The sequence below is a fragment of the Dactylosporangium sp. NPDC051485 genome, from assembly GCF_040682015.1.
Classification (GTDB): Bacteria; Actinomycetota; Actinomycetes; order Mycobacteriales; family Micromonosporaceae; genus Dactylosporangium.
Genome location: NZ_JBFAZW010000041.1, coordinates 1 through 81,888, shown reverse-complemented (window position 1 = coordinate 81,888; position 81,888 = coordinate 1). Strand labels below are relative to the sequence as shown.

Annotated in this window: 65 protein-coding genes and 2 pseudogenes; 41 read left to right on the top strand and 26 right to left on the bottom strand. The window is 69.6% G+C overall.

Going from position 1 to position 81,888, the window contains the following annotated elements:
* The 5 genes from AB0M46_RS23640 to AB0M46_RS23620 form a co-directional block, all read left to right on the top strand.
* Positions 1-4,817 (top strand): SDR family oxidoreductase (locus tag AB0M46_RS23640; protein ID WP_363339126.1); only part of this gene is annotated, 4,817 nt, incomplete at its 5' end.
* Positions 4,818-5,306, top strand: a complete 489-nt coding sequence (locus AB0M46_RS23635) for an RpiB/LacA/LacB family sugar-phosphate isomerase (protein ID WP_363339125.1) — start codon at positions 4,818-4,820, stop codon at positions 5,304-5,306.
* Positions 5,299-6,006 (top strand): SDR family oxidoreductase, encoded by a 708-nt coding sequence (locus AB0M46_RS23630; RefSeq protein WP_363339124.1) that lies wholly within the window; start codon positions 5,299-5,301, stop codon positions 6,004-6,006. Before AB0M46_RS23635 ends, AB0M46_RS23630 begins: the two co-directional genes overlap by 8 nt.
* Positions 6,003-7,187 (top strand): hypothetical protein, encoded by a 1,185-nt coding sequence (locus tag AB0M46_RS23625; protein ID WP_363339123.1) that lies wholly within the window; start codon positions 6,003-6,005, stop codon positions 7,185-7,187. Before AB0M46_RS23630 ends, AB0M46_RS23625 begins: the two co-directional genes overlap by 4 nt.
* Positions 7,188-7,369: 182 nt before the next feature.
* The gene (locus AB0M46_RS23620) at positions 7,370-8,374 is read left to right on the top strand and encodes a pyridoxal-phosphate dependent enzyme (protein WP_363339129.1); all 1,005 of its coding nucleotides are present in this window, start codon (positions 7,370-7,372) and stop codon (positions 8,372-8,374) included.
* Between the two features lie 70 nt (positions 8,375-8,444).
* Here the strand turns inward: AB0M46_RS23620 and aspS are convergent, their stop codons facing one another.
* Both aspS and AB0M46_RS23610 read right to left on the bottom strand, forming a co-directional pair.
* A complete protein-coding gene (aspS, locus tag AB0M46_RS23615; RefSeq protein WP_363339122.1) occupies positions 8,445-10,226 on the bottom strand; it encodes an aspartate--tRNA ligase in 1,782 nt (593 codons plus the stop codon).
* A 484-nt stretch (positions 10,227-10,710) separates the two neighbouring features.
* Positions 10,711-11,094: a helix-turn-helix transcriptional regulator gene (locus AB0M46_RS23610; protein WP_363339121.1), complete on the bottom strand. Its 384-nt coding sequence runs from the start codon at positions 11,092-11,094 to the stop codon at positions 10,711-10,713.
* Here AB0M46_RS23610 and AB0M46_RS23605 point away from each other — a divergent pair.
* Both AB0M46_RS23605 and AB0M46_RS23600 read left to right on the top strand, forming a co-directional pair.
* The gene (locus AB0M46_RS23605) at positions 11,088-11,471 is read left to right on the top strand and encodes a hypothetical protein (RefSeq protein WP_363339120.1); all 384 of its coding nucleotides are present in this window, start codon (positions 11,088-11,090) and stop codon (positions 11,469-11,471) included. The two genes, AB0M46_RS23610 and AB0M46_RS23605, sit on opposite strands and share 7 nt — an antisense overlap.
* Positions 11,472-11,483: 12 nt before the next feature.
* The gene (locus AB0M46_RS23600) at positions 11,484-11,804 is read left to right on the top strand and encodes a hypothetical protein (RefSeq protein WP_363339119.1); all 321 of its coding nucleotides are present in this window, start codon (positions 11,484-11,486) and stop codon (positions 11,802-11,804) included.
* Positions 11,805-11,932: 128 nt separating this feature from the next.
* Here the strand turns inward: AB0M46_RS23600 and AB0M46_RS23595 are convergent, their stop codons facing one another.
* Both AB0M46_RS23595 and AB0M46_RS23590 read right to left on the bottom strand, forming a co-directional pair.
* Complete coding sequence (locus tag AB0M46_RS23595; protein WP_363339118.1) at positions 11,933-13,261, bottom strand: hypothetical protein; 1,329 nt, start codon at positions 13,259-13,261, stop codon at positions 11,933-11,935.
* 271 nt (positions 13,262-13,532) lie between these two features.
* On the bottom strand, positions 13,533-13,988 hold the full coding sequence (locus AB0M46_RS23590) for a hypothetical protein (protein ID WP_363339117.1): 456 nt from the start codon (positions 13,986-13,988) through the stop codon (positions 13,533-13,535).
* 307 nt (positions 13,989-14,295) lie between these two features.
* On the opposite strand from AB0M46_RS23590, the gene AB0M46_RS23585 reads away from it, so the two are divergent.
* From AB0M46_RS23585 to AB0M46_RS23550, 8 genes and pseudogenes are all read left to right on the top strand, one after another.
* Positions 14,296-15,678: a hypothetical protein gene (locus tag AB0M46_RS23585; RefSeq protein WP_363339116.1), complete on the top strand. Its 1,383-nt coding sequence runs from the start codon at positions 14,296-14,298 to the stop codon at positions 15,676-15,678.
* Positions 15,679-15,709: 31 nt separating this feature from the next.
* The gene (locus AB0M46_RS23580; RefSeq protein ID WP_363339115.1) at positions 15,710-17,086 is read left to right on the top strand and encodes a hypothetical protein; all 1,377 of its coding nucleotides are present in this window, start codon (positions 15,710-15,712) and stop codon (positions 17,084-17,086) included.
* Positions 17,083-17,703 carry a GNAT family protein gene (locus AB0M46_RS23575; RefSeq protein ID WP_363339114.1) on the top strand — a complete coding sequence of 207 codons (621 nt, stop codon included), beginning with the start codon at positions 17,083-17,085 and terminating at the stop codon, positions 17,701-17,703. Before AB0M46_RS23580 ends, AB0M46_RS23575 begins: the two co-directional genes overlap by 4 nt.
* 412 nt (positions 17,704-18,115) lie before the next feature.
* Positions 18,116-18,868, top strand: coding sequence for a class I SAM-dependent methyltransferase (locus tag AB0M46_RS23570; RefSeq protein ID WP_363339113.1), 753 nt, complete (start codon positions 18,116-18,118; stop codon positions 18,866-18,868).
* Entirely contained in the window at positions 18,865-19,641 is a 777-nt protein-coding gene (locus tag AB0M46_RS23565) for a methyltransferase domain-containing protein (RefSeq protein ID WP_363339112.1), read from the top strand. The genes AB0M46_RS23570 and AB0M46_RS23565 overlap by 4 nt, the downstream gene beginning before the upstream one ends.
* Before the next feature lie 171 nt (positions 19,642-19,812).
* Positions 19,813-20,046, top strand: a complete 234-nt coding sequence (locus tag AB0M46_RS23560) for a hypothetical protein (RefSeq protein WP_363339111.1) — start codon at positions 19,813-19,815, stop codon at positions 20,044-20,046.
* Between the two features lie 520 nt (positions 20,047-20,566).
* Positions 20,567-21,238, top strand: a pseudogene (locus AB0M46_RS23555) (HAD family hydrolase).
* Between the two features lie 445 nt (positions 21,239-21,683).
* Positions 21,684-23,483, top strand: a complete 1,800-nt coding sequence (locus tag AB0M46_RS23550; RefSeq protein ID WP_363339110.1) for a prolyl oligopeptidase family serine peptidase — start codon at positions 21,684-21,686, stop codon at positions 23,481-23,483.
* Here the strand turns inward: AB0M46_RS23550 and AB0M46_RS23545 are convergent.
* Positions 23,467-24,696 carry a helix-turn-helix transcriptional regulator gene (locus AB0M46_RS23545; RefSeq protein WP_363339109.1) on the bottom strand — a complete coding sequence of 410 codons (1,230 nt, stop codon included), beginning with the start codon at positions 24,694-24,696 and terminating at the stop codon, positions 23,467-23,469. The two genes, AB0M46_RS23550 and AB0M46_RS23545, sit on opposite strands and share 17 nt — an antisense overlap.
* A gap of 1,257 nt (positions 24,697-25,953) precedes the next feature.
* On the opposite strand from AB0M46_RS23545, the gene AB0M46_RS23540 reads away from it, so the two are divergent.
* From AB0M46_RS23540 to AB0M46_RS23455, 18 genes and pseudogenes are all read left to right on the top strand, one after another.
* A complete protein-coding gene (locus AB0M46_RS23540) occupies positions 25,954-28,368 on the top strand; it encodes a nitrate- and nitrite sensing domain-containing protein (protein WP_363339108.1) in 2,415 nt (804 codons plus the stop codon).
* Complete coding sequence (locus tag AB0M46_RS23535; protein WP_363339106.1) at positions 28,365-28,772, top strand: roadblock/LC7 domain-containing protein; 408 nt, start codon at positions 28,365-28,367, stop codon at positions 28,770-28,772. Before AB0M46_RS23540 ends, AB0M46_RS23535 begins: the two co-directional genes overlap by 4 nt.
* Before the next feature lie 8 nt (positions 28,773-28,780).
* Complete coding sequence (locus AB0M46_RS23530) at positions 28,781-29,383, top strand: ATP/GTP-binding protein (protein WP_363339105.1); 603 nt, start codon at positions 28,781-28,783, stop codon at positions 29,381-29,383.
* 10 nt (positions 29,384-29,393) lie between these two features.
* Entirely contained in the window at positions 29,394-30,611 is a 1,218-nt protein-coding gene (locus AB0M46_RS23525) for an ABC transporter substrate-binding protein (RefSeq protein WP_363339104.1), read from the top strand.
* Positions 30,612-30,629: 18 nt separating this feature from the next.
* Positions 30,630-31,469, top strand: coding sequence for a methyltransferase domain-containing protein (locus AB0M46_RS23520; protein ID WP_363339103.1), 840 nt, complete (start codon positions 30,630-30,632; stop codon positions 31,467-31,469).
* A gap of 61 nt (positions 31,470-31,530) precedes the next feature.
* Entirely contained in the window at positions 31,531-32,388 is an 858-nt protein-coding gene (locus AB0M46_RS23515; protein WP_363339102.1) for a branched-chain amino acid ABC transporter permease, read from the top strand.
* Positions 32,385-33,407, top strand: coding sequence for a branched-chain amino acid ABC transporter permease (locus tag AB0M46_RS23510; RefSeq protein WP_363339101.1), 1,023 nt, complete (start codon positions 32,385-32,387; stop codon positions 33,405-33,407). Before AB0M46_RS23515 ends, AB0M46_RS23510 begins: the two co-directional genes overlap by 4 nt.
* On the top strand, positions 33,404-34,951 hold the full coding sequence (locus AB0M46_RS23505; protein WP_363339100.1) for an ATP-binding cassette domain-containing protein: 1,548 nt from the start codon (positions 33,404-33,406) through the stop codon (positions 34,949-34,951). Before AB0M46_RS23510 ends, AB0M46_RS23505 begins: the two co-directional genes overlap by 4 nt.
* 323 nt (positions 34,952-35,274) lie before the next feature.
* On the top strand, positions 35,275-36,111 hold the full coding sequence (locus AB0M46_RS23500; RefSeq protein WP_363339099.1) for an SAM-dependent methyltransferase: 837 nt from the start codon (positions 35,275-35,277) through the stop codon (positions 36,109-36,111).
* Positions 36,108-36,335 (top strand): hypothetical protein, encoded by a 228-nt coding sequence (locus tag AB0M46_RS23495; RefSeq protein ID WP_363339098.1) that lies wholly within the window; start codon positions 36,108-36,110, stop codon positions 36,333-36,335. The genes AB0M46_RS23500 and AB0M46_RS23495 overlap by 4 nt, the downstream gene beginning before the upstream one ends.
* A gap of 116 nt (positions 36,336-36,451) precedes the next feature.
* The gene (locus AB0M46_RS23490; protein WP_363339097.1) at positions 36,452-37,294 is read left to right on the top strand and encodes a hypothetical protein; all 843 of its coding nucleotides are present in this window, start codon (positions 36,452-36,454) and stop codon (positions 37,292-37,294) included.
* A gap of 143 nt (positions 37,295-37,437) precedes the next feature.
* Positions 37,438-38,490, top strand: a complete 1,053-nt coding sequence (locus tag AB0M46_RS23485; protein ID WP_363339096.1) for a hypothetical protein — start codon at positions 37,438-37,440, stop codon at positions 38,488-38,490.
* Positions 38,487-38,633 (top strand): hypothetical protein, encoded by a 147-nt coding sequence (locus AB0M46_RS23480; protein WP_363339095.1) that lies wholly within the window; start codon positions 38,487-38,489, stop codon positions 38,631-38,633. Before AB0M46_RS23485 ends, AB0M46_RS23480 begins: the two co-directional genes overlap by 4 nt.
* A gap of 1,778 nt (positions 38,634-40,411) precedes the next feature.
* A pseudogene (locus tag AB0M46_RS23475) lies at positions 40,412-40,729 on the top strand (Lsr2 family protein); the annotation flags it as partial.
* A gap of 771 nt (positions 40,730-41,500) precedes the next feature.
* Positions 41,501-42,289 (top strand): hypothetical protein, encoded by a 789-nt coding sequence (locus tag AB0M46_RS23470; RefSeq protein ID WP_363339094.1) that lies wholly within the window; start codon positions 41,501-41,503, stop codon positions 42,287-42,289.
* 362 nt (positions 42,290-42,651) lie between these two features.
* The gene (locus AB0M46_RS23465) at positions 42,652-43,257 is read left to right on the top strand and encodes a 2'-5' RNA ligase family protein (protein WP_363339093.1); all 606 of its coding nucleotides are present in this window, start codon (positions 42,652-42,654) and stop codon (positions 43,255-43,257) included.
* Positions 43,258-43,423: 166 nt separating this feature from the next.
* Positions 43,424-44,353: an endonuclease/exonuclease/phosphatase family protein gene (locus tag AB0M46_RS23460; RefSeq protein WP_363339092.1), complete on the top strand. Its 930-nt coding sequence runs from the start codon at positions 43,424-43,426 to the stop codon at positions 44,351-44,353.
* Positions 44,350-45,627 (top strand): MFS transporter, encoded by a 1,278-nt coding sequence (locus AB0M46_RS23455; protein ID WP_363339091.1) that lies wholly within the window; start codon positions 44,350-44,352, stop codon positions 45,625-45,627. The genes AB0M46_RS23460 and AB0M46_RS23455 overlap by 4 nt, the downstream gene beginning before the upstream one ends.
* A gap of 424 nt (positions 45,628-46,051) precedes the next feature.
* On the opposite strand, the gene AB0M46_RS23450 is transcribed toward AB0M46_RS23455, so the two are convergent.
* Positions 46,052-47,992, bottom strand: a complete 1,941-nt coding sequence (locus tag AB0M46_RS23450) for a hypothetical protein (RefSeq protein WP_363339090.1) — start codon at positions 47,990-47,992, stop codon at positions 46,052-46,054.
* Positions 47,993-50,024: 2,032 nt separating this feature from the next.
* Here AB0M46_RS23450 and AB0M46_RS23445 point away from each other — a divergent pair.
* A complete protein-coding gene (locus tag AB0M46_RS23445; protein ID WP_363339089.1) occupies positions 50,025-50,387 on the top strand; it encodes a hypothetical protein in 363 nt (120 codons plus the stop codon).
* 524 nt (positions 50,388-50,911) lie between these two features.
* On the opposite strand, the gene AB0M46_RS23440 is transcribed toward AB0M46_RS23445, so the two are convergent.
* Entirely contained in the window at positions 50,912-51,520 is a 609-nt protein-coding gene (locus AB0M46_RS23440) for a hypothetical protein (RefSeq protein ID WP_363339088.1), read from the bottom strand.
* A 326-nt stretch (positions 51,521-51,846) separates the two neighbouring features.
* On the opposite strand from AB0M46_RS23440, the gene AB0M46_RS23435 reads away from it, so the two are divergent.
* Positions 51,847-52,287 carry a hypothetical protein gene (locus AB0M46_RS23435; RefSeq protein WP_363339087.1) on the top strand — a complete coding sequence of 147 codons (441 nt, stop codon included), beginning with the start codon at positions 51,847-51,849 and terminating at the stop codon, positions 52,285-52,287.
* A gap of 98 nt (positions 52,288-52,385) precedes the next feature.
* On the opposite strand, the gene AB0M46_RS23430 is transcribed toward AB0M46_RS23435, so the two are convergent.
* The 17 genes from AB0M46_RS23430 to AB0M46_RS23350 all read right to left on the bottom strand — a co-directional run bounded on the left by AB0M46_RS23430 (position 52,386) and on the right by AB0M46_RS23350 (position 73,098).
* Entirely contained in the window at positions 52,386-54,215 is a 1,830-nt protein-coding gene (locus AB0M46_RS23430; protein ID WP_363339086.1) for a hypothetical protein, read from the bottom strand.
* A 421-nt stretch (positions 54,216-54,636) separates the two neighbouring features.
* The gene (locus AB0M46_RS23425; RefSeq protein ID WP_363339085.1) at positions 54,637-55,350 is read right to left on the bottom strand and encodes a hypothetical protein; all 714 of its coding nucleotides are present in this window, start codon (positions 55,348-55,350) and stop codon (positions 54,637-54,639) included.
* A 413-nt stretch (positions 55,351-55,763) separates the two neighbouring features.
* Positions 55,764-56,891 carry a S8 family serine peptidase gene (locus tag AB0M46_RS23420; RefSeq protein WP_363339128.1) on the bottom strand — a complete coding sequence of 376 codons (1,128 nt, stop codon included), beginning with the start codon at positions 56,889-56,891 and terminating at the stop codon, positions 55,764-55,766.
* Positions 56,892-56,893: 2 nt separating this feature from the next.
* On the bottom strand, positions 56,894-58,060 hold the full coding sequence (locus AB0M46_RS23415; protein ID WP_363339084.1) for a GntG family PLP-dependent aldolase: 1,167 nt from the start codon (positions 58,058-58,060) through the stop codon (positions 56,894-56,896).
* The gene (locus AB0M46_RS23410; protein WP_363339083.1) at positions 58,057-58,983 is read right to left on the bottom strand and encodes an alpha/beta hydrolase; all 927 of its coding nucleotides are present in this window, start codon (positions 58,981-58,983) and stop codon (positions 58,057-58,059) included. The genes AB0M46_RS23415 and AB0M46_RS23410 overlap by 4 nt, the downstream gene beginning before the upstream one ends.
* Positions 58,980-60,725: a non-ribosomal peptide synthetase gene (locus AB0M46_RS23405; protein WP_363339082.1), complete on the bottom strand. Its 1,746-nt coding sequence runs from the start codon at positions 60,723-60,725 to the stop codon at positions 58,980-58,982. The genes AB0M46_RS23410 and AB0M46_RS23405 overlap by 4 nt, the downstream gene beginning before the upstream one ends.
* Positions 60,722-61,978, bottom strand: coding sequence for a cytochrome P450 (locus tag AB0M46_RS23400; protein ID WP_363339081.1), 1,257 nt, complete (start codon positions 61,976-61,978; stop codon positions 60,722-60,724). Before AB0M46_RS23400 ends, AB0M46_RS23405 begins: the two co-directional genes overlap by 4 nt.
* An 11-nt stretch (positions 61,979-61,989) precedes the next feature.
* Positions 61,990-63,231, bottom strand: coding sequence for a hypothetical protein (locus tag AB0M46_RS23395; RefSeq protein ID WP_363339080.1), 1,242 nt, complete (start codon positions 63,229-63,231; stop codon positions 61,990-61,992).
* Positions 63,232-63,233: 2 nt separating this feature from the next.
* A complete protein-coding gene (locus AB0M46_RS23390; RefSeq protein ID WP_363339079.1) occupies positions 63,234-63,680 on the bottom strand; it encodes a MarR family transcriptional regulator in 447 nt (148 codons plus the stop codon).
* Between the two features lie 490 nt (positions 63,681-64,170).
* Positions 64,171-64,779, bottom strand: coding sequence for a hypothetical protein (locus AB0M46_RS23385; protein WP_363339078.1), 609 nt, complete (start codon positions 64,777-64,779; stop codon positions 64,171-64,173).
* A complete protein-coding gene (locus tag AB0M46_RS23380; RefSeq protein ID WP_363339077.1) occupies positions 64,776-66,005 on the bottom strand; it encodes a DUF2637 domain-containing protein in 1,230 nt (409 codons plus the stop codon). Before AB0M46_RS23380 ends, AB0M46_RS23385 begins: the two co-directional genes overlap by 4 nt.
* A gap of 1,000 nt (positions 66,006-67,005) precedes the next feature.
* A complete protein-coding gene (locus tag AB0M46_RS23375) occupies positions 67,006-68,316 on the bottom strand; it encodes a tyrosine-type recombinase/integrase (protein ID WP_363339076.1) in 1,311 nt (436 codons plus the stop codon).
* A gap of 696 nt (positions 68,317-69,012) precedes the next feature.
* Positions 69,013-69,366 carry a helix-turn-helix domain-containing protein gene (locus tag AB0M46_RS23370; protein ID WP_363339075.1) on the bottom strand — a complete coding sequence of 118 codons (354 nt, stop codon included), beginning with the start codon at positions 69,364-69,366 and terminating at the stop codon, positions 69,013-69,015.
* Between the two features lie 607 nt (positions 69,367-69,973).
* On the bottom strand, positions 69,974-70,387 hold the full coding sequence (locus AB0M46_RS23365) for a hypothetical protein (protein WP_363339074.1): 414 nt from the start codon (positions 70,385-70,387) through the stop codon (positions 69,974-69,976).
* Positions 70,384-71,646: an AAA family ATPase gene (locus AB0M46_RS23360; protein WP_363339073.1), complete on the bottom strand. Its 1,263-nt coding sequence runs from the start codon at positions 71,644-71,646 to the stop codon at positions 70,384-70,386. The genes AB0M46_RS23365 and AB0M46_RS23360 overlap by 4 nt, the downstream gene beginning before the upstream one ends.
* Positions 71,647-72,304: 658 nt before the next feature.
* The gene (locus tag AB0M46_RS23355; protein ID WP_363339072.1) at positions 72,305-72,649 is read right to left on the bottom strand and encodes a hypothetical protein; all 345 of its coding nucleotides are present in this window, start codon (positions 72,647-72,649) and stop codon (positions 72,305-72,307) included.
* Between the two features lie 47 nt (positions 72,650-72,696).
* Entirely contained in the window at positions 72,697-73,098 is a 402-nt protein-coding gene (locus AB0M46_RS23350; protein WP_363339071.1) for a hypothetical protein, read from the bottom strand.
* A gap of 262 nt (positions 73,099-73,360) precedes the next feature.
* Between AB0M46_RS23350 and AB0M46_RS23345 the strand changes: the two genes are divergently transcribed.
* From AB0M46_RS23345 to AB0M46_RS23320, 6 genes are all read left to right on the top strand, one after another.
* Positions 73,361-74,179, top strand: a complete 819-nt coding sequence (locus AB0M46_RS23345) for a helix-turn-helix transcriptional regulator (RefSeq protein ID WP_363339070.1) — start codon at positions 73,361-73,363, stop codon at positions 74,177-74,179.
* 6 nt (positions 74,180-74,185) lie between these two features.
* Entirely contained in the window at positions 74,186-75,031 is an 846-nt protein-coding gene (locus AB0M46_RS23340) for a protein phosphatase 2C domain-containing protein (RefSeq protein ID WP_363339069.1), read from the top strand.
* A 19-nt stretch (positions 75,032-75,050) separates the two neighbouring features.
* Positions 75,051-75,185, top strand: coding sequence for a hypothetical protein (locus tag AB0M46_RS23335; RefSeq protein WP_363339068.1), 135 nt, complete (start codon positions 75,051-75,053; stop codon positions 75,183-75,185).
* 242 nt (positions 75,186-75,427) lie between these two features.
* The gene (locus tag AB0M46_RS23330; protein WP_363339067.1) at positions 75,428-76,000 is read left to right on the top strand and encodes a hypothetical protein; all 573 of its coding nucleotides are present in this window, start codon (positions 75,428-75,430) and stop codon (positions 75,998-76,000) included.
* A gap of 496 nt (positions 76,001-76,496) precedes the next feature.
* On the top strand, positions 76,497-77,681 hold the full coding sequence (locus AB0M46_RS23325) for a restriction endonuclease (protein WP_363339066.1): 1,185 nt from the start codon (positions 76,497-76,499) through the stop codon (positions 77,679-77,681).
* A gap of 178 nt (positions 77,682-77,859) precedes the next feature.
* Positions 77,860-78,939: a NaeI family type II restriction endonuclease gene (locus tag AB0M46_RS23320; protein WP_363339065.1), complete on the top strand. Its 1,080-nt coding sequence runs from the start codon at positions 77,860-77,862 to the stop codon at positions 78,937-78,939.
* A 205-nt stretch (positions 78,940-79,144) separates the two neighbouring features.
* Here AB0M46_RS23320 and dcm read toward each other — a convergent pair whose 3' ends face one another.
* Together dcm and AB0M46_RS23310 are read right to left on the bottom strand one after the other, a co-directional pair.
* On the bottom strand, positions 79,145-80,443 hold the full coding sequence (gene dcm / locus AB0M46_RS23315; protein ID WP_363339064.1) for a DNA (cytosine-5-)-methyltransferase: 1,299 nt from the start codon (positions 80,441-80,443) through the stop codon (positions 79,145-79,147).
* A 501-nt stretch (positions 80,444-80,944) separates the two neighbouring features.
* The gene (locus AB0M46_RS23310) at positions 80,945-81,466 is read right to left on the bottom strand and encodes a very short patch repair endonuclease (RefSeq protein WP_363339063.1); all 522 of its coding nucleotides are present in this window, start codon (positions 81,464-81,466) and stop codon (positions 80,945-80,947) included.
* Positions 81,467-81,888 lie beyond the last annotated feature (422 nt).

Sequence of the window (81,888 nt, the reverse complement as noted above, 5' to 3'; positions counted from 1 at the left end):
CACCGCCCACCACAACCACCACCAACCCCGACACCATCGAGAACACCCTCACCACCATCTGGCAACAGACCCTCCACCTCAACCACATCAACCCCCACGACAACTTCCTCGACCTCGGCGGAGACTCGCTGGATCTCATGCGCGTCCGGGCGCGCATCGATGAGAAGCTCGGTGTGCACCTGTCCATCGCCGAGCTCTTTCAGCACCCCACCGTGCGGTCCCAGGCCCGTGCGGTGGCCGGTCGCCTGCCCGGCAGCGCTGCGCCGGGCGCCACCCTCAGTGGGGCCTCTGCGGACAGCGTGTGCATCGCCGCCGACCGGCACGAGCCGATCGCCATCGTGGGCCTGGCGTGCCGGTTCCCAGGCGCGGCCGACGCCGCCGAGTTTTGGGACCGGCTTCTGGCCGGCGACGAGCTCATCGGTCCTTCACCGGACTGCGAAGACCGGAAACCCGAAGGTGGCTGGGTGTGCGCGCACGGACCGATCGCACACTTCGACCGCTTCGACGCGGCGTTCTTCGGCTACAGCGCCCGCGAGGCCGAAGTCCTGGACCCGCAGCAGCGCGTCTTCCTGGAGCTGTCCTGGGAAGCGCTGGAAGATGCCGGCATCGACCCCGAGCGCACCGCCGCACCCGTCGGCGTGTTCGCCGGCACGGGCCACAACGGGTATCTCCTGCACAACGTGCTTCCCCACCGCCAGCGGCTGGACCCCAGCGGCCGGCTCTCGCAGTTGCTCGGCGGCTCCCTGGACGCGCTGCACCTGCTCGTTGCGAACGACAAGGACTTCCTCGCGCCCAGGGTCTCGTACCGGCTCAACCTGACCGGACCGAGCATCACCGTGCAGACGGGCTGCTCGACTTCGCTCGTCGCGGTGCATCTCGCGGTGCAGAGCCTGCGTTCCGGCGAGTGCGGCGTTGCACTGGCCGGCGGGGTGTCGATCCGGGTACCCCACGGCCGCGGTTACCTCTTCGAGTCCGGCGGCATCACCTCACCCGACGGTCACTGCAGGCCCTTCGACGCCGATGCTGCGGGCACCGTGTTCACCAGCGGAGCCGGCGTCGTTGTCCTCAAACGCGTGACCGACGCACTGCGCGACGGCGACTCCATCTATGCCGTGATCCGGGGATCGGCCGTCAACAACGACGGGGCGACGAAGATCGGTTTCACGGCGCCGAGCGTGACCGGCCACGCCGAGGTGGTGCGGCGAGCCCTGGCCGATGCTGCTGTATCGCCGGCCTCGATCGGCTACGTCGAAGCCCACGGCACAGCCACGACCCTGGGCGATCCAGTCGAGATCGCCGCTCTCAGCACGCCGTACTCCGGCGCATCCACAGCCGGTGGCCAGTGCCTCATCGGCTCCGTTAAAGGCAACATCGGTCATACCGACGTCGCCGCCGGCGTCGCCTCCTTGATCAAGGTCGCACTGGCGGTGCGAGACGGCGTCGTCCCGCCCAGCATCAACTTCGAACGCCCGAACCGTGAGATCGACTTTGGCGCCACACCGTTCACGGTCGTGACCCGGAGGACGCACTGGGAAGGCAGCCCACGCCTGGCCGGCGTGTCCTCGCTCGGCGTCGGCGGCACGAACGCACATCTGATCCTGGAACAACCGCCCTCGATACCGCACGCAGAGCCTCCAGAAACCCCGCAGCTGTTCGTTGCCTCGGCGCCCTCCGCTGAACGACTCGACCGGGTCGTTGCAGTTCTACACCCCGTCACGCAGGCGGCGTCCGCCGCAGTCCTCGCCGCCGCCGCACACACGCTGCGGACTGGACGGCGGCAATTCCCTCACCGTCACTACTGGCTGGTCGGTGCTGGACAGGCGGCCGAACCGATCCGGGCAGCGGGCGGCGGCCGCCTGTCGGACGCACCGCCGAAGATCGCCTTCCTTTTTCCCGGACAGGGCATGCAGTACACCGGCATGGGCCGATACCTGTACCAGCACGAAGGCGCCTATCGTCAGGCGTTTGACGAATGCGGCGACCTGCTGCGCCATCTCATGCGGCTGGACCTACGAGAGGCCGTCATGGGGCAGCCATCGCACGAGCCCAGCCCGCTCGCCTCCACCGAGGTCGCACAGCCCGCGCTCTTCGCCGTCATGTACGCGCTCGCCTCAACACTGCTCCGGTGGGGCCTTCGGCCCGACGTCATGGCTGGTCACAGCCTGGGCGAGGTCGTGGCGGCCACGGTCGCCGGCGTCTTCTCCCTCGACGACGCCCTACGGTTCGTCGCCGCACGGGGCGCAGCCATGGCCGCCTGCGCGCCGGGCGCGATGCTCGCTGTCCGTGCCGCACCGGCCGACGGACAGCAGACCCTGCCGGCCGGCCTCACGATCGCTGCGATGAACGGCCCGCGGGACATCGTCGTGACCGGACCGCAGGAGGCGATCGCGCAGTACGCCAACGATTGCCGGCGCCGGAACTGGGCCATCCGGCCGCTGGCCTCGAATCGCGCGTTTCACTCGCCGGCGATGCTACCCGTCGCCGACGCCCTGAAAGCCGTCCTCGAGGGCGTCGCGCTTCGGGAGCCTCAACTGCCGATCATGTCCACCGTCACGGGCGACATGCTCGGCACCGAGGCCGCCGACCCCTCCTACTGGATCGACCAGGCAATCAGGCCGGTGCTGTTCGGGGCGGCCGTCGACCGAATCGCGCAGCTGGGCCGGCCGCTCATGGTCGAGGTCGGACCGGGCGACGCCCTCACCGGTCTGGCACGCCGGGCCGTCGGCCGTGGGACCATGACGGTGGCGCCGATCATCGGGTGCGAGACGTCGGAGACCGCCGAACGCGCCGCCATCCTGGATGCGATCGGCGGGCTGTGGCAGGCCGGCGCCGAAATCGACTGGCCACGGCTGGAGCTTCTCGGCGGGGCCAGGAAGACCTCGCTGCCCACATACCCGTTCGACCGGCAGCGCTACTGGCTCGACCCGCCCGACCTACTCGACCCGCCCGGGCCGGGCGTGCCCGGTGAAGCCTCCGACGGCACGGCCGCCGCCCAGGCGGCCGACGGCGAGATAACCGTCCTCATTCCGGGCTGGTCGCGGCGCCTGCTGCGCCCCGCCCCCGCGACGGTCGAGCGCGCACCCAGCGCGGACCTGCTCATATACGCCGATCCCGGCGAGTTCGTCAACGGACAGATCTTGGTGGATCGCCTGTCGTGCGGGGCCACGGTGCGGGTCCGCCGCGGAGACAGGTTCGATCGGCTCGGACCCGACGAGTTCGTGGCCGACCCCACGGCCGAGGACGATCACCGCCAACTTTTCGCGATGCTCGCCCGCGAGGGCCGAAGCGTCAGCCGCGTGCTCTTCGCCTGGCCGCTGACCCGGCAGCAGACCGGATCGTCGCGCCACGCTGACCCCGCGGGCCTGTTCCGCAGCCTGCTGTTCGCCTATCGCGGCTGGCGCCGGGCGTTCCCGTCCGCCCACGGCACCATCGACGTCCTAGGCCAGAACGGCTGTGCAGTCCTGGACACGGACTCACCGGATCCAACCGGCGCGCTGCTCACCGGCCTCGTGACGGTCATCGGCCAGGAAGACCAACTCGTCGACGTACGCTATATCGACCTGGACCCGTACGGCCCCGCTCGGTTGGACGAGCGCGGGAACGCCGGACCGGTGCTGGACGCGATGCTCGCGGACCGGCCGAGGATCGCCGCGGTCAGGGGCCGGCATCTGTGGGTCCCCGAGTACCAGCCGACCCCGATTCCCGAGCCGGACGACGCCGGACGGCAGCGCACATGGGTCATCCTCGGTGGCCTCGGCAGGCTGGGGCTGCTCATCGCAGAGCACCTCGCCACCACCAGCCGGGACCGACTCGTGCTCGCCAGCCGTACCGACCCTGGCCCATCCGCAGTCGCGGATCGCTCGAACGGTCTGCGGGATGTTCTCCGGCGCGCACACACTGCCGACCGGATACGAACAGCCCGGGTCGACGTGACCCGACGCCCCGACATCGACCGCCTCCTCGACACCGTCGAGACCGAGTGGGGGCGGATCGACTACATCGTCCACGCCGCCGGCGTGACGGGTTCGGCGGCGACAGTGCCCGTCACGGAGATGGACTGGCGGCGGGCCGAGGAGGTGCTCCGCCCGAAGACGATTGGAGTTGTCGCACTCGATGAGGCCCTGTCCGGAAGGGACTTCGACCGCTGCATCCTGTTCTCGTCCAGCTCGGCGATCCTTGGTGGTCTCGGCCTCGGCGCCTACGCCGCCGCGAACGCCTCCCTCGACGCGTTCGCCGCAATGAAGCAAAACGGCGGCGACGAGCGGTGGATGAGCATCAACTGGGACGCCTGGGCCGGAACGACGACATCGCCGGAGTCCCTAGGCTCCCATGCCGAGATCCCCACCCACGCGGCCGTCGCCGCCCTGACCCGGCTTGCCAGGCTGTCGCACTGCACCCAGGCAATGGTCGTCAGTGGCGACTTCGACACACGGCGCCGAAGCTGGACCCGGCCGGCACCGCCGGTGACCGGCCAACAGAGCGAGGAACGAACGCCCGCGAGCCATCCGGCGGCAGGCGGCACCGCCGACCCCGCGGAAACCGCGACTCTGACGCAACTCGCCGCCATCTGGACCGACGTGCTCGGCCAGCACGACATCAGCCCGTCCGACCGATTCCGTGACCTTGGCGGCGACTCACTCGCCGCCACGAGAGTCGCCGCCAGGATCAGACACCGGTTCGCGGTCGAGGTTCCGCTGCGCCAAATGCTCAAGGCCCGAACGCTTGCGGACCTCGCCGACCTGCTCGATGCGGTCATAGCGGGAGACGACCCGTCCGGAACACAGGACGCCACCACCAAACGCCAGGAGGACCGATAGATGTCCGCAGCAGCGACCGAGCAGGACACGCGAACGCCAACCCGCATCGTCGTCGGCTTCGACCCTACGGGCCGGCTCCTATCCGATGCGGTCACCTCCACCCTGACCGCGCACGGCGTCGCCTTCGACCTTGCAGACGGCTCGGGCGAGGCGGATTACCCAGACATCGCGGTCGACGCCTGCCGCCGCGTAGCCGCCGGGGGCCTGCACTCCGCGATCCTCGTGTGCGGCACCGGACTGGGCATGAGCATCACGGCCAACAAGGTGCACGGCATTCGCGCCGCCCGTTGCACAGACACCTACAGCGTCGAGAAGGCGCGCCGCAACTCCGATGCGAACGTACTCGCACTCGGGGCCGAAGTCACGACCCCGGCGCTGGCGGCAATGCTCGTGACCACCTGGCTCAGCCACTCATTCGACTCGGACCGCTCACGTCCCAAGCTACGCAAGATCGCACTGCTGGAGACAACCGGAGGACTCCGTGGGTGACCGCCCGAGCGCCTGGGTGATCGGCACGGGAGGGATCGGCGCGCACCTGATCGAACGGCTCGCCCAGGACCACGACGTCGTCGGGTTCGACCGCGTCGAGCGCCCGTCGCGCTTCCCGTTCTACCGAGTCGACGCGGCCGACCGCGCGGCGTTCGCGGCATCCGCCAAGGCCGCCGCCGAGAGCCACGGCATGCCGGACGTCTTCGTGATGACGGCCGGCACGGTGTCATATCTGGCCCTCGAATCGGCGACCCCCGAGGAGACGACCGAGGTCCTGGCGGACAACCTGGTCGGCCCGATCAACGTCCTGCACACCGCATACCACCTAGGGCCGTTGCGGCCCCGCACCTGCGTGCTGGTCACCTCCAACGCGGCGTTCGTGCCGCGGCCGGGTCAGCCGCTCTACGCCGCCAGCAAGGCGGCCACGGTAAGCCTCGTGCGGAGCCTCGCCGTGGGCTGGGCCGCCGCCGGTATCCGGGTGCTGGCCGTCGCTCCGGGGACCGTCATGGTCGAACGCAACCGTGAGCGCGTGGCCCGACAGTACCCGCATGCGCCGCTCGACCCCGGCCGCCCCGGCGGACGCCTGCTCGTGCCCGGCGAACTGGCCGACCTCGTCGCCGGCCTGCTGCCCCATGCCGACCACCTCACCGGACAAGTGATCACCGTGGACGGTGGAAGCACACTGACAGGGGCGCGATGACGGCGACCGTCAGCGAAGAAGCCCAGTCACTGGCCACGATCCTCTCGGGAGCGGATCCCGAACTCCTGGTGGCCACGTGGGGCGGCACTGCCCGGGGCGAGATGACCCGGCTCAGCGATCTGGATCTGTTCTGCTGGAACCCGCGCCGAACGCCTCTGCCCGAGCTGATGGTGCGCCACGCCGCCTACCTCGACCTCGTCACCTGCGACGACGACCGGGCCGGCCTGCACAGATGGGCCACGTCGAACGCGACCGACCTCCACGCCGTGATGTTCGCCAGGCCGCTAGGTCCGCCCACCGCCCGCTCGGCAGCCCAGTTCGACGAGGTGGTCGAGGCACTCTGGGCCGACCAGGCGCTACGCGCCCGAGAGGTCTACCACCTGGTCGCCACGTCGATCGCGGGGGGAAGGCTGTACGGCGCCGGGATGTACCGCCCCGAGAAGTTCGCCGTCGGCGCGACCCGCTGCTGGTCAGCGCTCGCCGAATGCGGTCAGCTGATCCTCGGAATCCGCCACGGCGCCGGCACAGAAGCCATGCTGCGCAGCTTGGCAGCTGACGGCCTGCTAACGCCGACCGCAGTGACGTCCTTCCAGCAGGCAATGCGGTTCCGCCTCAAGTGCGAAGAAGGCGAGGCGACGTTCGCCGAGCTCGCCAGCGCGTACAACGAACTCGAAGCGCACTACCTGACCTGCGCCGGCGACCTAATCCGCGCCGGCGGGCCGTGGCTCCAGCGCCACGCACCGCTGACTCCCAAGACCTTTGCCCGCCTGGGTTCAGCGCTGCTCGCCGCGCCGCGATGGCCAGCGCTCGCCGCGCAGTCCAGCCCTACCGGCAAGGCGGAAGCCATGATGCACGCCTTCCTTGCCGACAACAGCGCCGAGCTTCGAACCCTGCTAGGGCAGCCGCGGCACGGGTCGAACTGGTGGGTGCGGCACGCCGCGATTCTCAACGCACACTGCGATCCCCGGACGCTCGAATCCATCGTCGATGCGGTGGTCCGCACCGGAGGCTGGTGGGCCAACCGCAACCTGATCCTCTACGCCATCCGTCATCCGGCCGCCGACGCGCAACTGCTTGACCGCCTCCGTGGCATGGCCCAGCAGCTGCGACCGATGGACCGTGAAGCGCTTGCGGCGCGTGAACAGACGACATTGCGTTGTACGGAAAGGAGTACACATTGATTACGCAGAGATTGAGCTGCCCGGCATGCCCAGACAAGACGATCTCGTCAGCGGAGACGGCGGCATACGCCTGCGACGCGTGCGGCGGCCAACTCGAACCTCGCCTCAGCGAGCCGGCGCCATTCAGCACCCTGGTTGACGCCGAACGAGGACTACCGTGGCGGTATCCGGCGTTGCTGCCGGTGATGTACGCACCCGAACTGGACGACCATGTGCTGCCGGCCACAGTGCGCAGCCCGTTGCTTGAGTCCCAACTGGGGGTGGCGGAGGCATGGCTCGTCGACTGCACCGGGTTCGGCACGGGTACCTTCAAGGACCTGGAGGCAGCGGTCGTCATCGCAGGCGCCCGCGAAATGGGGCTGACCAGAATCTCGGTCCATTCGACGGGCAACACGGCCCTGTCGTATCGGCAGTTCGCCGTTCGCGCCGGCCTCCCTTGCGCGTGCTACGTCCCCCGGCAGAACGCCGACAAGCTCGGCGACATCACCGCCGACCCCGCCTACCCCGTCTTCCTGGTCGACACGAGCTTTCCCAAGGTCGCCAAGGTCGCCAAGGACGCCGCGGCCCGCGACGGCCGGCACCACCTCGCCCCGGTCGGTTGGAAGCTGGAAGGCAAGGCCAGCCTCGCCTGGTGGCTCTACGAAACGGCGCCACAGGTCGACCTGATCGTGCAGACGGTGGCCGGCGGCTACGGGCCGCTCGGGTACGAAACCGGCTTCCGGCGCCTGAGCCGGGCGGTTGACCACCCGCACGGCATCCTGAAGAACCGCCGGTACCTGCTGTTCCAGCCCGCCGACGCGGACACCCTCACCCGCGCCTGGCAGGCCGGTCACCGGACCCTTGCCGAGGAAGAGTTGAACCTGCCTGACGATCCGTTCGAGCCCACGCTGCAGTCGACCAACCCGGTGGCTACGCTGCCGCTGCTGCGGCAGCAGATGCCAGATGGAACGGTCTTCCGCGCCGTTACGCCCGTCGCGGTCGAGGAAGCCAGGCCGCTGGCCGACAAGGTGCTTGCCGAGGCCGGCATCGCGCTCGACTATGAACGGGAACGCTCGGCATACATATCCCTTGCCGGTCTGCTGACGAGCAAGCTCGAGCGGACGACCAAACTGGCGTTCATCGTGAGCGGGTCGCGGCCATTCCAACATCGAGAATCAGCCGACGCGTGGCACGTGTTGCTTCCGTGAAGCCGAGACGGCCGTCAGACGGGAAGCCTCCTCCGTCTGACGGCCGCCTCACACATCGAACAACCGTTTGCTATGAACTGGCAGCGCCTGACTGGCGGGGCGGCTTCTTGTCGATCTTCAGGTGCAGCTCCGCCAGGCGCTCCGGTGACATCTCTGTGGGCGCGCCCATCAGCAAGTCCTGGGCGTTCTGGTTCAGCGGGAACGCGATGACCTCTCGGATGTTCGGCTGATCCGCCAGCAGCATCACGATCCGGTCGACGCCGGGGGCGATGCCCGCGTGCGGCGGCGCACCGAAGTGGAGCGCCCGCAGCATGCCGCCGAACTCGCGCTCGACCTGATCGGGCGTGTAGCCGACAGTCTCGAACGCCTTGTACATGACCTCCGGGCTGTGATTGCGGATCGCGCCCGACGACAGTTCGACGCCGTTGCACACGATGTCGTACTGCCAGGCCAGGATGTCCAGCGGATCCTGCGTCTCAAGCGCCTTCAGACCGCCCTGAGGCATGGAGAACGGGTTGTGGCTGAACTGAACCGTCCCGTTGTCGTCGAGCTCGTACATGGGGAAGTCGACGATCCAGCAGAACCGGTAGACATTGCGATCGAACTGGCCGGCTCGCTGTGCAGCCTCCACCCGAACGTCGGCCATGATCTTGTCGACGTCGCGCGGTTCACCCGCGCTGAAGAACACGGCCGTTCCGGGCGCGCCCTTCACCTCGCCGGTGAGTCGCTGTGCCTCATCCTCCGTGAGGAACTTCGCGATCGGCCCGGTCAGCCTGCCGTCTTCCTCGATTCGCACCCACGCGAGCCCCTTGGCGCCGCGGGATACGGCGAATGCTTCCATCTGGTCGAAAAACGACCTTGGCTGGTCACCGACGTGCGGAACCGGCAACGCGCGGACGTGTTTGCCGGCGAAGGCACGGAACGTGCTGGCGGCGAAGACGTCGGATACATCGACCAATTCGAGCCGCGCGCGCAGGTCTGGCTTGTCAGTGCCGTACCGCAGCAGCGCATCACGGAAGGTGATGTGGGGATACGGGGACGTCGTTTCCCAGTCCGGGGCGAATTCGCGGAAAAGCTCGGTGAGGACGGTTTCGACAACGTTGAAGACATCCGCCTGCTCGACGAAGCTCATCTCGATGTCGAGCTGGTAGAACTCGCCAGGTGAGCGGTCCGCCCTGCTGTCTTCGTCCCGGAAGCACGGTGCGATCTGGAAGTAACGGTCGAACCCAGCGACCATCAGCAGTTGCTTGAACTGCTGCGGTGCCTGAGGCAGTGCATAAAACTTGCCCGGGTAGAGCCGGGAAGGCACGAGGTAATCGCGGGCACCCTCGGGGCTCGGCGCTGACATGATCGGCGTCTGAAGGTCTGTGAACCCGAGAGCGGTCAGCTTCTCCCGTAGGCTGCGGACCACAGCAGAGCGGAGCATGATGTTGTTGTGCATCTGGCTGCGTCGAAGGTCGAGGAAGCGGTAGGTAAGACGCTCCCGTTCCGACACGGAGTCTTCCGGGAAGACGCTGAACGGCAGCGGGTCGCAGGTCCCCAGCACCTCGATGCCGGACACCTCGATCTCGATCTCTCCGGTCGGCAAGTCGGTGTTGACGTTTCCTGGACCCCGGGCGGCCACCGTACCGTCAACGCAAATTACCGTCTCTTTCCGCATGCCGCTTAGTGTTTCGAACATGGCATCGCCCTGACGGAACACCAATTGAACGATGCCGTAGTGGTCACGGAGATCGACGAACAGAACGCCGCCGTGATTCCGGCGGTTGTGAAGCCAGCCGGAAAGACGAACTTCCTTTCCGGAATCGCTTGCCCGGAGTTCGCCGCAGGTGTGTGACCGGTACCGATGCATCGTTCATCCAACCCGTATTCGAAGCCGAAATTTGTGGCCTCCCGACATCACCCCGACAGCCTACACGGCGTACACATCGGGGACTCCACTGGCGCGGGCGGCTGGTTGGGACCATCATGCCAGAGACGCTGGCGACGGTCGCGCCTGATACGCGAGCCGTACGTTGAGGACCTGTTTGAGATCGACTCACTGGTGACGAGTACTCCGTGATCGCTGCGGTCGCGCTGCTCCCGCCATCGGCGCGGACCCACTCGCAGGCCCGCAGAGTTGTCCCACGGCGCCCCTGCCCCAATCCGATGAGGGCCGCGGCGCCACCCACACTGACGGCGTCGAGATCGCAGACCGTCAACCCAGGCATCGCAGTCGCCACGTACAGCGTCCGCCTCGGCCAGAGTTTGACGCTGCGCGACGCACCCGCGGAGCGGGAGGGGCACGGCAAACCTCTGCGCCGGATCCCGGCGTTGCCGGGGAGCCGCGCAACGGACTACACCAGCTTTCGGCGTCGGAATGCGTCCAGACTGACGACCCCCGCGATGCGCTGTGTCTGGAACGCCAAATCCTCCATCGGACAGTCCGCGTCTTTCGCAACGAACTCGACACTTCGATCGATGTGTTGGGATTGCGCCAGTGCGTAGAGTCTCGCCAATGCGCCGCAAGCCTGCAGTGCGGTGTCGCAACGGTAGACCAGGTCTTCACTCGGCCAGCGTTGCGCCTTCTCGATCTTTCCGAGTAGGTCACCAGAATTGTGTACCACTTGACCCAGCCGGGCCAGCGAAAGACCGCGAAGCTGTCGCCACGCGCGAAGTTCCGCACCGAAGTAGTGTCGTATCGAAGCGAACGGCTGGAGAGAGGCCGGCCTCTGTGGCAATGTTCGTCCCCCTCCTGTTTGATCTATCGCCCGATTCGGTCTTTGTGGACGCCAACGCTTTCGTGGCCGCGTCGAACTGGCCGACTTGCTCGGCCAGCACCTTGTCGGCCGCCTTTGCCGATGCGCTGGACCGCCCCAATTTGACACCGGCCGTGGCAACATTGCGCCGATATGACGGTGGCAACGAGCGCGGCTGTTGTGCTGGCAGTTGGCCGCTTGGTGGGCGCCAAGGCTGGGGCGGCGGCGCGTTGCCGGTCATGCGCAATGCTCTTTGGGTCGTCGGTGTATCGGGTGTCCGGCGACGGCGGGGCACGCGGATCGTGCGGCCGGGGCGCGTCGTCGAGTGTGGCCACGGCTCGAAGGTCGGTGGCGAGTAGAGCGATGAGCGGGTGGTCGACGGCAAGACCTGCGGCGGCTTCGCGCAGGCTTCGGGTCAGCAGGTGGTGTGCCTGCAGGGTGTGGCCGTGCTGGTGCAACAGGGCGGCAAGGTCGGCGGCGACGTGCAGGGTGTCGACGTTAGTGCCGCCTTGGTAGCGGTGAGGCTGGGCGTGCGTGGCGTTGAGGTGCCGCCAGACGCCGGTGGCCCGGTCGTAGAAGGCGGGGCTGGCGCAGCGTCCGTCGCAGCCGGTCGATGCGAGCGGCGAGAGTCCCGGCGTGCCGGTCAGCGTGCGCAGTGCGTGGGCGAGGTCGGTGGAGAAGCCAGACGTTGAGCGCGGTGCCGATGTCCTGGACGTGGCTGTCACCGGCTCGCCGGGTGGGGCAGTGCTGCGGCTGCGGGAGCCGATCGGCAGCCTGGCGCGGCGGTCGACGACGACCGGGTGCCGCCCGGTGGGCCGTGTCATCGGGCACCTGTGGTGGTGACGGTGATGTGTTCGGGCGCGCATGGGCTGCGGTGGGTAGCGCAGTGCCGGGCAACTGCGGCCGGGGTCAGGGCCGTGTGCGTCCACACCCGGATGTGGGCGCGGCGTTGGCCGTGCTCGTCGGGCACGACGTAGATGGTGTGAGACGTGATGTCGGGGTGTGCGGCGAGGGCTTGGCGGAGCACAGCGACGCCGACCGTTGCCGCGTCTGGGGAGAGGTAGTGTCGGGCCGCTTCCAGGCGGCGCAGGGTGAGGTTGCCGTCTTGGTCGAGGGTGCCGATGTCGCCGCTGGTCCGCCACGTCCCGGCTGGGGTGCAGGGCTGGTCGGCGCGGTGCGCGGTGGCGCCGCTGCTGCTGGACGCTTCGATCAGCCCGGCCACGCCGGGCAGTGTCGGCCTGCCGGCCGGGTCGACGGTCCGCAGGTGGACGCCGGGCAGTGGTGTCAGGCTGCCATGGGATCCGCCGGGCTGGCTGAGCGCGCCGTCGTAGGTGGGGGCGTGGTACCAGGCGGTGACGGTTGCGCCGGTGCGGGCGGTGACGGCAGCGAGGTAGCCGATATTCACGGCCGGGACCGCGGCGGGCACGACGACCCGGCGCAACGCTCCGGTGGCGAACGGCAGCCACTCGGTCAACGTCTCCTGGCGCTGGAGCAGCCCCATCACCTGGCCGGCGGCGAGGACCGCCCAGTCAGCGCCCGTCTCGACCGCCGTGGCCAGCCAGTCCTGCGGGCTGAACTCCGGCCGGAGCACGACCGTGCCGCCGTGGAGGAGTTGCCGGACGGCGGTGTCGAAGATTGCCGCGACGTGTAGCGGCGCGGTGAGCAGTGAGGTGCCGCCGGCCGTGAGCCCGATCGCGTCGGCGAAGCGTGGGCTGGTCGGTGGTTCCCCACCGGCGACGTAGACCCGTCGGCCGCCGTGCTCGGTGCGCAGGTGCGCCCGCCACGGCTGGCACCAGTGCCCGACGTTGTCGGCCTGTTGTATCGCAGCGTCGATGAATTTGGCCCGGGCGGTGGCCGGGACCGGCATCGGGATGCCGCCGCCGAGCCATACCCCGAGCGCAGCAATGATCGTCGCGGCGGTCGGCCGGGCGAGGACCGGGACCACCAGGCGGTCGGTGGGCTGCTGCCGGGCGACGTGCTCGTACGCCGACCGCCACAGATCGGCGAACGTGGTGGCACGGTGGGCGTCGATGACCGCGGCCCGGTCGGGCTGGTTGACGGCGAGGTCGTGGAATCGGGCGACGATGTCCCGGACGGTCGTCGAGGCTGCTGCCGCAGCGACCGGCGTGCTGGTCATCGCGCTGGTCAAGATCGGCTCCAAGGGGTGGCGGGACGAGATCGTGTGAGGGCTACTGGTGCGGCGTATGGGCAGCACCTGCGGTGGTGACGGCGAGGCGACCGTCCGGCTCGGACGCGGCAGCGACAGTCGCCGTCACGACGGGCGATTCTTGCGTTGACCGGCCCGGCGCGGCGGCTGTACTGCGCCGCGAACCGCCGCGGGAACGCAGTGCTGTTCCGGCCGTAGAGAGGATCAAGTGGACGGTGCCGTAGCCGCAGCCGAGTTCAACGACCAGAAGCCGCTACAGCCGCCAGACGAACTCCAACTCCTCGGGTCCGTCCCCGATGCGAACCTCGGCGAACAGTCTCCGGAAGACAGCGGGAAGTTCCTCAACGCCTGTCACCAGCAGTACTGACGCAGACTCGACCCGATCCCGTACCAGCCGCTCGACCAGCGCGGCTTTGACGCCGTTGCGACGGCAACCACAGAGGAACACGTATTCACGTTCGCCATCTGCGGCCAACGACGCTTGCAGAGGTCGATCGCAACCATCACAAATCAGCAGCGATCGAACGGTGTACTGATCCGCTACCGGTGACCGTCCGCTGATGGCGGACTTGTCAAGTCGCACGTCGGCGCCGATCGCACTCCGGTCGAGTCGACCGACCCGGGCCTCGATGAGCGCATGATGCATCGAACGCGAAGGCGACACTGGTGTTGCTACGTGTTCCCGGCAAGGCGAGTCCTCGACCAGCATGTTGACCTCCGGTTCAGGCGTCGGGTCGTGCTGTCTACCTGGGTACCTGGGCTTCGTGGCGCGCTTGATCGCGGTCGATCAAGGCAACGAGCTGTAGCAATTCACGTGCGTCACGTTCTGCGGAGCAGTGTGGCTAGTGCGTCGTTGCCTTCAGAAGCGCACCCGCGCGCCGCTTGCCTGCCGTTAGGCGGTCACAAGGCGGACATCGAAGGGCCGTATTGACGGACCACAGGGCAGAAGCGTGGACTGCGGCCCGAGTCGGCTCTACGGTCATTCTTAGATCCGTCCAAGGGACAGGGGGCCCGGGGTGAAAGACGAGCACAGGACGCTGCTCGCGGTCCTCGTCGGCGGCGACGAGCACACCCTTGCTGAGGTCGTGGCCGGGTTCGAGCGCTGCGCACGGGACAGCAATGAGGATGCGACGCTCAGCGTGCGAACACTTCGCCGGTGGATGGTGGGAGACGTCCGGACGGGGCCGCGCCCATCGCAGCGTCGAGTGGCTCGACGGTTCTGGGGATTCCCCATGTCGCAACTGCTCGGTCCCGCACCGCCCGCGCATGCCAGCGCCCCGGATGGCGACGAAGTCTCGGTCATGTCGCCGGATGCCGCGCCGGTGACCGCGGACCGATCAGAACCGAGTCGATCATCGGCTGAGCTGGAACGCCCGGCCAGTTCCCTAGAAAGGCAGGTTGCGATGGCAGCCCGACGCGCCGCCCGGTTCACTTCCTTCGCTGAGATCGACAACGTTGGACCGGAGGCGATTTCTCAACTTCAAGACGACATCGGCCACCTGGCCGGCGCATATATCCAGGACCCACTTGTCACGATCATGAGTGACCTCATCGACACCCAGGAGACCGTCTTCCAACTTCTGGAGGGAAAGCAGAAGCCAGCGCTGACCCGCGACCTGTATCTCCTCGCGGGCGTGGCATCTGGCATGATCGCCAAGGCAAGTCATGATCTAGGCCGAACGCACGAGGCGATGACTCACGCCCGAACCTTGTACGTGTGCGCCGACAACGCGGACCACCACGGGCTGCGTGCCTGGGCACGTGGACTGCAAAGCTTGATCGCATACTGGGCCGGTCGGCCGCAACAGGCGGTCCGCTACGCACGCAACGGTGCCGAGGTCGCAGCCAATCTCAACGGCTCGGTCGCGGTTTGGCTACCGTCCCTGGAGGCTCGTGGGTGGGCGCTCATGTCTGACGGCGACGAGGCGGCAGCAGCGCTGGGCCGGGCAAGCGACCAACGCGACGCTCACGAAGCTGACGACCTTGACGCGATCGGTGGGCTCTTCGGGTTCCCGCCAGCACGGCAGAGCTACTATGCGGCGGGCACGTATGTATGCCTGGACGGGGAGCAGGGACGAGCCCAATCGGAGGCCGTGGCGGCTCTTGAGCAATTCGAGCACGGCCGTGCCGAAGACCGATCGTTCAGCGACGTCGCAGGCGCCCGGGCTGAGCTGTCACTTGCGCGCGTCCGCGCTGGAGAGATTGAAGGCGCGCACGAGGCTCTGGCTCCAGTGCTGAACCTTGTTCCGGAGCGACGCATCGGCGGGATCATCGCGAGCGCCGGCCGAGTGCATCAAGCGTTGAGTGGACGACGTCAAGCGGGCTCGCCGGCCGTGCGCCTGCTGCGTGAGGAGATCGAGGCGTTCTGCCGGCTGCCCGCAGCGGCCCTGCCGGCGTGAGTCCTCATTCGAATTACTGGATCGTTCGAAGGTGGTGATCTCGGTGGCAGGACAGCAGACGCTGCTCGCAGTCCTCGTGGAGCGCAGCGAGCTCACCCACGAGGAGACCTGCGAGGGCTACCGCAGGTGCGCGCGTGACAACGACGAAAACGCGGCCCTGAGCCTGCGGACGTTGCGCCGATGGATCGCGGGCGATGTGGTGACCCGTCCCCGTCCAGCACAGGCCCGCGTCGCGCGCATCTACTGGGGCTATTCAATGGATCAACTCCTCGCGCCGGCCCCCGATCACAACGTCGATGCGTTCGCATACCGCCCCTCGGCAGTCGCCGAGCAGCCGATCGCCAACACTGCCACCAGCCAGACCCACAAAGACCTGAGTGACCCATCCGACATCGGGAAGCAGGTGGCCATGTCCGCTCGACGAGCCGCTCGATTCACCACCTTCGCCGAGGAGAGCAACATCGGCCGCGAGGCAATAGATCAACTGCGTGATGATGTGACCCGCCTGGCAAGCGACTATCTCCGTGAACCCCTTTCGTCCATCATGAGCGACCTGCTTGACACGCAGGATTCGATCTTCGGGGCGCTGACCGGCAGGCAGAGGCCGACCTGGACGTCAGAACTCTTCGTGCTAGCTGGTATGGCATCTGGGCTGCTTTCGAAAGCCAGCCATGATCTCGGTCGCCCTCGCGAAGCAATGACCCAAGCGCGGACGATGTACGTGTGTGCCGAGAATGCGGGTCACGTCGGGCTACAAGCATGGGCGAGAGGCCAACAGGCTTTGATCGCATTCCGTGCCGGCCGGCCCCAGGAGGCGGTCCGCTACTCGTCCGCCGGCGCCGAGATCTCCGCGAACTTGACGGGGTCGGTCACAGCGTGGTTGCCCGCCTTACGCGCTCGCGCGCTCGCGCAGCTCTCCGAGCCACACGACGCGCGAGAGGAGCTAGGTCGCGCTGCGGATCGCCGCGACCAGGTACGCTCCGACGATCTTGATGAGGTCGGGGGTCTGCTGACCTTCAGTGAGGCTAAGCAGCACTACTATGCGGCTGGGACGTACGTCTTCCTGGACGAGAGTGCGGACTTCGACGCCGAACGAGCAGCGCAGGCAGCTCTCGACCTGTTCGAGGACGGCCCCGACGAACACCGATCCTTCAGCACGGAGGCGGGCGCCCGCGCCGAACTCGCCCTCGCTCGCGTACACGCCGGCGCGCTCGACGGTGCGCGGGACGCACTACAAGCGGTCCTCGACCTAGACCCGGACCGCAGGATCGGAGGCATCGTCCACAGCGTCAATCAGGTGCACCACGCTCTCCGAGAGCGGCGGTACACCGGGTCGTTGCTCGCACGCGAGATGCGCGACGAAATAGAATCATTCTGCCAGCATCCGGCCAGACTATTGTCGGTTTGACAACCCCGCAAGCGCTCGTAGCAGATGAGGATGGAACTCACGTGTATCCGGTAAGGCTCGACGGGCCGCGCATATTCCTCCGGGAGTTCGAGCCGAGCGACCTTGAAGAGTCAATGGCCATTGTGGGCGACCCCGAGGTCACCTCCTTTCTGAGCTTCGACACCCGGACCCGCGAGGAGCAGGCAGAACGTCTCGCGGCCGACATCGAGCGTGCGCGGAGTACACCTCGGCCAGACTACTACCTCGCTATCGTCGCCAAAGAGACGGGCTCATTGATTGGCTTTGCTCGAATTGGCCTTATCGAACCGACAGACGGTGAGGGTGTTCGTTCGGGTGAGCTCGGAGCGGCGATCCGCAAGGACTACTGGCGGCAAGGGTTCGCAACTGAGGCAGCCGTGCTTATGCTCGGTTTTGGCTTAGACACGCTTGGCCTGCACCGGATTCAGGCCGCGTGCGGGCCCGACAACCTAGCCTCACAGGCGGCACTCGCAAGACTAGGCTTCCAGTACGAGGCACATTTACGCGACCACGTATTTACCAACGGCGCATGGCGGGACTCTCTGCTGTTCGCAATACTGGACGAGGAATGGTCAGCGCGTGCAGAGAAGCAGAACTAGAGGCACCCTGTTCCGGTCCGGACGGCAAGCCGCCACTGGCTGGCGAGACCGTTCGCACCCTGGTGCGGGATACCTACGGTTGACAGGAACACGCAACGTCGGCCGGCGCCGCCGATTGTCCGTAACTGGTTGATCAGGCTCGAGGGGTCGCCGGAGAAGTAGCCGAGCCACTGCAGGTCACGGAGGAAAGAACAGCTGATGTTGTACGGGCACGAGTAACACTTTGTGAGGTCCAGCGAGACGCTGCTGATGCGCGATACTGGCCACCAGGTGCCGCCGTCGCGGGCTGAACAGCGCCTGCCCGCCTCCGCCGGTGCCGACGTGCAGCTACAGCCCGTGCCGTTGACCTATCTCCGGCCCGGCTGACTGGTATTGGGTCGCGGACCGATTCGCCGACTGGCACAGTGCCTTCATGCCAGAACCGTTTGAGCCACGGACCTACGGGGATGCGATCGCTGACGTCTACGACGAGTGGAATGCAGATGGGCCCGACGGGGTGGCCGAAGCCGCGGCCGACTTCCTGGCCCGGTGTGCAGGCGAGCGTGGTACCGCACTGGAACTGGGCATCGGTACCGGCCGGATCGCGATTCCGCTCGCAGCGCGGGGCATTGCGGTGACCGGGGTCGACGCGTCCCCGCGAATGGTGGAACGACTACGGGCCAAGCCCGGCGGCGCCGGCCTGCCGGTCATTGTCGGAGATCTTGCCGACGTGCCGGTATCAGGCAGCTTCGATCTGGTGTACATCGTCGCCAGCACCCTGTACTGCCTCACCGAGCAGCAGACCCAGGTGCGGGCACTGAGCCTGGCCGCAGCACGGTTGCGACCGGGCGGCCGGCTGGTTGTCGAGGCATTCGTACCGGACCCGAGCCGCTTCGATCGGGGCCAGCGCGTTGAGGCCCGCACCGCGGACACCGACGCGGTCAGGCTGGACGTCGCCCGCCACGACCCGGTCACCCAGACCGTGTTCTCGCAGCAGATCGCCATCACCGCCGACGGGATCCGGCTGTACCCGGTGCACCTTCGCTACATCTGGCCCGCCGAACTGGACCTGATGGCCCGGCTCGCCGGCCTTGACCTCGTGCACCGCAGCGGCGGATGGCGCGGCGAACCATACACCGCTGCGTCCAGCGGTCACGTCACCGTCTACCAACGGCCGGCACCATGACCGGCACCGCCGCGGAGCCCGGGCCGCACCCCATCCACCACGCCCTCGCCCGCCGTCTGGCCGATCCCGGCGGCGGTGTGGTCGTCGATCTGGGGTGCGGCCCAGGCCGCACCCTCATCGCCCTGCACCACCGCTGGCCTGGCACCCGCCTGATCGGCATCGACCTGCAGCCGGCGCCCCTGGCCACCGCGGGACAGACGGACGCCGGGGCGCGGCTGCTGCTGGTACGGGCGGATCTGGCGGCTCCGCTGCCGTTGGACGACGCCGGCGTGACCGCGCTGGTCTGCCACAACGTGATCGAGCTGCTGCCCCGGCCCGCGGTGCTGTTCGCCGAGGCGCACCGGGTGCTGCGCCGCGGCGGGCAGGCTGTGTGGTCGCACACCGACTTCGCCGGCCTGGTCATCCATGGCGCCGACCCGCAGCTGACCGACCGGATCTGCCAGGCCTACGCCGAGGTATCCCAACGGTGGATGGCCCACATTGACCCGCGCGCCGGTCGCGCGATGCCCGGCCTGGCCCGCCGTGCCGGGCTGACTGTGGACGCGTTCGACGCCCACGTTCTGACTGCTGACCGGCTGACTGGGCACGCCAGTCTGCGCATCGACGAGATCACTCAGGTTGCGTACCGGCACGCCGCCCAGCAGCGGGCGGCGGTCACCGTTCACGAGGTACAGGCCTGGCGGGCACAACTGGACCGGGCGCACGCCGACGGCGAGTTCTGCTTCGCTGAGACGGCGTTCATCACCACCACGAGCCGCACCGACCGAGACTGAGCTGACTGCGGAGGCGACTCCGTTCGCCAGTACCGCGATGTCCTCGCGGAATGACCCGACGTCCGGCGGCCGGGTGAAGACCGCCAACCGGTTCCGCTTGAATCTGGGCAAGCCGACTATCGAGATGGCCAGAACGGGCCTCGGTGCCGATGGCCATCTAGCCTTGCGTTCATGGACGATCTCGCGACCCGCGTCGTCGCCCTCGCCGAGGCGCATCTCAACGCCGTCGCGCTTGCTGACCGCTGGCGTGTGCAGGGGGTCGCCGCGCGTGCCGAGGAACTCGCGACCGGTGTGGACGTGACGGGCACGCGTTGCTTGTGGCCGCCGCCTGGCTGCATGTCATCGGATGCGCCGCCAAGGTTGCCATCTCAACCTCTCGTATTGCGTCAGGGACGCCGACAGTGACGGCATCCGGCGTAGGCTGCGGCGGAGTGCGCCCGTCCCCTCACCGGGAATGATCAACTTGGTGCGGCTGGTGGAGGTCGTCGCCGATCCGGATGCCAAGACGATCACCTGGGCGCCGCCGCGCGGCGGTCAGCAACTCTTCCTCGGCGTCTGACACGTCGGCAGCGGAACGCGTGAAGGGGACCGTCAACTGGCAATGGAGTCGTTCTTCACTCGCAACGAGGGTGCGACCTGGAGCGGAAGCCCGACATGTGCTCACCACCCGCCCTGAACGGTGTCGAACCGACAGCGGTCAGGCAACACACTGGTGTTCCTCGCCGACATGCCGGCAGCTACCTCGCCGGCATGAACCCGCCGTTGATCAATCCTGAATCGTCGCCGGGAACGGTGCTACCGCGCTGATGCGGGCCGGCTACGCCACTGGAACCGAACGGCTCCACGAGCTACGCGCCTGGTTGCACCGGTGGGACACCTATCCGGCGGTGCAACTCCTCGACGAACGATTGGCTGCCCTCTCCCGATGACCATCCGCACCGATCCGCGCACGATCCGCGCCGTGTACTTCGACGTCGGCGAAACACTCATCGACGAGTCGACTGAGTAGGGCACTTGGGCCGACTGGCTCGGCGTGCCCCGACATACCTTCTCCGCAGTGTTCGGGCAGGTCATCGCCCAGGGCCGCGACTATCGCGAGGTGTTCCAGCATTTCCGGCCTGGGTTCGACCTTGCCGCCGAGCGGCAGCGACGCGCGGACGCCGGTCTTGCCGAACACTTCAACGGCCGCGACTTGTACCCGGACGTACGCGGGTGCATCGCCGAGCTCAAGACGGCTGGGTTCGTTGTCGCGGTGGCCGGTAATCAGACCGCCCGTGCAGGTCGGCTGTTACGCGAACTCAACATCGGCGTCGACCTGATCGTCACCTCCGACGACTTGGGCGCGGAGAAGCCGTCCCGGAAGTTCTTCGATGCCCTGATCGAGTCCGCCGGCTGCGAACCCGCCCACATCGCGTATGTCGGTGACCGTCTCGACAACGATGTCCTTCCCGCCTTGGACGCGGGCCTCACCGCAGTGTTCATCCGCCGTGGTCCATGGGGCTACTTCTACGCGACTCAGCCCGATGTTCGGCGAGCCCACATCCGGATCGACTCCTTGTCCGAGCTTCCCGGACGGATAAGGGGTGCAATCTCATGACACCTGACCGGTCGAGCGGCGCCGTAGGTCGGGTGCTGGTCCGGGTGAGTGGGCCGCGCCAGCCGGAGAACAGTTCGACGCCACGCCGCGAACCCTGCCAAACTGGATTCGGTGGACAACCGGCGACACAGTCGCCGATTCGTAGCTGTGCCCGCCTGCGTGGTCGGCGTAGACCAGACAGCGGTGGGCTTCCTCCAGGGAGTCCCGGTCGGTGTAGGGCCGCCGCTTCGGACAACGTGGATGTCCGCATCCGCACCATGGACATGGCGTGGTGACCTGAGCGAGCGTTTGAGACGGCCCCGGCTGGGCGTGAGCAGCGTCTCCGCCCGGCCGGGCGCACTCCACGACAACGCCCGCACCCGCCGCCTGGTCTTTGCCAGCGCTGATCGCATTCGCTGCCCGGTCTGTGTTGTGATCAGGGACGAAGCGTGAGGAGGCCAGAGCGATGACCGGAGGCAACGGGCCGGTGGCGAGTGCGTCTGATCATTGTGCGGCGCAGGTAGGCGCGTCGTTCGATTGGGTGTCGAGCGTCGAGGACGGTTTGTGCTGGCTGGAGTCGCAGCCGCTGACCGGACGGACGGTGGTGATGCGGTGGCGGGCGTCCAGCCGGGAGTGCCTGGCGACGTTTGGTCTGCCTGACGCCAGCGTAGGCAGCTCGCTCCACGCGTACGGGGGCATGCCGTATGCGGACCTGCGACAAGGTGGCATGGCGCTGGTGGACGGCTCGACCGGCCACGTGGTCACGGCCGCCGGTACGACCAGCGGCGACTACACGTACGGCGACCTGGACCGTTACGACGATGAGTTGTTCGGGGTCCGCGAGACTGATCACGGCGATGACTTGGTCGTATTCGGCGCTGGTTCGCAGGTGCCGCGTGTGCTGCGGGCGACCTCGGGGTTCCTTGCGTCGCCGCGTGCTCATGCGGGGCGGGTGGCGTGGCTGCAGTGGGAAGGCGAGGTGATGCCGTGGGACTCGAGCGAGCTCTGGGTTGCCGACTATGCCTCCGGCGGGCAGCTGCTGGCGCCGCGACGGGTAGCGGGTGGCCCTGCTGAGTCGGTGGTGCAGCCGTGCTGGGGATCGGGCGGGTGGTTGTATTTCATGTCGGATCGGTCTGGTTGGTGGAACCTGCATCGGTGGCGAGATGGGTGCACCGAGGCGGTCGCGCCGATGGCGGCAGAGTGTGCGACGGCGCCGTGGGAGTCCAGCTACACCAACTTCGTGTTCTTGTCTGGTGACCGGATCGCGATGACGGTGCAAGCCGGCCCGGATCAACAGCTGGTCGTCATCGAGCCCGACGGCACGATCCGGAACGTTGCGTTGCCGTATTTGTCGATCAAGCCGTACCTGGCGGCGGTCGGGGACCAGGTCGCGCTGGTCGGTGCTTCGCCGACACGTACCTCTGAGGTCGCGCTCGTCGCGATGGACGGGTCCGACGCGGTGGACGTCATCCGGCGCGGCCCTGCCGTTCCTGGTGACGGTTCGTCGGTGTCGGTGCCGGAGGTGCTGCGCGTCGGCTCGGGCGTTGGTGAGGTGGTCGTGGTGTTCTACCCGGCGACCCCGGCTGTCGCTGACGGCTCGTCGCCGTTGATCGTGCGGCCGCATGCCGGGCCGACATACCACACTGAGCTGCGGCTGGATCGGGAGGTGCAGTTCTTCACCAGCCGCGGTTTCGCTGTCGCAGACGTCGACTACCGCGGCAGCACCGGATACGGGCGGGACTTCCGCAAGGCGCTCGACGGCAACTGGGGCCGCTACGACGTGGAGGACTGCAGCAACGTCGCGGCGCACCTCATCGCGTCCGGCCGCGCCCGCCCGGGTGCGGTGTTCATCTCCGGGGCCAGCGCCGGCGGCTACACCGCGCTGCGGGCAGTGTCCGTCGATGGGCCGTTCGCCCTCGCGGTGGCCCGTTCCGCGATCGTCGACCCGCACCGGTGGAAGACGACCGCACCACGGTTCCAGCGACCGCACGCGGCGATCCTCGCCTCCGCGACGTCGCGGGTCGATGCAGAGCAGGTCAGCAGACCTGTTCTGCTGCTGCACGGCATGGACGATCGAGTCGCGCCTGTCGATGATGTCCTCGCCCTCGCGGCGGCCTTGGAGGAGCGGGGTCTGCTGGCCGGGTTGATGCGGTTCGACGGGGTCGGACACTATCTGTCGGCGGACGCGGAGCGTTCGGCGTTGGATGCCGAGTTGGCCGCCTACCGTCGGGTGCTGCGCCAGGCTGGGATCACGACGTCGGTGTGAGCAGTGGTGGCAGGTGGACCCTGGCGTATTCGGCGAGATCCCGCACGTCGGCCAGGTCCGCGTACGGCTGCAGTTCAGCCATCATCAGTACAATGCGGTGCGCGGTGCGGAACGACGCCACACCCGCCGCGTGGTCGATCGCCTGCCGACCGACGGCGGTCGCCTGTTCGACCTGCCCGGCACGGGCAAGCGCGGAGGCGTGCAGTGCGGTGTCGATGGCCAAGCGCCGGGCGCGGTCCGGAGGGAGCAGGACGACCGCCTCACCGGCTTGGCGTTGCGCGAGCTCGTGCAGGCCGAGGTCGAAGAAGCAGTGGGCCTTCTCGTCGGCGAGGTCGGCTTCGCCGAAGTAGGCGATCCACCCGGGCTCGTCTGCCGGGTTACTACGCGCCAGGTCGGCGTCGACCTGCAACAGCGCGGCAGCGCAGGCAGCTTCGTCACCGCGTCGGGCATGCGCCCGCGCCAACACTGTGCGGAACGCTGCCCGCACGGCTGGGGTGGCTTCGGCCGTTGTGCCGTGCAGGGCCGCGGTGGTAAGGCGGATGGCCTGATCAGGGTCGCCGCAGTGCAACGCGAGGTGGGCGAGGCTGACAGCGATGAGGTAGCCGCCGTAGCGCCGGTCGCCGGTCTGCGTCATGATACGCAGCGCCCGCAGATAGTGGTCCTGGGCGAGACCGTCGAGACCGAGATCGACCGCCTCGTAGCCGGCAAGCTCGAGGAAGCCGCTGGCCACGTTCGGGTCGCCGACGGCCAGGACGTCGAGGTCCCGGCTGAGAAGATCCGCCAGTGCGGGGTACGTGCTGCCGGCACCCTGGACGTGGTCGGTACTGCGCAGCTCGCGCAGGGTCGCAGCTGCATGTGCCGCGCCGTCGTCGACGGCTCGCACGACAGACCGGGACGCGGGCCGGGCGAGCAGCCAGTCCAGCACCGGACGGTCCACCGCTTCGCCGCGGAACCCTTTGGCCTGATCGTTGGTGCTCCGGTTGCGGCGCAGGAGCCGTTCGCGTTCGATCATCGGCAGGAGCCGGGCAAGCGTGCCGCCCGCATCGAGTACCGCGTCGCAGCATTCGACGAACTCCCGAGACGGGATCCGCTCGGCGCACTCGATCTTGCGGACTAGGTCTTTGTGAACGAAGACCAGATCACCGAGGTCGGCTTGAGACAGCCCACGATCGGTGCGGAGTTGGCGCACTTGCGCGCCGAGGTAGTCGAGCACAGACCTCGTCGGCACCAGGTCCCTCGGGGCCTGCCCCCATCGTCATCGCCGCCTCTTGATGTCGCCCACAGCGACCAAGCAAGTGCTGATTGTCGGCTAACGACGTCCGTAGCGCAACATCGACCCTGGTCAGGTGGCGCGATGCTGTGGGCGTGCGACCCACGTTGCAGCCGCCGGCGTGGCGCCTGCGCGGCTCTGCGATGCCAGCTGCTCGTCGTCAGTGTTGCGCGACTGTCAGGCGCGCAGACATCTGGGCGCTTCGGTTGCGCTTCTGAGTTGATGCGGACACCTGCGCTGTCCGCATCAAGCGTATCGACGTACGTCAGGTGAGAGGCGATGGTCATTTAGTCGCGCTTGTGTTCGCCCCGACCGCACCGCATGTGTTGTCGGGGGACGGCGGCGGCACGAACTGCAGAGCCTGAATGGCTGGCCGCTTGGGTCTACGGCGTCTGCGTGGTCCGGAACTTGTTGGGGAGAAGTGGTGGACGAGTCGACGTCTTTGAGGACGCCGGACCTGTTCGTGTGGAAGTCGGAGCGGGCATCGCTGGGGGTGCATGGGGCGGTCGACGCCACGAACGGATGTGCGCCGCGACGCTTTCGTGGATTCCAATGCGCAACGCGCGGCAACGGAGTTGATGGACCGTCACCGTCCCCAGGGGTGTCGACCTTGTCGGCCTTCGCTTCGTCGATCCAGTGCGGACGATCTCGGGCAGGTTGCGCGGTGCAGCAGGACGAACGTGCACGCCGATCATCCTTCGGCGTGCCGCATGTTGCTGCTGGCGTCGTTCAGGAAGCTGGCGGGGAAGCGTGTGTGCCCGTGCCGCCGCACTCCTGTGGCCGACATCTCGCGACGGAAGTCCGCGGCGAACGGCGAGGCCGACGCGGGCTCGGTCGTGTTCACCCGCGGCACCGGCTGGGCGTGTCCCGGTGGCCTGCCTCTGGAGGCTGTGCCCACCGGCCGATCTCCCAACGCCCAGCCGGGTCGCCGGACCGCACTCCCGCGCGTGTCCGGGGCGACGGCCGCGGGTGCCGCGGTGGCGTGCCGGCCGACTGCGCAGTCGGCACGCCACCGTATCCGGTACTGCCCTTGACCAGGCCGATCGCAGGAGACGTTGCGCTGACGTGCGTGGCCACGTCCGTCGCGGTGCCGTGCTCGCGTTGGCATCGGCGGGCCGCCTCGGCATGGCCAAACGCGGGCACATGTCAACGAGGGGTACTGCGAGCTATGAACTACATCGGTGGCGCGGCGGGCGACACATGACCGCGCCGAGGCAAGGCAGCGCGAGCACTCCGGTACGCCGCAGGTGGCTGCGGAACCGGCTGATCCGCACGAAGCTCACGATCATCCTGGCCACGCCGATCGCCGCGATCCTGATTCTTGCCGGTGTGGTCGGCTATGAAGGGGTGGCGGACGGGCAGCGCGCGGAGCAGGCCCGGCAGGTCGTCTCGCTCGGCGGGGACGCTGCCGTGCTGGTGGGCCGGTTGCATCATGAGCGGGCCGGTTCGGCGTTGGTGTTCGCGTCGGCTCCGGGTGATGAGCGGGTCTTGGCTGAGTATCGGCGCAGTGTCCTGGCCACGGATGCTGCTGCGGCCACGTTTCGGCAGCACAGCGGGACCGTCCGGGTGTCGGCGGATGTCCGGGTGGTGCTGGACCGTGCCGACGATGGGCTGGAGGATCTGGCTGCGTTGCGGCAGCAGGTGCAGGCCGATCCGAAGGCTGTCTCGAGTGTGGTGCTGTTCCGGTACCGGGCGCTGATCGCGGATCTGCTGACGTTCCGGCAGGCGTTGAGCCAGATCGGTGTACCGGCCGCGACCGGCAACGAGCTGCGGGCGGCGGCCGCGCTGTCGCAGGCGATTGAGGCGCAGGGGCTGCTGCAGGTGGCGGTGGTGCGGGCGGCGGCTGCGGGTGAGCTGACGCCGGCGGCCCAGCAGGAGATCGTCGGTGCGTCGAGCAGTTACGCCGATGCGTTGGTCGACTTCCAGCTGCTGGCGCCGCCGGTGTGGCGGACCGCGTTGAACGCCCGGGTGAACGGTGGCGCGGTGCTGCAGGCCGAGCGGGAGCAGGGCATCGTGACCCGAACGGCGCCGGGTGAGCGGTTGCGGCTGACGACCGACGTGGCCGGGTGGTCGGCTGCGATGGGCGCCCGGATGGATCTGCTGCACGAGGTGGAGGCGACGGCGGACCGGCAGATCCTCGCCGAGGTCACCGCGCAGCGGGACAGTGCCCGCCGTGCCGCGGTCGCGGTGGCCGGCATGGTGCTGGCCGGGCTGCTGCTGACAGTGATGATCGGCGCGGGTTTCGCGGTGTCGTTGAGCCGGTCGTTGACCCGCCTGCGGTACGAGGCGGCGGACGTGGCGACGGTCCGGCTACCAGATCTTGTGGCGCGGATCGACGTGCACCACGCGGATGCGGCAACGGTGGCGGGTTTGGTCTCGCAGGCCGCGTCGCCGATTCCGGTGGACGGCAACGATGAGGTGGGGCAGGTCGCCGCGGCGTTCAACGCGGTCGCGGCGGCGGCGGCGCGGTTGGCGTCGGGCCAGGCGTCGGCGCGGGCGTCGGTCGCGGCGATCCTGGCGTCGCTGGCGTGGCGGCTCAAGCGTCAGTCCGACGCGTTGACCGTTGCACTCGATGAGATGCAGCAGAACCAGACCGATCCGGAACTGCTGAAGGGCCTGTTCCGGCTCGATCATGCGGCAACCGGGTTCCGGCGGTTCATCACCAGCCTGCTGGTGCTCACCGATCAGCACGCCGGCCGACGGCAGCAGCCGGTCCCGTTGCCTGACGTGCTGCGGGCGTCCACGCAGGGCATCGAGCACTACACCCGGGTCGAGCAGCATACCGTCGATCCCGATGTGCTGATCGTGGGCCTTGCCGCCGAGGAACTCGTGCACCTGCTGACCGAGTTCCTGGACAACGCCACCAAGTACTCACCGCCGACCGCACCCGTCACGCTTGAGGCGGCGCGCGTCGGCGACCACGTCCACATCCACATCTCCGACGCGGGTGTCGGCATGAGCCCGGATGAACTGGGACGGCTGCGGAGCAGGTTCGACCGCGCCGGCCTCGACGAGGCGATGACCCGGCAGATGGGCATCCCCGTCGCCGCCGCGATCGCCACCCGACTGGGTATCGAGGTCAAGTTCCGCTCCGAGGTGGGGAGGGGCACCCGCATCGATGTGACGATTCCGCAGGGTCTGTTCCAGATCCAGCAGCGCCCAGCGTTGCCGGCGCTTGGGCCAGTCGACGCGCCGACAGCGTCGAATGCCCAGACGCAGGAACTGCGGACGGTGTCGCAGGGACCTGCCGGGTTGGCGTGGCCGCCGATGGCGGGCGGCGCCGGAGACGTCCGGTCGGCCACGGCAATGCCGGTCGATACCCAGCGGCCGTTGATCTACGACCAGCTCAGGCCGCTGGAGCCTCCGCCCTACACCGCGGGCCCGCCGGTGCAGATCAGCGATCTCGCCGCGACCGAGGCCGGGTTGCCGGTGCGGCAGCCAGGCCGGCATCACCGCCGGGAGCCGGCCGACGGCCACGAGCCAGCGGCGGCGCTGACGGTGCCAGGGCGGCGTGATCCGAGCCATACCCGCCTGCAACTGGCCGGGTGGCAGCGCAACCGTGCGGGCGCGTCCCGTGACACCTCGACAGCTCACCTGACGGAGGCACCGCGATGACCGATGACAACGAAACCAACCGGTGGGGTTTTCTGCTCGCACAGTTGTGCAGGACACCAGGCGTCGCCAACGCGATCGCCGTGTCCGCGGATGGCCTGCTGCGGGCGCGTAGTGAGGGTTTGGCCCGTGCCGATGCGGAGACCCTCGCCGCGGTGACGTCCGGGATCTCGTCCCTGGCGGTCGGCGCCGCCAGGGTGATGGCCAGTGGCACGGTGACCCGGAACCTGGTCGAAACCACCGGCGGTTTCCTGGTGATCGTCACCGTAAACGAACGCTGGATCCTTGCGGTGGTCGCGGCAGCGGACTGCGACCTCGGGCAGGTCGGCTTCGAGATCGACACCCTCGCGAACGCGGTCAACGCCACCCTGGAGCCGGCACCACTTCGGTCCGTTCAACACGCATGAGTGTGAGCATGGACCGTGCCGGTCAGCCGGCGACGGGTCGGCGGGTCACCTCGGTCAAGATCGTGATCGCGGGTGGGTTCGGCGTCGGGAAGACCACCCTCGTCGCGACGATCTCCGAGATCACCCCGTTGACGACCGAGGCCCTGCTGACCAGCGCGAGCGTGGGGGTCGACGACACCAGTGCGGTGCCGGCGAAGGAGACCACCACGGTCGCGATGGACTTCGGGCGGCTGAACCTCGACCCGGAACTGATCCTCTATCTCTTCGGCACCCCGGGGCAGGACCGGTTCTCGTTCATGTGGGACGAACTCGTCCGCGGCGCGATCGGCGCGGTCGTCCTGATCGACCCGGCGCGGATCGTGGACTGTTTCGCCGCGGTCGACTACTTCGAGCAGCGCCGGGTGCCCTACGTGGTGGCGGTCAACTCCTTCGACCACGGCCGGGTCTACACCGACGCGCAACTGCGCGCGTCGCTGCAGATCCGCGACGACATTCCGGTGCAACGCATCGACGCGCGCCGCCGCGGCGACGTCCGCGACGTGTTGACGCTCCTCGTGCAGCACGCCCTGTCCACCCGCCGCACCACGGCGTCCGTCATGTCCCGACCCTGAGGGAGAACCCATGCACCAACCTCGACTCCGACGATGCCTGACCGCGGCGGCCGCCGTGGCCGCCCTGGCTGCGGTGCCGGCATTGGCCGGGTGTTCCGGCGCCGCAGTCAACAGCGACAACGGCTCGGCCACGGCCGGACCGCTCGTGGTGGGGTTCCTGACCCCGAAGACAGGCCCGTACAAGGTCACCGGCGAGGACCTCGTCCGCGGGTTCCAGCTCTACCTCGACACCCACGGCGGCAAGCTCGGCGGCCGGACCGCGAAGTTCGTGGTTGAGGACGAAGCCGACGGTAAGCAGAGCGCCGCGAACGCGGCGAAGAAGCTCATCGAGCAGGACCACGCCACGATCCTGTCCGGCGGGGCGACCGCCGACACGACGTTGAGCATCCAGGACATGGTCGCCCGGGCCAAGATCCCGTTCGTCGGCACCGGCGGCCGACCGAGCACCTTGGCCCCCGCCGACCTGCCCTACATCTGGCACACCTCGTGGCTGTCGCGGGAGGTCGGCGCGGCCATCGCGGAGTACGTGAAGAACACCGTGGACGGCCCGGTGTATGTGATCGGCCCGGACTATCAGGGCGGCTACGACAACGTCGGCGGGTTCGTCGACGCGTTCAAAACTGCGGGCGGCACGATCGCGAACGACGACGGGAAACCGTCGTGGACGCCGTGGCCGGCCACGACGAACTTCCTGCCGTACCTGAACAAGGTCGACCCGGCCAAGGTCAAGGGAGTCTTCACGTTCTACGCCGGGGCTCCGGGGGTCGCGTTCGTGCAGCAGTACGCCCAGGTCCTCGGCGGGAAGGTGCCGCTGTTCGCGGCCGGGTTCCTCACCGACGAGTCGATCCTGGACGCCGAAGGCGCCGCGGCGGACGGCATCCGCACGTCGCTGCCCTACGCCGCCGATCTGGACAACCCGGCGAACCGGGCGTTCTCCACCGCGTTCACCAAGGCGTACAACGGCAGCCCCCGGCTGTTGAACGTCACCGCCTACGACGCCGCCGCGGTCATCGACGCCGCCGTCACCGCCGCCGGGCCCAAAGCGACACCGGCGCAGATCAACGAGCAGATCGGCAAGCTCGGCCAGATCGACAGCCCGCGCGGGCCGTGGCGGTGGAGCAAGGACCACTCACCGGTGCAGACCTACTACCTGCGCATCGTGAAGAACGACGGCCGGGGCCGCGCCAACGTCAACGTCCAACCACTCGCCACCCTCGGCAACAACTGACCCCTGGGGAGACCTGCAATGACCACCACCAGCTCCGGCAACAGCACCGAACCGGGTACCGGCACCGGTGCGGGCCCAGTGCCGACGTACATCTTCGACAACAGCTCGGCGCAGGGCACCGCCCAGGTCGACTACCTCGGGCAGATCCTCGACCCGCACACCACCGACATCCTCGACCGTATCGGCGTCCAACCCGGCTGGCAGGTCCTCGACATCGGACCGGGCGCCGGCAGCATCACCACCCTCCTCGCTGGGCGGGTCGCCCCGACTGGGAGGGTGACCGCGGTCGACATCAAACCCCAGCACGTGCCCACCCACCCGCTGGTCGACATCGTCACCGGCGACATCCGAACCGTCGACCTTCCCGGCGGCTATGACCTGATCCACGCCCGGCTGGTGCTCATGCACCTGCCGGAGCGGGCCGACCTCATCAAACACCTCACCGGTCTGCTGAAGCCGGGTGGGTGGCTGGTCCTGTCGGACTGGGACTGCACCTGGCGTCCGATGCTGATCCAGGCCACCGCCGAGGTGCAGGCCGCGTTCGACACCTTCCAGGACCGGCTCGGCCGGTTCGCCGAGGAGCACGGCGTCGACGCCGCCTGGGCCCGCACGACACCCCTGGACATGGACGCGGCCGGCCTCGTCGAGGTCACCACGGTCGCGCACACCCGGCTGTTCCACGGCGGTCAGCCGGGCCTGCTCCTGCACGCCAGCAACTCCCGCCAGCGTGAGGACGCCCTCCTCGCCGCCGGAATGACCGCCGCGGAGCTGCAGACCCTGCGCGACGGCATGCAGGACTCGACCACCCGCGGCTACGCCTACCTGATGTTCACCACCGTCGGGCAACGACCGGCCTGACCCGGGCGTCATCCGGTCCCACCCGGGACCGGCAACCACCATGAAGGAAAGGGGACCGGCTGTGGGTGAGTGGCTGGTGAACGGCCTGGACGGACTGTCGTACGGGATGCTGCTGTTCGTCGTGGCCGCCGGGCTGACCCTGGTCTACGGCGTCATGAGCGTGCTGAACCTCGCGCACGGCAGCCTGTACCTGGCCGGGGCCTATCTGGCCTGCCTGCTGTCCACCGGCAGCCTGCTCACCCTCGGCCTCGCGCTCGCCGCCGGCATCGCCCTCGGCGCCGGCGGCGGCGCCGCCCTGCAACTGGCGCTGCGGCCGGTGCACCGGTACGGGCACCTCGCCGAGGTCCTCGTCACCCTCGGCGTGGCACTGCTGCTCGCCGACCTCTACAGCACCTGGACCGGCGGCGCCCCGATGCCGACCATCACCCCGACGGTCCTGGCGGGCACCATCCCGGTCGGCGACCGGGTGTATCCGGTGTACCGGCTGACGTTCATCGCCGTCGCCGCGGTCCTCGCCGCCGGCCTGCACCTCCTGCTGCGCCGGACCACGGCCGGGATCCAGCTGCGGGCCACCGTCGCCGACCCGGACATGGCCGCCGCGACCGGGATCCCGACCCGCCGGGTGTCCCTCGCAGCGTTCGCGGCCGGCGGTGCCCTCGCCGTCGGCGGCGGGGTCCTCGGCGCGCCGATCCTCGGCCCCGCCCCAGGTGTGGACACCACCGTGCTGGTGCTCTGCCTGACGGTCGTGGTCATCGGCGGGACCGGCTCCATCCCGGCCACGCTCGGTGCCGCGCTGCTCGTCGGGATGGTCCACTCGATCGGCGTCGCCGCCGCACCCCTCGCCGCGCCGTTCGCGCTCGTCGCGGTGATGCTCGCCGTGCTGGTCCTGCGCCGCCGGACGGCGGTGAGCACCGCATGACCACGACCACCGTCCTGCCCACGCAGACGGACGCCACGCCACGTCCGGGTTCCCGCCGGGGCCCTGCGGCGGTACGGCACGCCGCGACCGGCGCCGCCGGGCTGCTGGCGGTGGCGCTGCCGCTGCTGCTCAACGCCTACACCGTCAGCCTCGCCACCAACGCCATCATCCTGGCGCTGCTGGCGTTGAGTACCCAACTCCTCGCCGGCGTCGCCGGGCTGCCCAGCCTCGGCCAGACCGCCTACCTGGCCGTCGGCGCCTACACCGCAGTCCTGCTCGCCCACGCCGGTGTCACCTCCGGCCCGCTGCAGCTGCTCGCTGCGACCATCACTGCCGCCGCCGCGGCGGCAGTGACCGCACCCCTGGCGCTGCGTTCCCGCGGCCCGGTCTTCATGATGGTCACCTTCGCCATCGCCCAACTGGCGGTCATCACCGCGAGCAAATGGTCCAGCGTCACCGGCGGCGACGAGGGCCTGACCGTCCCGCCGATCACCCTGTCCACCACCCCGGCCGGTACGGCGGCGCTCACCAACGACGGCTACCTGTACTGGTACGCCCTAGCCGTATTCGCCGTCGCCGCAGCAGCGACCGGCTGGCTGCTGCGGTCCCGGCTCGGCCTGACGCTGCGCGGCTGCGCCGCGCACGAACCACGCATGGCCGCGCTCGGCCACCCGGTCACCGCCGAGCTCGCCGCCGGATACACCGCCGCCGGAGGGCTCGCCGGGGCGGCCGGAGCGCTGCTCACCGCCGCGCACCGGTACGTCAGCCCCGCCGACTTCGGGTTCGACATAGCGGCGATGGCGCTGCTCGCCGCGGCGCTCGGCGCCGGTCGGATGCGCGGCGCAGTCCTCGGCGCGATCGCGGTGATCGCCACCCGGGACCTCATCGGCACTGCGGTCGCCGACGGGCACGGCGTCGCTCTGCTCGGCGGGCTGTTCCTCGCAGTCGCCTACACCCGGCCTGCCCTCGCCCGGCTCACCCGCCGCTGCGGCCGCACCGGGAAGGGGCAGGACCAATGAGCATGCTGGAGCTGCACGGCGTCACCCGCCGGTACGGCGGCCTGACCGCCCTTTCCGACCTCACCCTCACCATCCCAACCGGGTACCGGCACGCCCTGATCGGCACCAACGGCGCGGGCAAGACCACCGTCGTCAACCTCATCGCGGGCACGATCCGGCCCAGCAGCGGCCGGATCGTCCTGGACGGCCGCACCATCACCCACACCGGCGTGACCCGCCGCGCCCGCCACGGCATCGGCCGCACCTGGCAGCACCCCGCCATCTTGCGCCCGCTCACCGTCGCCGAGAACGTCGCGCTCGCCGTGACACCGTCGACTGCACCGTCAATCCTGCCGGCGTGGACCAAGCTGACCACCGCCGCCCGGGTCCGCCGCCACCAGCTGCGGGACCGGGTCGCCGCCGCCCTGGACCGCGTCGGGCTCCTCGCCGACGCGGACCGAACCGCCGGCGAGTTGTCCTACGGCCAGCAACGCTTCCTGGAGCTCGGGGTCGTCCTGGCCGCGAACCCGCGACTGCTGCTGCTCGACGAACCCTCCGCCGGCCTCGACCCGCACGACGTCGACCGCCTCGGCGACCTGATCACCAACCTGCCCGCCGACGTCACGGTCCTGCTCATCGACCACCGCCTCGACCTGATCTGGCGCACCGCGACCACCGTCACCGCCCTCGACCAGGGCCACCACCTGGCCACCGGCACCCCGGCCCAGATCCGCGCGAACGACGAAGTCCAACGCGCGTACCTCACCGGCGGTACCACACCGCCACCAGCGCGCGTTGCGCGCACGGTGCGGGCAGCGGACTGCTCGCCGCTGCTGCGCGTCGACGCGCTGCGCGCCGACTACGACGGTGCGCCGGTGCTCCGCGGCGTCGACGTGCACGTCGACGCGGGTGAGGTCGTCGCCGTGCTGGGCCGCAACGGCACCGGCAAGTCGACCCTGCTGTCGAGCATCGCCGGCCTGCACCGATCGGCGACCGCCGACCGGATGCTCCTCGACGGCGTGGTGGTGCCCACCGACCCGTACCGTGCTGCCGCGCTCGGGGTCGCGGTCGTGCCGCAGACCCGCCGGCTGTTCACCGGCCTCACCGTCCAGGACCACCTGCGCGGCGCCGCCGCGGTCGCCCGCCCGGCCGGCACCCGGCAGCGGTGGACCACCGGCGACGTGTTCACCCTGTTCCCGCGGCTGCGGGAACGGCTGCACCACCGGGCCGGGCAGCTGTCCGGCGGCGAACAACAGATGCTTGCCGTCGCCCGTGCGCTGCTCATCAACCCGCGGCTGCTGCTGCTCGACGAACCCACCGAGGGACTCGCTCCCGCTGTCATCGACGCCCTCGCCGCCACGGTCGGTGTCATCGCCGCCCGCGGCGTCGGGATTCTCCTCGCCGAACAACACCTGCAGTTCGTCGCCCAGCTCGCTGACCGGTTCGTCGTCCTGGAGCACGGCTACATCGCCATGACCGCCCCGGTCGCGGGCCTCGGCGACCCGGCCCATCGCGGGCGGCTGGACGCGTTGCTCGGGGTCCAGCCGGTGGGGAGCCCGACGTGACTGCGCTGTCCGGTGGAGCGTCCCAGGCCCGCCCGGGTGTCGGCGTGTCCGTTCTGCCGACGGCGGGCACCGGCGATGCACGCCACGTCCGTATCATCGCCGCTCGCCCGGCCTCACGAGCCGATGTCCCCGTGCCAGGGGACGAACGCACGGGCGGGCAGGTTGGGGAGGCCGCCGCGCCGCTGTGGGGGCGGCCGGCGACCTCCCCACGACCTGCGCGCACCGGCAGCGCGATCCGGGACCATGCAGCCGCCGCTCCCGCGACGTCTCCGGTCGGTGTGGCCGCCGAGCACAGCACGGCGGCCGCCCGTCACGGAAGCGCCGTGGTCAGCAGGTCTGCGGCGCAGACCGGCGCCGCGGTGGTCGCCGGTGGCGGCTGGTCCGCATCCGCGCCGCAGAGCGCGTCGCGGGCGGCCGGCGAGACCGGCGACGCAGCGAGCTGTGTCGGCGCGGCCCAGGCGGCAGCGAACCGGGTCGCGGACGCGCTGCTGGGCGGGGCCCGGAACTTCGCCGTCGACCGGGCACTCGCCGACCAGCTCACCGTCATCGTTCCGGGACTGCGGCACGTGGTGCGCCGCGCCCGGACCTTCCGTCGGCACGCCCTGGACGCGGCGGTGCACCGCGGCTGCACGCAACTGCTCGATCTCGGCGCCGGAATCCCGACCACCGGTGCGCCGCGGTGGCCGGGGATCGCCGTGTACGTGGACAACGACCCGGTCGCGGTCGCCGACCTGCGCCGCGTCGCCAGTCCGGGCAGGTTCGTGATGTCGGCCGACATCCTCGCCCCGGAAGCGCTGCTCGACCTGATCGACGACCTCGGGCTGTTGCGGCTGCACGAGCCGGTGACGGTGCTGCTCACCATGGTCCTGCACCACCTCGACGACGTCGGCGCCCGCTACCTGCTGACCACCCTGGCGCAGCGGCTCGCCGCCGGCAGCCGCCTGATCGTGTCCGCCCTGACCAGCGACGCGCTCACCGACGCGCAACGCCACGCAGTCGTCACCGCCTACACCGCCGCCCCACGGCTGTACCTGCGCACGACCGAGCAGACCTCGGCCATCCTGACCGCCGGGCACCTCCGTGTGCCCCATCCCTGCGGCCGTGGCGGCCTGTTCACCGCGACGGTCACCGTGCCCGGCACGGACGGGACGCGCCGATGACCACCGTCCGGAAACGAGCCAGCCATCGCGTCGACGACATCGGCGGCAGGCATGTCAGGGACATGCAGCGGCTTTCTCCACTGGGCATCACCCCGGCGCCTGGCTGTGCACGGGGACCAGCCACCTTCCTCGACGTGGACGACGCCGCCGGCCACCGACCACACCACATCGACCAGGCAGGCAACGGCCTCACGGTGCAGTGGACGGCGCGCAGGCCACCGTGACCCGCCAGGCACGCAGACGACGAACCGGCCGGGTCGCCGCCGCTGCGGCACCCCAGGTCAACCGGCGGCACGCCGTCGTACCGAGGACAGAGCTCACGCAGATCGGACGAGCGTCGATGAACGACCACCCACGGTTCGGGGCAGGAGATCGGCCCCAGTTGGCGGTGCCGGTGACCGCCCTGCGGTCGCTGACCATGCTGGCCACCGGCCATCTGGCGGCGGGGGAACCGGGACTGGCCGTTGCGCTGCTGCGCGCCGGGCTGCTCGGCACCGACCCGCGCACGGCTGCGCCGGACCTCCACCTCGCCGACGCCGGTGCGGTGTACGCCGCGGCCCTCGACCCGCGCGGCGCACCGGACTCGGTCGCGCTGCGGTGGGCCAGATACGCCTACCGCACCGGTGTCCGCTGGCGCGGCGAGGACCACGACCGCACGGTGGCCGCGGCCGACGTGCTGGCCCGCGTCCTCGCCGCACACCGGGTCGACGCCCAGGCGATCGACCTGCGGCGCCGGCTGGTCGAACTTTTCACCGCTCGTGACGGTCTGGTGGCGGCCTCGACCGTCACCGCGTGTGTCCGGCTCGCGGTCGCCGAGCACGACGCCGGGTACTGCGACGCGGGTATCACCGGCCTGGGTCGCGCCTGGCAGCGCTGGTCCAGCGTGCACGGGACCGCCGATCTGCGCAGCGTGGCCATGCTGCTCGACCTCGCCGCGATGCTCGCCGCTTGTGGCAGGTTCGCCGAGTCCGCACACGCGACGAAACAGGCGTTCGCGGGCTTCGCCGCGACCGGACCGGCTGCGGCGGCACGACCCGACATACCGGACCCGCTCCCGTCCTGGCACCCCGCAGGCCGGAATCACGCCGCGCTGTGTGCGCGGCCCCGTCCCCGTCCGAGGGCCGGTATGCGGCGCGGTCACCGCACCGACCGGTGTTTCGCCTGCCAGGAGCTTCTGCCGTGACCCTCCTCCGATCGGCGCCGGCCGACCCTCGACGCCGCGGGCCGGTGGCCGCGGTGACCACGGCGCAGCCCGGCTGGACCGCCGGCACCCGCCGTCACCGGCTGACGGGCAGCCCCCATCCGACCCATGGCAGAGAGCATCCGATGACGCAGCCACCGTCCCCGTGCCGTGTCATCGACCCCGCAGGCTGCGGCCGGTCGCGACCGGCCGGTCACCGCAGCACGCCCGCCGGGGAGACCGCGGACACGTCGGGCGGCCCGCGGTCTCCCCGGCGGATCCCCGCCCTCGCCGCCGCGGTGCTCCTGGCCGCCGCCGCCATGGCGATCGGCGTCCCCGGCACGACGCCGGCTCCGGCGACGGTCACCGCCGGCGCCGACCCGGACCTGCTCGCGCTCAGCCCGCAAGGCCAGTTGCTGCTGCTCGCGCAGCGGGTGCAGCCCACGGCGGCGGATGCCCTCACCGGCGACGACAGCTGCGTGCGCATCCAGCGCAGCGTCGAGGCCGACGACAGCACGATCGTGTTCGAGTCGGTGCGGCGGATCAGCCCGTCAGGTGCCGGCATCGTCACGCAACGCCGGGCGACCGTGCCGTCGGGCGCCGGGGCCGCCGAGGTAGGCCGCCTGCTCGACCAGGCCGCCGCGACGGTGACCACGTACGGCTCCGGTGAACTGCTGTCGCCAGTCGGTGACCCGGTCCCGGTCGACGCCCAGACCCTGGCGGTGCGGGTCGCCGCCCGGACCGGTGCCGGCCGCGGTGCAGCCGCGGTCGTCGCGGTCCTCACTGACCTCGCGACGGTCCGATATCTCGACGTTGCGCAACGCGTCGCCGTGCTGCGGGTGCTGGCCACGCTGCCCAGCCTGACCGGCGGCGGCCTGCACCCCGACCCGGCCGGGCGCACCGGCATCACCGTCCAGGTCGACGACGGCACCAGCACGATCCGCTTCAGCGTCGACCCGTCCAGCGGGCGACTGCTGACCGCCGAGGTGGTGCCCCCCGGCGGCGGACACCGGCACGTCACGCAGCTGCTCGGCAGCACCCGATGCACCTGCCCGCCGCCCGCGGCACCGCCGGGTTCGGGCGCGGTGTTCTGGCCGCCCGTCCTGCGCACCGCGCCCCTGCTCGGGGACCCCTGCTCGACGACGCCCGGCACGCCGACCATCCAGCCCGTCGACCGTGCAGCGGCGGAACGCCGATGAGCCCCGCCAGCGCAGTCCGCTGCCCGGCCGCCGCGCGCAACCGCGCCACGGCACGGCGCACCCCGAGCTGGCGGCTCGGCACGGCGGCCGTCCTCACCGTGGACAGGGGAGCCGCCGGAGCCCGTCGGGAACTCGACGCCTGACGTGCCCGTCCTCGCCTGCGCCGCCCGGACGTTGGGCCGCGACGTACACGGCAGCCGGTCGCTCATCACGGCCGGCGGCAGCGCCCCGCATGGCGCCGGTGACCGCGCCCCGCTCGCCGCACGCTGCGCGGCGGCGCCGCTGCACCGGTACCGCTCCGACTGCCGGCACGGCCGCCTGGCGGGTCCCGGCCGGGGCATTGTGACGGCGGCAGTATCGGCCAGCGCCGCGGTCACGGTAGTACGGCTGCGGGAGGCGCGATGAGGACCGGCGACCCGACCCGCGCCGGGCACCACCGTGCCGATCCGGACGACGACGTGGACAGCGCCGGCAGGCATGCGACGGCGGAAACCCCGACGGACCTGGTCGACCGGGCCGGCGTGCGGCTGGCGGCCTACGACTTCGCCGGCGCATACCAGCTCCTGATCGAGGTCCGGTCGCGGATCGAGCACGACGTCGAGGTCGACCACACCGACGCCGTCGATGCCACCCGCATGCTCGCCGAAACGATGCTTGCCCTCGGCCGGGTCGACGCCGCGGACGACCTGATCGCCGACCTCGCCACGTGGACCGGTCTGGGCCCCTATCAGGCCGCGATGCTCGCCGTCACCCAGGCGCGGCTGCTCACCGCGCAACACCGGCTCGACGAGGCAGCGGCCTGCTACCGCGACATCACCCGGCACCATCCACAGCCGCGGGACCCGGCCCGATGGCCGGTGCTGCTGGCCATGGCCGGGGACGCCGCCGTCACCGCCGCCCGCGGCCGACCCGCTACCGCGGAACCGGCCCTCACCCTGGCCTACAACCACCTGGTCGACGAGTACGGCACCGACCACGTCGATGTGGTGCGGATCGGCGTCGAGCTGACGCAACTGCGGATGCAGCTCGGCGGATACGACGCAGCCTGGCACCTCGCCGCACAGCTTGCGCCGGCCGCAGTCGCCGGCCTGAGCGAGCACCATCCACTGGTCACCCAACTGGCCGGCCTCGTCGATCGTCTCACCGCCGAACGCCACGACCGCGACGGGGCACCGGCCGCGGCGACCGGTCGCCGGGACGCTCCGATCCCTGGAGCATCGCCGGCCCGGTCCGCTTGGCGCCGTCGGCACGTGGCCGGGCGACGGTCGCTGCCGTACTGGACGCTCGTCACGATCGTCGTCTGTCTCGGCGTCGCATCGGCGACCGCCGTCACCGTGGCCGCCATCGCCATACTCGTGCCCGCCCGCGAACCGGCTGCCACTCGGCCGCCGATCGCCGGCCCGATCCCTACCCGGGCGCCGTGGACACCGGCTTTGCTGCCCGCCGGTGACGTGCGCATCGTGCGGGACACCGGCACGACGATCGATATCGCCTGGACCGACCCCAGCGGCGGGACACGACCCACCATCCTGTTCGTCGCCAAAGACGACGCACCGGCGACCGTCGCCGCGACCGTCCAAGCGGCCACCACCAGCTTCCGGCTCACCGGCCTCGACCCCCACGCACGCCGGTACTGCATCGGCGTGGCCGTCGCCTACAGCTCCACCACCGTCGCGCGGGCCCCCGACGTCTGCACCAGCAGACCAACCAGTACCCCGACCTCGCGCCGCAGCAGCACGCCGAGCTCACCCCCGCCCGCTGCCAGGCGACGCCGCGGAACGAGCCGCCACCGCCACCTGCCCGCACCCGCACACGACCTCGGCCCGGGGCAGACCCGTCAACAGCGCTCCAGCTGGCGCATCGGCGACGTGGACAGACCGCACCACACCAGCGCTGACTCCGACACGAACGGCAGAGACCCATGGCGAAACGCACCATCCACATGCTCGACGACGACCTCGACGGAGGCCACGCAGACGAAACCGTGCAGTTCGAGCTGGACGGCACCGCGTACACGATCGACCTGTCCACGACGCACGCTACAGCGCTGCGGGAAGCGCTCGGCCCGTTCGTGCGGGCCGCGAACGCCACCCGCCGCATCAGTAGGCAGGCACGCCCCCTCGGCGCCGCGCAGCACCGGACGGCCAACACCGCCATCCGGGAATGGGCTCATGCCGCCGGCTACCAGGTGGGCGACCGCGGCCGGATCAAGACGACCATCGTGGAGGCATACCACCGGGCCACGCCCGGAGCAGACCCGCGACCGCGGACCAACCACGGCCTTGACGATGCCCCAACGGCAACGGACCGGTCGACCCTGGCAGGTCACGCCCCCCACGGCAGCGGCCGCGACCAGCACCGCGACCCCGGTTGCGGTCCTACCGATCGTGCTGCACGCCAGCGGAGCCGCCGACCCCTGCATCGCCCTTGACGGCCACCGCGTCGCCGTCCCCCGGCCCTGCACGCCGCGCTGCGCCGCACGCCGCGCGTGACACGGGCACCGGTCCCGCCGCACCGGCGAAGACCGCCGCACCGGCGAAGACCGCCGCCGACCTGTTCGTCGTACCCGACGCGCAGCGGGCACCGGCAGAGCACACGCCCGCATCACCGGCCGGCCGGGGGCGCCGTCGCCGCTGCATGCGCAGCTGCCGGTGCGCCGATCACCGCCCGGGCCATGGCCATCACCAGCCGACCCCATGACCAACGATCGGGTACTGGCCGCACGTGTACCCGGCCGCTGCGACCTCACCCATCGGAAGGAACACCCGACGTGCTGCCCATCCACCACCGGACCCCACCATCGCCACCCGCACCGATCGCTCACCGGCCGGCAGCAATTCCAGCCGGGCGACGCGGACGACACTGGCGGCCCGGCCGGCGGCTCGCACACGCGACCAGCGCCCTCACCATCGCGGTCCTCACGGCGAACACGGCGACCCACCCCGTCACCGCGTCAACCGCCCACACCGCCGCCCGGCCAGTTGCGGTGTCGGGGGTCCAAGGCGTCCGTGTGCCCGCGGCCGAACTCGCCATCATCGCCGACCGGATGCGGCCGGCACCCGTCGACGTGCAGCCCGGCCCGGTCGACTACATCGAGTTCCGCACCGGCGGTGACCCGTACGAAATCCGCGGCGGCGAGCCGACCATCTACGCGTGGCTGCAGGCGTGGAGCGGACCAGGCGGACAACACTGGGTCCGGCGCCTGCGCGAGGACGCCGGCAGCCCAGTCTGCGACCAGGCGTACGAAGACTCCATCGACTTCCGCGACGACAACCCGGCCTGGTTCGACGTGCCACCCGAGGACCCGGCCGCCCTGGAACGGTTCGTGCTCGCCAACCCGTACCCACCGCGTCCGAGCGACACCGCCGATCTGTACCTGCTGTACCGGATCAGCTGGCTGGCACAGGAACACAACGCGACCCTGCGGCAACGCCAGGCAACTCTCCGCGCGCTCGCCCGGCGTCCGGACCTGTACGTCCAGGTCGGTATCCGCGACGCCACTGGCCGGTCCACGATCACGGTCAGCGCCGTCGGCCTTGAACGCGACCCATTCTTCAGCCGGTCCGCATCCGTCAAGCCGGTACGCCGCGTCCTGGAGTTCGACGCCGACACTGGGCTTCTGCTCGCCGAGACCCTCTACCGGGACCCAGCCGTCCTCGCACGTGGACTGCGCGCACCCGTCCACGGCAGCGCCTCGAACGTCCTGGACCAGATCATCTACGTCGATCGACAACACGTCACGGACCCCACCAGCCCGACACTCGGCTGCGCACTGCACCCTCGCCCGTTCGACCGGTAGCGCCCGCGAGGCCGCGAACCCGTGCACAGGCCGGCGCCACGTCGGCCATCGACACGCCGTGATCAGCAAACTCGGCTGGTCCAGCCTGGTCAACGTCCGGCTCATCGACCCCGCCGACGACCCCGTGACCATCAGCGTCCGCCCCGGCCTCAGCCGACCCCTCGGCGTCACCGGCCACACCGGCGTCAACCTCCCCGCCATCCGCCACGCCCGCTGCGAACCGCTACCGCATTCGCGCAGCCCACCTCGGCCCACTACAACTCCGTCACCTCGACCAGCACTGGCCAGACATCCCGTACACCGACGAAATCGACGACGCTCAGTAGCCGCGACCTGTGGCACCACCACGTTCAGGAGGATCGATGGCGAACTTCTTCGACACCGTCATCGGCCGGTGGCCAGCCGGCCGGGAGGACTATCACTGGCATATCCTTCCCGACCCGGAATGGGTCCGGACGGCGCTGTTCGAGCCATACCGGGAGCTGACCCACCGCGACGGCCTCGCGCCGGTGGCTCCGCAGTGGACGCATGTCACGGTGCTGCACTCCGGGCCGGTCGACGCCTTCCGCGCTGAAGAGGTCGAGCAGGTCGTCGACCTCGTCCGGGCCGGCTGCACGGCGATCGCGCCGTTCGAGCTGACCCTGGACCGGCCAGCCCCGGGACGGGTCGCGCTCGAATGTGCTGGCCGGCCAGGGGCACCCGCCCGCCAGCTGTGGCAGCTGACGGGCGAGGCGACCCGCGCGGTGACCAGGGACCGGTTCCCGCTCATCCCGGAGCTGTACTACCCGCATGCGTCGCTCGCGTACGGCGTCGCAACCTTCGACCATCGGCCGCTGAAGGTGTCGTTGTCCGACCACGACCACGGCCCGGTCAGTTTCCTGGTCAGCAAGGTGTCGCTGGTGGCGCAGTCCCACGACGGGCGGTTCATCACCTGGCGGCACGTCCGGGACGTGTCACTGACCGGCTGACCTGCCCCTGATGCGCCGCCCCGGTGCCGTGCGGAGGTGCCCAACCTCGCCGGCTGCACGCGCACCTGGGGACGCGCAGCGAGCGGGGAGTCCGACGGCGCGGAGCAGGAGTTGACGCGCCGCACACCGAGCCAGCAGTTGCAGGTACGAGAACGGGAGAAGCTCGATGACGACGATGGTTTCGATCAACGCGTTGGACTTGTACGGCGCAGGCAGCGAGGAGGACGAACGCCGCTACGCGGGCGTGGAGGCGCTGCTGCGGGAGCTCGACGCCGACATCGTTGCTGTGCAGGAGTTGAGGGTTCCCGGCCCGGCCGAGCACCGGAAGGCCCAGGCACGGGGTGCGGCGGTCCGCCTGCGGCGTCTCGCGGAGGCGGTCGGGCGTCGCTGCGACACCGGCGCCCGCGCCGAGGACCTGCTGCTGGCCGTCGGTGGCGGGGTCCATCATGTCGGGCTGCTGTGGCACGAGGACTCGGTCGCGCCGGTGCCCGGTCGGGTACAGCGGTTCGGCCGTGCGGCGGGGATGTGGCACTCGCTGGTCACGGCCGTGTTCGACCTCGGCGACGGCGTCCTGGCCAGGGCCGGCAGCGTCCACCTGCCCCCGTTCGACCAGAACTGGGCAGTACAGGACACCAGTCAGATCCTGCGCGCCATGCACGGCGACGACCTTCCCGGTTTCGTCGGCGGCGACTTCAACAACATCGGCGCCACGAAGGTCCGCGACCCGTCGACCGGTGAGCTGGTGTTCTACGACGCCGACCCGTACGCGGGGCTGCCGTGGCAGGCCCACCACGTCTACCAGCTCGACGCGGACGGCGACGTCGACCGGCGCGCCGCGCACCGCCTCGAAGCCCCGCACCTGGGCCGGTTGCAGGATTGCGCGATCCTCACCGACACGCCGTGGACCCCGACGACCGGGCACCACCCGGACGACCGGCATCCGCCCCGCCGCCTGGACCGCTGGTACGCCACCCACCGCGCACCCGGTCGGGCGGTCCGCCGCTACCAGGCCGTGGCCGCCGCCCGGGTCGGTGGACTGACCGACCACTGCCCGGTCATCATCGACGTCGACCCGGCCGCGATGACGGGATCGTGACCGTGCCACGGCGGGCGCGGCTGGCGGTCACGGTGCTGTTCGCGGTCAACGGGGCGGCGTTCGCCGCGGTGGTGCCGCTCTATCCGCAGCTGCAGTCGGCCGAGCACGTGTCGGCGGCGGGCTGGGGAGCGGCGTTGAGCGGGTATCCCGTCGGCACGCTCCTGACCGGGCCGGCGGCCGGCTGGGTGGTGCGCCGCTGGGGGTCGGCGCCCGCGTTGTGTGCCGGGATTGCGGCGCTGGCGGTGCTCAACGCGGCGTTCGTCGTGGCCGGCGACCTGGCGTGGCTGGTGGCGGTGTTCCTGCTGCTGGGCTGTCTGGACGCGGTCATCGAGGTCGCGGCGAACGTGCAGGCGCTGCAGGTGCAGCACCGGTACGGGCGGTCGCTGCTGCACACCTGCCACGCCGCGTGGAGCGTCGGTGCGATCACCGGTGGGGTGCTGGGCGCGGGCGCCGCCGGCGCCGCGCTGCCGTTGCGCGGGTATCTGCCGGCGGTCGCGGCGGCGGTCGTCGCAGTCGTCGTCGGCTGTCGCCGGTTCCTGCTGCCCGAACGACCGCCCCGACCCGGTCCCGGCCCGACAGCCGCGGCCGCGACGGCGGTGGGGCGGTCGGACGTGGAGCTGGTTGCGTCGCGGCCGGTGGGGCTGGTCGCCGCCGCGGGTCTGGTCGCCGCGTGCGGGACGTTCATCGAGGACGTCCCGGCATCGTGGGGTGCCATCTACCTCACCGAGCTGGGCGCGACGGCCGCCGTGGCCGGTGCGGCGGTCGTCGCCGCGCAGACGGCGATGGCCGCCGGCCGAGCGGGCGGGGACTGGCTGACAGGCCGGTATGGGCCCCGAACCGTCGTGCGTGGCGGTGCGGTGCTGGCCGCCGCCGCGACGGGTGTTGCCCTCGCCGTGCCGGCACCGGCGATAACCCTGGCCGCGTTCGCCGTGTGTGGGCTGGCCGTCGCCGGCACGATCCCGGCCGCGATGACCCGCGCCGCAACCGTGCCCGGGCAGCCGGTCGCGCCGGCCGTCACCGCCGTCAGCATGATGCAGCGAGGCGGGCCGCTGCTGGCGCCGCTGCTGATCGGGTTCATCGGCGAGCACGCCGGCCTGTGCGCCGCGCTGCTCACCGTGCCGGTCGTGGCCGTCACTCTGTGGGCGGCGGCCGGCTCCCTGGCCGGCCGGCCACCCCGGTCTCATCCCGCGGCCGCGTCCGCAGCACCGGACCCGGCCGGCACCCCACCGGCCGAAGCCCAGCACCCGGTGCCACCGATCGAGGGACGGCGATAGGCTCTGGTGATGGACACGAGACCGGTCGTGGAGCAGGTCGACGCAGCCCCCGGCAGGTCGTGATCGCCTTGTCGGCCGATCCGCCGGACCGGGCGGGGTTCCTGGAGGCGATGCGAGCAGCGGACGGCGGTCACCGCGACCAGGTCACGCACCACCCGGTAATCCCAGGACATCCGATCCTGGGCGGTGAAGCCCTGGGCGGCGTCGGCGAGGGCGACTGCCCGCGCCGCTGGCCACTCACGGTTGCTCGCTGTCGCAGTTCCGCCGTGCTGGTCGATCACCATGACCTCCACCTCAAACGCCTCACAGCTCGCACCTTACTGCGCGGGCATGGTCGGGCCGATCGCCTGTCAGCCGGCCGCCGGGACCGATCATGCCGCTCGGGGTCCAGCGACCGGGACTGGTTGTCAGGGCTGGTGGCCCTTCACGTCGGGTCGGTGCTGCTGAGGTGCTCCAGGCGCCCGATGGCGTCGACGACTGCTGTCTTGTACGTGCTGGCGGTGGGCGCTGCGGCGATCTGGTCGAAGCAGTCCCGGACCGCGGGGATGGTGTGGTGTGCCGCGCGGGCGAGGAGCAGGTGCCGGGAGTACTCGACGCTGAGTCCGTGGTCGTTGCCGCCCGGCTGGTTGGTGCGCAGGTCGGTGAGTGCACTGTAGACCGCGTGCGGCAGCGCGCGGGGGTCGCTGTCGTCGGCGAGCAGGAGGTCCGTGCCGGGGTGCACTCTCGAGGAGCGGCCGGGTCTGGTGGTGAAGGCTGTGGCGGCGGAGGCTTCGGGGTGGTCCAGGACCGGCCATCCGATCGACGGCGCGGTGGCGATCGTGACGGGACCGTCCCCGAGGTGCGGCAGGTGGCTGGGGAAGACACCGGCTGGCGGGAGGACCCGGACCCGGTCGCCGAGGCGCAGGCCGCCGGCGTTGATCAGCCACTGCCGGGCGGCGACCTGCTGTGCCTGTTCGGCGAGGATCCACGCCGGCATCGGCATCGACGTGCCGAACGGGTCGAGGTCGACGCCGCCGGCGCGGACCTGCCGCGCGGCGGCGAGGTCGGCGCGGACGCTGGTCGGCGAAAGGACGGTGTCGAGCCAGCTGTACAGCTGCTCCAGCTTGCCCAGCCGATGGGCCGCCTCGGCGACGGAGACCCGCTGCGGGGTCTGGTCGTGGACTCGGGCCAAGGCGGTGAGGACCAGCGCGAGCAGCAGCTCCGGCTCCACGGTGAGCCGTCGCCCGGCCGGCGCGACGCGGTCCGCGCGGGCGGCGCGGCCGAGGTCACCGGCCCGCTGCCGGGCGGCCTGCCACAACCGGTCGACGTCGATGGGTGGCGCGGCCGGACGCGGCGGCCGCGACGCCGGGGCCGCCGAGGCGGCCCGGTCGGTGTCCGGGACGGACCCGGCGTGGACCAGCCCACCGAGCGGCCGGTCGAGCCGAGCCCGGAACACCATCGGGTCCGCCGGCCCTGGCACCCGGACGCCGGCGTGCGCAGCGGCCCACAGGGTCGGCGGGTGGACCACGAGCAGGATCCGGCGCCCGTGGCGCGCGGCGGCCACCCACGCTGCGGGGAGCCCGTCCACGGTGCACAGCGGCCGGCGCAGCCCCTCCACCACAGCAGGCGCACCGGAGCGAGCGAGGCGGTCCTGCAACGCCGGGACGGTCCACACCGTCACCGACCCCGCTCCCGGCTCCGACCCTGTCCCGGTCGCGGGCCCGCGCGTCTGTTCGCGTGCCGGTCCGGCAGGGCCCGGCGCGGTGAGTTCGGCGTACCAGCCGTGGACATGCGGCGCGTCGGTGAGCTGGTCGAGTTCCAGACGCCCGGTCAAGTCCCAGGCGCCGCGGTCGCGGAGCAGCCCGGTGAGGTCGTCGACCAACCGTTCCTCGCCAGACCAGCCCGGGCCGCGCACGACGTACCCGGCGGGGACGGCCTGCCACCAATGCATCACCGCCAACCCGTCCCCGACCGGTGCGATGACAGCGTCCCACCCGTGCGGCGGAGCACCCGGCACCACACCGGCCAGCACGCCGGGCTCCGCCACCGCCGTGCTCTGCCCGCCGTCGTCGGGTCCGCTGCCCGGTGACGGCCATGCCACCACCCGCGGACCGGCACAGCCGCGGTGCGTGCGGGTCAGCCACCACCGCAACACCGCCGGCTCTGCGGGTCCGGGCGGCATGTCGATCGTCGGGCCTCCGGGACGCTGCACGATGCCCATGTCGACATACAGCAGTGCATCGGCCGGTTCCTGGCCCGCGTCGCCGTACCGGCCGCAGACCGGGCACGCGAACCGGGTCGTGTACTCCAACGACCGCCGCACCTGCTCAGCCCGGGCCGGTCCGAGCAGAGCGGTGATCTCGCCGCTCACCGCGGTCAGGTCCATGCAGAGCTCCTGTCCCGGTCAGCGGCGCTTCCTCGGCGATTTCTTGGCCTGGCGGCGGGCACGTTCAGCGGCCTGCAGCGCCGCGAGCCATCGTGAGCGGGAAGCCGTCGAGGGCAGATCGACAACCCAAGATGTAGGTTCGCGTTTCCGCTGTCCCGCGAGAAGCCTCTGAGCTGGTGTTCTGTGGCCGTCGGATCGTGTCCTCTGCTTGTTGTCTCACAGCAGTGTCCCCGGGTGTGATGTGGGCCTGGAGCGGGCTGCTATTGGCCAACGCTTGGTGGCCGCGGGGCCGGCTGGGCTGGAGTCGACCGCGAGTCCGTGCCGTCCTGCGGACACAGGCAGGTAGCTGCTGCGGCGCGGCGGCCGGGACCGGGTCGAGGGTGCATCTGGCGGCGTTGGCCCTGCGTCGGCGGTCAAGGGGCGGCACGGTGCAGGGCAGCCCTGAGCTCAGCGAGTCCGTAGCCGAGCACGGGGCCGGGAACTATGTCGCTGAGGTCATAACCTTCTGGGGGCGGGTCCCGGTCAACCAGGGCCCGCCATTGCGCGATCACCGGATCGGTCGCCGGCTGACCGTGGCCCCGGTTCGCGGGTTCGGGAACATCGTGCCCGGCTGCGCGGAGGAGCAGTGCGAGGTCGGCCCGCCGCCAGCTGTGGGAGGCGTTGGCGAGGCGACTGCTCGAGTCGTGGGTCGCAGTGGCGCCGGGCACGGGCTGGTGGATGGGACGCTCGGTGATCCAGGTGAGCAGGTCAGTGGCGCTGATCTGGGCTGGGTCGATGCCGCGCTGGGCGGCCAGTGCGTAGATGAGCAGCGCGGCGGTTTCCAGCCGGATCTCGTACTGCGGATAGGTGCCGTAGGAGTGCTAGGGCCTGCCGGGCGGGTGCAGAAGCGCCGCCGCGTGGTCGACAGACGCCCGCCACTGGCCGGTGTCCCCGCGGGCGACGGCCTGTGCGTAGGCATCGATCGTGGCCATGCCGATCAGTATCCCTTATGGATGGCCCGACGCGTGACGCCTGGTCGTGACGACTCGGCCCACTGGCGGCGCCGGCGCACACTGGCGTAGCGCTGCGGCCCGGACGGGGCGCGGTGGCTGATCACGAGGGTGCCCGCGTCGCCGGCCTTGCTGGTGTGGCGTCGGTTGCGGTGGAGAGCGGGATGGTGTCGATCGTCGTCCATGTGTAGATGCCCATGTCAGCGTGTTAGTCGACGGCGACCAGTTCCACGGTTTGGACCGGGAGCTGCGCACGTCCAGCCCGGACGTAGTTGAGGGCGCCGAGGTGGGGCCCGATGTCGACATGCCCGATGCTGTAGGAGGTGGTGACGTGAGGTCTGCCGCGTTCGTGCAGCGGCGCAACGGCGTAGGGCCCAGTGCCTCGGTGGCCGCGTGCCGGACCGCGAGGCGGAGATCTCGCCATGGCTCGTCGGGCACCGCGTCGACGGTGATGGTGTGCCGCCACCAGCGCCGGTCCAATGTGGAGGGTAGATGCTGGCACGGTCGTGAGGTGCTCCCGAAGGGCTGGCTGTGCCAAGTGCTGCCTGCTGGGCGGCCGTGACCTCGTCGAGGTGAGTGTTGAGCCGTTCAACGCTGAGGTGCAGCCACCGGGCTGGCTGGTGGGCCAGGTTGGGCAGGTTCCGTCCGTTCCGGAAGTGCCGGTAGGTGGCGGCCATCACGGCGACCGCGTCATCGGGTGGCAGGGCGTAGACGTGCAGGCGCGTCAGTTCAGCCGCTACTCGTAGATCACATGCGCCCGCATCGTCGAGGACCAATACGTACCCGAGTAGTGCATTTGCCCGTGCCGCCACCGGAAGGTACGCCACGGCATCGACGGCTGGAACACCTCCACACCCGCCCTCGGCCACGCCACGCCCGCGGCAACCTCCCCGTCCGCACGGCGAAGACTCACCAAACGGACCCGACCACGCGAGACGACGTCCACCCCAGCATGACGAGCCGGCTCGGGCCCGAGAGCTGGCACTCGCACAGCTGCTACAAAGCCGCTTGCCACACATAGGATTCATCGATACATTCTAGGAGTGCAGAATGTTGCTGCGGTGACCCGCGATCTCGAAGGACGTCTTACCGCTGGAGAGTGGGATGTCGAAGACCAGTTCGACACGTTCGATCAGCTGATGGCACGCTATCCAGTCCTGACCAACATCTACCGAGTTCGGGCCGCCCTCGCGCCCCTAATCCACGCCGGGCTCCTTGAGTCGCGCCAAGGTAGCGGTACATGGGTACTGCGTGTGCCCGAAACCCAACAAGCAGCTCCACAGCCCTCCCCGGCAACATCCGCGCTCCTGGACGAATTGCTGAACGACATCGACGCCCTGCGCGCAAAGGTTGCCGCCTATCGCCTCCAGATTGAGGAGGGACCGAACGCCGCGGAATCCCGCTGAGGTTGTGCGACAGCGCACGCGGAGGCCGCCGTGAGACACCGCGACGGACCTGCAGCGCTCGGCGGACCTACTGGAGAGCCCCGTCGAGCGGTCGTTCCCATCCAGTCGCAAGCGGTCGGACGGAGCACGCCCGCAGGGCCAGCAGATGATCGAGATCCTGGACGTCTCACTTCCGCGTCCCATGGGCCGGACAAGGGACACGCAGAACGAGAAGAGGATACGCGAATCGCGAACCTACACAAGATCAACGACTCCAGGGCCGTGTCCAGCCCCAAATCGGGCAAGGCATACATGTGCCACAAAGTCTTACCCCTGCGGCCAGATTTCCGTACCACGCTTGAAACAAACTCCTTCACGCCCAGCCTCCCCCCTGTCGACAACACCTCAAGACCGACCTGATCGCGGCGAGCGACAAGCCCTTCGGGCCGCGGCTCAACGGCGAACTCGCCGTCGCCCTGTGCCAACTCCGCGACATCTGCCGCACGTCCCCGCAGTCTTCGGTTGCTCCAAACCAACGGCCAGCCTTAAGGCTTCGTCGCTGCGCCCAGCTGCCGCAGGTACGGCCCAAGTCGAAGCCGGTCGAGTGGGCCGTTTTCCCATGAATGCACCTTAAGCATGAGGTCCGGGCCGGCCATGAGTACGAGCGCATCTGATGCTTTCGCGGTAAGGATGGAGTTCGTGACTACCAGGGCCTTGGTTGCGCCGGCGGCGCGCAGCCTCCGGATAAGGCTGGCAGCCTCGCGGGTCCTCAAGTCGGCGCCAAGGTATTCGACATCGAGCACGACATTCGGACCGCCCGCCGCCTTTACGACCGCAGGTGCTTCGCTAGAGCCCTCCGGGTGGACAACGAGGTCTTCTGGTTTCGCCAAGACCGCCTTCACGGCGACGAACACGGCGGTATTGAAGACAGTTCGCGCTTGTGCAAGTGCAGCCGGGTCTACCTGAGCCTTTCGATCCGTACGGAACAGGGTCTCGACCTTGGCGATCGCCTTGACTGGGTCGTCCCGGACGTCGTCGGCAGCCTCATCCAGAACCTGCTCGTACTCAGGGACCTTCAGATTGCCCTCAGCGAGGTTCACGGATTTCGGGATACGACCGAAGATCGCGATGAAGCCAAAGAATATGCCAGCCACGAAACATGTCGTCACCGGCGCGCTCGGCAGACTCTCCACGGTGCCGTATACCGCGAAGCATGTGTAGGCAGACGCCAAGCCGCCGGAAGCCCATCGCTGTCCAGGTGTCGCCCGGATCAACTGCCACCGGCGACGCCCTGTATGCCCGCTATCGGGTATTTCGTCCACACTCGCGTGTATAGGACGGCAAAGCGCCGCGCCAAGACGTCACCTCGTGGGCAGGTTCGCTATAACCGGAACCGGCTCGTGGGTGGCGATGGCCAGGGCGGCGTGGTCGGCGGCACGGTGAACCCTACGAACATCGACCAATACGTATCGTTGGCGGTATGCGCAGCCCACAGTTCCGCATCGCGTGCTGTCTGTGTGGCAAGCCGATCCCGCTGGCCTCGGACGTCTACGCCCTGGACCAGGAGTGGCGGCGCCGGTTCCCGCAGATGGTCGGCACCCTGGCGTGCAGACGGTGCGCGCTGGACCGCAATCAATGGAAGTGTCAGAACGCGGACGGCACCTACGTTGCGGGCCACCACCAGCCGGCGGCGCGTGGCGACGAGGACCGGGACTTCGACTCCTGGAGCCACATCGCGGCCGAGGAGACGCACCGCGCGATGGTGACGACACATCCCTGGTCCGGACTGGTGCAGGGCGCCGAGGAATACCTGCGCCACCTGGCGAGCCGGCCCGGCGTCGACCTTGCCGTGGCGGCGCGCCTGCGGCACGCGCTGGACGAGTGGGACGCCCGTGCGGTTGCCGGCTCGCCTCGGACGTAGCCCCTTGGGCTAACGACGTATTTCGGGCATGGCTTCATGGGTTCGCCGTTCGTCCGCCGAGCCCGTCGTGCGCAGTCTGTCGGTGGTCGGGGGATGCGTCAGGGTGCAAGGGGGAACAGGTCGTGGACCCAGTCGGGGAGGCCGGCGATGAGGTCGGCGCGGCGCCCGTCGGAGCCGTCCAGGCCGAGGACGCGGTGGGGCACCGGGTGGGGCCAGGGGATGACCGGGCGGGCGAACGCGCGGAGCACGGTGAGGCGCACCCGGATGCTGCCGGCGTTGTCGTTGCCGATCGTGCCGTGCCAGAGGTGGGCCGGGAGCGGGGTATCGAAGACCGGCCGCATCGAGGAGTCGCCGATGCCGGCCTCGAACATCGACGTGTCCAGCGGTTCGACGCAGTAGTAGATGCGCAGCCGGCACCAGCTGCCGTCGGTGGCGGGACACGTGCGAAGGCTGGCCAGCTGCGCGTCAGCCGGGCGGCACATCAGCACGTGGATTGGCTGGCCGGTGTCGGGGGGCGGCGGGTCGGAAGCCGGGCGCACCCGGCTGGGTGACGGTGCCGGGCCGGCGTCGCCGTGCAGGTCGGCGATCTCGACGAATCCTTCGTCGGCCATGAACCGGCGGACCTCGAAAGGGGTGGGGCGCGAGGTCAGGCCGTCGAGGCGCTGCCGTTGCTGCGCCGAGGTCCTGTCCTCGTGGGTGACCTCGGGCAGCCATTGCAGCAGGTACCGTCGCCGGTCACCGGTGACCAGGTGCTGCAGCGGCGGTTGTGGCAGCCTGGGGCTGCTGGTCAGGTGGTCGCTTTGGTAGAGGGTCAGATCGGTGGGCGGGTCCGGCGGCGCGGGGTAGGAGCCGTCGACGATGCGTTCGGCGATACGCCGCGGCGTCGAGTCTCCGACGGCGATCAGCTCGTCGTCGCGCAGGGACCACAGCCGCCGCACGGCAGCCGTCCGGTACAGCTCGCCAGAGTCGACAATCGGGGTGCTGCGCGGACGGTGCGACCCGGCAGCAGCCACCGGACTGCTGGTGGCGCTGGAGCCAGCCGACGGCTGTTTCGCGGCGGTGACCGGGGCTGGCCGGGCGGCAGCCGCTTCGTCGAGCCGGTCCAGGTGCAGCGGGTCGAGGTCGATGCTGAGCCGGTCGGCGGCGACGGGGCCGTCCGGGTAGCTGTCGGATCTGGTGCGGGTCTTGCTGCGGTAGGCCAGCCAGTAGCCGATCGGCGGGCCGTCGAGCAGGGTGGCCGTGTCGTGGTCCAGCGCCCAGAGCGGCCTGAGCACGCGCGCCCGGTTGCCGTACACGCTGGACTCGGCAACACCGAGCGGCGTGTGCGGCAGGCCGCTGACCTTGACGCGGGCGCCGGCAGGCCAGCCGCCGCGCACCGTGATGAGATGCTCGTCGATCAGGGCGGTGATCGCCGGGAGCCGGTCCCACAGCGCGCACGACGGCCTACGGGGGTAGGCGAGTCCGTCGCTGCTCTCCTCGGTGGTGGACACCATCGTGGTGCCCCACGTCCAGCAGCCGACAACCGGGTCGTCGTCGGCGTGGCGGCCGGCTTGCGGCAGGAGCCGGCGGTCGCGGTCGTTGAGCGGTTCACCGACCAGCGCTCGGGTGGTGGCGTGCGGCAGCCAGGCGATCACGGCGCTGGCCTCCCCGGCGTCGGTGTCGGTGTGCGCCGGTGGGTGCACGGCGTGACCCATCGCGGTGAGCCCGGCGTAGAGCCAGGTCAGCAGCGCGTCGCGGTCGGCGAGGCGGTACCGCAGGTCGGCAGCGGTCACCGCCGTGAGCGGCGTCTGCCGGTGGTGGGCGCAGACGTAGATGGGCAGCGCCCACCACGGCAGGTCCTCGGCCACGACGTGCTTGCCGCTGCCCGCGCAGCAGTCGGCAGCTAAGGTCCGCGCGTGTTCGAGCGCTTCGGTCCACCGTAGCGGCACTGGCGTCTCCTGCCGGGTCGACCGGGTCGGGTACGAGTCGCGGAACATGTCCGCGCCGGCCGTGATTGACTCTAAACGACTCGGCCATGTGTTTCCCTCGATCAGGCGGCGAACATAACGATGCTGCCCGAACACGCCTTGGGTGCCGGCTGCCCGACGATGCCAGCGGTTGAGCGATGGCCCGTTCGGTGGTGCCGGCTCGTACGGGTGATGACGACCTCCAGGCGGGCGGGCTGCGGCACCGGTGACCATGAGCGTCGCGGTTGCGGTCACGATCGAAGCGTGACTTTCATTGGAAGATGAGCGCTGGCCACGCGCGATGGAAGTGTCGAACACGGTGTGATCCAGCGGGTCCGGCAGGATGTGGGTCGTACCGTAGACGGCGTCGATGCGCCGGGAGATGCCGTGCCGGCAGAACGTGTCAGAACCGCGGTGATGCCCGGTCGCCGGCCGGTCCGGCGGGCGGAGTTCCGCGGCGGCGTCGTGAAGGCCTCCGGCGGCCAGGACATCGGATGGCCGCCGGCCGGCCAGTGGACTCGCCGCCGAGCAGCATCTGTCCGGCGACATGCAGCGCATTGCCGGTCAGGACGATGCAGCCGACCCACGCCGCGGCGGCGCCGGTCTGGACGTAGCACACGCCGAGGCCGTGGAATACCGCGGCCGCGGCCGCGGCGCCGGCGGTCGTGGGCAGGTGGGCGGGCGTGACGGCGTCGGCAGCGAGCCAGGTGGCGGTGATGAGCAGGACCGCCGTCGTGAGGCCGATCGAACGCCGCCAGACGGGCCGGACAGCGGCGTTGCTGATCCGCAGCACGAACACCGCGACCGCGTTGACGAACAGCAGGTCGTGCGTTCGGCTGCGGGGCATGCCGCGCCACCGGCGCAGCCCGGCAGTGAACCTACGGTCGATCGACCGGCTGAGCGCGGACTGGGCACTGGTCCCCGCCCACCAGCCGATCAAGGCCATGGTGAGGACCGCGACGCCACAGGTGGTGTAGTCGACGGCCGCGACCCCCAGTTGGGCGTCCGCGGGCGGGTCGCCGACCAGCCACGCGATCATCACGCGGCCCAGAAGTGACATGGCGAGGGCCACGAGGCCGCGGATGACGAGCGGTTTGCTGGACAACTCCGGTGTCACGATGGCCCTTTGATCGTCGGCTTCGATGGCGTACTGGGTCGCGGTCGTGCGAATCGGCCGCTGTGTCGCTGTGCCGCGCGTCTGTGTCTCGCCGGCGGCGCGGGTTGCCGTACCGGCACATCGGCTACCGATGGTATGGCCCGACTGGACTCGGTGAGCTCGACGTAGGTGAGGCTCCGCAGCCGACGGGCACGTATCACGAGGAGCTGGACGCGCCGTGACGGGCGGCCGGTCCAGCGGGTACTGGCGACGCCGAGCCTGCCCTGTGGCACAGGGGTACCGTGCCACACGTCGGCGGCGTGGTGAGCGCCGCCGGGCAAGAGCCTCACCGACCGCGACGCACGACTGCGGTGTGGTGAGGCTGCGCGGAACTGGCCAGCTGTGCTGCCGCGGTCCCACGCCATTCGACGGCATCAGGTGTTGCGGCGGCGGGACACGACGGCGACGCCGGCACTCGCCAGGACCAGCACCACGCAACCGACCCCGACCGCAGTCCAGGCGCCGGAGGACAGGCCGCTGCCGGACCGGCCCGTGTCCGGGTCTGCGGCGGTGGCCTCAGCTGTGGGAAGCAGGGGGTTGACGGCGGTTGGAGGGACGTGGGCGGTGAGGGCTTTGATGAGGTTGAGTCGGCCGTAGCCGTAGTCCGGGTCGCGGCCGGGTGGGCCAGCGTCGTCGGCGGTGCTGATCAGGCGCTGGATGACGTCCCTGGCTGGCAGCTGGGGGTATTTCGCGCGGATCAGGGCGGCGGCGCCGGACACGACGGCGGTGGCGTTGCTGGTGCCGTTGCTGGTGGGGTAGTAGCCGGCCACCCGGCCGCCGCCCTCGGCGCAGATGAGGGGGATGTCGACGCCGGGGGCGGTGAGGACGACTTCGGGGCCGCCGATCGCACCGTCCCAGACGGTGCCGGTGCGGTCGACGGCGGACACTGCGATGACGCCGGGGAACGCGGCCGGTTCGATGACACCTGTGCCGGGGGCGAACGCCGAGATGTTGCCGCTGCCGGCGACGATGACGACGTCGTGGTCCAGGGCGTAGCGGACGGCGTCCTCGCCGCCTCGCTCGAGTTTGCCACCTTCGGAAAGGTTGAGGACGGTGGCGCCGTGGTCGACCGCCCAGCGGATGGCATCCGGAATGTTGGTCCGGCCGAGACTCTTGCTGCCGGTCCCGGTACGGACGGAGAGGATTTTGGCGTGGGGTGCGATGCCGAGCAGATGGTCGTCGGTCCCACCGTTGGCGGCGATGATGCCGGCCATGGCGCTGCCGTGTCCGTCGTTGTCGGTACGGCTGGTGCCGGTTCCGGGTGCGTAGGAGATGCCGTCGATGACCTGTCCGTCGAGGTCGGGGTGGCTGCCGACGCCAGAGTCCAGGACCGCGACCACGACGCCGGCGCCGGTGCTGATCTCGTGCGCGGCTGCGACGTCGAGGGTCTGCAGGTACCACTGGCGGTCGCGGATCGTCTGTGCCGCCGCAGGTGCCGGCAGGGCGACGATCGGCGTCAGGCCGGCGAGGACGGCGGCCGCCGCCAGCACCGGTCGGAACATGCTCACCGGGTCACCCCTTCTTGGGTCGGTGCGCGGCCGGCTGGTTCCTCGACCGGTGGTGCGCCGGTCAGGGTGTGGGTGGCACGAGACTGGCCCCGGCCTCGCCTGCTGCGGGACGGCCGGTGCGGGCGGCGCAGCAAATCGAGCAGGACGGCGCCAGCAGCGTGGGTCTGCTGGTCGGCGAGGTCGTGGTGGGTGACGAGCCGGACCGTGTTGGCCGTGACCGCGACAGCCAGGACACCGCGTGAGGCTGCGGCCCGGACCAGGGTCGGGCCGGTCCAAGCGGTGCTGGTGAGGTCGAGCAGGACCATGTTGGTGTGGACGCGGACCGGGTCGACGACGCCTGTCGGTGCGAGGGTGGTGGCGAGGAGTTGGGCGCGGTGGTGGTCGTCGGCGAGCCGCGGCAGGTGGTGGTCCAGGGCGTAGAGGCCCGCGGCCGCGAGGATCCCGGCTTGGCGCATCGCGCCCCCAGCGCGCAGCCGCAGCCGCCGCGCGACAGCGACCCGCTTCTGGGTGCCGACCATGACCGATCCGGCTGGGCCGCCGAGTCCTTTGGACAGGCAGACGGTGACGGTGTCGAACAGCCGGGCGTAGGTGGCAAGGGGGATGCCGGTGGCGATGTGGGCGTGCCAGAGCCGGGCACCGTCGCAGTGCAGGGCGACGCCGGCGCGGCGGGCGACGTGGTGCAAGGCGGTGAGCCGGTCGAGCGGGTGGATGACGCCGCCTGCGAGGTTCGCGGTCTGCTCGACGGCGACCGCGGTGGTGGGGACCGCGAACCCGCCGCCAGGGCGGATCATGGTGTTGATCGTGGCGGGGTCGATGAACCCGTCCGAGCTGGTCCAGGTGCGCGTGGTGATGCCGCCGTGGACAGCGGCGCCGCCGCCTTCGTAGGAGACGATGTGCGCGTCGTCCGCGCAGAGCAGCTCACCGCCGGGCGGCACGAGTGCCTGGATCGCGACCTGGTTGGCCATCGTTCCGGTCGGCAGCAGCAGTCCGGCCTCGTGGCCGAGCAGCTCGGCGACCCGCTCCTGCAGCTGCTGGACAGTCGGGTCTTCGCCGTAGACGTCGTCACCGACGGCGGCATTGGCGATCGCGGCGCGCATCCCGGGGGTGGGTCGGGTGACGGTGTCGCTGCGCAGATCGGCAACCACGCGCTGTCTGGCCTTCATGCCGCGGCCCGCCGAGTCACGGCGAGGCGGGCGGCGAGCCTGGTGATGGCTGCTGCGACCTGGTCGGGTTGTTCGAGGGGGAGGTCGTGGCCGCCGTCGAGCCACTGCACCGGGACGGTCCGTCCGGCCAGGTCGAACGTCGCCAACAACGCCCGCAGATGCAGGGCGGCGCTAGCGGGGTCGCCGGGGCGGGCAAGCACCGCCACCGTCGGGGCGCGGAGCGTCGCCAGGACCGCGGCGGGCTCATGGGACCACAGGCTGCGGGCTGCGTGGACCTCGTGCTCGACGGCGAGCCGCAGTCTCATCGGCCCGGCCCCCGGACCGGTGGGCTCGGCGAGGTCCTTGTCGGCGGGATGGCCGGCGGCGGGATCGGGTTGGTAGTTGGCGAGCAGCGCCGGGATGGCTGCGGCGGGCAGGCCACGGCCGGTCGCCCAGGCCGTGAGCATGGCCGGGGTGGGGGCGATGCGCCGGTCGAGGAGCATCCGGTATCGGGCGTCCCACCAGTTGTCGCCGAACAAGATCCGCGGGTCGTAGATGCCGCCGTCGACGAGGCACAGCCCGGCGACGAGGTCGGGCCGGCGGGCAGCGACCTCCAAGGCTACGGCAGCACCGAAGCTGTGCCCGGCCACCAGGCACCGCCCGGTGTCCAGGGTGTCGAGGACGGTGACGGTGTCGTCGGCAAACGCGCCGATCGTGTACCCGTCGGGTGGGGTGCTGGACTGGCCGTGGCCGCGGTGGTCGAACCGGACCACCCGTCCGCCAAGCCGTGCGGCGACGAGGTCCCACCAGCGGTGTGTGCTGGCCAGGCCGTGCAGCAGGACCACTGGTGGGCCATCAGCCGAGCCGGTGGTGTCGTGGACGGCGAGGTCGACGCTGCCCGTAACGGTCACCGTCCGGGCGGTGCTGGTCAGCAGGGCGCTCATGCCGCGTCCCCGACGACCGTACTGTGCGGGCGGGTAGTGAGGTCGTCGATCGCGGCGGCGATCGTGGCCGGGCTGGGATTGGTGGCGACCAGGACGTAGGGGACCTCGACGCTGAGCTCCTCACTGAGGGCGACGCACAGCTGCGCGACGAGCAGCGAGTGCCCGCCTGCGGCGACGATGTCCGTCTCCGGGTGCACCGGCAGGTCCACGGCTGCGGCGACGACCCGCAGGACTGTCGGCAGTGACCCGCCAGCGTTGGCGGCGTCGTCGTTTGGTGCAGGGCGAGGGTCAGCTTGGGCGCGCAGCGCCTCGCGGTCGGTCTTGCCGCCGGCGGTCAGCGGCAGGGCCGGCACGACGCGGATGTCTGGCACGGCGAACGGCGGTAGCACCGCTGCGGCGTGCGCCCGCAGCTCGGTGGCGAGTCCGGTGCCGGGCGGGCCGTCGTGGTAGTCGGCGGCGACGAACGCGGTGAGCCGGTCGGCGACGGCGACGACGGCGCAGGCGAGGACGGCTGGGTGGCTGGCGAGGACGTGTTCGACTTCGCCGAGGGTGAGGCGGTGGCCGCGGAGCTTGATCTGGTCGTCGCGGCGGCCGTGGTAGGTGAGGGTGCCGTCGGTGCGCCAGGCGGCGAGGTCGCCGGTGTGGTACCAGCGCCGCCCGGCCCGGTCGGTGGTGAACCGGGCTGCTGTGGCGGCGGGATTGGCGGCGTAGCCGCGGGCGACGCCGACCCCGCCGACGAGCAGTTCCCCGGTCACCCCCGTCGGCAGGATTCGGCCGTCGGGGTCGACGATTCGGACGGTGACGCCGGGCAGCGGGGCGCCGATGTGTACGTCTTGGCCGGGGTGGAGCTGTCCGACGGTGACCGCGACGGTCGCCTCGGTCGGTCCGTACCCGTTGAAGAGCTGCCGGGCTGGGGTGGACCACCGTTGCACCAGCCGTGGGTGGCACGGCTCGCCGACCGCGACGACGGTCCGCAGGTCCGGCAGGCTGGTGGCGGGCAGCGCGGCGAGCACAGACGGGGTGAGGGTGGCGACCTCGACGCGGTGCTTGCGCAGCCATCGGGCAAGGGCGTCGCCGCCGGTCCGGGTGTCCTCCGGGGCGAGCACGAGGGTACCGCCGGCGGTGAGGGCGAGGAGGATCTCGCACATCGCGGCATCCCACGACCAGGCCGCCAGCTGCAGGACCGGGGTCCCCGCGTGGACGTCGAACCGTTCGGCGAGCGCTTGGGCCATGTTGACGACGCCGGGGTGCTCGATCAGGACGCCGTTCGGGGTGCCGGTCGACCCGGATGTGAACACGACGTACGCCAGCGGGCCGCGGACCGGGTCCAGCCCGGCACCCGCGCCGGCGCCGATGCGGGTCATCGTTGCGCCGGCCGGGATGTGCGGGGCGGTGTCGGCGGCGCGGACGTGACGCACGGCGCAGGTGGCGGCCATGTACTGCAGCCGCCGGTCGGGCCAGGCAGGGTCGAGGTAGAGCACCGCGCCGCCGGCGCGCCACACGCCGAGCAGCTGTACGAGTCCGTCGACCGAGCGGGGCCAGCAGACCCCGACGACTTCGTCCGCGCTTACGCCGACCGTGGTCAGGTGCGCGGCGACGGCGTCGGCGCTGCGGGTCAGCTGCTGGTAGGTGACGGCCGCGCCGGTGGCGTCGATGACCGCGACACGGTCGGGTGCCGTGTCGGCGTGCTGCCAGATCAGGTCGGCGACGGTGACGGCCGCGGGCCTCGGGCGCCGGCTCATCGGATACCGGCCGGGTGGTGGGCGTCGAGCTGGATGGGCAGGGTGGCGAGGCTGCGGAGGTTCGCGTTGTGCCGCCACTGGCGGCCTGGTAACGGTCGCAGCCGGGCGTACCGTTCGATGAGCAGCCGGACCGCGGTCTCGGCCTCGAGGCGGGCCAGCGGCGCGCCGAAGCAGACGTGCGACCCGTACCCGAAGGTGAGCGGACGGGCCGGGTGGCTCGCCCGGTCGAGCAGGATCCGGGTCGGGTTCGCGAACACTCTCGGGTCGCGGTTGGCGGCGGCGAGCAGCAGCACCACGCTCGCCCCGGCCGGCAACTCCGGCCCGGACGGCAGGGCGACCGGTTCGCGGAGCCTGCGGGCGGTGTACTGCGTCGGTGGGAACAGCCTGCCGAGCTCGGTGACCGCGTCGGGGATCTGCGCCGGATCGTCGGCCAGGACGTTCCACAGCCGGGGTTCGTCGGTGAGGGCGGCGACGACCGCGGAGAGCAGGTTCGTGGTGGTTTCGCTGCCCGCCGTGGTCAGCATCAGCAGGTTGGCGACCAGCGCTTCCCGGCTGATCGCGCCGTGCTGCATCGCAGTCACCAGTGCGTCGATCATCGCCGTGCCGGGCTGGTGTTCGCGGCCGGTGACGTGTTGGCGGAGGAACGCGGCGAGTTCCGCAACGGTGGCGAGCGTCGCCGCCCGGCCGACGGTCGGGACGTGCCCGGGAGCGGCGACCACGTCGCCCCACGCCAGGGACCAGCGGCGGATCGTCGCGGTACCGATCGAGGATGGGATGGCCAGCAGGTGCCGGGTGACGTCGATCGGGATCCGGGCGGCGAATCCGGTCACCAGGTCAGCGACCGGCTGCCCGGCGAGGTCGTCGAGGGCGGCGGTGACCGCCGCCGCGATCGGTTCGGCGAGCCCGGTGCGGACGGCGCGGACCTGGACCGGCTCGGCGAGGACCCGCCGCAGCGCCCGGTGCCGGTCGCCGTCGACGAACGACACGTGCATGTCCAACGCCGCGAACGCCTCCTCCAGGCCCGCGCCTGGGAACAGGTTGAGGGCGGCGGCGTGGTCCATGTGCACCGAGGCGGCCGGGTGCGCCAGCACCGCCCGGACGTCGCCGTGCCGGGACACCAGCCACGCCCCAGCGACCGGGTCGAACACCGCCCCGGTCCGCAGAAGCTGGTCATAGAACCCGGTCGGATCGGCGATGGTCTCCGGCAGCTGCAACTGGGCCAGGCCGAGTTGCTCGGCAGCAGTAGTGGGCAACGGGAACTCCTTCAACCGTGAGGTGGCGCGGTCAGCTCCGCCCGCCCGCCCGCCGCCGACACCGCCGACACAGCGATGGCGCGTGCCGGGTCGGCGTGATAGCGGGCGAGAGCGGCGAGCAGGTGGTCAGCGGTGAGCCGGGCCAGGACCATGCCGGCGCCGGCCGGGTTTGCCGGCAGCAGCCAGCGAAGCCCGGCAACCCGCGGCGAGCCGCCGCTACCTGCCGGGTCGAGCAGGAGCAGGCAAGGCGCGTCGGCCGGGATACGCACGCCGTGCAGTACGACCGTCTGGGTCGTGGTCGTCAGCCATCCGGACACCGGCGGCAGATCCGGCAGCACCGTGGCGGTGAGATCCGCCCGCCGCTGCGGGTCGGCGAGGCCCACGAGGGGATCTGGGTCAGCGCGGACCGTGTCGACGAGGCGCGGCAACAGCGCGGCGGTGGCGTCCCAGGCCGCGGCCAGCAAGCCGGTGCACAGCCCGGTGACGCCGTCGAGCGTCAACCTGTCGGCGCCGAACCCACGGCAGACGAGCACGTCGTCGAAGACCGCGTCCGGCTGGGCCGGGTTCAGCACGTCCACCGGCTCCGCCGCCCGCTCGCGCACGAGCCGGCCGACGACCTCGCGCAGCACCGCCAGCGGCAGCGCCGCTGACTCGGCCACCATCGCGCACCGGTGGGCGAGCCGCTCCAGGAGCGTGCGTACCTCGCCGATGGTGCCGCCGCAGATCCCGAACACCGATCCGATCACCGCGCACGCCAGCCGATCGACCGGCGCCCCGCCCCCGCCAGGCCACGCCCGCACATCACCCGGCACACCGCTGGACGCACTGGCCAGGGCGGCTGCGGCCTGCTCAGCGTGGACCCGGATTCGGCGTCCCCACACGAGGTCGGCATGACCGACCGTCGCGGGCCACACCATCCGCAGCATCGCCCGCTCCCGCGCATCCATCGCGACGACCGGCCCGCGCACAGCAGACCGCCCCGCCGCGGCGACCCGCGCAGGCACGGACGGATCAGGTTCGACCGGGACCGGTACGACGGCGAACGTGCGCGGGTCGTGGCACGCCTGACCGACCGTGGCGTCACCGGTCAGCAGCCACAACCCGGACCGCTCGTCCATGCCCACGAACTCCTCGGCAGCAGACTGGCAGACCAGCGGCGGCGTCCCGGAGAGGGTGAGCACCGCCGCCGGGTCGAACCAGAGCGGGCCGCCGACCGCCGAACGGGCCGGTGTGGTCGTGTGCGGCGGGGTCACCGTCAAGCCCCCCGGCCCCGACGGTGACCCCGCCGCGGATACGGGCGGACCCGCTCGGCCACCGCCAGTAGCACCTGCCGGGTCCGCGGGTCCGGGATCAACCGCGTCTCGATCGTGGCGACCGCTGCGCGCAGCTGTGCCGCTGTCTGCCGTCCTGGACCGGTGGCGACCAGGTCGACCTGGCGGTGGTCGTCGCTCGGCGTATTCCGGCTGATCAGTCCAAGCCGCTCCAGCCGCCTCACCGCGCTCCACGCCGTCGCATGCGCCATGCCCGTCGCGGCGGCCACCACGTGCATCCGGGCCCCTGGCTGGTCGACGACCGCGGTGAGGACGGCGAACGTGGACCAGCTCACGCCGGCGGGCTCCAGCACGTGGCGTTCGACTTCGCCGCGCAGGTGCGACGCCATCCGGGCCGCCGCGAGCACCGCCGCCGCGGGCGCCGGTGCCATCGCCGCCGTGAGGGCTGATGGGGCCGGGTCGGAGGCATTTGGCTGGGGCGCGGTCACCGGATGCGGTCCCGCAGCTCGCGGACCTGCGCCCAGATCGTCGGCCGGTGCCGCCCGCGATAGAAGGGCACGATGGCCGCCAGCCAGCCTCGACGGGGCCGGTGCCGGCCCGACGCATTCCTTGCCTGATGACTGGCCATCGTTCGCCCCCCCGGTCGGCATTGCGCACACGCGCAACGGTCGGAACGCACGCCAGACACCCCGAAACCCGCAGGTCATCGAGGGTCATACGCACGTATCGACCTTGCCGCTCACACCCGGCGAGCGGAAGTTAGCCAGGGTTAACCAGCAACCCCGACCGGTAGCCAGAACCGTTGCCGAACAGCCCGCTGCCACCAAACGCGACCGGGATACCGGCGGGCTGAGCGCGGCAATGCCCGCCGACGTTCACGCGGGTCCGGCCCTCGTGAACGCCAGCGGGCGTCGGCTGCCGTTACCTGGACGCCTGCGGCTGGTTCGCCTGCTTCGCCCGCCGAAACAGCGCCCAACCGAGCCGCTGATCCTGCCCAATCATCCGGCGGTCACCGGGCACCCAGGACGCGGCGCACTCCGTGCAGTACATCGCCCGCTGCCATAGCGCTGCCGCGGCAGCGTAGGCCGCGCCGAACTCTTGGTGCCTGTGCCGCCTGACCAGCGCGAGCAAGCCCGCAATCACCGCAACGACGCCGACCAGTGCTCCGAACGCCATTCCGCTCGCGGCGGCCTCCGGCGGCCCACCGAGCGCGCCGACCGCCAAGAACAGCGCCAGACCGACCGCGCCGCCAGCGACCACGGCCGGCCGCTGCCACGACGGCAACGGCAGCAGCGGCGCCAACGACGCCGACAACGCAGTCTCGGCATATGCGCGGCCGTCCGACCGGCCCCGTACACCGCCGACGTTGTGCCGCATCGCCACCGTGACCTGTGACCAGCCCGACGCGTGTACCGCCGGAACCGCCAGCACTCGGTGCCCAGGATCGCGGGGGCACCGCCCCGCCGCCGAGCTGGCTTCACGACCGTTGGCCCCTGCCGCGCCCGACCGACGCGCCATGTCGCTGCTCATACCGACCCACCTACCCCCGCGCCGACAGTGATCGATGCCTGCAATGGTGATTCGTCCGCTTCACCCTGTCCACCCGGATCGGTGGAGGGTCCAGCGCTTCCCGGTCCGTCGAGTGCGAGACCGGCCATCTCGGGCGGTCTTCTGTTCTCCATGGAACCGTCGCCCGTCCGGGTTCGGTCCTGAATGGGCTGCGTGGTCGTCAGATGGTCTGCTCCGTCTGTGTCAGCCCACCCACGGATAGCGCTCGCTGGTTCGGTCTGCTCGGTCTGTTCGCTGCCGGTCAGGACCGCGGCCCGGACCCTGTTCGCCTGCCGGCTGCTCGCCTGCGTCAGCTTCTCCACGTCGTACCGGGTGAGTGACCTGTTCGCGACCTTCTCGGCGGCGTTGGCGCGGACGATCGCGATCAGCTCCTCGTCGGACCGGGGCCGTCTCTTGCCCTGTTCGCTGTCCTGTCCGGCCTCCTGCCCGCCGGTCTGCTTCGCGACCCGTCCGGACTGTTTGCCCAGTTCGAGCGCCTGTTCGGTCCGCGCCGGGCGGGGCAAGGTGTGGCGGACAGGTTCGTCAGTCGGCGCCTGTTCGGTCTGGCCTGTCCGCTGGCTGTCCGTGGATGCGGGCGGTCTGTTCAGTTCGCTGTCTGGAACCCTGTCCGCCGAGGCCTGTCCGACCTGTTCGATCTGTTCGGCTACCTCTGCCCGCGGCCTGTCCGACATTGGCGAGGGAGCAGACGCGAGTGCCTGTTCAGCGCTGCTGGCCGCGGGCGGAGACCGAACAGGTTCGGTCCGTCCGCTCCCGCTGAGCGCCTTCACGAGGACGGCGAGCAGGTGCACGGACAGGGCGAGCATGAGCGGCGGGATCACCCCGACAGCGCGGGCCCACTCGCCCGGCAGGTCAACCCGTCCGTCCTTCCCTCCGGCATGCAGCCCGTTGCAGCCGCCGGACACCAGCACGCCGACGGCGACGACGACCCACGGGTACCAGGTCGACCGGCCGAGCTGCTTCAGCAGCAGCACCGCGACGGTGGCGACCCCCATGGCGCCGTCGATCGAAACCGGCAACATCCACGCCCACGACGGGCGAGTGTTGGCGGCGATCCCGACGGAGCGGATCGCGTCGTACGAGAGGGTGAATGCAGCGACGGTCACGGCGAGCGTGCCGGCCACGACGACGGCCGCGCCGATGATCGCGAGCGCCCGCCAGGTCCTCGGCTCCTTCTGCTCGCCACTCATTCGGCAATCCCTCCGATCCCGATCCGGGTCAACACGAAACTAAGGTTCTCCACGACGGCGCCTCCACGGTTCAGCCGCTGAGTCCTTAGCCCAAGCCACTCCGCGTCCTGCCAGTGCGGTCTGCCCGCCCGATCGCCGGGCGCGCGTACGCTGCTGCTTGCCATCTCTCTTGCACTCCAAGTTGGAAGAGGGGTGGACGGCCTCAGTGGGCGGCAACCCGCTGAGGCCACCTTGATCAAGTAGACATCCGTCTTCACCAGCCCGGCGGTCGGCGTTGCCCTGGGCTGGTTAACTACCGCATGCCGAGTTCGCGCGGCATCGTGTATTCGACGATCCGGACACGCGTATGGGGGAGCACGCTGATGGACAGACGGGCACGGACGATGACGGCCTGCGGTGCGGCGGCAATCGTGGGTCTCGGTGCCGGACTCGCACTGGCCCGGCATCTCACGGGACGTGATCACCTCAGCCCACCAGCACCGGCCTACGGGGAGGACCCGTCAAGGCCCAGCGCCGCCTACCTGGCCGGCTACATCCGCGGCTTCGAGGATCGCGATTCGCGGGCCGCGTAGCGCCACACCCGCCATGGGTGGACATCATGCCGCCACCGTCGCCCCCTTGCCGGCTCACGCCAGCAAGGGGGCGATGCGTGTTCCTGACGCAACGCTTTGCTGCGACATGGCGGGCGGAGCGCTACGCCAGTACGGTCTTGGCGCCAAAACTGGTAGCAAGATCGGTAGCGAAACTACGCCCGGATCCACCAGGTCGCAGCAGGTCACAGCGGGTAATCGTTGCAGCTAGATGTCCTGCGGTGACCCGCCTCGACCCGGTGGAACCCCCATGGTCGACTCCTTGTAATCGGAAGGTTGGGGGTTCAAGTCCCCCCGTCGGCTCTTTCATTCCTCCCCATGCACGCCCTCTGAGCTGCATGAACCGCCGCTAGTTGCTTGAGTCGGCGCGGCCGATTCCATCCGACCGCGCCGACTTGCTCACCGATTGCTCACGCAGCGTTTTTGGTTCGACTCTCGGGCCGGTGTTGCGTGAGCAGTTTTGTCGCCTCCTCCACCTGCGCGGCGGTCGCTTTGCGCATCAGGTGCGCGTAGACCTTCCGCGTCACGGCGGGGCTGGAGTGGCCGAGGATCATCTGTACGACCTCGATGGGCACCCCGCCCGCGAGCAGCAGCGAGCACGCGCCGTGCCTCGTGTCGTGCAGCCGGACGACCGGGAGGCCGCACGCCGCCACGTGAGCCTCGAACGCCGCCGTCACGGCACCGGGCCGCAACGGAAGACCAGCGTAGTCGCAGAACACGAGGTCGTGATCCTGGTAGCCGTCTTCGAGGAAGTCACGTTCGTCCTGCTGCGCGGCGCGGTGCCGGGTGATCGCGGCCTGCGCTGGCGCGGCCAACGGCACCCAACGCCGACCGGCCCGTGACTTCGGCCGCTTGAAGAAGCGACCGACGTGTTCCTGTCCGCACACCGGGCAGATAAGACCCTCGGGCGGGACCTCGCTCCGCGAGACCTCGATGACCGTTTGCCGCACCGTCAGACCAGCGCCGTCCGGATCAAGGTCCGCCCACCGCAGGCCGCACAGTTCGCCCCGCCTGAGGCCGGAGTAGGCGGCCAGCTCATACAGTGCGGAGAGCCGGTCGTCCTTGACGTGCTCTAGGAACCGCGCGGTCTCCTCGGGCTGCCACACAGTCGGATCGTCGTCCTCCTCGATCGCGGGTAGGGCGTCGATGCGGCCCAGAGCCGGGTTGACCGTGATGAGTTCGCGCCGCACGGCCACCGCCAGCGCGGCGCGGATCGTGCGGTGGTATCCGGCGATCGTCGCCGGGGTCCGCTGCTGCACGCGGCGCCCCACGTTGCCTACGGGTCGGTCGCCGTTCTGTGGCGCGGCCAGGGCGCCAATGACTCGCTCGATGTGGCTGCGTCGCAGGTCCCTCAGCCGCAGGTGCCCGAGGCGAGGTCGCCAGACGTCGCGGACATGACCGCGGTAGTTCGACAGGGTCTTGGGCGATCGCCCGCGTGCGGCCAGCTCCTGAAGCCACTGGTCAAGCCAAGCCGCGACCGTGGTTCCGCGGTCGTCCGAGAAGGTGCCCGCGTTCAGGTCGGCCAGCGCTGTAGTCATGGCGTCTTCCGCCTCGGATGAGGTGCGAAAGCCTGAGCGGACAAGCTGTTTGCGCTTCCCCGTCTCGGGATCGGCGCCCACGTCGATGGTGTACGCCCAGGAACCGTGAGCCTTGCGGCAACCCTTGACCCTCTTGCCGTTGGCATCGCGGCACTGGCAGCGCTTGAAAACGGATCCCCTCATGGGTGATCGTGCTCCTTCGTGTTGGTGACTCAACGTGTTTGGGCGCGAGGGATCGCGGCGCCTAGCTAGCAGCGGTGAGGGGGCCGAAAACCGCTCTGTGGGCCGTTTCCGCATGTTGTGGCTGGTGGTGTGCTAGCTGCTAGGTGCCTGATGGGGTAAGGGATTTGGTGCTAGCGGGGGTGCTAGCGCTAGCGGCTGGTGGTGCTAGCGCTAGCAGGTCGCGGTTGCGGTTCGATCCGCGACGCTTGGTAGTTGTGGGGCGTTTCGGGCTGTTGCTGGTGTTGCTCGCGACCCGCGACCGGTCAGTGTTCGTGCTGGTCGGACCGGTCGCGGCTGCGGTCGCGTTCCCGTGACCGGCGGTCGCGGGTGAGCCGCGACCGGTCGGAGGAGATGGCCCCCGTCGAGCTGGCGCGCATGGCGACAACCGTGGTTGCCCCCGAGGTGTCCCGCTCAGGAGCGGGTGGGGGCGGTGACACGGTGACAGCGGCAGCGGAGGGGCGTGTTTGTGCTGCTCAAGCCCGGTGCATTGCTGTCACCGCCTCGTGGTGACAGGTGGTGACAGCGGTGACAGCACCAACCACCTGTCACCGCTGTCACCGGTTGTCACCATGAGGCGGTGACAGCGTCCGAGGTGGTCTCACCTGCGGAAACGTCGCGGTCAACGGTGGTTGTCACCGTGTCACCGCTGTTCGGCCTTCAGCCGGCGGGCTTGCCTCGGGCGGCGTAGGCGGCCCGTTCCGTGGTGAGCTCGGCGGCCAGGTCGCGGCGTTCGGCGGGGGTCAGCTCGCCGGGTTCGATGGTGGGCAGATTGTTGAGCCAGTGCTCGAACGCGCGGATGGGGATGACCCATCGGCCGCCGAGCTTGCGGGCGGGGATCTCGCTGGTGCGGACGAGGGCGTAGGTGCTGCCGGGGGAGAGGGAGAGCAGTTCGGCGACCTCGGCGACGGTGTAGACGGCGCGGGTGACGGTGGCTGGTGTGGGCCGTTCAGGGGCGTCGGCAGGGTTGTTGGTCCGGTTACGGGGAGTAAAGGGAAGGACGTTGCTGGACATGGGGTGGATCTCCCTTGGGGTGGTAGCGGTAGCGGTGACGGTGGGGCTGGAAGTGGCCTGTGGGCCGGTTTTCGGGGTGCGGGCGGCGGTGCCGCTACCCGCTACCTCGGGATGGATCTCGCAGGCCAGGTAGGCGGAAGCGAGGTAGCGGCAGGGGTAGCGCTGCCGCTACCTGGTAGCGGGCCGCTACCTACCCCGCAACCTGCAAGCGCAAGGCCGCGACGGTTACGGAGAGTTGAGATGCCCCCGCCCCGGCGACGGGGTGGTAACGGCGCGCGTGGCTCCCGCCGACCCCGCCGGGGCGGGGGGCATCTCGCCTGTTCGGTGCTTGCCGTTACCTGCGGCCCGGGCCGCGTCGGTGCTGCTGGTGGGCCGGATTGGTAGGTAACGGCAGGGGTAACGCGGGCGTTACCGGCACCGCTGCCGTTACCCGCGCCGTTACCTGCCTGCGGCGGGTGGCGCCTAGCGCTGCGTAGCGGGTCCGCCGCGCCCGTGAGGGGCGCGCTGGGATGGGTGGGAGACGAGGGGCTAGAGGGCTAGAGCCCTTGTCAAGGCTCGAATTTGGGGCTAGCGGTGCCGCTAAGTCTGGCGGCCATCGGGGCTAGGTCTAGCCCTTGGTGCAGGGGTCGCAGAGGGCGTAGGCGAACAGGATCGGGCCGAACGCGGCGATGCTGCCGGTGAGCGCGAGTGCGGGTCTGCGGCATCGGTCGCACGTGACGTCCTCGATCGGGTCGGGGTCAAGAGCTGCCGCGCAGTCGGTGCAGACCAGGACGCCGGGGTGCCATGCGGCGGCGTTGAGCAGTTGCGGCGCGGCGCCGACGTGGGCGCAGACCCGCGCGGTGTGGTTGTGCAGTGCGGTGATGAGGATTTCGGCTTGTGCGGCGAGCCAGGCCCGCGGCGGTGCGGGGTCGGGTTCGGCCTCGCCGCGTGCGGTGGCGTCGGTGAGAATGCGGTGCGCGTGTTTGCTGGCGGCGGCGACCTGGTCGCCGAACGCGGTCGGGTGGGTGATGCGGGCGTTCATGCGGCGGTCCCTTCGTGACCGTTGGCGCTGGCGGGGAAGAGAGCAAGTGGCGGTGACGGTGTGTCACGGCCGGTGGGCGGTTGTGCCAGTCGCCCCACAGTCACGCCAGTTGCGCCACGTTCCGGAAGCTGGCGCAACTGGCGTGACTGTGGCGGAACTGGCGCGGCTGGCGCAGTTGTGTCACTGAGCGTGAGTCGCCACATCGACCGTGCGGGGAACCCGGCAAGCTCGGTGACGACCCCGGCGCGGGGGCGTGCCCGCTGCAAGGTGCGCTCGGCGATGCCCTCGACGCGGGCCGCCTTGCGCACGTCCGGCCACGGCGCCTCTCCGCCCTGTTCGGTCAAGTAGGCGATGAGCCACTTGGCTACCGCGTCGCGTTCGGTGCGGTTGTCCGCGTCGCCGGTGCCCGCGTTGTCGCCGAGGATGTCCGCCACCGACCGGTCGGACTCGCCGGTGAAGACGAGCCGCCCGACGTAGGCGGGTCCTTCGTCGGTGGGGACCTCGGCAGACTCCACGATGTAGCGCAGCGATGGCAGGTCCAGGCGCCCGAGGTTGTTCTTGGACTGCGACATGACGCACGAGCCGTCCCCGGCGTCGTCGTCGCGGGCGATGGAGATCACGGCGCGGGCGACGGCGGAGAACGCACGGGAGCCGGTGATCAGGTTCAGCGCGTCGGGGGATGCGGACTTGTTGAAGTGGGCCAGCCCGACCACGGCGCAGCCGGTCGTGTCGGCCATCTTGGCGAGGGGTTCCAGCGCGGTGCGGAGGTCGCGGTCGCGGTGGGTGTCGATGCCAGCGGCGATGAGCGACAGCAGCGGGTCGGCTGCGATGAGGGCCACCCCGAGTCGTCTGATCTCCACCGCCAGGGCGGAGCAGTCACGCGGCAGGGTGAGCGCGTCGAACCCGGTCTCCTCCTGGATATCGACGCGGTAGACGAGATCCATGTCGGCGCCGGCCGCGTACAACCTTGGGCCGATCGTGTGCGCCCACGAGTCCTCCGACGCGGCGTAGATGACCGGACGTGCCTGCCCGAGGTGCTGACCTGGCAGCGTGCCCCGGGTGATCTGCGCGGACAGCCACGCCAGGGTGAGGGACTTGCCGATGCCTTCCCGGCCCGGGATGAGCGTGATCGAGCCTGCCGGGATGCGGTCGGTCCAGGTCCAGTACACCGGCCGCATCCTGATCGCCGATGCGGGAGTGAGCACGATCGATCGGGTGGACGTGCCCGGGTGTCCGTCACCCGCAGGCAGGGCGTTCACGCGCGACCCCCTTTGTTCCAGCCGCCCCCGGTCCGGGGTGGTCCTGGTGGCGAGGTGGCCCCCGCGCCCGGTGGCCGTTGGTGGGACCTGCCGGGCGGGAGGGCCATCTCGCCAGATGGGCGGCTGAAACACGCGGGTGTTTCAGCGGGTCCGTATCGCCCGGCTCGGCGGGCGGTGATGGTTCGTGCGGGCCGCTGAGCGGTCCTGAGACGCAAGATCTTATGCATGTCGATGTCTTCTGTTGGGTGGGTGCAATGGCGGGTGACTGATGGCGCTCTCCTCGTCGTGGTTCCTGGCTGGAACAAAGGGGAAGTGGCGCGACGGTGCGCGCGTGGAGCGGTGGCTGTCGCGCTGAAAAGTGAGCACGGCGAAGCCGGGCCTTCTCGTCCTTGGTGTCGTCGTTGTTGTCGTCCTGGTGTCGACAGGCTGTCGACACGCTGCGCGGACGCTGTCGACAGTGGTGCCGCGTGCTGGCACGGCGGAGCAGCCTTTTTCCGGGAGGCGCGGCCCATGCAGTTGTCAACGAACCCATGTGCGGACGCGTGCGCCCGCGTGGTGACCACACGCAGCTGCGCGGGTCCTTACGCGAGGTAGGAGGGAAAGGGCCGGTGCGCGGCCACGGTTCCTAGGCCAGAGGACCGCGCACCGGGCGGGGGGATCAGCCCCGCGCCGCCACGTCGGCACAGGTGGTGCCGTACGCGGCCCACACCCGCTCAGCGATGCGGTGCGCCCGGTTGAACCGGCGGTCACCGCGCCAGAAGTCAGCCAGCATCGCTGCCGCGTGACGCCGGATCGCGGGGGTCTCGCCGGTCCACTTCCCGTCGCTCAGCGCCAGCAGCCACGTCGTGCGCTCTTCGACCTCGGCCCGGCCCAGCTCGGCGAGCCCGGCCCGGACAACCTCGGTTGCGGTCGCGGCGGCGGTGTCGAACAGCGGCGACGCGACGGCGGCCGTGGCGATCTGGCCGTAGGTCAGGCCGAACAGGGTGTCTCGCAGTCGCGTCACGTCGGTCACCGCCGCAGCCGACACGGCGGGGGCCAGCATCCCGGGGCTCACCGCTCCACGCCCCACGGGCCAACGACCGGGCGGGGCGTCTCGGCCACCACGTAGACGGCGAACTCGCCGTCGTCGTTGACCGGCGCGGTCATCGGCAGCGACCGGAACGCCTGCTCGTCGCAGCCGTCACGGCTCGTCTCAACGACGCCGCCCATGCAGTCGCACCCGACGTCGAACCCGTCGCAGGTCTCGCACACGATCCACAGCGACGCCGCATGCATCGCCACGCACCGCTCCGAGGTGCACCACCGCGTCATGCAGTAGATGCAGACGCTCGCGTTGTTCAGCCGCATCGGCTTCTGCGCGGCCTGGGCCGCCGAGAACGGCCCGAACGGCACCACCACCACCCGAGCGGCGCTGTCCTGGACAGGCGGGGCGGAGATAGGCTTTACCAGCATCTTCGTGTCCTTCCAAGGGGAGACTGATGCGCCGACCTCGGCGGGGCTGGTACCCCGCCGAGGTCTTGTTTACCCCCCTTAACCCTGCGGTCCAGGGGGGTGTGCAAACAGAAGACCACGGATGGCAACCGGCGTCAACCCCCCTCAACAAGATGTGTAAACCCCGCTGTTCGTGCCATGGGTTGATAGCCCCCATGGACCGACGTGCGGTATGGTTAGGCCCCTTGACGGGATGGGAGACGCCTTGCGTGACCTAGGAGCCGTGGAAGCCATCGGCGATGCGCGTGAGCGCGCGCTGACGGCACACAAGCTCATCGACGACTACCAGAGCGCGATCGGAGAGATGTCCCGCGTTCGTCGCGAGGCGTTGGAGGAACTGCTCTCCAGCGGCATGTCTCAGGTCCAACTTGCCGAGATGCTCGACATGTCCCGCTCTCGCGTTTCCCAGCTCCTGTCCGCTGGCGTACGCCCTGAACGCGCCTTCCTCGGCACCGCTCGACTGACCCTCGCCATCGGCGGCAAGCAGGAGTCCGGGCGTAGCGACCCTGGCGACGTGCTCTCGGCTGAGTCCTTCAGCGCGTACGAGACGCTGGCTGAGCTGGCGCGCACAGTCGGCCTGGAGGCGGGATACGAGGTCGTTCCCCCGCCCGGTCACGTCCACCTCAACCGGCCCAACCTCATCGTGTTGACCAACCCGCGTCTGTTGCCGTTTCTTAGCCAGGTCATGGAAGCTGACCCGCACCTCCGCTACCTGGTTGACGACAAAGGTTGGTACATCAAGGAGCCCGACACGGGCAAGGAGTACCGCTCGCCGCGAGATAACGGCGAGTTCGCGGACTATGGCTACCTCGGCCGGCTGCCCCGCCCAGACGGTAAGGGCTCGTTCCTGTACATGGCAGGGACTCATGCACAGGGCACGCTCGGCGCGGCGCGCTACGTCGCGGACAATTTGCCTGAGCTGTATCGCGAGCTCAAGGCCAGGCGCTTCTCTGCGGTGATCCTGTGCAAGTTTGACCCCAAGAACAACCGCAACATCTTGTCCACGGAGCGGGTCACACCGCTGTTCCGTCACGAAGGTTGAGCCTCTATGCGCATGTCGGTTGCCTCAGAGCCGTCCACGCGGGACAGGACCAATGAGGACTGGGTTTCCACTTCACCCGGCCTGATCGTGGTCCTGGATGGCGCCACGGCCCGCACGGATACCGGCTGCCGTCATGGGATTTCTTGGTACGCGGCTCAGCTCGGCGCGGCACTGTCCGCGTCTGCGAGCAACCCGGATGTTGCGCTGCCGGCGGCCCTCGCCGCGAGTATTCAGCGTGTGGCCGCGCTGCATCCCGAGTGTGATCTCACGCACGAGGGCACCCCATCAGCCGCGGTGGCCGCCGTCCGACTCGGAGAGACAGTCGAATACCTCGTGCTCGGTGACGTCTCCGTCGTCCTCGATCTGGGCAAAGACGTCACCGTCGTCTCGGATGAACGTGTCAGCGACACTGCGCTGGCCGAACGGCAGGACGCTGACCGGTACCCGATAGGGTCACCCGAGAAGAACGCGGCGATGGTCCGCATGAAGCACATTGAGCTGTCCATGCGGAACCGCGCGGGTGGTTACTGGATTGCAGCGGCTGACCCTTCTGCGGCCGAGCACGCACTCACGGGCGAGGTCAAGCTGGCCGACGTGCGGCGCTTGGCGGTGCTGACGGATGGCGCGGCCCGCATCGTCTCCATGTTCGGCCAGATGGGCTGGCCCGATCTGCTCGACACTGTCGAGATCGCCGGTCCTGACGCCGTCTTACGACGAGTGCGGTCGATTGAGGACAGCGACCCAGACGGTGCGCGGTGGCCCCGCAACAAGTGCAGCGATGATGCGACCATCGCCTACGCTGTTGACCCTTCCCTGGTACTCAGAAACGAGGGTAATGACCACGCCGGATGAGCAAGACGAGTTTGAGCGAATGAGGCTGGTTGCGCAGATCGAACGCGCCCGCGGACTCATCGTGCAGTACGACGAGCATCAGGAGTTCTACCGGCGCCAGATCGAGGACAGCCGGTACGAACTGGGTAGACTCGACGAGCGGCTAGGAGGGTGACGACCATGAACAGCGACACGCACACTCAGGCGCTTCGTGACGCACTGCGCGCTGACCATGAGGCGTGGATCGCCGAGGTTCAGCAGTGGGCCGATGACGCAGCTGCGGCCGGCGACACCGCACGGCAACGGCGTCACCTTGCACACGTTGCGAGGCTCAAGGCGATGCCGTACCCGTGGGAGACCCAGGCGCCCGCAGCCTAGCGACCGCGCCACTCCAGCCGCCCGAGGGAGCCCGAAACCGTGAGCCCAAGAGCCCAAGCCAAGGTGGCAGCCAACCATGATTGCTGCACGAACACCGGCCTGATCTACCCCGACCGCGGCAAGCGCTGCGATCAGCACGCCACCGCCGCAGATCGAACCCTGGTGGCCGACCTTGCCAAGAAGGCGCGGCCGATCCTCGGCACGCAGATTTGGCCCTACGGAGCGGACATCGACGTAGCGGCACGCCAACGCCTCATCGCGTGGGCGGAGGAGCACAACGTCAAACTTGCCAAGACCCGCTGCCAGGGTCTCCACTGGCTCCGCACGGGTCGCTGTGGCGTCAGCTTGTGCAAACGCGCTGGGCGGTGGATGGACCACGTAACCTCCTGGACCAATCACGACGGTCCGGCGCTGCTCCTTGCGCAGCCGTATGGGCTGATGCCGGATGATGTGATCCAGCTCGGCGGGTTGGCGACCTCTGGTGAGTTCAAGGTTCAGATAGACGGAAACGGCTGGTACGGATACGGATCGGTCGCGGTTGAGTTGTGGCGCCCTGGCGCCTACGAGACGAGTAGTCAGCAGCGAGTCAGCGAAGTCCTCGACAACAGTTGACGAGGACGGCAAGGAACGGCTGTTCATCCCTGACAGCGCCTGACGGGCCAACGTCCACAGTGGAGGGCCGATGCTCACCGGTTGCTCACACAAGCGATACAGTCGGGGGCCGTTCGGCGGCACTAGACGCCACAGCGGGTCTTCTTGACCAGCACAGGAGCGCTGTAGACCAAATCAATGGACAGCGTCCGTCAGCGGACTTCGCGCACTTGTAATCGGAAGGTTGGGGGTTCAAGTCCCCCCGTCGGCTCTCCTAATCAGGCCCCTGAACTGCCCGTTTCGTATGTGTAGTCGATCTTGGCAGGCTGCCTGGACGGCCGTCGTGCTCATTTCTGCGCTCGGACGATCTCGCACTACATGGCACCAGCCACCCTGCACCGAACCCCGCCGATCCGGATCATGATCCGCTGTTCGCATCGGGCGGTTCACCCGTTTGAGAACACTCTCGTACACGCAGAGGAGTCCTGTCCGAGTTGTTGCAACTACAGTCCCGGTCGTGACATTGCCCGCTCTGTTAGTCCCGTTCGAGTCGCTGGCTGATGCCGATCTGGCTGTACATGCCGTCTACAGTGGCGGAATCTCGGGCTCGAGCGGTGACGACCCGCTGCAACGGCTGCTCTCTGCGGGCAATCAGGGCGGCTTTCGATATAGGGGCTCGCCAGCGTCGGGGGATGTCCGCCTGGTGGTGCTGTATACCTCCGGCGCAAACCTAGACTGGCCTGACGCGCTCAACGAGCAAGCCGGCATCTTCACCTATTACGGCGACAATCGAACCCCGGGCCACGAGCTGCACAGGACTCCCCGCCGCGGCAACATCATCCTCAGGGACTCCTTCGCGGCGTGCCATGCCGATCAGGCCGCAAGGCAGCGGGTACCGCCATTCCTGCTCTTTACCAAAGCTGCGGCAACGGGCCGGTCCGTTCGGTTTCGCGGTCTTCTCGCGCCGGGCGCCGCTGCCCTGAGTGCTGATGATGATCTCCAGGCAATCTGGCGAAGAACCAGTGGCGAGCGGTTCCAGAACTATCGCGCCTCCTTCACGGTGCTCGACGTTCCGGTTGTGAGCCGCGCGTGGATCACCGAAGTCCTTCAAGGCAACCCGCTCGGTGTGGCATGCCCTCGGCCGTGGGCAGACTGGGTACGCGGTCGTTCTTATGACGCGCTTGTCGCTCCATCGACGCGGACTGTCCGCAGCCGACGAGACCAGCTGCCCGCCGACCCGGTCGGTGAGCAGATACTGCAGGCAATCCACCAGCACTTCACCGGCCGTTGGAGCGACTTCGAAGCCTGCGCCGTAGAACTCTGGCGGATGATGGCCCGCGCGACCGGCTCCACCACGGTCACCAGGGCAGTCCGCGACAACGGCCGCGGCGCCATCGGGGTCTATCAACTCGACCCAGCGGCCGACCGGGTAAGTCTCGACTTCGTGCTTGAAGCGAGGTGCTACGGCCCAGTCAACTCGGTTGGTGTCAAAGAGACCTCAAGGCTCATATCACGCACACGTCACCGAATGTTCGGCGTGCTCGTTACCACCTCGTACGTCCACGAGCAGGCATACAGCGAGGTGCGGGATGACCAACACCCCATCGCCATCATCTGCGGTCGCGACATTGTCGAGACTCTGCGCGCCCACGGCTACAGCAGCGTACAAGCCGTTCAATCGTGGCTGACCTCAGGGCGTTGAGCTTCGCGACCTGCCGATATATAGGGGCCAGGCGCAGCGAAGCGCCAAACGCTTCTAGTCATTGGTGCCGAGCGGACGATCCCCTGAGCCAAGAGCAGACGCCGGCCCGCTGATTTACTGCTAACTATCGCCGTCCACAACCAAAGTACTCTGCCCTTTGCTAGCCGGAGCGTATTCTATGGAACGTAAGATCGAAACCGACTCAGAGATCGAAAAGGTGTACGACTTCTTCCACGATCGCGGCATCGACGAATTCGGTCCGCTGGTTAGGCAGGCGACGGATGAGGTCATAGCCACAAGCAGGACTGGCCGTTGGCACCTCGATCAATGCAACCGGCAAGAGATGGCTTATCTTGGTGTGAACATCGAGAACCTAATCCGGCAAGCGTATAACTTGGGTGAACCCCATGGGCGCATGGACTTTAATATCGACGGAGTCGAGGTCGACTGCAAATGGTCTCGTAATTTTGGTCAGTGGCAGATACCTAGGGAGGCCGTCGGTCATATCTGTCTCCTCGTCTACGGCGACGATATGGACGGAGTTATGGCAGTTGGCTTGATAAGAATAAGAGAGGAGATCCTCGTCGGCGGCAACCGGGATCAGAAGCGCACGATCAAAAGTCCGGCGGGTGTCAGCGAAATCCGCTGGCTCATCGAACGTGACGCCCCACTGCCCGAAAACTTTTTGCTGAGCCTTCGGAAGGCTGATCGAGATGCGATTCTGGCTCAAACTTCAGGCGACGATCGCCTAGTCGAGCTGTTTCAGCGTTGCGAAGGTCGGATAATTACACGTCATGCGATCGAGTCGGTTGCGCAACAGGTTGATGCGACGCGTCGTGCGCGGGCTGCAGGAGTTCGCCTGGCGCCTAAGGGCATGGAGGTTCTCTGCGGATACCGAAACGAAGACAAAGCCCGTGCCCTGCAGCTGGGTGGCCCGGTGCCGAGAACGCGTGCAGAGTACGTATGCCTTCGTGCCGACGGAACAACCCCCGAACGCGTCATTGAGCTTGAAGCAAAGAGAATCAAGGAGGCTGCCGCATTTCGCTCCGACTACAAGAAAATGGCGGCAGCGGTCCGAAGTGAGCGGAACCGCAGACGGAAAGAGGCGGACGCGGCTATCCGAGCCGCCGCAGAGGCTATTGAAGTAATCGAAGCGACAGACGAGTACGCCCCCCTGGGCGACATCGTTCATGATGCAGCCCAGAACGCTGAATTGAGCGCAGTGCGTGATTCAGCCCCGCCTGACGTATCGCGATAGATCTAGACTAGGCGTATACCTGCGTCCTATCGACTTGATTGTATGCTATGGATAACATAGACGCCGTGCCCGACCGGAGACTCGGTCTTGAGGCGTCAAGCACGCTCCTGCGGTACGTCGGCCCGGTGACAAGCTGTGCGCCAGGCCGACGTACCGCCGTTTCGTATCACGATCATTTTCCCACCCGCCGGTGATCCGTAGTCGCTCAGCTAACCTTTGCCCTGGTCTTGGCGTGGGCGAAAGTTAGATGCCGACTGTGCTCCTCCTGGCCCCGAAACGCTTTCCAGTCGCCGAGCCGATACGTTACGTCGCCGCGGCGTTCGCCTCTATCGATGACGAAGTCCTTTTCAAGATCCACGATCCGCTTGACGACGATCTCAACTGTCATTGATCCACCAAGCATAGTTTTGATCGCCTCGGCGGTCATCGGCTCCCCGCGGTCGCGTAGCACGCGATAGATCTCATCATGGACCTTAAGCGGAGCGGGCGTCTTTGACGGCAACGACTCCTTGCGAAGCGCGCGGGCGATCGACTCGCCGACAGCGCGCGCCACCGGGGGTGGGAACGCGTTGCCCACCTGGCGATACTGGCTGGTCTTCTTGCCCAGAAATTCCCAGCGATACTCGCCATCATCCCAACCCTGGATGCGGGAGACCATCTCGACCGTTAGCTTCGGTCCTCTTGGATGGTCTTCAATCTTCCAGTCCCTCCCGGGAGCTGCATTCGCGAGCCCGTGAGCATCGGTCCACAGCTCCTCCCATGCACGTTTTGCCCGCGTGGGCCCGAGATCTGCCCCTCCATGCTTTTTACTGCCACCGACGATTGTAGGCGCGATTTTGTCGGCTGCTTCAAGCCATTTCGCATGATACTCGGGGTCCCAGCCATTCGCTCCCATTAGTTTCCCGGCCACCTGGCTCACGGTTTTCACCGAGTTGAGCTTCTGGGGCCAGGCGAAGTAGTCAACATACTCCTTGCGAAGAGCAACTAAAACCATGCGGGGCCTTAGCTGCGCGACGCCGTAGTCGCGGGCTTCGAGCAGCTCCCAGAATGCTGTGTATTTGAGTGCTGCAAAGCGGTCCACAACGGCCTGCCGGTAACCGGCAAAGCGAGCGTCGTTCAGGCCGCGGACGTTTTCAAGCAGCACGGCCTGAGGTTCGATACGGCCGGCTGCTTCGACTGCCCATGCAAAGAGGTCGCGCTCATCAGCGGAGCCAAGTTGTTTGCCGGCCACTGAGAACGGCGGGCAGGGCACCCCGCCCGCGAGTAACGAGACTTTTCCTTGGAAGTCTTCTGGCTTCCAGACTTCTTCGTCGGCAACGTCGCCGATTCGGACTAGCTTCTCCGGATCCTCGTTTGGCTCCAAGCGCTCCAAGTTTGCTCTGAGAGTTGCCGCAGCTGTTGGGTCTAGCTCGACTGCGAGCTTATGGTGGAAGCCAGCACGATGCAGTCCCAAAGACTGGCCGCCGGCGCCGGCGCAGATCTCTACGACACTCAGCTCAGTCACTGTACTCCTCGGCTGTCGTTCTAGGTCCGTGGTTGCGGGTCGCCACCACTGCATCCTTCAGCACTCGGCTGGCTAAGCGCTGAAACCGGTCGGGCGAGTGTGATAGGCACCGCTGGTGCGTTAGCCAGTACGGATGGCCAGTCGCGATGTCGCGGGGCGTGGCACGTTTCGGGGAGCTCACGCCAAGGCGGCCGAGGTGAACGACGTGAAGCCAGTGCTGCCATGCAGCGGCGACTGCAATCGCGCCCCTGTTACCAACCGTCACCGCCACCTCACCCACGCTCAGTCGATGACAACCTCACTAACGGACGATCCGCGAATCACGCTGGAAGGTCAAGTCGCCAGGCCGAGGGATCAACGGTTTGCTACTGCGCTGTGACGGATCGTGTCGATCGGCTGTTAGTTCCGACACTTGACCTGCAGCGACGGGCAGCACCATCCAAATTCGGCGCCATGCGAACGAGCTATCTCATAGCCTTCGTCGAATGACCCATGCGTCTATTACGTGCCCTGCGGAGCCCCGGACGCACCTTTAGCTGGGGATGGAGCTGGTACACGGGGCGGCAGCGCCGAAGCCACCATCATGAGCGCGTTCTCCAGCGACTCATGTTCCCAGATCCGGACAACGCGCCAGCCGGCCCCGGTGAGTGAACCGTTTACTCGTCGGTCGCGGTCGACGTTGCGCGCAAGCTTCGGCGACCAGTACCACTCATTGGTGGAAGGTGCGCGTCCGTGCACAGGGCATGCATGCCAGAAGCAGCCATCGACAAAGACCGCCAATTTGTGTGCCGTGAAGACGATGTCGGGTCGGACGCGGTTGCCGTCAGGCAGGCGCAGTAGCAGGTCTTTGCGGTACCGATAGCCGAGCCGGTGCAACGCGCTGCGCAACACTACTTCCGGTTTAGTGTTCGCTCTTCGGTTGGCCTGCATGTTCCGTGAACGGCCCTCGTTCAGTGGCGCCGGGTATAGGCCGGCCGCGTGAGCTCGGCTGCGCCGCTCGGCGGCGGCGTCGGTATTCCCCACGGACTCTCCCGGGTGGCACTCGCAGGCCGACGGCTTAGATCGCAAGATACACCGAGCGGCGCGCCGGCTACGGACGGGCCTTGACCCCTGATCTTGGACACGGGGGTTATGCGGCGGCGGCCAGCGTAGCCGGTGCTGGTTGGAGGTTGCGCTCGTAGGTGATCGGGGCTTGGTGGCCGAGGCGGGAGTGGCGTCGGACGGTGTTGTAGCGGTGCAGCCACCGGAACGAAGCGTGCCATGTTCCAAGGTTGAAGTGGCGGGACGCTCGCTCGCGTACCGCGAGTGTCAGCAACGCCTTAACACACACAGCTACAGCAGTAGCGGTAGTGGGCTTGACCCGATTCGACGGACAGGGTCGATGTGTTGATCCTCAAGCTACCCTGAGGGCGGTCAACGGCCGGACGCTGGTGCTGTTCTCGAAG

Bases quoted from the DNA above. Each gene is read 5' to 3' on its own strand.
- AB0M46_RS23635 (WP_363339125.1), top strand. From the start codon at position 4,818: ATGTCCGCAGCAGCGACCGAGCAGGACACGCGAACGCCAACCCGCATC.
- AB0M46_RS23625 (WP_363339123.1), top strand. From the start codon at position 6,003: ATGACGGCGACCGTCAGCGAAGAAGCCCAGTCACTGGCCACGATCCTC.
- aspS (WP_363339122.1), bottom strand. From the start codon at position 10,226: ATGCATCGGTACCGGTCACACACCTGCGGCGAACTCCGGGCAAGCGAT.
- AB0M46_RS23590 (WP_363339117.1), bottom strand. From the start codon at position 13,988: ATGCTGGTCGAGGACTCGCCTTGCCGGGAACACGTAGCAACACCAGTG.
- AB0M46_RS23570 (WP_363339113.1), top strand. From the start codon at position 18,116: ATGCCAGAACCGTTTGAGCCACGGACCTACGGGGATGCGATCGCTGAC.
- AB0M46_RS23565 (WP_363339112.1), top strand. From the start codon at position 18,865: ATGACCGGCACCGCCGCGGAGCCCGGGCCGCACCCCATCCACCACGCC.
- AB0M46_RS23560 (WP_363339111.1), top strand. From the start codon at position 19,813: ATGGACGATCTCGCGACCCGCGTCGTCGCCCTCGCCGAGGCGCATCTC.
- AB0M46_RS23550 (WP_363339110.1), top strand. From the start codon at position 21,684: ATGACCGGAGGCAACGGGCCGGTGGCGAGTGCGTCTGATCATTGTGCG.
- AB0M46_RS23540 (WP_363339108.1), top strand. From the start codon at position 25,954: ATGACCGCGCCGAGGCAAGGCAGCGCGAGCACTCCGGTACGCCGCAGG.
- AB0M46_RS23535 (WP_363339106.1), top strand. From the start codon at position 28,365: ATGACCGATGACAACGAAACCAACCGGTGGGGTTTTCTGCTCGCACAG.
- AB0M46_RS23530 (WP_363339105.1), top strand. From the start codon at position 28,781: ATGGACCGTGCCGGTCAGCCGGCGACGGGTCGGCGGGTCACCTCGGTC.
- AB0M46_RS23525 (WP_363339104.1), top strand. From the start codon at position 29,394: ATGCACCAACCTCGACTCCGACGATGCCTGACCGCGGCGGCCGCCGTG.
- AB0M46_RS23520 (WP_363339103.1), top strand. From the start codon at position 30,630: ATGACCACCACCAGCTCCGGCAACAGCACCGAACCGGGTACCGGCACC.
- AB0M46_RS23510 (WP_363339101.1), top strand. From the start codon at position 32,385: ATGACCACGACCACCGTCCTGCCCACGCAGACGGACGCCACGCCACGT.
- AB0M46_RS23505 (WP_363339100.1), top strand. From the start codon at position 33,404: ATGAGCATGCTGGAGCTGCACGGCGTCACCCGCCGGTACGGCGGCCTG.
- AB0M46_RS23495 (WP_363339098.1), top strand. From the start codon at position 36,108: ATGACCACCGTCCGGAAACGAGCCAGCCATCGCGTCGACGACATCGGC.
- AB0M46_RS23490 (WP_363339097.1), top strand. From the start codon at position 36,452: ATGAACGACCACCCACGGTTCGGGGCAGGAGATCGGCCCCAGTTGGCG.
- AB0M46_RS23485 (WP_363339096.1), top strand. From the start codon at position 37,438: ATGACGCAGCCACCGTCCCCGTGCCGTGTCATCGACCCCGCAGGCTGC.
- AB0M46_RS23480 (WP_363339095.1), top strand. From the start codon at position 38,487: ATGAGCCCCGCCAGCGCAGTCCGCTGCCCGGCCGCCGCGCGCAACCGC.
- AB0M46_RS23465 (WP_363339093.1), top strand. From the start codon at position 42,652: ATGGCGAACTTCTTCGACACCGTCATCGGCCGGTGGCCAGCCGGCCGG.
- AB0M46_RS23460 (WP_363339092.1), top strand. From the start codon at position 43,424: ATGACGACGATGGTTTCGATCAACGCGTTGGACTTGTACGGCGCAGGC.
- AB0M46_RS23450 (WP_363339090.1), bottom strand. From the start codon at position 47,992: ATGGACCTGACCGCGGTGAGCGGCGAGATCACCGCTCTGCTCGGACCG.
- AB0M46_RS23435 (WP_363339087.1), top strand. From the start codon at position 51,847: ATGCGCAGCCCACAGTTCCGCATCGCGTGCTGTCTGTGTGGCAAGCCG.
- AB0M46_RS23420 (WP_363339128.1), bottom strand. From the start codon at position 56,891: ATGTTCCGACCGGTGCTGGCGGCGGCCGCCGTCCTCGCCGGCCTGACG.
- AB0M46_RS23415 (WP_363339084.1), bottom strand. From the start codon at position 58,060: ATGAAGGCCAGACAGCGCGTGGTTGCCGATCTGCGCAGCGACACCGTC.
- AB0M46_RS23410 (WP_363339083.1), bottom strand. From the start codon at position 58,983: ATGAGCGCCCTGCTGACCAGCACCGCCCGGACGGTGACCGTTACGGGC.
- AB0M46_RS23405 (WP_363339082.1), bottom strand. From the start codon at position 60,725: ATGAGCCGGCGCCCGAGGCCCGCGGCCGTCACCGTCGCCGACCTGATC.
- AB0M46_RS23390 (WP_363339079.1), bottom strand. From the start codon at position 63,680: ATGGCACCGGCGCCCGCGGCGGCGGTGCTCGCGGCGGCCCGGATGGCG.
- AB0M46_RS23385 (WP_363339078.1), bottom strand. From the start codon at position 64,779: ATGAGCAGCGACATGGCGCGTCGGTCGGGCGCGGCAGGGGCCAACGGT.
- AB0M46_RS23380 (WP_363339077.1), bottom strand. From the start codon at position 66,005: ATGAGTGGCGAGCAGAAGGAGCCGAGGACCTGGCGGGCGCTCGCGATC.
- AB0M46_RS23375 (WP_363339076.1), bottom strand. From the start codon at position 68,316: ATGAGGGGATCCGTTTTCAAGCGCTGCCAGTGCCGCGATGCCAACGGC.
- AB0M46_RS23370 (WP_363339075.1), bottom strand. From the start codon at position 69,366: ATGTCCAGCAACGTCCTTCCCTTTACTCCCCGTAACCGGACCAACAAC.
- AB0M46_RS23365 (WP_363339074.1), bottom strand. From the start codon at position 70,387: ATGAACGCCCGCATCACCCACCCGACCGCGTTCGGCGACCAGGTCGCC.
- AB0M46_RS23350 (WP_363339071.1), bottom strand. From the start codon at position 73,098: ATGCTGGTAAAGCCTATCTCCGCCCCGCCTGTCCAGGACAGCGCCGCT.
- AB0M46_RS23340 (WP_363339069.1), top strand. From the start codon at position 74,186: ATGCGCATGTCGGTTGCCTCAGAGCCGTCCACGCGGGACAGGACCAAT.
- AB0M46_RS23335 (WP_363339068.1), top strand. From the start codon at position 75,051: ATGAGGCTGGTTGCGCAGATCGAACGCGCCCGCGGACTCATCGTGCAG.
- AB0M46_RS23320 (WP_363339065.1), top strand. From the start codon at position 77,860: ATGGAACGTAAGATCGAAACCGACTCAGAGATCGAAAAGGTGTACGAC.